The sequence below is a fragment of the Roseomonas indoligenes genome, assembly GCF_017813365.1.
GTDB lineage: Bacteria > Pseudomonadota > Alphaproteobacteria > Acetobacterales > Acetobacteraceae > Roseomonas > Roseomonas indoligenes.
The window spans coordinates 1-111244 of sequence record NZ_JAGIZA010000016.1; the positions used below are offsets into that span (position 1 = coordinate 1).

Annotated in this window: 110 protein-coding genes and 1 pseudogene (2 of these 111 running past the window's edge); 61 read left to right on the plus strand and 50 right to left on the minus strand. The window is 72.2% G+C overall.

Features of this window, described 5'->3' with window-relative positions; genetic code table 11:
• A pseudogene (locus J5Y10_RS28090) lies at positions 1-107 on the plus strand (IS630 family transposase); the annotation flags it as partial.
• A gap of 306 nt (positions 108-413) precedes the next feature.
• Here J5Y10_RS28090 and hslV read toward each other — a convergent pair.
• The gene (gene hslV, locus J5Y10_RS21050) at positions 414-986 is read right to left on the minus strand and encodes an ATP-dependent protease subunit HslV (protein WP_245214939.1); all 573 of its coding nucleotides are present in this window, start codon (positions 984-986) and stop codon (positions 414-416) included.
• Positions 987-1098: 112 nt separating this feature from the next.
• Between hslV and J5Y10_RS21055 the strand changes: the two genes are divergently transcribed.
• From J5Y10_RS21055 to J5Y10_RS21085, 7 genes are all read left to right on the plus strand, one after another.
• A complete protein-coding gene (locus tag J5Y10_RS21055; RefSeq protein WP_209376085.1) occupies positions 1099-2337 on the plus strand; it encodes an energy transducer TonB in 1239 nt (412 codons plus the stop codon).
• Between the two features lie 64 nt (positions 2338-2401).
• Positions 2402-3007: an imidazoleglycerol-phosphate dehydratase HisB gene (gene hisB, locus J5Y10_RS21060; RefSeq protein WP_209376086.1), complete on the plus strand. Its 606-nt coding sequence runs from the start codon at positions 2402-2404 to the stop codon at positions 3005-3007.
• The gene (locus J5Y10_RS21065) at positions 3007-3372 is read left to right on the plus strand and encodes a DUF2628 domain-containing protein (protein WP_209376087.1); all 366 of its coding nucleotides are present in this window, start codon (positions 3007-3009) and stop codon (positions 3370-3372) included. Before hisB ends, J5Y10_RS21065 begins: the two co-directional genes overlap by 1 nt.
• Positions 3369-4019, plus strand: coding sequence for an imidazole glycerol phosphate synthase subunit HisH (hisH, locus tag J5Y10_RS21070; protein WP_209376088.1), 651 nt, complete (start codon positions 3369-3371; stop codon positions 4017-4019). Before J5Y10_RS21065 ends, hisH begins: the two co-directional genes overlap by 4 nt.
• Positions 4016-4591: a GNAT family N-acetyltransferase gene (locus J5Y10_RS21075; RefSeq protein ID WP_209376089.1), complete on the plus strand. Its 576-nt coding sequence runs from the start codon at positions 4016-4018 to the stop codon at positions 4589-4591. Before hisH ends, J5Y10_RS21075 begins: the two co-directional genes overlap by 4 nt.
• A complete protein-coding gene (gene hisA, locus J5Y10_RS21080) occupies positions 4591-5307 on the plus strand; it encodes a 1-(5-phosphoribosyl)-5-[(5-phosphoribosylamino)methylideneamino]imidazole-4-carboxamide isomerase (protein WP_209376090.1) in 717 nt (238 codons plus the stop codon). Before J5Y10_RS21075 ends, hisA begins: the two co-directional genes overlap by 1 nt.
• A gap of 409 nt (positions 5308-5716) precedes the next feature.
• Positions 5717-6055, plus strand: coding sequence for a hypothetical protein (locus tag J5Y10_RS21085; RefSeq protein WP_209376091.1), 339 nt, complete (start codon positions 5717-5719; stop codon positions 6053-6055).
• 33 nt (positions 6056-6088) lie between these two features.
• Here the strand turns inward: J5Y10_RS21085 and J5Y10_RS28575 are convergent, their stop codons facing one another.
• Complete coding sequence (locus J5Y10_RS28575; protein WP_209376092.1) at positions 6089-6307, minus strand: hypothetical protein; 219 nt, start codon at positions 6305-6307, stop codon at positions 6089-6091.
• 101 nt (positions 6308-6408) lie between these two features.
• On the opposite strand from J5Y10_RS28575, the gene J5Y10_RS28580 reads away from it, so the two are divergent.
• A complete protein-coding gene (locus J5Y10_RS28580) occupies positions 6409-8088 on the plus strand; it encodes a phospholipid carrier-dependent glycosyltransferase (RefSeq protein WP_280855700.1) in 1680 nt (559 codons plus the stop codon).
• A gap of 3 nt (positions 8089-8091) precedes the next feature.
• Complete coding sequence (locus tag J5Y10_RS21100; protein WP_209376093.1) at positions 8092-8718, plus strand: DedA family protein; 627 nt, start codon at positions 8092-8094, stop codon at positions 8716-8718.
• A 118-nt stretch (positions 8719-8836) separates the two neighbouring features.
• On the opposite strand, the gene J5Y10_RS21105 is transcribed toward J5Y10_RS21100, so the two are convergent.
• From J5Y10_RS21105 to J5Y10_RS21130, 6 genes are all read right to left on the minus strand, one after another.
• Positions 8837-9985 carry an acyltransferase family protein gene (locus J5Y10_RS21105; RefSeq protein WP_209376094.1) on the minus strand — a complete coding sequence of 383 codons (1149 nt, stop codon included), beginning with the start codon at positions 9983-9985 and terminating at the stop codon, positions 8837-8839.
• Between the two features lie 7 nt (positions 9986-9992).
• Positions 9993-10883, minus strand: coding sequence for a 3-hydroxybutyryl-CoA dehydrogenase (locus J5Y10_RS21110; RefSeq protein WP_342452979.1), 891 nt, complete (start codon positions 10881-10883; stop codon positions 9993-9995).
• Positions 10880-11797 carry an electron transfer flavoprotein subunit alpha/FixB family protein gene (locus J5Y10_RS21115; protein WP_209376095.1) on the minus strand — a complete coding sequence of 306 codons (918 nt, stop codon included), beginning with the start codon at positions 11795-11797 and terminating at the stop codon, positions 10880-10882. The genes J5Y10_RS21110 and J5Y10_RS21115 overlap by 4 nt, the downstream gene beginning before the upstream one ends.
• A 2-nt stretch (positions 11798-11799) precedes the next feature.
• Positions 11800-12549, minus strand: a complete 750-nt coding sequence (locus tag J5Y10_RS21120) for an electron transfer flavoprotein subunit beta/FixA family protein (RefSeq protein ID WP_209376096.1) — start codon at positions 12547-12549, stop codon at positions 11800-11802.
• A 187-nt stretch (positions 12550-12736) separates the two neighbouring features.
• On the minus strand, positions 12737-12958 hold the full coding sequence (locus J5Y10_RS21125; RefSeq protein WP_342452980.1) for a twin transmembrane helix small protein: 222 nt from the start codon (positions 12956-12958) through the stop codon (positions 12737-12739).
• Positions 12959-12983: 25 nt separating this feature from the next.
• Positions 12984-13406: a hypothetical protein gene (locus J5Y10_RS21130; protein WP_209376097.1), complete on the minus strand. Its 423-nt coding sequence runs from the start codon at positions 13404-13406 to the stop codon at positions 12984-12986.
• Between the two features lie 125 nt (positions 13407-13531).
• Between J5Y10_RS21130 and J5Y10_RS21135 the strand changes: the two genes are divergently transcribed.
• The 6 genes from J5Y10_RS21135 (at position 13532) to add (ending at position 21124) form a co-directional block, all read left to right on the plus strand.
• Entirely contained in the window at positions 13532-14584 is a 1053-nt protein-coding gene (locus J5Y10_RS21135; RefSeq protein WP_209376098.1) for an NAD(P)H-dependent flavin oxidoreductase, read from the plus strand.
• A 340-nt stretch (positions 14585-14924) separates the two neighbouring features.
• Positions 14925-17264, plus strand: coding sequence for a mechanosensitive ion channel domain-containing protein (locus J5Y10_RS21140; RefSeq protein ID WP_209376099.1), 2340 nt, complete (start codon positions 14925-14927; stop codon positions 17262-17264).
• A gap of 114 nt (positions 17265-17378) precedes the next feature.
• Positions 17379-17891, plus strand: coding sequence for a pyridoxamine 5'-phosphate oxidase family protein (locus tag J5Y10_RS21145; RefSeq protein ID WP_209376100.1), 513 nt, complete (start codon positions 17379-17381; stop codon positions 17889-17891).
• A 128-nt stretch (positions 17892-18019) separates the two neighbouring features.
• Positions 18020-18292 carry a hypothetical protein gene (locus J5Y10_RS21150; protein WP_209376101.1) on the plus strand — a complete coding sequence of 91 codons (273 nt, stop codon included), beginning with the start codon at positions 18020-18022 and terminating at the stop codon, positions 18290-18292.
• 184 nt (positions 18293-18476) lie between these two features.
• Positions 18477-20051, plus strand: coding sequence for an ABC transporter substrate-binding protein (locus J5Y10_RS21155; RefSeq protein WP_209376102.1), 1575 nt, complete (start codon positions 18477-18479; stop codon positions 20049-20051).
• Positions 20048-21124 (plus strand): adenosine deaminase, encoded by a 1077-nt coding sequence (gene add, locus J5Y10_RS21160; protein ID WP_209376103.1) that lies wholly within the window; start codon positions 20048-20050, stop codon positions 21122-21124. The genes J5Y10_RS21155 and add overlap by 4 nt, the downstream gene beginning before the upstream one ends.
• A gap of 22 nt (positions 21125-21146) precedes the next feature.
• On the opposite strand, the gene J5Y10_RS21165 is transcribed toward add, so the two are convergent.
• The 3 genes from J5Y10_RS21165 to phaR all read right to left on the minus strand — a co-directional run bounded on the left by J5Y10_RS21165 (position 21147) and on the right by phaR (position 24986).
• Positions 21147-23030 carry a glycosyltransferase gene (locus J5Y10_RS21165; protein WP_209376104.1) on the minus strand — a complete coding sequence of 628 codons (1884 nt, stop codon included), beginning with the start codon at positions 23028-23030 and terminating at the stop codon, positions 21147-21149.
• Positions 23027-24124 (minus strand): glycosyltransferase, encoded by a 1098-nt coding sequence (locus tag J5Y10_RS21170; protein WP_209376105.1) that lies wholly within the window; start codon positions 24122-24124, stop codon positions 23027-23029. Before J5Y10_RS21170 ends, J5Y10_RS21165 begins: the two co-directional genes overlap by 4 nt.
• Positions 24125-24332: 208 nt before the next feature.
• Entirely contained in the window at positions 24333-24986 is a 654-nt protein-coding gene (phaR, locus tag J5Y10_RS21175) for a polyhydroxyalkanoate synthesis repressor PhaR (protein ID WP_209376106.1), read from the minus strand.
• Between the two features lie 211 nt (positions 24987-25197).
• On the opposite strand from phaR, the gene J5Y10_RS28110 reads away from it, so the two are divergent.
• The 4 genes from J5Y10_RS28110 (at position 25198) to hemA (ending at position 29717) form a co-directional block, all read left to right on the plus strand.
• Entirely contained in the window at positions 25198-25824 is a 627-nt protein-coding gene (locus J5Y10_RS28110; RefSeq protein ID WP_245214943.1) for a hypothetical protein, read from the plus strand.
• Positions 25757-26854: an alpha/beta fold hydrolase gene (locus tag J5Y10_RS21180; RefSeq protein ID WP_342452981.1), complete on the plus strand. Its 1098-nt coding sequence runs from the start codon at positions 25757-25759 to the stop codon at positions 26852-26854. The genes J5Y10_RS28110 and J5Y10_RS21180 overlap by 68 nt, the downstream gene beginning before the upstream one ends.
• 367 nt (positions 26855-27221) lie before the next feature.
• Complete coding sequence (locus tag J5Y10_RS21185; protein ID WP_209376108.1) at positions 27222-28397, plus strand: acetyl-CoA C-acetyltransferase; 1176 nt, start codon at positions 27222-27224, stop codon at positions 28395-28397.
• 114 nt (positions 28398-28511) lie between these two features.
• The gene (gene hemA / locus J5Y10_RS21190; RefSeq protein WP_209376109.1) at positions 28512-29717 is read left to right on the plus strand and encodes a 5-aminolevulinate synthase; all 1206 of its coding nucleotides are present in this window, start codon (positions 28512-28514) and stop codon (positions 29715-29717) included.
• 45 nt (positions 29718-29762) lie between these two features.
• Here hemA and J5Y10_RS21195 read toward each other — a convergent pair whose 3' ends face one another.
• The 7 genes from J5Y10_RS21195 to J5Y10_RS21225 form a co-directional block, all read right to left on the minus strand.
• Positions 29763-31118 (minus strand): TldD/PmbA family protein, encoded by a 1356-nt coding sequence (locus tag J5Y10_RS21195; RefSeq protein ID WP_342452982.1) that lies wholly within the window; start codon positions 31116-31118, stop codon positions 29763-29765.
• Entirely contained in the window at positions 31115-32422 is a 1308-nt protein-coding gene (locus J5Y10_RS21200) for a M16 family metallopeptidase (RefSeq protein ID WP_209376110.1), read from the minus strand. Before J5Y10_RS21200 ends, J5Y10_RS21195 begins: the two co-directional genes overlap by 4 nt.
• A 256-nt stretch (positions 32423-32678) precedes the next feature.
• Complete coding sequence (locus tag J5Y10_RS21205) at positions 32679-34364, minus strand: hypothetical protein (RefSeq protein WP_209376111.1); 1686 nt, start codon at positions 34362-34364, stop codon at positions 32679-32681.
• Complete coding sequence (locus J5Y10_RS21210) at positions 34361-35263, minus strand: WxcM-like domain-containing protein (protein WP_209376112.1); 903 nt, start codon at positions 35261-35263, stop codon at positions 34361-34363. Before J5Y10_RS21210 ends, J5Y10_RS21205 begins: the two co-directional genes overlap by 4 nt.
• Positions 35260-36210: a glycosyltransferase gene (locus J5Y10_RS21215; protein ID WP_209376113.1), complete on the minus strand. Its 951-nt coding sequence runs from the start codon at positions 36208-36210 to the stop codon at positions 35260-35262. Before J5Y10_RS21215 ends, J5Y10_RS21210 begins: the two co-directional genes overlap by 4 nt.
• A gap of 65 nt (positions 36211-36275) precedes the next feature.
• Positions 36276-37007: a restriction endonuclease gene (locus J5Y10_RS21220; protein WP_209376114.1), complete on the minus strand. Its 732-nt coding sequence runs from the start codon at positions 37005-37007 to the stop codon at positions 36276-36278.
• A gap of 191 nt (positions 37008-37198) precedes the next feature.
• Positions 37199-37795 carry a TetR/AcrR family transcriptional regulator gene (locus J5Y10_RS21225; RefSeq protein ID WP_209376115.1) on the minus strand — a complete coding sequence of 199 codons (597 nt, stop codon included), beginning with the start codon at positions 37793-37795 and terminating at the stop codon, positions 37199-37201.
• A gap of 216 nt (positions 37796-38011) precedes the next feature.
• Between J5Y10_RS21225 and J5Y10_RS21230 the strand changes: the two genes are divergently transcribed.
• Genes J5Y10_RS21230 through J5Y10_RS21240 form a run of 3 tightly spaced genes read left to right on the plus strand, consistent with a single transcriptional unit; the run spans position 38012 to position 41812 of the window.
• The gene (locus J5Y10_RS21230; protein WP_209376116.1) at positions 38012-38509 is read left to right on the plus strand and encodes a (2Fe-2S)-binding protein; all 498 of its coding nucleotides are present in this window, start codon (positions 38012-38014) and stop codon (positions 38507-38509) included.
• Positions 38506-39564 carry an FAD binding domain-containing protein gene (locus J5Y10_RS21235; RefSeq protein ID WP_209376117.1) on the plus strand — a complete coding sequence of 353 codons (1059 nt, stop codon included), beginning with the start codon at positions 38506-38508 and terminating at the stop codon, positions 39562-39564. Before J5Y10_RS21230 ends, J5Y10_RS21235 begins: the two co-directional genes overlap by 4 nt.
• Complete coding sequence (locus J5Y10_RS21240; RefSeq protein ID WP_209376118.1) at positions 39557-41812, plus strand: xanthine dehydrogenase family protein molybdopterin-binding subunit; 2256 nt, start codon at positions 39557-39559, stop codon at positions 41810-41812. Before J5Y10_RS21235 ends, J5Y10_RS21240 begins: the two co-directional genes overlap by 8 nt.
• A 310-nt stretch (positions 41813-42122) precedes the next feature.
• On the opposite strand, the gene J5Y10_RS21245 is transcribed toward J5Y10_RS21240, so the two are convergent.
• Positions 42123-43361, minus strand: coding sequence for an MFS transporter (locus J5Y10_RS21245; RefSeq protein WP_209376119.1), 1239 nt, complete (start codon positions 43359-43361; stop codon positions 42123-42125).
• A gap of 77 nt (positions 43362-43438) precedes the next feature.
• Between J5Y10_RS21245 and J5Y10_RS21250 the strand changes: the two genes are divergently transcribed.
• A complete protein-coding gene (locus tag J5Y10_RS21250) occupies positions 43439-44215 on the plus strand; it encodes a helix-turn-helix domain-containing protein (protein ID WP_342452983.1) in 777 nt (258 codons plus the stop codon).
• A gap of 39 nt (positions 44216-44254) precedes the next feature.
• On the opposite strand, the gene J5Y10_RS21255 is transcribed toward J5Y10_RS21250, so the two are convergent.
• The 7 genes from J5Y10_RS21255 to J5Y10_RS21285 form a co-directional block, all read right to left on the minus strand.
• A complete protein-coding gene (locus J5Y10_RS21255) occupies positions 44255-44968 on the minus strand; it encodes an amino acid ABC transporter permease (RefSeq protein WP_209376121.1) in 714 nt (237 codons plus the stop codon).
• A 32-nt stretch (positions 44969-45000) separates the two neighbouring features.
• Positions 45001-45834, minus strand: a complete 834-nt coding sequence (locus J5Y10_RS21260) for an ABC transporter substrate-binding protein (RefSeq protein WP_209376122.1) — start codon at positions 45832-45834, stop codon at positions 45001-45003.
• Between the two features lie 108 nt (positions 45835-45942).
• Positions 45943-46416 carry a MaoC family dehydratase gene (locus J5Y10_RS21265; protein WP_209376123.1) on the minus strand — a complete coding sequence of 158 codons (474 nt, stop codon included), beginning with the start codon at positions 46414-46416 and terminating at the stop codon, positions 45943-45945.
• Positions 46413-48020, minus strand: coding sequence for an acyl CoA:acetate/3-ketoacid CoA transferase (locus tag J5Y10_RS21270; protein ID WP_209376124.1), 1608 nt, complete (start codon positions 48018-48020; stop codon positions 46413-46415). Before J5Y10_RS21270 ends, J5Y10_RS21265 begins: the two co-directional genes overlap by 4 nt.
• Entirely contained in the window at positions 48020-49174 is a 1155-nt protein-coding gene (locus tag J5Y10_RS21275; RefSeq protein WP_209376125.1) for an acyl-CoA dehydrogenase family protein, read from the minus strand. The genes J5Y10_RS21270 and J5Y10_RS21275 overlap by 1 nt, the downstream gene beginning before the upstream one ends.
• Before the next feature lie 7 nt (positions 49175-49181).
• Positions 49182-49562, minus strand: a complete 381-nt coding sequence (locus J5Y10_RS21280; RefSeq protein ID WP_209376126.1) for a tautomerase family protein — start codon at positions 49560-49562, stop codon at positions 49182-49184.
• On the minus strand, positions 49562-50587 hold the full coding sequence (locus J5Y10_RS21285) for a LacI family DNA-binding transcriptional regulator (RefSeq protein WP_209376127.1): 1026 nt from the start codon (positions 50585-50587) through the stop codon (positions 49562-49564). The genes J5Y10_RS21280 and J5Y10_RS21285 overlap by 1 nt, the downstream gene beginning before the upstream one ends.
• Positions 50588-50729: 142 nt before the next feature.
• Between J5Y10_RS21285 and J5Y10_RS21290 the strand changes: the two genes are divergently transcribed.
• Positions 50730-51677, plus strand: coding sequence for a dihydrodipicolinate synthase family protein (locus J5Y10_RS21290; protein WP_209376128.1), 948 nt, complete (start codon positions 50730-50732; stop codon positions 51675-51677).
• A gap of 11 nt (positions 51678-51688) precedes the next feature.
• Positions 51689-52582, plus strand: a complete 894-nt coding sequence (locus J5Y10_RS21295; RefSeq protein ID WP_209376129.1) for a dihydrodipicolinate synthase family protein — start codon at positions 51689-51691, stop codon at positions 52580-52582.
• 269 nt (positions 52583-52851) lie between these two features.
• Here J5Y10_RS21295 and J5Y10_RS21300 read toward each other — a convergent pair whose 3' ends face one another.
• The 9 genes from J5Y10_RS21300 to J5Y10_RS21340 form a co-directional block, all read right to left on the minus strand.
• Complete coding sequence (locus J5Y10_RS21300; protein ID WP_209376130.1) at positions 52852-53712, minus strand: ABC transporter substrate-binding protein; 861 nt, start codon at positions 53710-53712, stop codon at positions 52852-52854.
• A 184-nt stretch (positions 53713-53896) separates the two neighbouring features.
• Entirely contained in the window at positions 53897-54802 is a 906-nt protein-coding gene (locus J5Y10_RS21305) for a LysR family transcriptional regulator (protein ID WP_209376131.1), read from the minus strand.
• Positions 54803-54854: 52 nt separating this feature from the next.
• On the minus strand, positions 54855-55151 hold the full coding sequence (locus tag J5Y10_RS21310; protein WP_209376132.1) for a DUF4286 family protein: 297 nt from the start codon (positions 55149-55151) through the stop codon (positions 54855-54857).
• The gene (locus J5Y10_RS21315; RefSeq protein ID WP_209376133.1) at positions 55148-56071 is read right to left on the minus strand and encodes a dihydrodipicolinate synthase family protein; all 924 of its coding nucleotides are present in this window, start codon (positions 56069-56071) and stop codon (positions 55148-55150) included. Before J5Y10_RS21315 ends, J5Y10_RS21310 begins: the two co-directional genes overlap by 4 nt.
• Complete coding sequence (locus J5Y10_RS21320) at positions 56068-56511, minus strand: MaoC family dehydratase (protein ID WP_209376134.1); 444 nt, start codon at positions 56509-56511, stop codon at positions 56068-56070. Before J5Y10_RS21320 ends, J5Y10_RS21315 begins: the two co-directional genes overlap by 4 nt.
• A gap of 4 nt (positions 56512-56515) precedes the next feature.
• Positions 56516-56917 carry a MaoC family dehydratase gene (locus J5Y10_RS21325; RefSeq protein ID WP_209376135.1) on the minus strand — a complete coding sequence of 134 codons (402 nt, stop codon included), beginning with the start codon at positions 56915-56917 and terminating at the stop codon, positions 56516-56518.
• The gene (locus J5Y10_RS21330; RefSeq protein WP_209376136.1) at positions 56914-58077 is read right to left on the minus strand and encodes an acyl-CoA dehydrogenase family protein; all 1164 of its coding nucleotides are present in this window, start codon (positions 58075-58077) and stop codon (positions 56914-56916) included. Before J5Y10_RS21330 ends, J5Y10_RS21325 begins: the two co-directional genes overlap by 4 nt.
• Positions 58074-59276: a CaiB/BaiF CoA transferase family protein gene (locus J5Y10_RS21335; protein ID WP_209376137.1), complete on the minus strand. Its 1203-nt coding sequence runs from the start codon at positions 59274-59276 to the stop codon at positions 58074-58076. Before J5Y10_RS21335 ends, J5Y10_RS21330 begins: the two co-directional genes overlap by 4 nt.
• 223 nt (positions 59277-59499) lie before the next feature.
• Entirely contained in the window at positions 59500-59727 is a 228-nt protein-coding gene (locus J5Y10_RS21340; protein ID WP_209376138.1) for a DUF3606 domain-containing protein, read from the minus strand.
• A gap of 175 nt (positions 59728-59902) precedes the next feature.
• On the opposite strand from J5Y10_RS21340, the gene J5Y10_RS21345 reads away from it, so the two are divergent.
• The 18 genes from J5Y10_RS21345 (at position 59903) to J5Y10_RS21430 (ending at position 78925) form a co-directional block, all read left to right on the plus strand.
• Positions 59903-60253, plus strand: coding sequence for a hypothetical protein (locus J5Y10_RS21345; RefSeq protein WP_209376139.1), 351 nt, complete (start codon positions 59903-59905; stop codon positions 60251-60253).
• A 113-nt stretch (positions 60254-60366) separates the two neighbouring features.
• The gene (locus J5Y10_RS21350) at positions 60367-61143 is read left to right on the plus strand and encodes a Crp/Fnr family transcriptional regulator (protein WP_209376140.1); all 777 of its coding nucleotides are present in this window, start codon (positions 60367-60369) and stop codon (positions 61141-61143) included.
• Entirely contained in the window at positions 61140-62159 is a 1020-nt protein-coding gene (locus J5Y10_RS21355; protein ID WP_209376141.1) for a chemotaxis protein CheB, read from the plus strand. Before J5Y10_RS21350 ends, J5Y10_RS21355 begins: the two co-directional genes overlap by 4 nt.
• A gap of 79 nt (positions 62160-62238) precedes the next feature.
• Positions 62239-65784, plus strand: coding sequence for a CheR family methyltransferase (locus tag J5Y10_RS21360; protein ID WP_209376142.1), 3546 nt, complete (start codon positions 62239-62241; stop codon positions 65782-65784).
• Positions 65768-66145 (plus strand): response regulator, encoded by a 378-nt coding sequence (locus J5Y10_RS21365; RefSeq protein WP_209376143.1) that lies wholly within the window; start codon positions 65768-65770, stop codon positions 66143-66145. Before J5Y10_RS21360 ends, J5Y10_RS21365 begins: the two co-directional genes overlap by 17 nt.
• A gap of 93 nt (positions 66146-66238) precedes the next feature.
• Positions 66239-67015 (plus strand): HpcH/HpaI aldolase family protein, encoded by a 777-nt coding sequence (locus J5Y10_RS21370; protein WP_209376144.1) that lies wholly within the window; start codon positions 66239-66241, stop codon positions 67013-67015.
• Between the two features lie 145 nt (positions 67016-67160).
• On the plus strand, positions 67161-67958 hold the full coding sequence (gene phnC / locus J5Y10_RS21375; RefSeq protein ID WP_209376145.1) for a phosphonate ABC transporter ATP-binding protein: 798 nt from the start codon (positions 67161-67163) through the stop codon (positions 67956-67958).
• A gap of 49 nt (positions 67959-68007) precedes the next feature.
• On the plus strand, positions 68008-68937 hold the full coding sequence (gene phnD / locus J5Y10_RS21380; RefSeq protein ID WP_245214946.1) for a phosphonate ABC transporter substrate-binding protein: 930 nt from the start codon (positions 68008-68010) through the stop codon (positions 68935-68937).
• A 31-nt stretch (positions 68938-68968) separates the two neighbouring features.
• Entirely contained in the window at positions 68969-69928 is a 960-nt protein-coding gene (gene phnE, locus J5Y10_RS21385; protein WP_209376146.1) for a phosphonate ABC transporter, permease protein PhnE, read from the plus strand.
• The gene (phnE, locus tag J5Y10_RS21390; RefSeq protein ID WP_342452984.1) at positions 69925-70800 is read left to right on the plus strand and encodes a phosphonate ABC transporter, permease protein PhnE; all 876 of its coding nucleotides are present in this window, start codon (positions 69925-69927) and stop codon (positions 70798-70800) included. The genes phnE (J5Y10_RS21385) and phnE (J5Y10_RS21390) overlap by 4 nt, the downstream gene beginning before the upstream one ends.
• Before the next feature lie 101 nt (positions 70801-70901).
• The gene (locus J5Y10_RS21395) at positions 70902-71891 is read left to right on the plus strand and encodes a tripartite tricarboxylate transporter substrate binding protein (protein WP_209376147.1); all 990 of its coding nucleotides are present in this window, start codon (positions 70902-70904) and stop codon (positions 71889-71891) included.
• A gap of 4 nt (positions 71892-71895) precedes the next feature.
• The gene (locus J5Y10_RS21400; protein ID WP_209376148.1) at positions 71896-72573 is read left to right on the plus strand and encodes an RraA family protein; all 678 of its coding nucleotides are present in this window, start codon (positions 71896-71898) and stop codon (positions 72571-72573) included.
• Positions 72574-72578: 5 nt separating this feature from the next.
• Positions 72579-73550, plus strand: a complete 972-nt coding sequence (locus J5Y10_RS21405) for a D-2-hydroxyacid dehydrogenase family protein (RefSeq protein WP_209376149.1) — start codon at positions 72579-72581, stop codon at positions 73548-73550.
• A gap of 23 nt (positions 73551-73573) precedes the next feature.
• Positions 73574-73732, plus strand: coding sequence for a hypothetical protein (locus J5Y10_RS21410; protein ID WP_209376150.1), 159 nt, complete (start codon positions 73574-73576; stop codon positions 73730-73732).
• Positions 73733-73796: 64 nt separating this feature from the next.
• Entirely contained in the window at positions 73797-74564 is a 768-nt protein-coding gene (locus J5Y10_RS21415; protein ID WP_342452985.1) for an SDR family NAD(P)-dependent oxidoreductase, read from the plus strand.
• A 38-nt stretch (positions 74565-74602) separates the two neighbouring features.
• The gene (locus J5Y10_RS21420) at positions 74603-76180 is read left to right on the plus strand and encodes an ABC transporter substrate-binding protein (RefSeq protein WP_209376151.1); all 1578 of its coding nucleotides are present in this window, start codon (positions 74603-74605) and stop codon (positions 76178-76180) included.
• A 168-nt stretch (positions 76181-76348) separates the two neighbouring features.
• Entirely contained in the window at positions 76349-77665 is a 1317-nt protein-coding gene (locus J5Y10_RS21425; protein ID WP_209376152.1) for an MFS transporter, read from the plus strand.
• Between the two features lie 9 nt (positions 77666-77674).
• Positions 77675-78925 (plus strand): SLC13 family permease, encoded by a 1251-nt coding sequence (locus tag J5Y10_RS21430; RefSeq protein ID WP_209376153.1) that lies wholly within the window; start codon positions 77675-77677, stop codon positions 78923-78925.
• Between the two features lie 31 nt (positions 78926-78956).
• On the opposite strand, the gene J5Y10_RS21435 is transcribed toward J5Y10_RS21430, so the two are convergent.
• From J5Y10_RS21435 to J5Y10_RS21495, 13 genes are all read right to left on the minus strand, one after another.
• Positions 78957-80048 (minus strand): ceramide glucosyltransferase, encoded by a 1092-nt coding sequence (locus J5Y10_RS21435; RefSeq protein ID WP_209376154.1) that lies wholly within the window; start codon positions 80046-80048, stop codon positions 78957-78959.
• 9 nt (positions 80049-80057) lie between these two features.
• The gene (gene phnN, locus J5Y10_RS21440) at positions 80058-80624 is read right to left on the minus strand and encodes a phosphonate metabolism protein/1,5-bisphosphokinase (PRPP-forming) PhnN (protein WP_209376155.1); all 567 of its coding nucleotides are present in this window, start codon (positions 80622-80624) and stop codon (positions 80058-80060) included.
• Complete coding sequence (phnL, locus tag J5Y10_RS21445) at positions 80621-81337, minus strand: phosphonate C-P lyase system protein PhnL (RefSeq protein ID WP_209376156.1); 717 nt, start codon at positions 81335-81337, stop codon at positions 80621-80623. Before phnL ends, phnN begins: the two co-directional genes overlap by 4 nt.
• Positions 81334-82110 carry a phosphonate C-P lyase system protein PhnK gene (gene phnK, locus J5Y10_RS21450; protein WP_209376157.1) on the minus strand — a complete coding sequence of 259 codons (777 nt, stop codon included), beginning with the start codon at positions 82108-82110 and terminating at the stop codon, positions 81334-81336. The genes phnL and phnK overlap by 4 nt, the downstream gene beginning before the upstream one ends.
• Positions 82107-82955, minus strand: coding sequence for an alpha-D-ribose 1-methylphosphonate 5-phosphate C-P-lyase PhnJ (locus J5Y10_RS21455; RefSeq protein WP_209376158.1), 849 nt, complete (start codon positions 82953-82955; stop codon positions 82107-82109). Before J5Y10_RS21455 ends, phnK begins: the two co-directional genes overlap by 4 nt.
• The gene (locus tag J5Y10_RS21460; RefSeq protein ID WP_209376159.1) at positions 82952-84058 is read right to left on the minus strand and encodes a carbon-phosphorus lyase complex subunit; all 1107 of its coding nucleotides are present in this window, start codon (positions 84056-84058) and stop codon (positions 82952-82954) included. Before J5Y10_RS21460 ends, J5Y10_RS21455 begins: the two co-directional genes overlap by 4 nt.
• Positions 84059-84062: 4 nt before the next feature.
• Positions 84063-84638 (minus strand): phosphonate C-P lyase system protein PhnH, encoded by a 576-nt coding sequence (phnH, locus tag J5Y10_RS21465; protein WP_209376160.1) that lies wholly within the window; start codon positions 84636-84638, stop codon positions 84063-84065.
• Complete coding sequence (gene phnG, locus J5Y10_RS21470; protein ID WP_209376161.1) at positions 84635-85078, minus strand: phosphonate C-P lyase system protein PhnG; 444 nt, start codon at positions 85076-85078, stop codon at positions 84635-84637. Before phnG ends, phnH begins: the two co-directional genes overlap by 4 nt.
• Positions 85078-86232, minus strand: coding sequence for an alpha-D-ribose 1-methylphosphonate 5-triphosphate diphosphatase (locus J5Y10_RS21475; protein ID WP_209376162.1), 1155 nt, complete (start codon positions 86230-86232; stop codon positions 85078-85080). The genes phnG and J5Y10_RS21475 overlap by 1 nt, the downstream gene beginning before the upstream one ends.
• Positions 86225-86998: a phosphonate metabolism transcriptional regulator PhnF gene (gene phnF / locus J5Y10_RS21480; protein ID WP_209376163.1), complete on the minus strand. Its 774-nt coding sequence runs from the start codon at positions 86996-86998 to the stop codon at positions 86225-86227. Before phnF ends, J5Y10_RS21475 begins: the two co-directional genes overlap by 8 nt.
• Positions 86999-87396: 398 nt before the next feature.
• Positions 87397-88233 (minus strand): SirB1 family protein, encoded by an 837-nt coding sequence (locus J5Y10_RS21485; protein WP_209376164.1) that lies wholly within the window; start codon positions 88231-88233, stop codon positions 87397-87399.
• Positions 88233-88619, minus strand: coding sequence for a histidine triad nucleotide-binding protein (locus J5Y10_RS21490; protein ID WP_209376165.1), 387 nt, complete (start codon positions 88617-88619; stop codon positions 88233-88235). Before J5Y10_RS21490 ends, J5Y10_RS21485 begins: the two co-directional genes overlap by 1 nt.
• Before the next feature lie 199 nt (positions 88620-88818).
• Positions 88819-90435: a bifunctional metallophosphatase/5'-nucleotidase gene (locus J5Y10_RS21495; protein ID WP_209376166.1), complete on the minus strand. Its 1617-nt coding sequence runs from the start codon at positions 90433-90435 to the stop codon at positions 88819-88821.
• Between the two features lie 265 nt (positions 90436-90700).
• On the opposite strand from J5Y10_RS21495, the gene J5Y10_RS21500 reads away from it, so the two are divergent.
• The 16 genes from J5Y10_RS21500 to J5Y10_RS21575 all read left to right on the plus strand — a co-directional run bounded on the left by J5Y10_RS21500 (position 90701) and on the right by J5Y10_RS21575 (position 108910).
• Positions 90701-91609 (plus strand): sulfite exporter TauE/SafE family protein, encoded by a 909-nt coding sequence (locus J5Y10_RS21500; protein ID WP_209376167.1) that lies wholly within the window; start codon positions 90701-90703, stop codon positions 91607-91609.
• 26 nt (positions 91610-91635) lie between these two features.
• Positions 91636-92418: a TIGR02186 family protein gene (locus J5Y10_RS21505; RefSeq protein ID WP_209376168.1), complete on the plus strand. Its 783-nt coding sequence runs from the start codon at positions 91636-91638 to the stop codon at positions 92416-92418.
• A 19-nt stretch (positions 92419-92437) separates the two neighbouring features.
• Complete coding sequence (locus J5Y10_RS21510) at positions 92438-92902, plus strand: universal stress protein (protein ID WP_209376169.1); 465 nt, start codon at positions 92438-92440, stop codon at positions 92900-92902.
• A gap of 132 nt (positions 92903-93034) precedes the next feature.
• The gene (locus tag J5Y10_RS21515; RefSeq protein ID WP_209376170.1) at positions 93035-93598 is read left to right on the plus strand and encodes a NifU family protein; all 564 of its coding nucleotides are present in this window, start codon (positions 93035-93037) and stop codon (positions 93596-93598) included.
• Between the two features lie 159 nt (positions 93599-93757).
• Complete coding sequence (locus J5Y10_RS21520; RefSeq protein ID WP_209376171.1) at positions 93758-94372, plus strand: malonic semialdehyde reductase; 615 nt, start codon at positions 93758-93760, stop codon at positions 94370-94372.
• 193 nt (positions 94373-94565) lie between these two features.
• Positions 94566-95345 carry an imidazole glycerol phosphate synthase subunit HisF gene (hisF, locus tag J5Y10_RS21525; protein WP_209376172.1) on the plus strand — a complete coding sequence of 260 codons (780 nt, stop codon included), beginning with the start codon at positions 94566-94568 and terminating at the stop codon, positions 95343-95345.
• On the plus strand, positions 95345-96028 hold the full coding sequence (locus J5Y10_RS28935; RefSeq protein ID WP_408901597.1) for a phosphoribosyl-ATP diphosphatase: 684 nt from the start codon (positions 95345-95347) through the stop codon (positions 96026-96028). Before hisF ends, J5Y10_RS28935 begins: the two co-directional genes overlap by 1 nt.
• Before the next feature lie 361 nt (positions 96029-96389).
• A complete protein-coding gene (locus J5Y10_RS21535) occupies positions 96390-101120 on the plus strand; it encodes an NAD-glutamate dehydrogenase (RefSeq protein WP_209376173.1) in 4731 nt (1576 codons plus the stop codon).
• Entirely contained in the window at positions 101117-102409 is a 1293-nt protein-coding gene (locus J5Y10_RS21540; RefSeq protein WP_209376174.1) for an MFS transporter, read from the plus strand. The genes J5Y10_RS21535 and J5Y10_RS21540 overlap by 4 nt, the downstream gene beginning before the upstream one ends.
• A gap of 272 nt (positions 102410-102681) precedes the next feature.
• Positions 102682-103677, plus strand: coding sequence for a LysR family transcriptional regulator (locus J5Y10_RS21545; protein ID WP_209376175.1), 996 nt, complete (start codon positions 102682-102684; stop codon positions 103675-103677).
• A 58-nt stretch (positions 103678-103735) separates the two neighbouring features.
• Positions 103736-104659, plus strand: a complete 924-nt coding sequence (locus tag J5Y10_RS21550; protein WP_209376176.1) for an ABC transporter substrate-binding protein — start codon at positions 103736-103738, stop codon at positions 104657-104659.
• Between the two features lie 14 nt (positions 104660-104673).
• Entirely contained in the window at positions 104674-105555 is an 882-nt protein-coding gene (locus J5Y10_RS21555) for an NAD(P)-dependent oxidoreductase (protein ID WP_209376177.1), read from the plus strand.
• Between the two features lie 52 nt (positions 105556-105607).
• Complete coding sequence (locus tag J5Y10_RS21560; protein ID WP_209376178.1) at positions 105608-106591, plus strand: Bug family tripartite tricarboxylate transporter substrate binding protein; 984 nt, start codon at positions 105608-105610, stop codon at positions 106589-106591.
• Positions 106588-107475, plus strand: coding sequence for an amidohydrolase family protein (locus J5Y10_RS21565; RefSeq protein ID WP_342452987.1), 888 nt, complete (start codon positions 106588-106590; stop codon positions 107473-107475). Before J5Y10_RS21560 ends, J5Y10_RS21565 begins: the two co-directional genes overlap by 4 nt.
• 14 nt (positions 107476-107489) lie before the next feature.
• Positions 107490-108218 carry a PIG-L deacetylase family protein gene (locus J5Y10_RS21570; RefSeq protein WP_209376179.1) on the plus strand — a complete coding sequence of 243 codons (729 nt, stop codon included), beginning with the start codon at positions 107490-107492 and terminating at the stop codon, positions 108216-108218.
• Positions 108215-108910, plus strand: coding sequence for a 4-carboxy-4-hydroxy-2-oxoadipate aldolase/oxaloacetate decarboxylase (locus J5Y10_RS21575; RefSeq protein ID WP_209376180.1), 696 nt, complete (start codon positions 108215-108217; stop codon positions 108908-108910). The genes J5Y10_RS21570 and J5Y10_RS21575 overlap by 4 nt, the downstream gene beginning before the upstream one ends.
• Before the next feature lie 83 nt (positions 108911-108993).
• Here the strand turns inward: J5Y10_RS21575 and J5Y10_RS21580 are convergent, their stop codons facing one another.
• The gene (locus J5Y10_RS21580; protein WP_209376181.1) at positions 108994-110178 is read right to left on the minus strand and encodes an MFS transporter; all 1185 of its coding nucleotides are present in this window, start codon (positions 110176-110178) and stop codon (positions 108994-108996) included.
• 102 nt (positions 110179-110280) lie between these two features.
• Between J5Y10_RS21580 and J5Y10_RS21585 the strand changes: the two genes are divergently transcribed.
• A protein-coding gene (locus J5Y10_RS21585; RefSeq protein ID WP_209376182.1) for an AraC family transcriptional regulator crosses the window boundary here: on the plus strand, positions 110281-111244 show its 5' portion. The gene runs 2 nt beyond the window's last position; only the first 964 of its 966 coding nucleotides appear in the window; it begins with the start codon at positions 110281-110283; its stop codon straddles the right edge of the window (only 1 of its three bases is visible, at position 111244).
• Positions 111203-111244, minus strand: the 3' end of a protein-coding gene (locus J5Y10_RS21590; RefSeq protein WP_209376183.1) for a FadR/GntR family transcriptional regulator. Its footprint extends 741 nt past the window's final position; 42 of the gene's 783 nt are visible here — the last part of the coding sequence; its start codon lies off the right edge, out of view; the stop codon is at positions 111203-111205. The genes J5Y10_RS21585 and J5Y10_RS21590 overlap by 44 nt on opposite strands.

Sequence of the window (111244 nt, forward strand, 5' to 3'; positions counted from 1 at the left end):
CCCGTACCCGCGAAGCCCTCTGGACCACCATCGGGCGCCTGCTCGACACCTTCACCCAAGCCGAGTGCAGAAACTACCTCGCCAACTCAGGATACGCGTCCGAGTAAGCTGGAAATGCTCTAGGCCTTATGGGCGGCCCGCAGGGGGCTTCGCCCCGTGCAACCTCCACCGGGGTGCCAAGGGCCACCCCGGACCCCGCGATCCGGCTGGCGCGGACGCGACAAGGAAAGGAGTCGCGGAATGGTCTTCGACACCGTGTCGGCCCGGGCCGTGCTGTCAGTCGCCTAAGGCCATCGACCTCAGGCGCGCCATCGGACGAGCATCCCGCGGCAGCCCGGTAGAAAAAGATGAGAGGGAGTCCAGGGGGAGAGACTCCTTCTCTCCCCCTGGGGCCACCAGACCCGAACAGAACCTCAGAGCGTCTCGAGGATGAAACGTCCGTTCGTATAGACGCAGATATCGCCCGCGATGGTCATGGAGCGGCGGGCGATCTCCTCGGCGGAGAGGTCGTCCACGGTCATCAGGGCGCGGGCGGCCGCGAGCGCATAGTTGCCGCCGGATCCGATGCCGATGATGCCGTCCTCGGGCTCCATCACGTCGCCCTGGCCGGTGATGAGGAGGGAGCGGTTCGCGTCCGCCACGGCCAGCAGGGCTTCGAGCCGGCGGAGGTAGCGGTCCATGCGCCAGTCCTTTGCCAGTTCCACTGCGGCGCGCTCCAGCTGGTCGGGGAAGCGCTCCAGCTTCGCTTCCAGGCGCTCCAACAGGGTGAAGGCGTCGGCCGTTGCGCCGGCGAAGCCGGTGACGACCTTGCCGCCGGCGATCTTGCGGACCTTGCGGGCATTGTTCTTGACGATGGTCTGGCCCATGGAGACCTGGCCGTCGCCGGCCATGGCCACCTGGCCGTTCTTACGGACGCAAAGGATGGTGGTGCCGTGCCAGCCCAGGGGGTCGTGTGTGTTGGTGGTGGTATTCATGATGGGTGCCATGTGAGGGAACCCATGTGGCGATGCCCGGTCCGCGTTGCAATCCGATGCCGGCGGGCCTGTTCCGCCCGTGCCGCGCAGCACCTATCTGCGGGCGCATGATCTAGGGGCGGGCATGAGCGCGGCGGGGCTTTCCATTCGGGGACCGGCTGTCCGGGGAACCGGCCTTCCCGGGCCGGCGCTTCCGGCACCGCGCCTGCCGCGCGCGGGGCGGCGCGGGCTGCGGCCCCGTGGCCGCTGGCGGTCCCTGGCGCTCGCCCTGTCCCTGCTGCTGCACCTGGCGGCGGGGTGGTGGCTGCTGTTCGGCATGCCGAAGAAGCCGATGGAGGAGCCGTCCGCCCCCTCGGCCGTGGACGTGGTGTTCGACGGGGGCGAGGAGGTGGCGGTGCCCGCCCCGCCCGGTGGCGCCCCGGCGCCGCCCGAGCCGCCGGGCGAGGCCGCGCCTCCACCCCCGCCATCACCGGTGCCCCTGCCGCCCGTTCCGCTGCCGCCGGTGGCCGCAGCGCCGCCCGTCCCTTTGCAGCCGCCCGAACTGCCCCCGGTGCCGGCTCCGCCCGCGCCCGCCGTTCCGCCGCCCCCGGCGCCGCCCCTCGCGCAAGCGCCCGCCCCGCCGCTTCCCGCGCCGCCCGCCGCCGCGCCGCAGGCGCCCCTGCCGCCCGTGGCGCGCACGCTGCCACTCCCGCCCCTTCCTGCGCCGCGGGCGCCCTCCGACTTCGCCCTGCCGCCGCCCCCGCCTTCCACGGAGAGCGCGCGCGAGGCGGATGTGGCCGCCCTGCCCCTGCCGCCACCCCCGGCGCCGGAGCCGCCCGCTGCCCCGCCTGAGACGGCGGCCCGGCCGCCCGCGCCGCAGCGGCCCCAGCCGCAGCCCCAACCTCGACCCCGGCCGCGCCCGGCCGCGCCGGCCAATCCCTTCGCGGGGGCGATGGACCTGGGCAGCGGGATCACCGTCGGCCGCCCGGCGCCGCCGCCCGGCGCGGTTTCCCGCCCCAACCGGGATGCGGGCGCCGCCGGCGTCGCCAATCCCGACGCGCCGAACGCCCAGATGCGGATTCGCGGGGCCAATCTCGGCGCGGACTGGCGGGCGGCCTTCATGGCCTGGCTGCGCGCCCACGGGTACTACCCCCGACAGGCCGTCGAGGCGGGGGAGGACGGGACCGCCGTGGTGCGCTTCACCGTGGCGCGGGACGGGCGGGTCAGCGGGCTTCAGCTCATCGGCCGATCCGGCTCCATCTGGCTGGATGCCGGGGCGCAGGCGCTGCTGCGGGACCGGATCGTGCCGCCCTTCCCGGCCAGCACGGTGGAGAACAGCGCGGAGATCGACCTGACGATCAACTACATCCTGCGCCGGCGCTGACGGCTTGTTCCGTCCCTCGTCCCATGACGGTGACGCCGCCCTCGCCGGGGTCTAAAGGACCGCCATGGACGCTTTCCCCCGCCGTGCCGAGATCAGCCGCGAGACGAGCGAGACCCGGATCCACCTGACGCTGGATCTGGACGGCACCGGCCGGGCGGCGATCGCGACCGGGATCGGCTTCCTCGACCACATGCTGACGGCCCTGGCCCGCCATTCCCTGACGGACCTGGCGGTGCGGGCGGAGGGCGACCTGCACATCGACTTCCACCACACCACGGAGGACGTGGGCATCGTGCTCGGGCAGGCCATCCGCAAGGCACTGGCCGACAAGCGGGGCATCCGCCGCTACGGCCAGGCGCTGGTGCCGATGGACGAGGCGCTGGCGGAATGCGCCATCGACATCTCCGGCCGCCCCTTCCTGGCCTGGTCCGCGGCCTTCCCGCGCGACAAGGTGGGGGAGATGGATACGGAGCTGTTCGAGGAGTTCTTCCGGGCGCTGGCCATGAACTCCGCGATGACGGTTCATCTGACCCAACGGGCGGGGACCAACGCGCACCACATTGCGGAGGGGCTGTTCAAGGCCTTCGCCCGCGCCCTGCGGATGGCGGTGGAGATCGACCCGCGCGCCGGCGATTCGGTTCCCTCCACCAAGGGCATGCTGGAAGCCTGATGCGGGTCTTCACCATTCATTCCCGCGACGGCGGCAAGCCCCGCGCAAGGCTGGTGCCGGAAGGCTTTTCCGGCTGGGCCTTCCTGTTCGGCCCGCTCTGGCTTTTGTGGCGAGGGCTGTGGCTGACCCTCCTCGGCTATCTCGCCCTCGCCGCCGCCATCGCCTTCCTGCCCGACCCCTGGGAGGGCTGGGCGGGGATCGCGCTGCAGATCCTGCTCGGCTTCCACGCGCACGACCTGGAGCGCTGGACGCTGCGCCGCCGCGGCTATGCCATGGGCGGCGTGGCCGCCGGGGCGGATGAGGAGGAGGCGACGCTGCGCGCCCTCCGCGCCCAGCCGGCCCTGGCCAGGGGGATGATGGCGTGAGACTCGCGATCGTCGATCCCGGCTCGGGCAACCTCGCCTCCGTCCGCCGCGCCTTCGAGCGGGCGGCGCATGAGGAAGGGGTGTCGCTGCTCGTCCAGGTGACCACGCATGCGGAGGACGTGCTGGCGGCCGACCGCGTGGTGCTGCCGGGCCAGGGCGCTTTCGCCGCCTGTGCCCGCGGCCTCGCCGCCCTGCCCGGCATGGAGGAGGCGCTGCGCGAGAGCGCGATCCAGGGGGGCCGCCCCTTCCTCGGCATCTGCGTGGGCATGCAGCTGATGGCGGAGCGCGGGCTGGAGCACGGCAACACGCCCGGCCTCGGCTGGATCAAGGGCGAGATCGCGCCCATGGACCCGCGCGGCGCGGACGGCGCCCCCTTGCCCCTGCCGCAGATGGGCTGGAACGCGCTGGAGCCGCATGCCGCCCACCCCCTGCTGGCCGGGCTGCCGGAGGGCGCGCACGCCTATTTCGTCCACTCCTACGCCCTGAGCGGCGGCCGGAGGGAGGAGCTTCTGGCCAGCGCCGCCTATGGCGGCGACGTCGCGGCCGTGGTGGGCCGGGACAACCTGGCCGGCACCCAGTTCCACGTGGAGAAGTCCGGCCCTGTCGGCCTGCACATCCTCAGGAACTTCCTGCGCTGGGCACCATGAAGCAGGACACGCATTCCCTTTCCGTCGAGCGCGTGACCGCGCTGGACGAGGCCGACATGGCCGACCTCTGCGAGGCGACGGACGCCGCCATCATCGAGGGCGGCGGATTCGGCTGGCTCGCGCCGCAGGGGCGGGAGGCGTTGACGCGCCACTTCAGCGGCGTGCTGCTGGTGCCGGAGCGCGAGCTGTTCGTGGCGCGGCTGGACGGCCATCCCGTCGGCTCCGCCCAGCTCCTCCGCCCCGCCCGCAACAACGAGGCCCAGGCCTGGGCCGCGCAGCTCACCCACGCCTACATCGCCCCTTACGCGCGCGGGCACGGCCTGGCCGGGATGCTGGTGCGCCGGGCGGAGGAGCGGGCGGCCGCGCTGGGCCACCGCGTGCTGAACCTGGACGTGCGGGAGACGCAGGAGGTCGCCATCGCGCTGTTCGAGCGCCATGGCTACGTCCGCTGGGGAACCCACCCCGCCTATGCCCGGATCGACGGCCGCACCGTGGCCGGGCACCACTACTACAAGCTGCTGGACCCGGCCCGGGGCCGCCCGACCGGGACGCTCTTCGCGCAGGACCCCTGATGGACTTCATCCCCTACCCCGCCATTGACCTGAAGGGCGGGCAGGTCGTGCGCCTGAAGCGCGGCGACATGGACCAGGCCACCGTCTACGGCGACCCCGCCACCCAGGCCGCCGCCTTCGACGCCGCCGGCTTTCCCTGGCTGCACGTGGTGGACCTGGACGGCGCCTTCGCCGGGCGCCCCGCCAATGCCGAGGCCGTGCGCGCCATCCTGGCCGCGACGAAGCGCCCCGTGCAGCTCGGCGGCGGCATCCGGGACAATGCCACCATCGAGGCCTGGCTCTCCGCCGGCATCGCGCGCGTCATCCTCGGCTCCGCCGCCGCCAAGAACCCGGACTTCGCACGCGAAGCCTGCCGCGCCTTCCCCGGCCGCGTCGCCATCGGCATCGACGCCCGCGACGGCCGCGTGGCGACGGAAGGCTGGGCCGAGACCGGCAGCCTCACCGCCCTCGACCTCGCGCTCATGCTGGAGGATGCCGGCGCCGCCGCCATCATCCACACCGATATCGACCGCGACGGAATGCTCGGCGGCGTGAACGTGGCCGCCACCGCCGCCCTGGCCGAGCGCCTCTCCACCCCCGTCATCGCCAGCGGCGGCGTGGCGGGGCGCGCGGACCTGGACGCGCTGCGCGCGACCGGGCGCATCGCCGGCGTCATCATCGGGCGGGCGCTCTATGACGGGCGGCTGACGGCAGGAGAGGCGTTGGGGGTTTCCTGACGCCGGCCAGGGGCGCCGCCCCCTGGAACCCCCGGGCAAACGCGAAGCGTTTGTCCCGAGCCAAGGGTCTGAGGCTTTTGGGTCCCCACAGGGCTGCCGCCGCGCCGACGGGACACGGGCCTTCTGCTTGAGCGGCCCGGTCCTGGCCTTGTAGTCGCCTCGGGTCACGGACCCGAGGCACACCGTCAGCCGAGCCAGACCAACTCTTAAAAGAAGATGATGGTGAGGGGTCCGGGGAGAGGAAGAATTCCTTCTTCCTCTCCCCGGGACAGACCGACAGCCAAAAGCCGCACGAACCTGCCGGCGAGGCGACCAAATGCCCCCTGATTGACGATCCGGTATTTTTGCACGACCGATATGGAATCGGTCCATCTGCCTGTGCCGGGCCGTCAAAACCCAAGGAGGAACCATGATCCCTCGCGCCATGATGACGACGGCCGTTCTGGCTTGCTCTCTCGCGCTTCTCGGCAGCGGCGGTGCTTCTGCCCAGAGCAACAACCCCGATTTCCGGCTCAACAATCGCACGGGGTCGACGATCAACGAGGTTTACGTCTCCTCCTCAGCGCGAGCCAACTGGGGCCGGGATTTGCTGGGCGACAACACCCTGCCTTCCGGGCAGAGCCTCAACGTCGTCCTGCCCGCGGGGCAGTGCATGAACGACATCCGGGTGGTCTACGCGAATGGCGCGGCGCAGGAGCGGCGGCAGGTGAACACCTGCGGGATCACGGACTTCAACTTCACCCGATAGGGCTGGGCACGGCGCCCGGCCCAGGGGCGATCGCTACATCACCGTCGGCGGCATCCCACCCGGCCCCGGGCCGATGGGCGGGATGTCCGGCCCGATCGGGTCGTTGTCCGGCCCGATGGGGTCGCTGCCCGGGATCTCCGGCGTGGGCGGCGGTGGCGGGGAGATGGGGCCGGGCACCGGGTTCTCCGGCCCGGGTGCGGGGCCGGGCGCGGGGGAAGGGTTGGGCGGGGTGATCTCGGGGGTGTCGGACATGAGCATTCCCTCTCTTCGGAAGGGATGAACGCGCCAGGGGTCGGGTCGTTCGGGGGAATGAGCCTCGACTCCGTGGGGCCCCGCCTTTAAGGCGCCGGGCCATGGCCCCTGCCCTCTCGCTGACCGGCGCGCTGGACCGACTGCCGGAGGTGCGGCGGCCGCGGCTGCTGCTCTCGCTGCTCTGCCTGCTGATGTGGGCGCCGGGGCTCTTCTCCCTGCCGCCGGGGGACCGGGACGAGGCGCGCTTCGCCCAGGCCAGCCGCCAGATGGTGGAGAGCGGCGACTATGTCCGCATCCGCAACGGGGTGGTGGAGCGCAACAAGAAGCCCGTGGGCATCCACTGGGCCCAGGCCGGCATCGTCCAGGCGATGGAGGCCTTGGGGCTGCCGGCGCGGGGATGGATCGGCAGCTACCGGCTGGCCTCCGCCCTGGGGGCGTGGCTGGCGGTGCTGGGGACCTTCTCGCTCGGGCGGGCGCTGGTGGGGCGGCGGCCGGCCTTCCTGGCGGCGGCGCTGCTCTCGGCGACCCTGTTGCTGGTGGTGGAGACCCACATCGCCAAGACGGACGCGGCGCTGCTGGCGAGCATCGTGGCGGCCATGGGGCTGATGGGGCGGGCCTATCTCGCGCCCTCCGCCTTCACGGCCCGGGCGGCACTCGGCTTCTGGCTGGCGCTGGGGGCGGGCGTGCTGCTTAAGGGGCCGATCGCGCCCATGGTGCCGCTGCTGGCCGGGCTGACCCTCTATGCGGCGGATCGGGGATGGCGGACCGGTGCGCCCTGGCTTCGCGCGCTGCGGGCGCATTGGGGCATCCCGCTGATGATCGCCTGCGCCCTGCCCTGGCTGGTGGCGATCGGCATCGCGACGGAGGGCCGCTTCTTCCAGCAGGCGCTCGGCGGCGACATGCTGAACAAGGTCGGCTCCGGCGAGGAGGCGCATTGGGGTCCGCCGGGCTACTACCTCCTCACCTTCGGGATCGCGGCCTTCCCCGGCGCCTTCCTGGTGCTACGCGCCCTTCCCGGGGCCTGGGGCGCGCGGATGCGGCCGGGCACGCGCTTCCTGCTGGCCTGGGCGGCGCCGACCTGGCTGCTGTTCGAGGCGGTGGCGACGAAGCTGCCCCACTACGTCCTGCCCGCCTATCCCGCGCTGCTGCTGCTCGGCGCCGCCTGGGCCTGCGACCCGCTGCGACGGCCCGCGCCCCGCTGGCTCGCTTGGCTGGGCTGGGCGGCGCTGTTCGGCACCGCCATCGGGCTGGCCGCCGGCGCCGTGGCCCTGCCGATCCTGGCCGATGGCCGGATTTCCCTCCCCGGGCTGCTGGCCGTTCCCCTGGCGGCGGCGCTGCTCTGGGCCGTGGCCAGCGCCGCCCGCAACAGCGAATGGTCCCGCGCCGGCCTCTCCGGCGCGCTCCTCGCCGTGCCCCTCTACTGGGCCCTGCTGGGGGGCGTGCTACCCCATCTCACCGCCCCCTGGGTCTCACCCCGCGTCGCGGCGATGGTCGCGGCGGAGGAGGTGCCGGCAGAGCGCTTCGGCATCACCGGCTTCCACGAGCCCTCCCTCGTCTTCTCCGCCGGCACCGCCACGAACCTGCTGGGCAGCGGCGCTGAGGCTGCCCGCTTCCTCGCCGCCGCCCCGGACCGCGTGGTGGCCGTGGAGGGCCGGGAGGCCCCACGCTTCGAGGCCGAGGCCGCCGCCATCGGCCTGCGCCCCCGGGCCGTGGGCCGGGTGGAGGGCATCAACTACGTCCGCGGCCGCCGCGTGGCGATCACCCTGTTCCGGGCAGGCTGAGCCGTGCTGCAGACCATCGCCGATATCATCGCGGCCACCGGCACCTTCGGCATCTTCCTGCTGATGCTGGCCGAGAACATCTTTCCGCCCATTCCCTCGGAAGCCATCATGCCCGTGGCCGGCTTCGCCGCCGCGCAGGGCCAGATGGACCCGCTGGCCGTCTTCCTGGCCGGCACCGCCGGTGCCGTGCTCGGCAACGCCGCCTGGTACGAGGCGGCGCGCGCCATCGGCCAGGCCAGGATCGAGCATCTTGCGAACCGCTATGGCCGCTACGTCGGGATCGTCGGGGAAGACATCCGCGCTGCCAGCAAGGCGCTGCTGCGCTGGGGGGCGCCGGCCGTCCTGATCTGCCGCTGCCTGCCGGGGCCGCGCACCCTGATCTCAGTCCCCGCCGGCATCGCGCGCATGCGCCGCCGGGTGTTCTACCCCGCGACCATCCTCGGGACCGCCCTCTGGACCGGCTTCCTCATGGCCGCGGGATGGTGGCTGCAAGGCCAGTGGGAAGCGATCGGGCACTGGATGGAACCGCTGGGCGTGGCCGTGATCGCCGCCTGCGTCGTGGTCTATGCGTGGCACCTCTGGCGCACGCGGCACCGCTGGAAGCGCGGGATCGAGAACTCGGGGGAATGAGAGACAGCGGGGCCGGGTGTCCGCCCCCGAACTTCGCCGGGATTTCTTCGACCCTGCGAGCCGGGCAACGCCGCGCCGGCGGAGAAGCACCCGGGAATACGTCGTTCGCACAGGAGGCTTAGGGCGCTACGGCTCTCGCCCGGGCCTCAATCCATTCTTCGCGCCCCAGGCGCGCGGAGAGGCGGCGCGTCGGCTCCTCGACCAGCCGGTGCAGCGCCGTGGCGGCCAGTAGCGCATAGGCGAGGGCAGCCGCCATGGTGGCCGCGGGCGGCCAGCCCCAGCGGGTCAGGACCACCATAATCGCGTAGCCGGACACGGCGTGCACCACATAGAGCGGGTAGGAGATGGCGGCGAGGCGTGTGGGCCAGCGCCATGCCGGGATGCGGTGACGCAGTGCGTGGGCCGCCACGAAGAGCGCTGCCATGGCAAGGTAGGACGGGGTCTGGGAGTCCAGCCGCGCCACCGGCCACCAGCGCAGCAGAAGCGCGACGGCGAGGAGAAGGGCGGGGATGACGAGGAAGGCCGCGCGGCGCCACCGTGCGTCAGCCTCGGCCAGATGCAGCACCGTACCGACCATCATGAAGAGCAGCATCGGGGCGGCCAGGGAGAGGCCGGCGAAGGCGTGGCGCAGCGCACCCGGCGGCCAGCCAGCCCAGGCGGGGAACAGGGCGAGGGCGGCACCCGCTAGGCCGACGCCCAGCGGATAGAGAAGGAACGCGGCCGAGCGGGCAAGCAGGGCGGGCGCGGCCAAGGCAGCGAGAAGGTAGAACCAGACCTCGATGTCCAACGTCCAGACGATGCCGTCCAGCGTGGGGCGGCCGGTGAGCATGTGCGGCCCGGGCAGAAGGTTCAGGACAATATCCAGGGGATCCCGCGGAAAGGTGCCGCCGAGAAGGCGCCCGACCCCGAGGATAACCAGGGCCTGGAGGGCGAAGCCGATCCAGTAGGTGGGCATGAGCCTCACGAGGCGGGCAACGAGAAAGCTGCCCGGGCTGCGGCCCCGCAGGCTGAACGGGATGACGTAGCCGCTGATCAGGAAGAACAGCGCCACCCCAGCCGCACCGAACTGGAAGGTGCCGAGAAGGATGGGAATCGTGAAAGCCAGGCCCGCTGGTGGAGTGGCGAAAGCGGGCGGCAGCCCCGTCATCTCCGCGACGGCAGGCTGGTTGTGCCAGAATACCGCGCCGAAATGGGCGATGACGACGAGCAGTGCCGCGATGCCGCGCAGCTGGTCGGCAAAGGCGACCCGGTTGCCGCGCGCCGCCACTCGCCCCTCAGCGCGTCGGCCGGGGCTTTTCGCCCGAGTAGTCGTAGAAGCCGCGCCCGGTCTTGCGGCCGAGCCAGCCGGCCTCGACATGCTTCACCAGCAGCGGGCAGGGGCGGTACTTGCTGTCGCCCATGCCCTCGTGCAGCACCTGCATGATGGCGAGGCAGGTATCCAGGCCGATGAAGTCCGCCAGCTCCAGCGGGCCCATGGGCTGGTTGGTGCCGAGCTTCATGCCGAGGTCGATGGAAGCCACGTCGCCCACACCCTCGTGCAGCGTGTAGACGGCCTCGTTGATCATCGGCATCAGGATGCGGTTGACGATGAAGCCGGGGAAGTCCTCGCTCGTCGCGATGGTCTTGCCCATGCGCTCGGCCAGGGCGACGGTGGCCTGGTAGGTCGGCTCGTCCGTGGCGATGCCGCGGATCACCTCCACCAGCTTCATGACCGGCACCGGGTTCATGAAGTGCATGCCGATGAAGCGCGGCGCGCGGTCCGTGGAGGCCGCGAGGCGCGTGATGGGGATGGAGGAGGTGTTGGTCGCGAGAATGGCGGAGGGCTTCAGGTGCGGGCAGAGGGCGGCGAAGATCGACTTCTTGATCTCCTCCCGCTCGGTCGCCGCCTCGATAACGATGTCGGCGCCGGAGAGCGCCGCCATGTCGGTGCCGGTGGAGAGCCGGCCGAGCGCCGCGTCGCGGTCCTCGGCCGAGAGGGTGCCCTTCGACACCTGACGCTCCATGTTCTTGCGGATGGTGGAGAGCGCCTTCTCCAGCGCCTCCGCCTTCACGTCGATCATGGTGACGGCGAGGCCTGATGCGGCCGCGACATGCGCGATGCCGTTGCCCATCTGGCCGGCGCCGATGACGCCGACGGAAGAAATGGTCGGCGTCGTCTCGCTCACTTGGAGAGCTCCGCCTCGATCTCCGGGATCAGCTTGAAGATGTCGCCGACGAGGCCGTAGTCGGCCACCTGGAAGATCGGCGCCTCCTCGTCCTTGTTCACGGCCACGATGACCTTGCTGTCCTTCATGCCCGCCAGGTGCTGGATGGCGCCGGAGATGCCGAAGGCGATGTAGAGCTCGGGGGCCACGATCTTGCCGGTCTGGCCGACCTGCTGGTCGTTCGGGGCATAGCCCGCATCCACCGCGGCGCGGGAGGCGCCGACGGCGGCGCCGAGCTTGTCCGCGATGCCGTCGAGGATGTGGAAGTTCTCGGCGGAGCCGAGCGCGCGGCCGCCGGAGACGACGATGCGGGCCGCCGTCAGCTCTGGCCGCTCGCTCTTCACGATCTCGGCGCCGACGAAGGAGGAGACGCCCGGATCCGCGGCGGACGGCGCGGCCTCCACGGTCGCGGAGCCGCCCTCGGCCTCGGCCGGGTCGAAGGAGGCGGCGCGAACGGTGATGACCTTCTTCGCGTCGGAGGACTGCACGGTGGCCAGCGCGTTGCCCGCGTAGATCGGGCGCACGAAGGTATCGGCATCCACCACGGCGGAGATGTCGCTGATCGGCTGCACGTCCAGCAGCGCGGCCACGCGCGGCATGACGTTCTTGCCGAGCGCGGAGCCGGGGGCCAGCAGGTGGGTGTAGTTCCCGGCCAGCGCCTGGAGCAGGGCGGCCGCGGGCTCGGCCAGCAGGTGCTCGGCGGGATCGTGGATCACCTTGGCGACGCCCGCGATCTTCGCGCCGGCCTGGGCAACCGCCTCCGGCCCGATGACCAGCAGGTGGACCTCGCCGAGCTTGCCGCCAGCGGCGATGGCGGAGCGGGTGGGCTGGTTGATGGCCTTGCCGTCGTGGTCGGCGAGAACGAGGACGGTCATCTTCAGATCACCTTGGCTTCGTTGCGCAGCTTGGAGACGAGCTCGGCGGCCGAGGCCACCTTCACGCCGGCCTGGCGCTTGGCCGGCTCCTCCACCTTGATCACCTTCAGCCGGGGCGCGGTATCCACGCCGAGGTCGGCGGGCTTCATCGTCTCGATCGGCTTCTTGCGGGCCTTCATGATGTTCGGAAGGCTGGCGTAGCGCGGCTCGTTCAGGCGCAGGTCGGTGGTGACTATGGCCGGGAGCGTCAGCTTCACCGTCTCCTGGCCGCCATCCACCTCACGGGTGACGGTCGCGGCGCCGTCGGCGACCTCGACCTTGTTGGCGAAGGTGCCCTGACCCCAGCCCAGCAGGGCGGCGAGCATCTGGCCCGTGGCGTTCATGTCGTCGTCGATGGCCTGCTTGCCCATGATGACGAGCTGCGGCCCCTCCTTCTCGACGATCGCCTTCAGCAGCTTCGCCACCGCGATCGGCTCGACCGCGCCCTCGGCCTCCACCAGGATGCCGCGGTCGGCACCCATGGCGAGGGCCGTGCGGATCTGCTCCTGTGCCTGGGCCGGGCCGATGGAGACGGCGATGATCTCCGTCGCCACCCCCTTCTCCTTCAGGCGCACGGCCTCCTCGACGGCGATCTCGTCGAAGGGGTTCATGGACATCTTGACGTTGGCGGTCTCGACGCCCGAGCCATCGGGCTTCACCCGGACCTTGACGTTGTAATCCACCACGCGCTTGACGGGGACGAGGAGCTTCATGCCGGCTGACGGGTCCTCTGGCGGGCACCGCGAGGGGTTCGTCGGTGCGTTTGAGGGACCGCGGGCGGCCCCTGGACAGGCTGGCGACGCTCCGCCGCAAGAGGGGCAGGGCTTCGCTTCCACGGAATCAGGCGGGGTCTATAAGGCGGCCCCCGGAAGGCGGCAAGCGGGCCGGGGCGTCCGCGTTTCAGCCCCGCATCAGGTAAAGCAGCAGCGCGAAGAGGACGATGGTGACGGCCTGGAGCGTCACGCGCCAGCGCATCAGCGCGTTCGAGCGCCGTGGGTCGCCGTCCTCTCGGACGAGGCCGACCATGCCGAAGAGCAGCGTGCCCAGGGTGGCCAGCATCCCCAGGGCGACGAGGATCGTGAGGAAGGTGATCATGGTGACGGGGATGTGGGCATGCCTCACGCCCGCGCAACGGTCCCGTCACGAATCAGCCGCGCCGTTTTCCCTTGGCCTGCACCTCCGGCACCGGCTCCGGCGCCGCCATCTTCCGCACCACCGTCAGCAGCGCGGCCTTGGTGGAGAAGTCCAGCTCGCGATAGGCGCGCAGCAAGGCCTCCTCGTCCCCTGCCAGCAGGCCGAGGCTGCCCTGCTCCTCCTCCAGCATCTCCGCCGGCGGGGCCACGTCCGGGTCCATCCCGACGAGCCAGGAGACGGAGGTGCCGAGCACCTCGGCCAGGCGCACCAGCCGGGCGCCGCGCGGCACCGTCGCCGTGCCGTCGCGGAGGCGCAGCAGGAAGTCCGGGGGCAGGCCTGCCCTGCGGAAGGCCTCCTCCGGCGAGAGTTCCAGCCGCTCCAGGCGGGCCTCGATCAGCTCCACCATAGGCGGCGGGTCGGGGGGTAGGTCCGTCATGGCTCTGGGGCGGGTCTCCGGGTGGCAGGGTTGCGGCAGGGCGGCTGGAAGCGGCGCCCTCCCCGGTGGAGTATGGTGTGCCGGGCAGCCCTGCGCCGCCCGCAGCAGATAGAGGGGAGGTGGGCATGGCGGAACCGGCGGACCGGCGGATCCCGGACCTGTTCGGGATCGAGCTGCCGATTATCCAGGCGCCCATGGCCGGGGCGACGACGCCCGCCATGGTCGTGGCGGCCAGCGAGGCGGGTGGCCTCGGCTCCCTCCCCGGCGCGCAGTACGCACCCGACAGCTTCCGGGCCGCGGTGGCGGAGGTGCGGGCCGGCACGCGCCGCCCCTTCAACCTGAACTTCTTCGCCCATGACACCCCGCCCGAGGACCCGGGGCGCCAGGCCGCCTGGCGCGCGCGGCTGGAGCCCTACTACGCGGAGGCCGGGCTGGGCCCGGATACCCCGCCCTCCGGCGCCGGCCGCGCCCCCTTCGACGAGGCTTTCTGCGCCGTGCTGGAGGAATCGCCCCCCGCCGTGGCCAGCTTCCACTTCGGCCTGCCCGCGCCCGCCCTGCTCGCCCGCGTGCGGGCGGCGGGCTGCAAGGTGGTCGGTTGCGCGACCACCGTCGCCGAGGCGGTGTGGCTGGAACGGCAGGGCGTGGACGCCATCATCGCCCAGGGCTTCGAGGCGGGCGGCCATCGCGGCAATTTCCTGACCCACGACATGGCCACCCAGGTCGGCACCATGGCCCTGGTGCCGCAGGTGGTGGACGCGGTGCGGGTGCCCGTGATCGCCGCCGGCGGCATCGCGGATGCCCGCGGCGTGCGCGCCGCCCTCGCCCTCGGCGCCTCGGCCGTCCAGGTCGGCACCGCCTACCTCCTCACCCCCGAGGCCCGGATCCCCGCCCTGCACCGCGCCGCGCTGGAGCGCGCCACCGACGACGGCACGGCCCTGACTAACCTCTTCACCGGCCGCCCCGCGCGCGGGATCCTCAACCGCCTGATGCGGGAGGCCGGCCCCCTCTCCGACATCGCCCCGCCCTTCCCCACCGCCGGCGCCGCCCTGGCGCCGATCCGCGCGCGGGCGGAGGCGGAGGAGCGGGACGATTTCACCAACCTCTGGGCCGGACAGGCGGCGGCCCTGGCCCGGCCGATGACGGCGGGGGAGCTGACGCGGCGACTGGCGGGGGTTTGATCCTTCACTGTCGGTCTGTCCCGGGGAGAGGAAAAAGGAATTCTTCCTCTTCCCGAACCCCTCACCATCATCTTTTTCTTCGAGTTGGTCTGGCTCGGCTGGCGGTGCGCCTCGGGTCCACGACCCGAGGCGACTGCAAGGGCAGGATCAAGTCCTTCGCGCCGAAACCCCGTGTCAGTCCGGCGCGGCGGTAGCCAGCCGGGGGTCCAGGGGCCTCAGGCCCTTGGCGGGGGTTCCAGGGGGCGGAGGCCCCCTGGGGGTAGCCAGCACCTTCCGCCCCACCGGACCGTGACAGTCGAAAGCTTGACCTCGGCTGACCCGGCGGGTTCCAACCGCGCCTATGCGGCTTTCCCGACATCTTCTCGCTCTGCTGGCGTTGCTCTGCGCTGCGCCGGCGCTCGCCCAGACCTCTGCCCCTGCCCGCCCCGCGCCCGCGGCGCCCGCCGGGGCTGCGCCGTCGCCTTCCACGCCGGCGGAGGCGGACCGCCTGCTGGGCCTGCTGCGGGATGACACGCGCCGGGCGGAGCTGATCCGCAACCTGGAGGCGCTCTCCGCGGCGTCCCGCCCTGCCCCGGCCGCGCCGGCGGGAACCGCCGCAAGCCCGGCTCCTGCACCCGCTACGCCGGCCGCGCCGGCCGGTGGCGCTGCCCCGGCGGAAACGCCGGCGGAGGCCGGGCTGCTCGCGCCCAACACGCTCGGCGCTCAGCTGATGATGGGCGCTTCGCAGCGCCTTGCGGCCCTGTCCGACCAGCTGGTCGCCACGGCCAATGCGGTGACGGACCTGCCCAACATCGTGTCCTGGGCGTCCGGCGTCGCGCGGGATCCGGTGACGCAGGCGCGGGTGCTGGATGCCTCCTGGAAGCTCGTGCTGCTCTTCGGGCTGGGTCTGCTGGCCGAATGGATCGTCTGGCGGCTCCTTGGCCGCTGGCGGGACAAGCTGGACGCCCATGCGCCGGAGCGGTCGAATGTCTGGACCTGGTTCCGGCGCATTCCCTACGTGCTGATGCGGCTGGTGCTGGACCTGCTGCCGGTGGGCGCCTTCGCCGTGATCTCCTACGGGTTGATCAAGGCCGTGCAGCCGCTGCCGACGACGGAGCTGGTGCTGCTGCTGGCGAACAACGCCTACATCGCCATCCGCGCGGTGATGCTGACCAGCCGGATGCTGTTCTCCCCCAATTCCGCCCATCTGCGGCTGGTGCCGCTGCACGACGAGACGGCGGCCTACATCACGATCTGGCTGCGGCGGATCGTGGCGGTGCTGGTGGTGGGCTGGGCGGTGGCGGAGGCCGGGCTTCTCTTCGGCGTGCCCTGGGCGGTGTACGACGCCATCACCCGCCTCTCCCTGCTGATCGTCACCTTGTTCCTGGTGATCGTGATCATGCAGAACCGGCACTCCGTGGCGGATTGGCTGCGCGCGCCGGAGCTGAAGCCGAACGACCACCCGGACCGCTCCCGCCGCATGTTCCGCGCGCTGCGGGACCGGCTGGCGGAGGTGTGGCACGTGGTGGCCATCCTCTACATCCTCGCCCTCTGGGGTGTCTGGGCCCTGCAGGTTCGGGACGGGTTCGAGCGGCTGCTGAAGGCCAGCGCGCTCACCCTTCTCGTGCTCGGCGCCGCCAAGCTGGTGGATTACGGGCTGCGACGGCTGCTGGAGCGGGGCTTTCGCATCACCCCGGATCTCGCCAAGCGCTATCCCGGGCTGGAGGCGCGGGCCAACCGCTACCTTCCCGTCCTGAAGGGCATCGTCTCCGGCATCGTCACCCTCGTCACCCTGCTGGTGCTGCTGGAGACCTGGGGGATCGACGCTTTCACCTGGTTCCGCAGCGGCGGGCTCGGCGCGCGGGTGGTCAGCAGCCTCGTCTCCATCGGGCTGACGATGCTGGCGGCCATCACGGTGTGGGAGGTGGCGAACGCCGCCATCCAGCGCCGGTTGACGAAGCTGGCGCGCGACACGCAGGCGGCACGGTCCGCCCGCATCCGCACCCTGCTGCCCATGGCGCGCACGGCGCTGCTCATCATCATCGTGGTCTTCGTGGCGCTGAACGTGCTGAGCGAGATCGGGGTGAACGTGGCCCCGCTGATCGCCGGCGCCGGTGTCGTCGGCGTCGCCATCGGCTTCGGTTCCCAGACGCTGGTGAAGGACGTGATCACCGGCATGTTCCTCCTGCTGGAGGACGCGGTGGCCGTGGGCGACACGGTGACGATCGGGACCATGACCGGCGTGGTGGAACAGCTCTCCATCCGCTCCATCCGGCTGCGCGCGATGGACGGGTCCGTCCACATCATCCCCTTCAGCACCGTGACCTTCGTGACCAACATGACGCGCGACTTCGCCTTCGCGGTCGTGGACGTCTCCCTGCCCTATGGCGAGGACACGGACCGGGTGATGAAGCTGATGAAGGAGATTTCCGCCGAGATGCGGCAGGAGCCGCGCTGGGCCAGTGCCACGCGCGACGAGATCGACGTGATGGGCGTGGACAAGCTGCTGGAGACCGGCGTCGTCGTCCGCGCCCGCATGAAGACCGATCCCTCCCAGCGCTGGCCAGTGACGCGGGAACTGAACCGGCGCATCGAAGGGCGGTTCGAGCGGGAGGGCATCCGCATCAACTCGCCCTGGCGGAAGGCGGCGGAGGAGGAAGCGGTGGACCCGGCCGCAGGGGACCAGCCGGCGGCGGCCTGAAGCGGTTCCTGCGGCCGCGGGACGCGGGACCCGACCGGCAGGCCCTGGCGGCCGGACCGGCAACCGGCCCGCCCCGGAGCCGTTGCAAGGCCTGATCCAACCCAGGAGAGACCGATGGCCGAAGCCCAGACCGACCACGAGCAGCGCGAGAAGGTCCGCGAGCTGATCAAGGACGTGCAGACGGCCGTGCTCGTCACCCACGGCGACGACGACAAGCTGCGCGGCCGCCCGATGGTCGCCGCCGGGCTGGACCCGGATGGGAAGACGCTATGGTTCTTCTCCGGCTCCGGCACGGAGAAGACGGAGGAAATCGCGAAGAACGACCGCGTCCTGCTCTCCTACTCCGATCCCTCCAAGCAGAACTACGTCTCTGTCTCCGGCACGGCGCGGGTGGTGCGGGACGTGGCGAAGCAGAAGGAGCTGTGGACGGAGTCGATGAAGACCTGGTTCCCCAAGGGGGCCGAGGACCCGCGCATCGCCCTGATCGCCGTGGAGATGACGGGGGCGGAGTACTGGGACAGCCCCTCCTCCACGCTGCTGCATGCCTATGGCTATGTGAAGGCCGTGGTGACCGGCGAGCCGCCGAAGGGCGGCGAGAACGAGCGGGTCTCCTTCAAGCAGGCTTGATCCAACGAAGGGCCGATCTATGGAAAGGGACTGCGGGCCGCAGCCCCTTTCCCGGTCCGGCGCGAGGGGCACCGGATCCAGAAGGGATCAGAGAACGTCTCCAGGGGTCGTCCGGCCCGGAGGATTCGTTGCCTCCTGTTCACCCCGATCGCGACGCGCTCCGGCTGGCCTTCCGCCTGGCCCTCCTGGACGCCGTTCCGCGGGACGGCACCGCGGCGGAGCGCTGCGCCGCGCTCGAGGCCGCACGGGACCGCATGGCGGCCGCCCTGCTCCTGCCTGGCCCCCCGGACGGCTTGCCCGATGAGGCAATGGCCGTGCGCGACCGGGCCATCCTCGCAGTCGCATTGGAGGGCGGCTTCGAGGACGCCTGGGCGGTGGTGACGCAGTTTCCTTTCTGCTGAAGGGGCTCCTGCGTCCTATTCTGAACGGCCGCCCAACCCCGTCCCCGTTCGGCCGGGCCAGTTTGAGCTCGGCAGGCTTGAGCCGGGCGCGCGATGGGTGTGGCGACCTCCCCGAGGGCGAAATGAACGGCGATCTGGTGTGGAACTTGCTTTCGGCGGGCCTGATTTGAGGGATGACCGGACCATGATGCATCGCCGTTCGCTGCTGGCCGCCGCGCCGCTTCTGGCGGCCCCTGCCCTGCTCTCCGGCCCGGCGCGGGCACAGGCAGCGCGGGCGGCAACGCTGCGGGTGGTGCCGGAGACGCTGACGAACATCCTGGACCCGCACTTCACCACGAGCTTCACGACACGGGACTTCTCCTACCTCGTCTACGACACGCTGCTGGCGGTGAACGACCGGTGGGAGCCCACCCCGCAGATGGCGGAGCGCTGGGAGACGAGCGCGGACGGGATGGAGTGGCGCTTCTTCCTGCGGGACGGGCTGGTCTTCCACGACGGCACGCCGGTGACGGGCGAGGATTGCGCGGCCAGCCTGCGCCGCTGGGGCGCGCGGGACGCGCTGGGCGGCGTGATGCTGCGGGCGAGCGAGGCGATCGACGCCCCGGACGCGAAGACCCTTCGCATCGAGCTGAAGGAGCCCTTCGGCCTCGTGCTGCAGGCCCTGGCGAAGCCCGGCGCCATGGTGCCGATGATCATGCCGAAGCGCCTGGCGGAGACGCCGCCGAGCCGGCCGGTGACGGAGCCGATCGGGTCCGGACCGTACCGCTTCGTGGCGGCCGAGTACCGCCCGGGCGACCGGATCGTCCTGGCGCGGCACGAGGGCTACCGGCCGCGCGGCGAGGCCTCCATCTGGGCTTCCGGCGGCAAGCACGCCACCTTCGAGCGGGTGGAGCTGATCGCCATGCCCGACGTCTCCTCCCAGGTGAGCGCGCTGACGACGGGGGAGGTGGACTACCTGGAGCGACTGCCGGCGGACGTGCTGCCGGTGCTGGAGCGGAACCGGGCGGTGAAGGTGCAGGTGGTCTCGCCCTTCGGCTACCAGGGGATCCTCCGCTTCAACCACCTGCTGCCACCCTTCGACGACGTGCGCGTGCGGCGGGCGGTGATGACGGCCGTGGACCAGGCGGACTACCTGCCGGGCGTCGCCGGACGCCCGGAATACGCGCGGGAATGCCGCTCCATGCTGGGCTGCGGCACGCCTTACGAAACCACCGCCGGGATGCCGGGCAAGGCCGACCTGGAGGACGCCAAGCGGATGCTGCGGGAGGCGGGGATCGACCTCTCCAGGCCCGTGGTCATCATCCACCCCGCGGACGCGCCGGGGATCGCGGCGCTGGGGCTGGTGACGCAGGACCTGCTGACGAAGCTGGGCTTCAGGGTGGACCTGCAGTCGATGGACCTGAACACCTTCTTCGGCCGCCGCGCGCGGCCGGAGGGATGGAACGTCTTCCACACCACTGCCACCGTGCCGGACATGCAGACGCCGCTGCAGAACTCCTACATGGAGGGTTCCGGCCCGCCCAACGGTTTCGCGGGCTGGCCGAAGGACGCGACCGTGCAGGCCAAGCGCGCGGCCTTCGCGGCGGCGGGAACGGAGGCGGAGCGGAAGGCGCTCGCCACCGAGATCCACCAGCAGGCGGCAGAGCGGGGCTTCTACATGCCGCTCGGGCAGTTCGTCGCGGCCTCCGCCTGGCGGTCGGAGCTGCGCGACGTGCCGCAGGGCCCGGCGATGTTCCTGTGGAACATCAAGCGCGGATGATCTCCTTCTCCGACTATCTCGACCTCGTTCCGAAGGTCGAGCTGCACTGCCACATCGCGGGCGCGGTGCGCGCCACCACGTTGCACGAGATCGCGCAGGCCAACGGCGTGCGCCTGCCGCGCCCGGCGGAGACGCTGTACCAGTGGCCGGACTTCTACGGCTTCCTGGAGGTGCTGCGCCTCGGCGCCCTGGCGATCCGCCGGCGGGAGGATTTCGAGCGCGTGGCCTATGAGTGCATCGAGGACATGCACCGCCACGGCAACGCGCGCCACGTCGAGATCTTCTTCAACCCGCACTACTACAGCCCGAACGGCGCCACCTACCCGTTGATCGTGGAGGGGCTGGTGGCGGGGCTTGAGCGGGCGGAGCGCGACTTAGGCGTCTCCTCCCTCATGATCGCCTGCATCGACCGCAGCGTCTGCCTGCCGAGCGAGGCCCTGCAGATGCTGGACTGGGTGCAGGCCCACCCGCACCCGCGCGTGGTGGGCATCGGGCTGGACGGCGCCGAGCGCGCGGGGCCCCCGCTGGTCTGGGTGGAGGCCTGGCGGCGCGCCGGCCGGATGGGGCTGCGCCGCACCGCCCATGTCTGCGAGGACAACCAGGCCCTGTTCGAGGGGCCGCCGGCCCACATCACCCATTGCCGGGACGCGCTGGGCTGCGACCGGTTGGACCACGGCTACAACATGCTGGCCGACCCCGACATCGTGGCCCGCATGGCGCGGGAGGGGGTGCCCTTCACCATGGCCTGCTGGTCCTCGATCCCGCCGAACCGGATCCCCCGCCTGGACCGCATCCGCCGGATGGCCGAGGCGGGGCTGACCATCGTGCTGGGCACGGACGATCCCACGATGTTCGGGACGAACATGGGCCATGCCTGGCGCCGCGTGTTCGACCACACGGGCTGGGGCGTGGCAGAGGCGCGCAGGCTGTCCCTGGCCGGGGTGGAGGCGTGCTGGCTGCCGGACCCCGCGAAGGCTGCGCTGCGCGCCGATTTCGAGACGCGGCTGGACGCGCTGGACGCCGCGCTCGATCCCTCGGATCGCGCGGTGGACGTGGCGGTGGAGCGCGCCTGAGGCGGGCGCGCCCGGGGGAGGGTCACTCGCCGGCCGGCAGGCCGAGATAGCGGGGCCAGAAGGGCGGGCTGGTGATGGTCGGGAAGGCTTGGCGCCAGGCCTCCGCCGCCGCGGGCCCTTCCCGGTCCAGGCGGCGCAGCAGGGTCAGGCCGTCCCGGAAGAGGCGGCGGAATGCCTCGCGGGAGCGGCGCAGCACTGGGCGCTCCGGGTCCCACCATTGCTCCAGCACGAGATGGTCGTGCCGGGTGACCCGGAACCACAGCAGGTCGGGCATGGGAAGGCGAACGGGCGCCGCGTGCTCCGCCGTGGGCCGGCGCCAGTTGCGCGCCAGGGCCCAGGCGAGGCGGAGGGCGATCCGGGCGCGCCCCCCGGAATCCCGGGGCACGGCGGCAGGGGGCACCACGCGCTCCATGGGCAGGCTCTGCGGCGGATGGGCTTCCTTGTGCGCGGCGAGGGAGGCGTGGAGCGCGGCCGGGGAATCCTCGAGCAGGGCGGGGCCGCGCAGGTAGTCGCGCACGGCCTGCAGGACGAGGGCGGCGCCGTAGTAGCGGTAGGTAAGGAGATAGGTGGCCAGCCGCTTGAACATGAGCCAGGTCAGGGCGTGCCGCCCGCGCGGGAAGTGCAGCGCGGCTGTGACGAGCATGTTCCGCGTCTCATAGTAGAGCTGCCAGCCGCCGATGCGGGCGTAGAAGGGCTCATGCCACACCGCCACGCCGGGAAGGGAGACAGTGTGCAGCCCGGCATCGTGCAGGCGGCGGCCGTACTCCACGTCGTCGCCGCGGATGAAACACGGCAGGGGCAGGCCGGCCTGGCGGAGCATCTCGAGCGGCAGGCCGAAGAACCACCAGCCGTTGTAGTGCATGGACGCGGGGGCGAGGAACGCGTCCAGGTCGCGCCGGGCGGCCAGGGGATGGTCGGGAAGCTGGGGGCGCAAGTACCAAGTGGCAGGGTCGATATTGGCCCCGGCCTCGTAGAGGCGGGTGGGCCGCAGCCCGTCCAGCATCTGGCCGCCGAGAGCGAGGCCCGGCCGCGCGATGGAGAAGAAGGCGGCGGCGCGGCGCAGGCTTTCCGGCTCCAGCCGGATGTCGTCGTCCATCAGCAGGGCATGGGTGGCGCCGGGCTGCTCCATGGCCGCCAGGAGGCCGCGGGTGAAGCCGCCGGCGCCGCCGAAATTTCCCTGCTCGATCACCAGCAGCCGCTCGCGGAAGGCCGCGGGCAGGGCGGCGATGGCGGGGTGGGAGAGGAGGCCCGGCCGGCCCTGGTTGACGATGACGAGGCGGGGCAGGAGCGATGCCGTCTCCAGGTCGCCCGTGATGCTCGCGAGGAGGTCGGCCAGCGCGGCCTCCCGGTTGAAGGTGCAGAAGACCGGGACGAGGCCGACGGGCGCCGGCTCGGCCTCCGGCGCGCGCCAGGCGGCGCTGCGCAGCAGCACCTCCCCGCCGCGCGCCGTCACCTCGAAAAAGACGCGGCCGGCGGCATGGGCGTTCGGCAGGTCGGCGGGCAGGTCCAGGGTGATGGGCAGGGCCGGGTCGGCCTCCGTCTCCAGCGCCTCCAGCAGCACGTCCTCGCCCTCCGGCGTGCGGCGCAGGACGCGCAGCAGCAGGCGCCCGCTCGCGCGCAACTCCAGCGAGAGGCCACGCAGGCCGGTCCAGGCGCGCCACTGGTGCTCGAAGAAGGCGCCGAAATAGGTATCGAAGCTCGCCGTGGCGCCGCGCGGGATGCGCAGCACGCCGCCCTCCGGCCGGGGCGGGGCGGGCTGCTCCCGCTCCTGCCGGAGCATGCGGACATAGAGGGGCATCAGGGCGGCCGCCCGGTCGAAGACCACCCGCTGGAGGAGGAGCCCGGGCTCCGCCCCGTCCGGGAGGGAGGCGACCAGGGAGGTGGCCGAAGCGCTCATCTCGTTCATGGCCGCGGCCTCGTTGCGCCGCGCATGAGGAGGGGCAGGGCCATCCGCGCGGCCCCTGCCATGCCGGTCGCCGGGGTGGGGTAGGGCGGCGGGCCCTCCGCATCGTTCCAGGGGGCGCGCAGGAAGCCGCCGTGCCAGCCCTTCGCGGTGGTGCCCAGCCAGCTCGCGAAGCCGCGCAGGTCCGCCCGGCGCGTGACGAGGTAGAACCAGCCGTAGCGGACGATATCGGCGAGCAGGTAGCCCCAGAGCCCGTAGGCCCGGAAGATCTGGCCGCGGTTGCGGAACTGGTAGTAGCGTTTCGCCTCGGTGGCCGGGACGGTGGCGTAGAAGCGGCCGAAAAGAATGGGCTCGATCTCCCCATGGGAACTGGGGTGGAGGAAGCGGCAGGCCGTCTCGATCCGTACCTCCAGCCCGGCGCGTAGGGCGCGGCGGAGGAACTCCACCTCGTCGCCGCGGATGACGTAGCGGGGTTCGGGCAGGCCGATGCGCTCGAAGGTCTCGCGGGCGATCAGGGCGCCGTTGAAGAGGTGGGCGAAACCCGCGACCTGCGCACGGCCCTCCAGCTCCGCCAGGTGGAAGCGGGTACGGCCGGCGATGCGGACCGGGAAGGCGAGGCGGTCCGGCCGCTCGATGTCGAGGATCAGGGGGGCGACAATGCCGCCCTTTCCCTCCGCCGCGGCGAGAAGGCCGGCAAGGCAGTCGGGCGAGGCGGGCAGGCCGTCGTCGTCCATGAGCCAGATCGCCCCGGCGCCCGCGGCCATGGCCTTGCCGATGCCCGCGCGGAAGCCGCCGGCGCCGCCGAGGTTCCGGGGCAGGCGGATGTGCCGCACCGCCGGGAAATCTGCGACGACGGCGGCGGTGGAGGGTGGGCTGGCATTGTCGATCACCAGCGTGGCGTCGGGCGGACGGCGCTGGGCGGCGAGGGCCGTGAGGCAACGGCGCAGCAGGGCCGGCCGGTCATGGCTGACGATGACGGCGATGACGGGGGCAGGATCGCGCCCCCCTGCCGCACGGCCCCGAAGATCCGCCTCGTTTCGGGCGGGAATGGGCTCGGGAAGGGTGTTCCAGGGATCAGGCCGGGGACGCTGTGTCATTCCGGCACAGGCTCTAAGGTGGCGAGCATTCCGGCAGCCATAACGTCCGTTAGCGGCCTGAATCATTCCTCCGGCATGTCTCGATTGTCATCGCGGGAGAATCGCGCCGGGCGGGCCTTCGTGTCTGACCCGAGTGCCTGGCTGAAATGGACCTACGGGGCCTTTCCACCCCGCCGGTCCACTCCATCAGTTTAGACGGGCCGGCTCCTCAGCCCATGCTGCGCCCCGCGCGCAGCCGCTCCACCTCCTCGCGCAGGGTGGCGAGCTCCTCCCGCATCGCCTCCACCTCGTCCATCGGGCCCGTGGGCGCGGCGCCGCCCGCGCGGGGAGGAAAAGGGGAGAAGAGACTCATGGCGCGCTCCAGCATCGCCAGGTTCTGCTTGCCCAGCTCCTCGAAGGGGGCAAAGGCGTTGAAGCTGCCCATCGTTCCCCCCATCGCGGAGCCCATGGCCTCCTGCGCAGTGCGGCGCATCGCCTCCTGCTGGCGGGCGAAGGTGCCCATGGTGGCCTCCAGGTAGCGGGGCACCACGGATTGCAGGCTGTCGCCGTACAGGCCGATGAGCTGGCGCAGGAAGGGGATGGGCAGCAGGTTCTGGCCCTTGCTCTCCTCCTCCACGATGATCTGCGTCAGGACGGAGCGGGTGATGTCGTCGCCCGACTTGGCGTCGGAGACGGTGAAATGCCGGCCCAGGCGGACCATGGCGGCCAAGTCTTCCAGCGTGACGTAGGAGGAGGTTTCGGTGTTGTAGAGGCGCCGGTTGGCGTATTTCTTCACCACGACGGGCGGGCTGGCCGGGGTTTCCGGCGCCGTGTCCGCCGCGCTGCCCTGGGGGCTTCCCTGGGGCGAGTCGATCTTGGCCATGGCCGATAATCCTCCCCCGGACGACCGCCGGGTCTGTGATTCCCGCAGGGGTTCCCGCGGGACCCGGCCTCTGGCGCCTTGATGCCGTGCCGGGCGACGATGCTAAACCGGCTTTGCCGCGCTGCGGAAGGCGCGTCGCGCGGGTCCGGCCGGGACGCCACCGGCGGAGGGGCGGGCGGATGCGCGGGCGGGGATGCCAACCGGGGAATGCATGAGCGGTTCGGAGAGCGGTGGGACGGAGGACGGGGCGTCAAGCGGGGCGCCGGACGGGACGCCGGACCTGGCGCGCCTGGCGGCGGACTGGGTGGCGCTGTGGCAGGGCGAGATGGCGGCCATGGCCATGGATCCGGAGCTGCTCTCGGCCTGGGCGGCGGCGCTCGCGGCGGCGTCCCGCCACTGGACGGAGCATTGGGCGGAGGCGTCCCGGGCCGCGCCGCCCTGGCCGCCGGGATTCGGGATGCCCGGCTTCGGGGCACCGGGCTTTGGCATACCGGGGGTTCCGACGGGCTTCGCGCCGCCCGGCTTCGGCCAGCCCGCAACGGGCTTCCCCCAGCCCTGGCCCATGGGCTGGCCGCCGGCGCCCGTCGCGCCCTTCCCCTTCCCGCCCCCGTCGCCCGGACCTTCCGCGGGGGCGCCCGATGACGGCGCGGCGCGGCCCGAGACCGCTGCCGGCGCACCTGGCCCTGGCCGTGAACCGGGCGCTGGTGACGATGGCGGCGATCCCCTCCGCGCCCGGCTCGACGCCCTGGAACGGGAGCTGGCCGGGCTTCGTGCCGCGCTCGACGGCGGGGCAGGCGGAACACGCGCGGATCCTCCGGGAACTCGGCGCCGGCGCTGAGGCCGGGGGCTTCGCCGCCGCGGTCTGGCAGCGCCTGGCGCGGGAGGACGCGGCCCTGCTGCGGGGCATCCTGGCCTACCGGGCCCATCCCTGGCGGCGGGCGATGGCCGATCCGCCGGCGCTGTGGTCGGAGGGGCCGGCGCGGCTGCTGGACTATGGCGGGGAAGGCCCGGCGGCGCTGTTCATCCCCTCGCTGGTGAACCGGGCGACGGTGCTGGACCTGATGCCCGGCCACTCCATGCTGCGCTGGCTGGCCGGGCAGGGCCTGCGGGTCCTGCTGCTGGACTGGGGCGTACCCGGCGCGGTGGAGCGGGGCTTCACGCTCACGGATTGGATCGCCGGCCGGCTGGAACGGGCGCTGGAGACATCGGTGGCCGCCACGGGCGGGCCGGTCTCGCTGGTGGGCTACTGCATGGGCGGGCTGCTGGCGCTGGCCGCTGCGTTGCGGGCACCGGCCCGGGTTTGCGGGCTGGCGCTGCTGGCGACGCCCTGGGACTTCCACGCCGGCGGGGCCGGACCGCGCGCCCGGGCCGTGGCCGGGCTGCTGCCGGGGCTGGAACCCGTGCTGGGAACCACGGGCACCCTGCCCGTGGATCTGCTGCAGCTGCTTTTCGCGGGGCTGGACCCCTTCGGCATCGCGCGGAAGTTCCGGGCTTTCGGGCGGCTCGACCCCGCCTCCCCCCGGGCCGCGCATTTCGTGGCGCTGGAGGACTGGCTGAACGACGGCATTCCCCTGCCCGCCCCCGTGGCGCGGGAATGCCTGGGCGGGTGGTACGGGGCCAGCACGCCGGCGGCCGGGGCCTGGCGCGTGGCGGGCGCGGTGGTGGAGCCGCGCGCCTGGCGGGGCCCCTCCTTCCTCGCCATCCCGCGCGGGGACCGGATCGTGCCGCCGGAGAGCGCGCGGGCCCTGGCGGCGGGACTGCCCGGGGCAGAGGTGCTGGACGTGGCGGCCGGGCATATCGGGATGGCGGCGGGAATGAAGGCGGAGGCTGTGCTGTGGCGGCCCCTGCGGGACTGGCTGCGGCGCTGACCGCCCCAGGGAGAAGAGATTCTCTCCCTCCCCGGCCCCCTCACCCTCATCTTCTTCGATCAGGCTGCCAAAGGATGCTGAACGGGCGTTTCGCCGGGCGGCCACGCCGCCCGGCGCGGGCCAGCCCCACGGTCCGCGGCAGCCCGATGAAAAAAGATGAGAGGGGGGGCGGGAGAGAAGTCTTTCTCCCCCCGGGAGCCACGGGCGCTCCCTCCCCCCTGTTCCAGGGCCGCCCACAACGCCAGATGGGGCGATGGGTTGTGTGGCGCGGGTGTCGGACGCAGTCTTCACCCCCTGCCGCACACGGCTCGGACGAATGCGCGGGAATCGCGCAGGCCGAGGACGGGATCAGAGGAAAGAGCCGGTCATGGACGACATCGTCATCGCTTCCGCCGCCCGCACGCCGGTGGGCAGCTTCAACGGGGCCTTTGCCAGCGTGGCGGCGCACCAGCTCGGTGCCACCGCGATCAAGGCGGTGCTGGAGCGGGCGAAGGTGGAGGCCGGGGAGGTGGACGAGGTGATCCTCGGCCAGGTCCTGACAGGCGCGGCGGGGCAGAACCCGGCGCGGCAGGCCAGCGTGATCGCGGGCATCCCGGTGGAGCGGACGGCCTTCGGCATCAACCAGCTCTGTGGTTCCGGCCTGCGCACGGTCGCGCTGGCGGCCCAGCAGATCGCGACGGGCGACGCCGCCATCGTGATCGCGGGCGGGCAGGAGAGCATGACCCAGGCGCCGCACGCCCAGCAGCTGCGCGCCGGGCAGAAGATGGGCGATCTGGCCCTGATCGACACCATGATCAAGGACGGGCTCTGGGACGCCTTCAACGGCTACCACATGGGCCAGACCGCGGAGAACGTGGCCCAGAAGTTCCAGATCACGCGCGAGCAGCAGGATGAGTTCGCCTACAACTCCCAGCGCAAGGCCGGCGAGGCCATGAAGGCCGGGCGCTTCCGGGACGAGATCGTCCCGGTGACGGTGAAGGGCCGCAAGGGCGACACGGTGGTGGCGGAGGACGAGTACCCGAAGCCCGAGACGAGCCTGGAGGTGCTGCAGAAGCTGCGCCCGGCCTTCAACAAGGAGGGTTCCGTCACCGCCGGCAACGCTTCCGGCATCAATGACGGCGCGGCGGCGATCCTGGTGATGAAGGGGGCGGAGGCCTCCAGGCGGGGTGTGACGCCGCTGGCGCGCATCGTCTCCTGGGCAACCGCGGGCGTCGACCCCTCCATCATGGGCACGGGCCCCATCCCCGCCAGCCGCCGCGCGCTGGAGAAGGCCGGGTGGTCGATCGGCGACCTGGACCTGATCGAGGCGAACGAGGCCTTCGCGGCCCAGGCCTGCGCCGTGAACAAGGACCTGGGCTGGGATCCGTCCAAGGTGAACGTGAATGGCGGCGCCATCGCGCTGGGCCATCCGATCGGGGCCTCCGGCGCCCGCGTCCTCACCACGCTGCTCTTCGAGATGCAGCGGCGCGGGGCGAAGAAGGGCCTGGCGACGCTGTGCATCGGCGGCGGCATGGGCGTGGCCATGTGCGTCGAGGCCGCCTGATCGGCGGGCGCGGTCCGCGCAAGACGGGCCGCGCCACCCCCGAAATGATTGATTCCGCGCGGGACGGGGCCTAACCCCGTTCCGCAGAACAGAAGCTGGTCACGTCCTCCCGCGATGCCCGATTATGACGCCCTTCTCGCCTCCCATCTCGACGCGCTCCGCGCCGAGGGCCGCTACCGCCACTTCCTGACCCTGCAACGTCAGGCCGGCGCCTTTCCCCGCGCGCTGCGGGCGGATGGGCGGCCGGTAACGGTGTGGTGCAGCAACGACTATCTCGGCATGGGCCAGCACCCGGCGGTGCGGGAGGCGATGATCGCCGCCATCCGGGAGGACGGGGCGGGCGCCGGCGGCACGCGGAACATCTCCGGCACCGGCCGCCACCACGTGGCGCTGGAGGCCGAGCTGGCCTCCGTGCACGGGAAAGAGGCCGCGCTGGTCTTCAACTCCGGCTTCACCGCGAACGAGGCGGCGCTCTCCACCCTGGCGATGCTGCTGGGGGCGACCATCCTCTCGGACGCGGACAACCACGCCTCCATGATCGCGGGCATCCGCAACGGGCGCGGGCCGAAGAAGGTCTTCCGGCACAACGACGTCGCGCATCTGGCGGAACTGCTGGCCGAGCTGCCGCCGGAGGCGCCGAAGGTCGTGGCCTTCGAGAGCGTCTATTCCATGGACGGCGACATCGCCCCGATCCGCCGGATCGCGGAGCTGGCGCGCCGCCACAACGCCCTGACCTATATCGATGAGGTCCATGCGGTCGGCCTCTACGGCCCCGGCGGCGCGGGCGTGGCCGCGCGGGAAGGCGTGGAGATCGACGTGGTGGAGGGCACGCTGGGCAAGGCCTATGGCGTCGGCGGCGGCTATGTCGCGGGCAGCGCCACCCTGATCGACGCCATCCGGTCCTTCGCGCCGGGCTTCATCTTCTCCACCACCCTCACCCCCGCCGTGGCCGCGGGCGCCCTGGCGAGCGTGCGCCACCTGCGCGCCTCCGACACCGAGCGGACCGCCCACCAGGAACGCGCCCGGGCTACCCGCGCCGCGCTCCGCGCCGAGGGCCTGCCCGTGCTGGAATGCCCCAGCCACATCGTGCCGGTCATGGTGCGCGACGCCACCCTGTGCCGGGAGGCCAGCGAGATGCTGCTGGAGGAGCACGGGGTTTATATCCAGCCCATCAACTTCCCCACCGTGCCCCGCGGCACGGAGCGCCTGCGGATCACGCCGACGCCGCTGCACGACGATGCCGCCATCGCCTCGCTCGCCGGGGCGCTCTCCGCCGTCTGGGACCGCCTGGGGCTGCCCCGGCAGCGCCTGGCGGCCTGACCTTTCGGGGAAGGCTCCCGCCTTCCCCGTTCGCCGCGGTGGCGATCAGGCCCCGGCCATGGTCAGCCCGTCGATCCGCAGCGTCGGGCTGTCGGTGCCCCGCCGGAAGCGCAGGTCGTTGGCGGGGGTGATGTTCAGGAAGATCTCCCGCAGGTTCCCGGCCAGGGTCACGCCGGAGAAGGGCTCGGCCAGTTCGCCGTTGCGGATCATGAAGCCGGAGGCGCCGCGGCTGTAGTCGCCGGTGGTGGCGTTGATGCTGGTGCCGATCATCTCCGTCACGAAGAGGCCCTCCGCGATGTCAGCCATCAGGGCCTCCGGCGTCAGCGCGCCCGGCTCCAGCCAGAGATTGCTGGTGGAGGGCGAGGGCGGGCCGCCCACGGCGCGGGAGGCGCGGCCATTGGAGGCGAGGCCGAGCTGCCGGGCGGAGCGCCAGTCCAGCAGCCAGTGCTGCAGCACGCCGTCCTCCACGATCGCCAGCGGGGCGGTGGGCATCCCCTCGGCGTCGAAGGGGCGGGAGCGGAGGCCGCGCGGGCGGGTGGGGTCGTCCCGCACGGTCAGGCCGGGGGCCATGATCCGCTGGCCCATGCTCTCCCGCAGGAAGCTCGTGCCGCGCGCGACGGAGGCGCCGTTCGCCGCGGCCGTGAGATGGCCGAGGATGGAGCCGGCCACGCGGGGATCGTAGAGCACGGGCAGGCGGGCGGTGGCGGGGCGGATCGGGTTCAGGCGGCGCACCGCCCGCTCCCCGGCGCTGCGGCCGAGGGTCTCCGGCTCGTCCAGCTCCGAGAGGTGGGTGGCGGAGGCGTAGTCGTAGTCCCGCTCCATCCCCGTCCCCTGCCCGGCCAGCGCCGTGACGGAGAGGCTGTGCCCGCTGCGGGTATAGGTGCCGGAGAAGCCGTTGGAGGCGGCGAGCGCGACCACCGTGCGGTGCCAGCCGGCATCCGCGCCCTCCGAGTTCGTCACGCCGGGGATGGCGCGGGCGGCCTCCTCCGCGCGGCGGGCGCGGGTGGTGAGGGAGGCCACGTCCGGCTCCACCCCGTCATCCATGTCCAGCGGCAGGTCGGCCAGCGACGGCACGAGGTCCGGCAGGAAGCCAAAGGGGTCCTCCGGCACGGCGCGGGCCATCGCCACGGCGCGCTCGGCCAGGGCCGCGAAGCCGCGCGGGTCGGAATCCGTGGTGGAGACGATCGCCTGGCGGCGGCCGACGAAGACGCGCAGGCCGATGTCGAAGCCCTCGGACCGCTCGACCTGCTCCACCTCCCCCAGCCGCATCTGGACGGAGAGGGAAGCGCCGGCGGCCAGCATGGCATCTGCCGCATCCGCCCCCGCTGCGCGGGCGGCGGCGACCAGCGCCGCCAGCGCCTCGCGCGTGTCGGTCACTGGTGCCTCGGCCGTCGCGCTCACGCCGACAGCCTCTCGGCGACTTCCGGCAGGTGCGGCACGCGGCCGGCGGGGCCGAGGGCGGCAAGCGTCGGCGGGGCGCGGAAGGTTCGGGCGGCCGCGGCCTGCACCTGCTCCACCGTCACCGCCGCGATCCTGGCCTTCGTCTCCTCCACCGGGATCAGGCGGCCATGCACCTGGAGCTGGCGGGCCAGCTGCTCGCAGCGCGATCCCGTGGATTCCAGGGACATGAGGACGGAGGCGCGCAGCTGCGCCTTGGCGCGGGCCAGCTCCTCCTCCGTTACATCCTTCTGCACGCGGCGCAGTTCCTCCAGCGTGGCGGGCATCAGCTCCGCCGCCTGCTCCTCGCCCGTGCCGGCATAGACGGTGAAGAGGCCAGCGTCCCGGTAGGGGGAGTGGAAGGAATAGACGGAATAGACCAGCCCGCGCTTCTCCCGGATCTCCTGGAACAGGCGGGAGGACATGCCGCCGCCGAGGATCGTGGAGAGCAGCATCGTCGGGTAGTGCATCGCGTCGCCATAGGCCGGGCCGGGGAAGCCCAGCAGCAGGTGCACCTGGTCCAGGTCCCGCTCCTCCCGGAACTCGCCGCCGGTGTAGCGGGCGGGCTCGGCATTGTGGCCCTCGATGTTCGGCAGGTCGGCGAAGTGGGTCTTCACAAGATCCACGAGGTTGTCGTGGTCCACCGCGCCGGCCGCGGCCACCACCATGCGGGAGGGGCCGTAGTGGCGGCGCATGTAGCCCGTCAGCGCCTCACGCGGCAGCGTCTCGATGATCCCGGCCGGGCCCAGAGTCGGGCGCCCCATGGGCTGGCCGGCGAAGGCCGTCTCCTGGAAATGGTCGAAGACGATGTCGTCCGGCGTGTCGTTCGCCTGCCCGATCTCCTGAAGGATCACGCCCCGCTCCCGCTCCACCTCCTCCGGCGCGAAGGAGGAGTGGGTGAGGATGTCGCCGAGGATGTCGGCGGCCAGCGGCAGGTCCTCCTTCAGCACCTTGGCGTAGTAGGCCGTGGTCTCCCGCGCCGTGTAGGCGTTCAGGTGGCCGCCCACGTTCTCGATCTCGCGCGCGATCGCGGCGGCGTCGCGCCGCTCCGTGCCCTTGAAGGCCATGTGCTCCAGGAAGTGGGAGACGCCGTTCTCATGCGCCTCCTCGTCCCGCGTGCCGGTGTGGGCGTAGGCGCCGATGGAGGCGGTCTCCACCCGGGCCATGGTGTCGGAGACAATCGTCAGGCCGTTGGGCAGGCGGGTGAGGCGCACGGCGCCGCCATTCGCGGCGGGGTCCGTGGCGGCGGCGAGGATTTCTTCGGTCATGCGGCGGGGGCGACTTCCGGGAAGAGAGCGTTTCAGCGGGTGAATGTAGGGTGCCCCAGGGTCCGGTGCGAGGCTGGGCGGCCCCAAGGGACGCCGCCCTCCGAACCCCCACCCGCTGCCGCCGCGCTATCCTGACAGGATGTACCGGCGTGATGGGGTCAGTCCTGCCTTTGCAGTCGCCCCGGCTCGAAGAAGGGGGGTGCCTGGATGGGGAAGAACTCCCTCTTCCCCTCCCCGGTACAGGCCAGAAGTAGAATCAGGGCCCCTGCCGCACCGGTGCGCTGCGGCGCCATGTCACGGGATAGGGGGCCACATCCGCCGCGGTCAGTTCCGCCGGCGCGGTCAGTCGCCGGCCGTCGAAGCGGAGGAAGCGGATCGCGCCGTAGGGGACCGGCGCCCCGCCGCCGATCCGCAGGTTGGTGGCCTGGGCGTCCTCCAGCACCAGCTTGCCCCAGGGCTCGGCGTCCCACCCGTTCGGGTGGTTCGCCCAGAGGACGCGCAGGCCGAAGTCCCGCCCGGGCCACCAGACCGGGGCCACGCGGTAGGACATGATGTCCGGGGTGACGAGGAAGACGCCGGGATCGACGAGGACGACGAAGTTAGCCGGCTGGCCCGCGGGGACGGCAGCGCCCAGCGCTTCCATCCCCGACCGCAGCGCGCCCTCATGGGCGGAGGCGACGCTCTGGCGGCTGTTGTAGCCGAGACAGGCGACGAGCAGCCAGGCCGCCGCCACCCCGCCCACCGCCGAGAGGCCTGCGCGGCGGAGCCCGGCGGGTACCGGCAGCAGCGCCAGGACCAGCGCCGCGACGCCCGTCCAGAGCAGGGGCATCCAGGCCTGCTCCACCATTGGCCAGCGCAGGCCCACGGTCCAGGTGCCGGACATGGATTCGATCAGCAGCGTGGGCAGCACGAGGCCGAAGGCGACGGCCAGCACCACCGCCGCGTCCCGCGCGCGCACCGGCTCCTCGCGCCGCAGGGCGAGGAAGTGCAGGCCGGCCATGCCGATCCCGAAAGCGGCGCCGAGCGCCAGGGCGCGCCAGCCCAGCACCTGCTGCGCCACCGCCACGAAGCCGTCGTAGCGGGAGACGGAGAGGCCGGCCTTGATCGAGGCGGGAAGGTTCTGAAGCAGCAGATCCGGCCGCAGATCGTAGTAGGCGGCCATGCCGGGGTTCTGGGTGGTCTTCCAGACCAGCACGAAGGCGCCGAGCAGCAGGGCGTAGGGCAGCGTTTCCAGCACGGCCCCGACGAAGCGGCGGAAGGGCCCCGCGCCGGGGCTGGCGGGGTGCAGCAGGGCCAGCAGCCCGATCCCGACCACGGCGCCCACCTGGAAGGTGTAGCTGCCGAAGGCGACGAACCAGAGAACGAGGGAGAGACCGTACCAGCCCGGCGCGCGCCGCCCGCCCCGGACCCAGGCCGCGAAGCTGGCCACGCAAAGGCAGCTGAGGGAGAGGGCGCCGATGAAGTTCCAGGCGATCTCGTCCGGGGTGGGGTGCAGCACCCAGGCGGCGGCCAGCATTCCCGTCCCGAGGGCGATGCCGCGCGCGCGGCCATCGGCCACGCCGCGCACCATGAGGTAGGAGGAAACGCCGAGCAGCGGCCCCATCATCAGCCGCACGAGGTAGGCGCCGTTCGCGCCATTGGTGAAGAGAGGCTGCGCCGCGACGTACCACCAGGGCGAGAGCGGGTTGCGGTCGTTGAAGGTCCAGAAGGTCTGGGCGCGGGCCACCGCACCCGGCGAGGAGAGGATGAGGAGCCAGTTGTAGTCCTCGCCCATGGCGATGACCCGCAGCCCGAAAGGCAGGCCGAGGCGGCGAAGCACCGCGAAGAGGGCGAGGCTGGCCACCGAGGCGAGGGCGATGAGGGCGAGGTCCACCACGAGGCCACGCCGGTCCATGGCCGGGTTTGCGGCCTGGTTCGCGCCTCGGTTCACCACATCCGTCACGCGCTTCGCTCCGCCAGCCAGGGCAGGTAGTCCGCCATCCGCTCCTCCGGGTCGTAGGGCTCGCTCGCCAGGACGAGGAGGGCGGCGTCCGGCGTGTGGCCGTACTGCAGCGTCCAGGTACCGGGCGGCACGTGCAGCCCCGCCTCCGGCCCGGACAGGCGTACGGCCAGGCGCCGCCGCCCGTCATCCACCGCCACCGTCACGGCGCCCTGGGTCGCGATCAGGAACTGGTGGGACCGGCGATAGGCCCCGCCGCCGCGCGCCCAGCCATCCGGCGCGCCGTCGATGACGTAGAGGCGGCGCGGGGTGAAGGGCAGGGCCGATTCCAGCGGCCAGTGGGAGAGGCGGCCGCGCGGGTCGCGGTGCGTGTCGGCGGCGATGGCGCGGCAGGGCGCGTCCGGCGGCAGGGCGTCCAGCGCCGTCACGCCCTCCACCCCGGCATAGCCGACGACGCGGGCGGGGTTGCCCACCACCACGGCATTGGCCGGCACGTCGGCCGTGATCACGGTGCCCGCCCCCACCATGGCGCCCGGCCCGATCGTGATGCCCGGCAGCACCGTGGCATTGGCCCCGATGGAGGCGCCGCGGCGGACCGTGGTGGGGGACAGCGCGTCCCGCTGCACGCGGCTGCGGGGGAACATGTCGTTGGTGAAGGTGGCGTTGGGGCCGATGAAGACGTCGTCCTCCACCCGCAGCCCGTCCCAGAGCTGGACGCCGCACTTCACCGTCACGCGGTCGCCGGTGACGACGTCGTTCTCGACGAAGACGCCGTCGCAGATGTTGTTGTCCGCCCCGATCACCGCGCCCGGCAGGATATGCGCGAAGGCCCAGACCCGCGTGCCCGGCCCGACCTTGTCGCTCTCGCAGAGCGCCTGGGGGTGGATGCGCGGGGCGTTCACGGCAGGTGCCCCGGCGTGGCGCCGTTCGCCATGCGGCGCGCGACGATGGCGTTCGGGCGCCCGCGCACGTTCTCGCTGATCCGCCAGACGTAGATGCCGATGATGCCGAGGGAGAGCAGCGTCATGAAGCCGAAGAACAGCACCGCGATCATGATGGGGACGTAGCCCGCCACGGGAATGTCGCGGAACAGCCAGGCGAGCAGCACCACCACCGCGCCGACGACCGAGAGCGCCCCGCCCACCGCGCCGATCCCGACCAGCATGGAGATCGGCAGGTCGGAGAAGGCGAAGACGCTGTCCACGAAGTAGCGCAGGCGCTTGGCGAAGACCCAGGCGCTGGTGCCCTTGGTGCGGGCGCGGCGGTCATAGGGGATTTCCAGCCGGCGGAAGCCCACCCAGAAGAGCTGGCCGATGAGGGAGCCGGAGCGCTCGTCCAGCTCCAGCAGGGCGGTCCGCACCGCCTCGTTGCAGCCGAAGATGTCCACCCCGCCCGCCGGCACCTCCGGAATGACGAAGCGCTTGTAGAGGCGCCAGTAGGTCTGGGAGAGGAGGCGCGAGAGGCCGGGATCCTGGCGGGAGGCGCGAACGCCGAGGCAGAGGTCGGCCTCGTCCGCCCGCAGGGTGGCGAAGAAGCGCTCCGCCAGCTCCGGGGGTTCCTGCAGGTCGGCGGCCATCACCGCGAAGAAGCGGCCGCGCGCCGCCATCAGCCCCTCGCGGATGGCCGCGAAGGCCCCGAAGTTGCGGGACAGGGCGAGGAGCTGCGCGGGAAAGCCGAGATTGGGCAGGGCCGCGCGCAGCAGCGCCTCGCAGTTGTCGGGGGAGGCATCGACGACCAGCACCGCCTCGAAGCCCGGCACCCGGGCCGCCATGCCCGAGAGCGCTTCGAGCAGGTCGGGCAGGTTTTCCTCGTTCCGGTAGATCGGAACGATAAGGGAGCAGTCGATCATCCGGCCCGGCAGTCTCTGACGTTGGCCGCTCATAACAGCCGCGCCCACGCCTGAAAACCGGCGCCCTACCCCGCCGGGCGCCGGAGGAGATGGGGCGGGGTGGGCGGTGGGAGGGGAAGCGGGAAAGCGCCCCTGGAGGCGGCCCGCGAGGCAGCCAGGCCCGGGCGGGGCGGATCGGCCGGGCCGGGCGGGCTTTCCGGAAGCAGCAGGATGATCCCGGCCAGCAGCCCGGCGGGGATCAGCCCCCCACGGAGCCGCCGCGCCCTGCCCCGGGCCTGTGCCCGGGGGCGGGCCTTGCGCGGGCGCCGGGCGGGCTCGGACTTGGGTTCAGGGGGGCCTGCCGGCTGTGCCGGGCGGGGAGACTGCCGGAACAGCGCGTCCGCCCGCGCCAGATCCGGGACATTCAGCAGCAGCACCCCCACCCGCGCCGCCAGGGCATGGGCGGCGGGGGTGTAAGAGGCGTTGGAGACCACCGCCGCGCAATCCGCCCCGGCGAAGCCGCGGCCGGCCAGGGCTTCCTGCACCGCCCGGTTGCCGACGGGCCGCCCGTGGAGCTTGCACTGGAGCACGACAGAGCGCCCGCCTTTGCGGGCCAGCACGTCCACGCCCTGGTCGGCGGAGCCGCGGCCGAGGGTGACGGACCAGCCGCGCGCGGCCATGAGGTTGGCGCAGTGCCGCTCGAAGTCGCGCGGGGAAAGGTCAGCGGGCAGCGCCGCCGCCGCATCGTCGCCCCGGAGGAAGTAGAGGACGGCGAGGGCGAGAAGCGCGACGGAAGCGAGTAGCCCCCACGTTCCCATTGCCACTCCAGCCGGCCAGGCGTCACCGGCGGGCCGCCGGAGGGCCTGTCAGGGCCTGCGACTCGGGGCAAGCAAGGCTGACAGGCCTATTAGGTGCCGTTCTTCACAAAGCACTTCAACTGTGCCTGGCAAGTTTGGATCAGATTTTTGCCAATCTGATCAGGGATTTCCCAGTTCCCGGCCCGGGCGCCTCAGGCCGCCGGCCGACCCGGCTTGCGCAGCCCGTCCACGAAGACGTCGAGCAGCCGCAGCACGCTGGCCTGCCAATCCGGCCGTTCCTGGGCGTAGCACATGCCGATCAGCGCCCGCAGCACGTCCTCCGGGCCGATGTCATCCCGGATCTCGCCGGTGCTGACGCCGCGCGCCAGCAACTCCCCCACAGCCCGGGTCAGGCGGTCCGAGGAGTAGGCCATGAGGTCCGGGTTCTTCTGCGTGGCCAGGGCCAAGGCGGCCAGCATGCCCTTCTTCGTGGCCACGAAGGCCACGTTGGCGCGGAGCCAGAGGCGAAGCGCCTCCGCCGGGCTCGCCTCCGCCTTCAGGACCTGCACGAGGTCGACGAGCTGCTCCACCTCCCGCCGGTACACCGCCTCGAACAGGGCCTCGCGCGTGGGGAAGTGGCGGTACAGCGTGCCGATCCCGACGCCAGCCTCACGCGCCACGGCCTCCAGGCTCGCGCTCTCTCCGCCCTGGCTGAACACGACCTTCGCGGCTTCCAGCACGCGCTCGCGGTTGCGGACGGCGTCGGCGCGCGGCCTTCGCGCCCGCCCGGCCGGATCGCCGAGTTTCACACGGACTTCGTCATTCGCCCCTTGCAAACGGAGGCACCCTCCATATTCTAACCCGCAGGACGCCGGATCGGTGCTCGCCATCCATCCTGCGCCCGCCTTTTGAACGCCGCCACGCATGTTTCGTCCAGCCGCACCGCGCATTGGCCCCACGGCCTTGCCCGGGCCTGGCCGAGACCGGGCGGATCCTAGCGCACAGCACCCGATCGGAGGTCCAGCATGAGTTGGTCCATCACCCTCACCGTCAACGGCGAGCCGCGGCACGTCGAGCTGGACGACCCCCGGGTCACGCTGCTCGACCTGCTGCGGGAGCGCCTGGACCTGACCGGCAGCAAGAAGGGCTGCGACCGTGGGCAGTGCGGCGCCTGCACCGTGCTGCTGGACGGGCAGCGCGTGAACTCCTGCCTCGCCCTGGCGGTCAGCCATGACGGCGCCGAGGTGGTGACGATCGAGGGGCTGGCGCGGAGCGGCGTCCTGCACCCCGTCCAGGCCGCCTTCATCGAGCACGACGCCTTCCAGTGCGGCTTCTGCACCCCCGGCCAGATCATGAGCGCGGTGGGGATGATCGGGGAGGCCCAGGCCGGGGACGACCCCGAGCGGGTGCGGGAGTGCATGAGCGGCAATCTCTGCCGCTGCGGCGCCTATCAGGGCATCACGGAGGCCGTGCTGGACGCGCAGCAGCGCATGGGCCAGGACGGCTGGGAGGAAGCGGCATGAACCGCTTCGACTACATCCGCCCGGCGACCGTGGCGGAAGCCGTGACCGCCGCCTCCGTGCCGGGCAGCGCCTTCCTTGCCGCCGGGACGAACCTGCTGGACCTGATGAAGGGCGGCGTCGTCCGCCCCGAGCGGCTTGTGGATGTCAGCCGCCTGCCCGGGCTGGACGCGGTCGAAGCGCTGCCGGACGGCGCGTTCCGGATCGGCGCGCGGGTTCGAAACGCCGAGCTGGCGCATGACCGGGACTTCGCGCGCCGCTTCCCGGCGGTGGCGGAAGCCCTGCTCTCCGGCGCTTCCGCCCAGTTGCGGAACGCCGCGACCGCTGGCGGCAACCTGCTGCAGCGCACGCGCTGCGCCTATTTCTATGACCCTGCCAGCGCCTGCAACAAGCGCGAGCCCGGCGCGGGCTGCGACGCGCTCGGCGGCGAGAACCGGCTGCACGCCGTGCTGGGCTGGAGCGAGAGCTGCATCGCCACGCACCCCTCCGACTTCTGCGTGCCGCTCGCCGCGCTCGGCGCGGTCGTCGAGATCGAGGGGCCGGGCGGACGGCGTGAAGTGCCGCTGGAGGAGTTCCACCTCCTCCCCGGCAGCACGCCGGAGCGCGAGAGCGTGCTCTCGCCCGGCGAGCTCGTGGTGGCGCTGCGCCTGCCCGCCGGGGCCGACGCCTTCGCCGCCCACTCCCGCTACGTGAAGCTGCGCGAGCGCACCTCCTACGCCTTCGCCGTCGTCTCCGCCGCCGCCATGCTGCGGATGGAGGGCGGCACCATCGCGGAAGCGCGGCTGGCGCTCGGCGGCGTCGCGCTCAAGCCCTGGCGCGCGCGGGAGGCCGAGGCCGTGCTGGCCGGCGCCCGCCCCGACGCCGCCACCTTCCGCCGCGCGGCGGAAGCGGCGCTGGAAGGGGCGCATCCCTCCGGCGAGAACGGCTTCAAGATCGAGCTGGCGCGCCGGATCGCCGCGCGCGCCCTGGCGCTCGCCGCCGCCGGCACGCCGGAGCGCATCCCGGCGCTTCCCGCCTCCCCCCTCGCCCCCGTCACGGGAGTCGCTCTCCATGGCTGAAACCGCCATCCAGCTCCGGCACGGCTCCAGCATCGGCCAGCCGCTGACGCGCCGCGACGGCCCGCTGAAGGTCACGGGCGCCGCGACCTACGCCGCCGACAATAACCCACCGGGCCTGCTGCACGCCGCGCTGGCCGTCAGCACCGTCGCGCGCGGCCGCGTGGCCTCCCTCGACGTGGCGGCCGCCAGGGCCCATCCCGGCGTGGCGGAGGTCATCACCCCCGCCAACCGCCCGCCGCTTGCGGCGGACCCGGACGAGAAGACCGGCCCCTTCAGCTTCCGCCAGGAGCTGCTGCAGAACGACACCGTGCGCTACGCCGGCCAGCCGATCGCCATCGTGGTGGCGGAGACGCTGGAGGCGGCGACGGAGGGCGCCAGGCTGCTCGCCCCGCGCTACGAGGCCGAGCCGGTGCTGGCCGAGCTGGACGGGCCCGACGTCTTCACCCCCGCCGCTATCGGCGTCGGCAACGCGCCGAACATGCAGCACGGCGACGCGGAGGCCGGGCTGGCCGCGGCCGAGAGCAGCATCGCCGCCACCTATGACACGCCCGCGCAGTACCACAACGCGATGGAGCCGCACGCCGTCGTCGCCGCCTGGGACGGCGACCGCGTGACGGTGGACACGCCGAGCCAGGGCCTGGCCTTCGCGGTGATGCGGATCGCCGGCATCTTCGGCATCCCGCCGGAAAACATCCATGTCCGCAGCCCTTTCCTCGGCGGCGGCTTCGGCTCGAAGGGGCTGATCTCCGGCCCGCAGCTCCTCGGCATCCTCGCGGCCCGCATGGTGGGGCGGCCGGTGAAGCTCGTGCTGCCGCGTGCCCAGATGTACGGCCCCGTGGGGCACCGCGCGCCCACGCGCCAGACCCTGCGCCTGGGCACGGACAGCAAGGGCGCGCTGACCGCGATCTCGCACCACGTCCGCACCGCCAGCAGCCGCTACGACGACTTCTTCGAGCCCGCCGTGGGCGTCACCCACTCGCTCTACGCCGCGCCCGCCATCGAGACGACGACGGACGCGGTGCGGCTGGACACGGGCACGCCCACCTTCATGCGCGCCCCCGGCGAGGCCAGCGGCAGCATCGCACTGGAGAGCGCGATGGACGAGATGGCCGTGGCGCTGGGCATGGACCCGCTGGAGTTCCGCCTGCGGAACTACGCCGAGGTGGATCCGGCTTCCGGCAAGCCCTTCTCCTCCAAGGCGCTGCGGGAGTGCTACGCGCAGGGCGCGGCCCGCTTCGGCTGGGCGGGGCGGCCGATCGCCCCGCGCAGCATGCGCGACGAGAACGGCCTGCTCGTCGGCTGGGGCATGGGCACCGCGACCTTCCCCGCCCTGATGTTCGCGGCCCAGGCGCGCGCCGTGCTGCGGCGTGACGGCAGCGGCGTGGCCGAGACCGGGGCGCACGACATGGGCCAGGGCGCCTGGACCGCGCTGGCCCAGATCGCGGCCGATAGCATGGGCCTGGACATCGACCGCATCGAATTCCGCGCCGGTGACTCCAGGCTGCCCGATGCCGGCATCGCCGGCGGCTCCGCCCACACCGCCACCGCCGGCGCCGCGCTCCGCAGCGCCGGCGAGGAGGTGGTCGCGAAGCTGGCGGAGCTGGCCATGTCCGACGAGCGCTCCCCCCTCTTCGGCGCCGGCAATGCCGGCGTGGTGGCGCGCAACGGGCGGCTGCTGCGGCGCGACGACGAGGCGCGCGGCGAGAGCTATGAGAGCATCCTGGCCCGCGCCGGGCTGGAGGAGATCGAGGGCAAGGGCCGCGGCGCCGCGGATCCCGCGGCGCAGGAGCACTACTCCATGCACGCCCACGGCGCTGTCTTCGCCGAGGTGAAGGTGGACCCCGAACTCGGCCAGGTGCGCGCCACGCGCCTGGTCGGCGCCTTCGCGGCCGGCACCGTCATCAACCCGCGGCTGGTGAACAGCCAGTACCTCGGCGGCATGATCTGGGGCGTCTCCTTCGCCCTGCACGAGGCGGCCGTGGTGGACCCGCGATCCGGCCGCGTGATGAACGCCAACCTCGCCGAGTACCACGTGCCGGTGAACGCCGACGTGCCCTCGATCGAGGCCATCCTGGTGGAGGAACACGACCCCCACGTGAACGCCCTGGGCGTCAAGGGCGTGGGCGAGATCGGCATCACCGGCACGGCCGGCGCCATCGCCAACGCCGTGTGGCACGCGACGGGGGTGCGCGTCCGCCAGTTCCCGGTCGCGATCGAGGCGCTGATCGCGGATTGGCCGCAGTCCTGAACTTCCGGGTCTGGCGGTCCCAGGGGGAGAGAAGGAATTCTCTCCCCCTGGACCCCCTCTCATCTTTTTCTATCGGGCTGCCGCGGGATGCTCGTCTGACGGTGCGCCTGAGGTCGATGACCTCAGGCGACTGACACGGCCACCAGGGCTGACACGGCTTTGAAAGCTTTTCGGCGCCGCCCTTCGATCATCGCATCCGCGGTAGCCCGATGCAGGTCCAGGAGCCTCAGGCTCCTGGCTCGGGACAAACGCTTTGCGTTTGCCCGGGGATTCTAGGGAGGCAGCGCCTCCCTGAGGTTACCAGCGCCGCCTACTCCGCCGCCACCGCCGGGGTGGCGGTGCCACCGTTCCAAAGCGCCGGGTTCAGTTCTTCCGGCCGATCCGGGAAGAGCAGGGCGCAGGCGAAGGTGATGCAGGCGAAGGCGGCGAGCACGATCAGCGTGAGGCCGAGATTGCCGAAGGTGTCGTGCAGGTAGCCGATGGCGGGGGAGGCCGCGGCGGCGCCGAGGAAGCCGACGAAGAAGCGGAGCGAGTAGAGCTTCGCGCGCAGGGTGGGGGCGACGTAGCGGGCGGTCATCGTCTCGTTCACCGTCACCTGGCCGAAGATGGCGGCAGCGGCGATGGCGGCCACGGGCAGCACCGCCCAGCCCTGCAGGAAGGAGAGGGCGAGCAGCGCCGGCACCAGCGCGAAGGCGAGCGGCAGGAAGACGCGCTTCAACGTGGTGCGGTCGATCATGCGGCCGACGGTGAACTGGGTGAGGCCGCCGAAGAGGGTGGCGGTGAAGGCCAGGGCGCCGACGAGGGGCAGGAGGGAGGGGCTGTCCGCCATCCGTTCCTGCATCAGCTTCGGGATCAGTAGGGTGAAGGCGTTGAAGACGAAGCCGGAGGCGACGGCCATGAGCATGAGGGAGATCACGGCCTGACGCACGACGGCGGGCGGGATCTGCGGAAAAGGGCGGGTGTTCTTCACGTGCTGGCGGGCATCGTAATGCGGCTCACGCAGCCACATCAGGCCGAGGAGGAGGACGGCGACGGCGGGGACGAGGAAGGCCCAGCGCCAGCCGGCCTGGGCGACGAGCAGCGCCGTCAGCACGGGGGCGGAGGCGACGCCGAGATTGCCGAAGACGCCGTTGTTGCCCATCGCGCGGCCCACGCGGTCGCCGGCGGCCTCCACCAGCATGGCCGTGCCGATCGGGTGGTAGATGGCGTTGAACAGCCCGGCCAGCGCCAGGGCGGCGGCGAGGCTCCAGGGGCTTGAGACGAAGCCGGCCAGCAGCAGGGAGCCGCCGACGCCGAGGAAGAAGGCCGTCATCAGCGCCTGCCGCCCGACCTTCTCCGCCAGCCAGCCCATGGGCAGGGCGCCGATGCCGTAGAGGACGAACATGCCGGTGCCGAGCGCCAGAACCGGCCCGTACTCCGCGCCGAAGGTGGCGCCGTTGGTCGCCACCATGCCCAGCACGGCCGTGGCGAGGATCAGCAGCACGTAGTGGCAGACGAAGTGCGCGGCGTTGATGAACCAGATCTGCCGGGTGGCGGGGTCTGTTGGCATTGGCGTTCTCCTCGCCCCGAAACTATCCTGGCCGGGCCAAGACGTTGGGCCATAGGATGTCGCGAACCGGCCAAACTGTGATCCCGAACCTCAACCTGCCGCAGGACGCGGTGGACCGGCCCATGGCGGCCTTCGTGCGGGACTATGCAGACGGCCAGACCACGGGGCGGCACCGGCACGCGCGGGTGCAGCTCCTCTATGCCCTGCGCGGGGTGATGCGGATCACCACCGATGCGGCGAGCTTCGTGGTGCCGGCCGGTCGCGCCCTCTGGGTTCCGGCGGGGGAGCCGCACTCCGTCGCGATCGTAGGGGCGGTGGCGATGCGGGCCCTGTTCCTGCGCGCGGACGCCGCGCGGGCGGGGCCGGAGGGCGTCGCCGTGCTCGCGGCCTCTCCCCTGCTGCGGGAACTGATCCTGGCGGCCTGCGAGGAGCCGCTGGAATGGGACGAGCACGGCCGGGGCGGCCACCTCGCCGCGCTCATCCTGGAGGAGATCCGCCGCGCCCCCAGCCTGCCCTTCGGCGTGCCGGAACCGCGTGAGCCGCGCCTGGCCCGGATGGCGGCGGCGTTGCGGGACGACCCGGCCATCCCCTGGTCGCTGGAGGAATGGGCGGCGCATGTCGGCGCGTCCCCGCGCAGCCTGTCGCGCCTGTTCCGGGCGGAGACGGGCCTGTCCTTCGGCGCTTGGCGGCAGGCGCTGCGGCTGGCCGAGGCGGCCGCGCTGCTGGCCCAGGGCGTGCCCCCGGCCAGGGCAGGTGCGGCGGTGGGCTACGCCTCCGCCCCGGCCTTCGGGGCGGCCTTCCGTGCGGCCTTCGGGATGACGCCGGCGGGGGTGCAGGGAATGCGGGGCGGGTAAGCCGGCTCCGGTGGCCCTGGGCCTACCGGCGCGCCCCTGTCAGACCGCTTCCGCCGGCCGCGCCGGAATGGGTGGCGCGGTACGGCTGACCTCGGCGTAGCCGCGGCCGTAATGGCGTTCCAGCCGGACCTGGACGAGGTTCCACAGCGTGGTGAGCACGAGGTAGTAGACGGCGGCCACGCAGTAGAGCTCCAGAACTTCGAACTTCTCCTGCATCAGCACCTGGCTGCGGCGCATCACCTCCTCCAGCGAGATGACGGAGGCGAGCGAGGTGGCCTTGAGCAACCCGTTCAGGGAGTTGCCCAGGGGCGGGATGATGAGGCGGGCGACCTGCGGCATGAGGACGAGGCGCAGCGTGTTCCAGCGGGACAGGCCGAGGGCCTTGGCGGCCTCCGTCTGGCCCTTGGCGACGCCGTTGAAGCCGCCGCGGATGGTCTCCGACAGGTAGGCGGCCTCATTCAGGCTGAGCGCGAGGAGGGCGGAAGGCAGCACGCCCAGCTTGATGCCGAGCTGCGGCAGGCCCGTGTAGATGAGGACAAGCTGCACCAGCAGCGGCGTGCCGCGGAAGACCCAGACGTAGAAGCTCGATGCTCCGTAGAGCAGGGCGTTCTTCGACATCCGCATCAGCGCCAGCGCGGTGCCGAGGATCAGCCCGATGATCATGGTGGCGATCGTCAACCCGATCGTCACGCCCACGCCTTCCAGCAGGTAGGCGTTCGTCAGGTAGGACAGGAAGGCCCTGACATCGAACATCGGCCCGATCCTTCTCGGCTAGGGGCGAGGGCTCAGTTCGGGCCGTTGCCGCGGATGGCGAAAGTGGCGTTCGCCAGGCGCGTCATGCCGAACTTGTCGAAGAGACGGTCATAGGTGCCATCGGCCTTCAGCTCGTTCAGGGCCGTGGCGAAGGCCTGGGCCAGCGCCCTGTCGCGGAAGGCGTAGGTGATGTCGGTGCCGAAGAGGCTGCGGACGTGGATCTTCGCGATGCCGCGGCTCACCATCTCGTTCGCCGTCTCGTCGATGTTGATCGCGGCCTCCAGCTGGCCGGCGCGGAGCGCGGCCACCGTCTCGCTGGCGGTGGAGAAGGTGCGGAAGTTCACGGGCGGCAGGCCGCGCGCCACCATCTCGGCATTCGCCTCGCGCGACTTGCGCTCGTTGTAGGTGCCGGTCTCAACGCCCACGGTGCGGCCGGACAGGTCGTCGAACTTCGTGAGGCTGAGCCTGCTGTTCGGCAGGGTGTAGATGCTGATGGCCTGCTGGGCGTAGGGCACGAGGTAGAACATGTTGGACCGCTCCTCGGTCCAGAACATGCCGGTGTTGATCGTGTCGAACCGGCCGGCGCGCAGGCCGGGGATCATCGGCGGGAAGTCCATGCGCATGAAGACCGGCTCGATGCAGATCTTCGCGGCGGCGGCGCGGGCGAGCTCCACGTTCAGGCCCTGCAGCTCGCCGCGGCTGTCCACGAACTGCTGCGGGGGCAGCGTGGGGTTGATGGACATGGTCCACTTGCCCGCTTCCACGAAGCTGCCGGCCGGCACGCGGGGCGTGCAGGTCTGGGCCGAGGCCGCCCCGCCGAGGAAGGCGGCGCCGGCGAGGCCGAGGAGGAGACGTCGCATGGTCATCGTACGGTTCCCGTTGCTGGATGTGCCCGACCGGGAGGCAGGAGAGAGGCGGTCACCTCAAAGCAGAGAAATTCAGTCGCAATAAGCGTGCCTTGTCCCGCACGCCGATCAGGCGGCGGGCCGGGCGAGGATGAGGGAGGCGTGCTCGGCGTCGATCACCACCTCGCCGCGCGCGTTCACCAGCTCCAGGAACTCGGTGACCACGCCGCGGTCGGGGTTGCGGGAGGGGCGCTTTGCCGTGAAGCGCATGCGGAGGTGCAGCTCGTCCCCGGCGAGGACCGGGGCGCGGAAGCGCACCTTGTCCCAGCCGAGGGAGGCGATGGAGGTGCTTTCGTAGAGTCGCAGCTCGGTCTTCAGGCCTTCCATCAGGGAAAGACCGAACAGCCCGTGCGCGATGACGGTGGGGAAGCCGCGGCTGCGGCAATAGGCCTCGTCCGTGTGCAGCGGGTGGTGGTCCCGCGTCAGCGCGGCGAACGCGCCGATCTGCTCGGCGGTCACGGTGTGCGTGCCGGTGCGCCACTCCTCTCCGGGCGTGATGTCCTCAAGGAAAAGGCTGGCGGGAGCGGGGGCGGAAGCGCTCATGCGGCGTGCCTCGGGCGTGCAGCCTGCATCAGGAACTCGTCCCGCAGCGCCATGGGGCCGGGGCGGAACAGGCGCGCATCCATGGGCTTCACGGCGGGGCTGACCAGGGGCTGGAAGCCCATCTGGTCCAGCACGTCCTCCTGCATCCGCACGCCGGGTGCGACCTCGGTCAGCACCACGCCCTCCCGGGCGAGCTGGAAGACCGCGCGCTCGGTCACGAAGGTGACCTCCTGACCCTTCTCCCGCGCGAGATGACCACTGAAGCTGATCTGCTCCACGGCGGGCACGAACTTCTTCATCTGCCCTTCCTGGCGAATGCCGATGCCGCCATCGGCCAGGCCGATCTTCAGCCCGCCACCGGTCATCGTGCCGCTGAACACCAGGCGGCGCGTGTTCTGGGTGATGTCGATGAAGCCGCCCGATCCGGCGAAGCGGTTGCCGAACTTCGTGACGTTCACGTTGCCCTGCGGGTCCACCTCCGCGAAGGAGAGGAAGGCCGCGGAGAGGCCGCCGCCGTCGTAGAAGTCGAACTGGTAGCCCTGGTCGATGATGGCGCGCGGGTTCACCGCCGTGCCGAATTCCCGGGCATGGCCGGGAACGCCGCCGATCACGCCGGCCTCCACGGTCAGGGTGATCAGGTCCTCGATCCCCTCCTCCGCCGCCACGTTCGGAATCATGGCGGAAACGCCGACGCCGAGATTCACCACGTCGCCCGGCCGCAGCTCCAGCGCGGCGCGGCGGGCCATCACGCGGCGCTCGCTCATCGGGTCCGGCAGGATGGAAGAGGTGGGGACGCGCGTCTCGCCGCTGCGGCTGGGGTCGTAGACCGTGCCGAAGGTCTGCATCTGCTCCGGCTCGACCACGATGTAGTCGATGAGGAAGCCGGGGATCTTCACCATGTGCGGGTTCAGGCTGCCGCGGCGGGCGAGGCGCTTCACCTGGCAGATCACCGTGCCGCCGGCATTGTGCACGGCCTGCGCGATGGAGAGGTCCTCCCGCGTCGTCGCCTCGTGCTCCATGGTGACGTAGCCGTCCTCATCCGCCGTGGTGCCGCGGATGAGGGCGACGCGCGGGGCGCCGGGGACGCGGTAGAAGAGCCAGTCGCGGTCCAGCAGCCGGACGTGGTCCACCAGCTGCTCGGTGGTGCGCGCGTTCATGCGGCCGCCGCTCTCGGCCGTGCCCTGGCGCGGATCCATGTAGGTCTCGAGCCCGACATGGGTGAGGATGCCCGGCTGGCCGGAGGCCATGGCGCGGCAAAGCCCGGTCATCACGCCCTGGGGGAAGTTGTAGGCCTCGATGTGGTTGCCATCGATCAGCGCCATGAAGGGAACCTGCAGCCCGTAATGGCCGCCGATGACGCGGCGCACGAGGCCCTGGTGCCCGAAATGGCAGAGCCCGTGCTCGTGGATGGCGCCGATGCCCGTGACGTGGAACAGAGTGAGGTCGTGCGGCCCCTGCCCTGCTAGGAAGCGCCGCTCCACCGCCTCGATCAGCGCCTCCGGCGTGCCGGTGCCGCCATTGCCGCCGACGATGACGAAGTCGCCGTCCTTCACCAGGGCGGCGGCCTCCTCGGCCGAGATGTGGTGCGGGGCGGTCGCACCCATCAGGCCGTCTCCTTCTCGACCTGGCGGGCGATGATCATGCGCTGGATCTGGTTCGTGCCCTCGTAGATCTGGGCCAGGCGCACGTCGCGGAACAGGCGCTCCACCCGGTACTCGCGGGAATAGCCGTTGCCGCCATGGATCTGCAGCGCGTTGGAGACGTGCTTCACCGCCATGTCCGTCGTGAAGAGCTTGGCCTGCGCCGCCTCCTTCGCGATGGGCATGCCCGCATCGTAGAGGCGGGCGGCGTGGTGGATCAGCATGCGGGCCGCCGCGATGTCCGTGGACATGTCGGCGATCATGAACTGGATGGCCTGGTGGTTGATGATGGCCGTGCCGAACTGCTTGCGGGTCTTGGCGTAGGCCACAGCGTCCTCGAACGCGGCCTGCGCCATGCCGAGCGCCATGGCGGACATCATCAGCCGGCTGAAGTTGAAGTTGCCCATGGCCATCTTGAAGGCGCCGTTCTCCGGCCCGACGACGGCATCGGCGGGCGCACGCACGCCGTCCAGCGTGATCATGCAGTCCTCCAGCCCGTGCATCCCCAGCAGCTCCTCGTTCTTGCCGCGGTGGATGCCCGGTGCCTTCCCGTCCAGCAGGAAGCAGGAGATGGCCTTGTGCCCGCCCCCCGGACCGCTCTCCGCGCCGCTGCGGGCGAAGACCATCAGCGCGTCCACGACATTGCCGAAGGTGACCCAGGCCTTGGTGCCGTTCAGCACCCAGCCATCCGCGTCGCGCTTCGCGGTGGTGCGAAGGCCCGCGACGTCGGAGCCGTGGTCGGGCTCCGTCACGGCGGTGGCGGGAATGATGTCGCCGGCGAGGATGCCGGGGATCATCGCCTTGTGGCGCTCATTCCCGTGGTGGTCCAGGAAGAGCGCGGCCTCCACGGGGATGGCGAAGGCGTTGCCGACCGCGCCGGAGCAGCGCGCGATCTCCTCCATCACGATGCAGGCGCCGGTCGCGCCCATGCCGGCGCCGCCCGCCTCCTCGCGCAAGGCCACGCCGAAGAGGCCCAGATCGGCCATGCCCTTGTAGAGGCCGCGGTCGAAGCGGTCCTCGCGGTCGATCGCGGCGGCGCGGGGCAGGACCTCGCGCTCGGCGAAGCGGCGGGCCGTCTCGCGAAGGGCGGCCTGGTCCTCGGTGTAGAAGCGGTGCATCGGGTTCTCAGGCGGGTTCGGCGTCGGAGGAGAGAAGGCCGGCATGGGCCACCTCATCCCTGGCGCGGTCGAAGAAGTAGACGGCGAGGGTCTTGGCCGTGGTGCCGTAGAGGGTGGCCAGCGGCTCCGTCAGGGCCGCCGCCGCCTTGCGGCGCTCCGGGATGCCGCGGCGATAGGCGTGCACCTTCACGAAGATGCGCTGCTCCTCCGGCAGGGCGCCCATCGTGCCGGCATGGGCATAGGCGCCGGGCGCGATGTCCAGGAAGTAGATCGTCACCGTCTCCGGGCCGACGGAGAAGGCATCGCAGAGGCCGTCCGTGACGGCGGTGGCCACCTTCTGGCGCCCCTCCGCGAGGATGGGCGGGGCGAGGATCTCGACATAGGGCATCAGGGGGCCACCGGACGGCAGGATTGGCGTTGGATCAGCCGCGCGCCGATGCGGTACTCGCGGGCGGTCGCGGCGGGCGGTGCGGCGCCGGGGCGGAGGCGCTGCAGCAGGCGGTCGGCGGCCAGCTCGGCCATGGCGTTGGCGCCGCTGTCCACCACGCTGATGGCGGGGCGCTGCCAGGCGAAGCCCGGCACGTCCTCGTAGCAGAGGAGGGAGATGTCGTCGGGCACGACGATGTTGCGCTCCGCCAGGCCGCGCAGCACGCCGAGCGAGGATTCGTGGTTGGCGGCAAACAGCGCGCTGGGCCGGTCATCCCTGTCCAGCAACTGCCGGCAGCCCGCCAGCCCCGTCTCCGGCTCGTAGCGCCCGGCATGGACGAGGGAGGCGTCGAAGGGGATTCCCGCTTCCTCCAGCGCACGGCGGTAACCTGAAAGGCGCTCCCGGCCGGAGGTGGTCTCCTGCCGGCCGACGATGAGCCCGATGCGGCGATGGCCGAGTTCCAGCAGGTGCCGCGTGCCGGCAAAGGCACCCTCCGGATCGGCGGCGAGGACGGTCTCCAGCTCCACCGTCTCGTCACGGCGGACGACGCAGGTGACGGGCGTTCCATTCGCTTCCAGGACTGCGAGCAGCGCGCCGTTGCGCCCGGTGGGGCAGATGATGAGCCCGTCCACGCGCTGGTCGGTCAGAGTCTCGATCGTCACCGCCTCCTGCTCCGGGTCATCGGCGGTGATGCAGAGAAGGGCCTGGTAGCCCTCCGCCCGGAGGCGGCGCTGCACCACCTCCGCCAGCACGCGGAAGGAGGCGTTGGTGAGGTTGTGCACGACGAGGCCGACGAGGCGCGTGGTGCGCGTCTTCAGCCCGCGGGCGAGGGTGTTGGGGCGATAGCCCAGTTCCGTCGCGATGCGCTGGAGACGCGCCTCCGTGCTCTTGCTCGTCAGCCCGCCGCCGGCGAGCGCGCGCGAGGCCGTGCTGACCGACACCTTGGCGGCCCGCGCGACGTCCCGAAGCGTCACCTGCGTCTGCATGGCGCGACCTTGCTCCGCAAACGTTTGCGGAAGCAAGCACGATTTCTGGGCACCTCGGCGAAAACTTCCTTTGACGACACCCTACCTGATCCGTTTTAGTGCATCCGCAAACGTTTGCGGCACTTGCGAAGGGACGACCCCCTTGGACCTGACCGGCATCGGCGGCATCTGGCCTGCCTCGCTCACCCCTTTCGACCGGGACGGCGCCATCGACGAGGCGGCGCTGCGCGCCCATCTGCGGCAGCTTGCCGGCACGCCGGGCGTGCGCGCGCTGGTGGTGAACGGGCATGCCGGCGAGACGGGTTCGCTCGACCGGTCCGAGCGCAAGCGCGTGGTGCAGATCGCGCATGAGGTGGCGGGTGAGGCGACGGGCGTGGTAGCCGGCATCGTGACGGAGGACCCGCGCGCCGCCTGCGACCTGGCGCGCGACGCGAGGGAGGCCGGGGCGGACGCGATCCTCCTCTTCCCGCCCCTGCTCTTCGCCGGCGGCGCGGAGGTGCGGCCGGACATGGTGCTGCGCTTCTTCCACGCCGTGGCCGAGGCGGCGGCGCTGCCGATCATCGTCTTCCAGCTCTCCCGCCCCGCCGGACTCGGCTACGCACCGGATCTGCTGGCGCGGCTGCTGCGCGAGGTGCCCTCCATCATCGCGGTGAAGGAGGGCAGCGACGTCGTCTCCTCCTACGAGGACAACCTGCTGGTGCTCGCCGGTTGCGGCCGCAAGGTGAGCATGCTGACGAGCAACAACTCCTGGCTGCTCGCCTCCCTCGCGCTCGGCGGGGACGGCATCCTCTCCGGCATCGGCAGCGTGGCCTCGGGCATCCTTGCCGAGATGCATGAGGCTATCGCGCGCGGCGACCTCGCGGCGGCCCGGCGCGCGAATGGCCGCCTGCGCCCCCTGGTGCGCGTGTTCTATCGCCGCCCGGCGCTGGACATGCACAACCGCATGAAGACGGCCCTGAACCTGATGGGGCTGATGCCCAACCCGGCGCCCCGCGCGCCGCTGCTGCCGATCGAGGCCGGGGAACGGGAGGAGATCCGGCGCGCGCTGGTCGCCGCCGGCCTTCTTCCCGCCGCCGAGATGGCCGCCTGAGGACAGACGTGATGAAGACCTTCCGCGGCACCTATACCGTGATGATCACCCCCTTCGACGAGCGGGGCGAACTGGACCTGCCGGCGCTGCGCCGTTTCGTGGACTGGCAGATCGAGCAGGGCATCCACGGCCTGATCCCGCTGGGCTCCACCGGCGAGTTCCTCTCCCTCTCCGACGAGGAGCACGTGGCGGTGGCGGAGACGGTGATCCGCCAGGCCGCCGGCCGCGTGCCCGTGCTGGTGGGCACCGGGGCGGAGGACACGCGCGAATCCGTGCGCCTCAGCCGCCGCGCGGAAGCCCTGGGTGCGGACGGCGTGATGATCATCCCGCCCTTCTACTCCACGCCGACCGATGACGAGCTGGTCCACCACTACAAGACGATCGGCGACGCCATCGGCATCCCGGTCATGGTCTACAATAACCCGGCAACGGCGAATGTGGACCTTAAGCCGCAGCTCGTCGCGCGGATCGCCGAGATCCCGAACTGCCTCTACATCAAGGAGTCGACGCTGGAGGTGACGCGGGTGCGCGACATCATCCGGCTCTGCGGCGACAGGATGACGGTGTTCGGCGGCATCCTCGGCTTCGAATCCTTCGTGGAAGGGGCGCAGGGCTGGGTGGCCGTCGCCTCCAACATCGCGCCCGGCCCGCTGGCCCGCCTCTTCGAGCTGGTGGCCGACGAGGAGAAGATCCGCGAGGCGCGCGACCTCTACCTGCGCTACCTGCCGCTGATCGAGTTTGTGGGCGGTCAGTACTACGTGGGCGGCAGCAAGGCGCTGCTGCGGCACATGGGCTTCCCCGTGGGCAACCCGCGCCCGCCGCGCCTGCCCCTTCCGGCGGATCGTGACGCCATGGCGCGGGACATCGTGCGGATGCTGGACCTGGGCTTCCGCCAGGCCGCCTGACGCTCGCGCTTGGCCCCAGGGAGGCTCTGCCTCCCTGAGACCCTCCGCCAGGAGGCTGAGCCTCCTGGACCTGCATCGGGCTGCCGCGGATGCGATAACCGGTGGGATCTTCGAACCCGTGGCAGCTCAGCTGGCCGTGTCAGTCGCCTGAGGTCATCGACCTCAGGCGGGCTGCAGGCGAGCATCCCGCGGCAGCCCAAGAGAAAAAGATGATGGGGGTTCTAGGGGGAAGAATTCCTTCTTCCCCCTGGGGGCCGCCCGAACCACGCTCAGCCCGGCCCGGGCCCACGGATCGCGAAGGGCTGATCCGCCGGTTGCGGCGTCAGGCCGTAGCGCTCGAACAGGGCGCCGTAGCTGCCGTCCTTGCGCATGGATTCCAGCGCGGCGGCCACGGCCTCCGCCACCGGGCGCTGGCGGAAGGCCATGGCGCTGGGCGCGCCGCCCAGGCGGAACAGCACGGTGCGGATCATGCCGCGCTTCGTCATGTCCACGGCCATGTAGTCCAGCAGCGCGGCGGCGTCGCCCTGGCCGGCGCGCAGGGCCGACATCGCCTCCGTCGCCGTGGTGAAGCCGCGGATGGTGATCGGGGCCTTGCCGCGCTTCACCAGGTCCTCGCTGACGGAGCGGAGCCAGCGCTCCTGGTAGGTGTTCACCTCGATCACCACGGCCTTGCCGGAGAGGTCGTCGGGACTGTTCACCTGCAGGCTGCTGTTCGCCGGCAGACCGACGCTGATCGCCTGCAGCGCATAGGGCACCATGTAGGCTACGCGGGAGCGCTCCTCGGTCCAGAACATCGCGGTGTGGATGCCGTCGAACCGGCCGGCCTGCAGCGCCGGGATCATGGACGGGAAGTCCATGCGGATGAACTGCAGCTCCAGGCAGAGGCGCTTGGCGATCTCCTGGCCCAGTTCGATGTTGATGCCCTGCAGCTCCCCGCGGCTGTCCACGAACTGTTGCGGCGGCAGGGTGGGATTGATGGCCAGCTGCAGCTTGCCCGCCGTGACGAGCTGGCTCGGCTGGATCTGCGCGACCGGCGTGCAGGCCTGGGCCTGGGCCTCACCGGCGGCGAAGGGCAGCAAGGGGGCGGCGAGGAGGGCGAGCGCGAGCTTCAGTCGCGTGCGGTGTCGCATCGTCGGGTCTCCGGTTCGTCGCGCCGTGACAGGGGATGCGTCACGCCGCCGCGTGGGCCTGATGCAAGTCTGGGCCCAGCCCATCGCGCGCCGAAGACTTTTCGTTATCAGAACACGGGGCGGGGGTAAGTGCGTGGTGAATAGGGCGGGGCCTTGCCTCTCCTTTTGGCCCCGCGGGTGCGCCCTAGGCCGGCACTTCCGGAAAGGCCTCCCGCACCACCTCCCCAGCGTGCCGCAGGAACGACTGCACGAGGCGGGAGGGCGGCTTGTCCCGCGCCAGGGCGGCGTGGACGGTAATGGGGACCGCCGGGCGGAAGGGGCGGATGGCAATGCGGTCCGCGGCGCCGGCCGCGGCGGTCAGCGGGTCCACCACCGTGGCGCCGATGCCCTGCTCCACCAGGCTGACGCCGGTGTTCATGAAGCGCACCTCGATGGAGGGCGTGAAAGGCTGCTTGGCGCGGCGAAAAGCGTCCGCGACGAGGTTGTGGACGCGGCTGCCGGCAGGCGCGGCGATGAGGGTGATATCCTGCAGATCCTGAGGGGTGACGAAAGGCAGGGCCGTGAGGGGGCTTTCCCCCGGCAGGACGCAGGCCATGTCGAATTCCCGCAGCGGGCGGGTCTCGATGCCCGGGCGGGGGTCGGGCTCCATGACGAGGCCGAGATGGGTGATGCCGGCCTCCAGCGCGTCCAGCATCTCGATCATCGGCCGCGTCTCGATGGAGATGGCGACCCCGGGATGGTGCGGGACGAAGCGGCGGAGGATGGCGGGGACGAGGGATTCCGAGAGTTCCGCCGTAGTGGTCAGGCGCAGGCGGCCGATGCGGCTGGTCCGCAGGTCGCCCGCCTTCTGGCGTATGCCCTGGAACATGAGGAAGAGAGGTTCGGAATCGAGAAAGAGGCTGGTGGCCTCCTCCGTGGGGATCAGCCGGTTGTTCACCCGGTGGAACAGGCGGAAACCCAGGTGGGATTCCATGTTCTTGATGGCGTTGGAGACGGAGGGCTGGGACATGCCGATCTCCCGCGCCGCGCCCACGGTCGTGCGCAGCCGCATGACGGCGCGCAGGATCTCGAGCTGGCGGAGATTCAGCATGGCGCATCCCCCGGGGCGAACCGGGGGATGGTAGCAGGAAAAGGGCCGGTTTTCAGGTGCCCAGGGGTGCGAGAACCTGGCGTTGGAAGTTCCGGATATGAGGGGTGAGGTGCATGAAGCCCTTCACCGCGTGGAATTCCGGCGTGTCGTAGACCCAGGGACCGGCGATCTCGTAGACGGCGGCGTAGCGGGGGCCGCCGTCATCCACCGTGTAGCGGCGGGCGGAGTGCCAGCCCGGGCAGGCCAGCAGGTCGGGGATGTGGTTCTCCACGTACCAGCGGTTGAACTCCTCCTCCACCGCCGGGTCCACGTCCACGCGGACGATGTGCAGCCAGGGCGCCCCGCTCACGGCATTGCCCCGGCATGAACGAGGGCGGCGCGCAGGGCGTCGGTCTCCGCCGCCTCCAACATCGGCAGCGGGGCGCGGCAGACGGGGACGGGCAGGCGGCCGAGCATGTTGAGGCAGGCCTTCAGGCGCGGGGTGGCCAGGCCCGGCGGGGCGGTGCCGTAGATCGCCTTGGCCAGCGGCGCCAGGCGCTCATGCAGGGCGCGGGCGGCGGGAAGGTCCTCCGCCTTCACCGCCCGGTCCAGCGCCACCACCATCTCCGGCACCACGGCCGCGAGGCTGACGAGGCTGCCGGCGGAGCCGGCCAGGAAGCAGGCGAAGAGGTGCTCATCGCCCGAGGCCATCACCGCGACATCCGGCCGGGTCTCCGCCGTCACGCGGCGGGTCTCGTCATAGGCGGCGGAATCCCAGCTGCCTTCCTTGATGCCGACCAGCTTCGGCAAGCGCAGCAGGTCCTTCAGCAGATCGGGCGGGAAGTGCAGCCCGCCGGAGCGGACATGGCCCTGGAAGAGGAAGAGAGGGAGGTCGGTCGCGTCGTGGATCGCCTGATGGTGGCGCAGCACCACGCGGGGATCGACGCCGAGGCCCCAGGAGAAGGGGGCGAAGACCATGATGGCATCCGCGCCCTCGGCCGCCGCATCCTGCGCCTGGATGGCGGCGGCGGCGCTGGCTTCGGCGATCACGCCCGCCACGATCGGGGCCTTTCCGGCCGCCTCCCGGCAGAGGCGGATAACGCGGCGCATCTCCTCCCGCGTCAGAAAGGCGTTCTCGCCGGCATGGCCATTGATGAGCAGGCCGTGCATGCCCGGGCAGGCCAGGACGGTGCGGACATGGGCAGTCAGCCCGGCCTCGTCGATCGCCCCATCCGCCCGCATCGGCAGGATGATGGAGGCGTAGAGGCCGTGGAAGCGCTCGGCGTTCATGCGGCCACCTGGGCGGGCTTGGGGCGGGGATATTTCAGCGTGGCGCGGGCCTTCAGCACCTCCAACCCCTCCTCGTTCCGGCAGCTGCCCTCCCAGACGATGGTGCGGGTGTCCGGGTGGCTCTCGGCGATCCAGACCTCCACGGTCAGGGTGTCGCCGTAGAAGACCGGGCCGGTGAACCAGAAGCGGTCCTCAATGGAGACCCCGATGGTGCCGGCCAGCTCGGCGGTGAGGACGCTGGTGCAGAGGCCGGCGACCATGATGCCGGGCGCCAGCCGCCTGCCGAAGCGCGTGCCGGCCGCATAGCCGTCATCCACGTGCACCGGGCCGAAATCGCCTGTCGCCGCAATGTAGAGGGCACCGTCCGCCTCGGTGACGGTCTTCGTCATCACCGCGCGGTCGCCGACGGACAGGCTGTCGAAGGGCTTCAGGTCATACATGGCGTCAGGCCGCCGCGCGGAAGGGCAGCAACTCGGCCTCGCCCTCCATCACCGCGCCGGCGCCGTCCAGCGTGCCGATGAGGCGCAGCGTCAGCCTGCCGCCTTCCGCCGCCGTCACCTCCGCAGCCGCCTCCACGCTGCCGCCCACGGGCACGGGGGCGAGGAAGCGCAGATCCATCCGGCCGATGCGGCGGGACGGCCCGCCGATGCGGGACAGGCAGGTGGTGGCCAGCGCGCCGATCACCAGCTCGAAGGCGATCATCCCCGGCGCGCCCTCCGCCTTGGCGCGGTTGGCGTCCACGTAGAGGGCGCCGAGATTGCCGGAAATACCGGTGAACAGCGCCTGCTCCGCGCTGGTGAGGGTCTTGCGGAAGGCGACCCGCGTGCCGATGGCCACCTCGCTCACAGCGAGAGCCCGTTCTTCATCACGCCGCGGGCGACGAGCATGCGATGGATCTCCGAGGTTCCGTCATAGATGCGGGTGACGCGGGCATCGCGCGCGATGCGCTCCAGCGGCAGTTCCTTGCTGTAGCCGGCGCCGCCGAAAAGCTGGATGCCGCGATCCGCCACGCGCCCCAGCATCTCGGAGGCGTAGAACTTCACCATGGAGACCTTGTCGCGCGGGTCGTTCCTCCGGTCGATCTCCCAGGCGGTGTTCAGCACCATCATGCGGGCGGCGAAGATCTCGGCCGCGCTGTCCGCGATCATGGCCTGCACCATCTGGAACTCGCCGATGGGCTGGCCGAACTGGCGGCGCTCCGTCGCGTGGCTCCGCATCATCTCCAGCACGCGCCCGGCCATGCCGACGCAGCGGGCGCCGATGTGGCCGAGGCGGATGCCCGACACGCTGCTCATGATGAGCTTGAAGCCGCCGCCCAGCTCTCCGAGAATCGCGTCCTTCGGGATGCGGCACTCGTTGAAGGCCAGCTCCGCGTGGCCGTAGCCGCGGTGCCCCATCATCGGCTGCTTGCGCGCCACGGTGAAGCCGGGCGTGTCCTTGTCCACCAGGAACAGCGTGATGCCGCCGCGCGCCCGCTTCTCGCGGTCCGTCACGGCCATGACGATGGTGTAGTCGGCAATGTCGCCGTCGCTGATGTAGTGCTTCGTGCCGTCGATCACCCACTCGTCGCCGTCCAGCCGGGCGGTGGTGCTGATGGAGGCGGCGTCCGATCCCGCGCCGGGCTCGGTGATGGCCATGGCGACGATCTTCTCGCCGGCCACGGTGGGCAGCAGGTACTTCTCCCGCTGCTCGCCCTTGCAGGCCAGCAGCATGGGATAGACCTGGCCGAAGACCCGGCGGATGAGGGCGTCGCTGGTCCTGCCCAGTTCCTCCTCCACCAGGCACATCTCCAGCACGGAGAGGCCGCCGCCGCCCACGTCCTCCGGCATGTTCATGGCGAAAAGGCCGAGCTCCTGCGCCTTGGCCTTCAGGGCGCGCAGCTTGTCCGCGGGCACCTCGCCCAGCGCCTCCACCTCGGCCTCCAGCGGCTGCACCTCCTGCGTCACGAAGCGGCGCACGGTCTCGGTGAGGAGGCGGGTGTCCTCGGGGATGGAGAAGTCGATCATGCCTGGGGCCCTTCCGGCCAGTTCACGGCGCCGTCGCGCTTCATCCCCTCCATCTCCTCGGGCGAGAAGCCGAGCTCCGCGAGGATGTCGCGGCTCTGCGCACCGAGGGGCTGGGGGACGAGGCGCACGCGCGGCACCTCCCCGTCGTAGCGGGCGGGGTGGGAGATGAGGGTGACGGGATGGCCGGTCGCGCCGTCCGTGGTGATGAAGGCGCCGAGGTGCTGCAGCTGCGGGTCGGATTGCAGGTCCTCGTAGTCCTGCATCGGCGCGTGCCAGACCTTGTGCTTCTCCAGCCCTGGCAGCCACTCCGCCGTCGATCGCTGCGGCAGCCGCTCGGTGACGAGGCGCGCGATGTCCTCGCGCCGGGCGAAGGCGTCGCCCTCGCTCATCGCGGCGAGTTCCGGCACCTCCAGCGCCTGCCCGATGACGCCGGGCGGGGACATGGACAGCGCGAGGTGACCGTCCTTCGTGGCGTAGATGCCGTAGGGCCCGCCGCTGAACCAGGAGGCGATGCCGCCCGGCCCGCGCGGGGAGGCCGCGCGCGCGCCGTTCACCCAGGCCGTCAGCGCCTCCGTCTGCAGGTCCAGCGCGGCCTGGAAGAGGTTCACCTCCACCAGCCGCCCCTTCCCCGTCCGCTCCCGCGCGAAAAGGGCTGCCAGGATCGCCATGGCGTAGATCATCGCCGCGTGCTGATCGACCACCACCGCGCCCACCGGCGTCGGCGGCCCGTCCGCACGCCCGGTGCGGGCGGCGAGGCCGGAGAGAGCCTGGAGCAGCAGGTCCTGCCCCGGCCGGTCCTTGTAGGGGCCGGAGGAGCCGTAGCCATAGGCGGCGGCGTAGATCAGGCGCGGGTTGGTCTCGCGCAGCGTCTCGTAGCCGAGGCCGAGCTTCTCCATCGTGCCGGGGCGGAAGTTCTCCATCACCACGTCGGCCCCCTGCAGCAGCCGCGCGACGACCTCGCGCCCGCCCGGGCTCTTCAGGTCCACGGCGAGGCTGCGCTTGTTGCGACCGGTGGAGAGGAAGTTGACGCTCTGCCCGCCCACGAAGTGGTTCGCCACCGCCCAGTTGCGGTGAAACGCCCCCTCCGGCGGCTCCAGCGCGATCACGTCCGCGCCGAGATCCGCCAGGATCTGCGCGCCCAGCGGCCCCGCAAGGAAGTGGTTGAAGCTGACGACCCTGATGCCGGCGAGAAGATCCATCCGACGCCCAACCCCTGGAAAAGACCCGACTGGCGGGACGGGCGGCAGGATGGCGGGGCGCGGCCCGGCGCCCAAGGGGCCGGGCCATTCGAAAACGGGGCGGGGCTATAGGCGGAGGCAATGCTCCCTTGGGTTCCGGGCGAGGGCGAAGTGCTCGCCCCGAGCCGGGGTGCCAGCGGTCACCCCGGCCACCGCGGTCGGACCGCGGGAACCGGAAGCGGCCTCAGCCCGTCCTGTCGGCGCCGGCCGCGTAAGGCCGGTCCAGGGCGCCGGGCATGGGCTGGCAGAGGACCAGGGCCACGTCCCGCGCCAGCGGGCCGGCCCGGTGCACGGCGATGGCGAGGTCGAGCTCCGTGATCCCGAAGCTCCTCGCCCAGTGCTGGACGCAGTAGGGATCGCCCAGGTCGATGTGATCGCGATCCGCGGGCTTGCCTCGGCGGGCCTCGCTCATGGCCGTTCTCCTCCCCATGCCCGAAATTACGGTCAGGCGCCGTGGCGCTGCCTTGTCCGGCGTTATTCCCACGGATCGCATTTGCGTGAGGTCTTTCTCACGGCGTTGTGCCACCCTGCCAACCTGTCCAGATCATTACGACTAATAAAGAAGTCACGCCCGCATGAGTCCGAGAATGTCAGTCCATGAGCCGAGCCGCCTGATTCTCGATGCGGAGGATCGAATCCTGCGGCAGAGAGACATCATCACCCGCTTGGAACGGCAGGGCAGCGACCTGGTGCCCACCGCGCAGGACCTCCTGCGCTGCATGCTGGAGACGCAGCGCGTCTTCGCCGAAATGCGCGGCCGTGAGGCTCCTGCCGGGATGGTGCCGGCCGTTTCCGGTGCAGGCCAGTCAATCGATGCGGAGGCGCTCCGCCAGGACCTCGTCAGGCTGGCGGCCCATGCAGCCTCTCAGGATATGCGGCTAGCGCAAGAATTTTTCACGATGGTGCAGCAGCGCCTGCTGGCGCGCCTGTCCGGTTGAGACGCGAAATCGTTGCACACGCGTTGGTGTCACACACAGCTTAGCCGGGTGGCCTGCAAAACGTGCGAGAACGTGTCGGAGAGCTACACGCGAGCTTCCTGGAGTTAGATATCTTGTCCATAGCCCCGCAGATCCGGTCCTTCTCCCACGGTGACCTTCTCGCCCGCCGGCTGGGTGGGCTCATGCCCCTCGGGCCGCTCGACATGCTCCTGCTGGACGGGCTGGGCAGACATGTCCGATCCTCCCCCGCCGGCGAGGAGATCGGCGAGCACGGCGCCCCGCTGCGGGCCCGCCTGATCCGCAGCGGCTGGGCCGGTGCGGTGCGGACGCTGGAGGATGGCCGCCGCCAGATCTTCCGCCTGCTGCTGCCGGGCGATTGCATCGGGACCAGCACCACGCCCTCGGCCCTGGCCGTCTCCACCACCCTCGCCCTCACGCCGGTCGAGACGGTGGAGCTGGAGCCGGTGATGACCGCCCTGCGGGAGGATCCGGACCGCCACGCCGCCCTGGCCACCGCCTTCGCGCTCGGGACGGCCCAGGCGGAGGCGGGGCTGCTGGACCACCTCATGCGGCTGGGGCGCCAGACGGCGCTGGAGCGGACCGCCCACCTCCTGCTGGAGCTGCGGGACCGGCTGGCGGCCGTGGGCATGACGGGCCGCACCAGCTTCCCCCTGCCGCTGACGCAGGAGATCCTGGCCGATACGCTGGGCCTCAGCACCGTCCACATGAACCGCACCCTGCAGGAGCTGCGGCGCCTGCGCCTCCTCCGGCTGGACAAGGGGCAGGCGGAGCTGCTGGACCCGACCCGCCTCGCCGATCTCGGGAACTACGCCCCGCCCCGGGTCTCCACCCTCTGCCCGCCCGAGCTGACCGGCCGCATCTGGGCATGACGGCCGCACAGCGGGATGTCGTCGCTATCGGGGGATCCCTCGGCAGCGGCGCCGTCCTGAGGCGCCTGTTGATCGAACTGCCGGCCGACTTCCCCGCCGCGATCCTCATCACCACCCACATGCCGAGCAACGGCCCCGTCCACCTGGCGGAGACGCTGGCGCTGCGCAGCCGCATCCCGGTCCGCCAGGCCGTGGACGGGCAGCCCATCGAGCCCGGGCAGGTGATCGTGGCCGCGCCGAACCGCCACCTGCTGGCGGTGGACGGCGCCGTGGTGCTGGGCACGGGCCCGCGGGAGAACATGACCCGCCCGGCCATCGACCCGCTGTTCCGCTCCGTCGCCCTCACCTACGGGCCGCGTGCCGTGGGGCTGGTGCTGAGCGGGCTGTTGAACGACGGCGCCTCCGGGCTCTACGCCATCAAGGCCATGGGCGGCACCGCCATGGCACAGCACCCGCTGGACGCGGAGGCCGGCGACATGCCGCGCGCGGCGCTGGAGGCTGTGGAGGCGGACGCGGTGGGCCGCGCGGAGGAGCTGGCGGGGATGCTGGCGTCGATCGCCGGCACGCCGGCCGGGCCGTCCCTGCCGCCCGCCCCCGAGCTGGAGCTGGAGGTGGCGATCGCCATCGGGCGCCGGCTGGGGTCCGATCAGCTCCGCAGCCTGGCCGATCCCGCCCCCCTCACCTGCCCGCACTGCCACGGCGTCCTCTCCGAGGTGAAGGGCGGCGGGCCGCTGCGCTACCGCTGCCAGATCGGCCACGCCTTCACGGCCGAGGCCATCGTCGCCTCCCAGGAGGCGGGGGTGGGCGACGCGCTGCGGATCGCCATGCGGGTGATGGAGGAGCGGGTGGAGCTGGTGGCCCGCATGGCGAAGGACGCGCGGGAGACCGGGCGCCGGGCCGTGGCCGAGCTCTACGAGGCGCGGGCCGCCGAGTATGCGGGCTACGCCGCCACCCTCCGCCGCGCCGTGACGATGGACCTGCGGATGGCCCGGCCCGCCGAGGATCTGGAGACCTAGGAGCCGGGGACATAGAGCCGGGCCGCGGGAGCGGATATAGGTGGCGGACAGACAGGGCCCGAAAGGGCAGGGTGAGACTTTGAGAGATCAAGACGCCGGGGCAGACACGCCCGACGGGGCCGCGCCGGTGGCGGTGGTCGGGCTGGGGGTCTCCGCGGCGACCTTCCAGGCCCTGGTGCGCCTGTTCTCCATCATGCCACGGGAGAGTGGCGCGGCCTTTGTCATCGTCTCGGAATCGCGGGAGGCGATCGACACGGCCGCCCTGATCCGCGCGCTGAACGAGAACGGCGGCCCGGCGGCCGGGCTGGCGGCGGACGGAGACCGCCTGGTGGCGGACCGGATCCTCGTGGCGCCGGTCGGGACGATGACGACGCTGGAGGACGGCCGCCTGCGGATCGCCCCCGCCGAGGAGCGGCCCGGGCATCGCGGCACGGTGGACAGCTTCCTCATCTCCCTCGCCGAGGCGGAGCGGGAGGCGGCGGTGACGATCCTGCTGGAGAGCATGCCGGCGGCAGGCAGCATCGGCGTGGCCCGGCTGAAGGCCTGCGGCGGCCTGATCCTCGCGGAAGGGGAGGAGACGGAGGGTCCGGCCCTGGAGCTGCAGGGCGCGGCGGCGATGGCCGACCTGCACCTGCCGCTGGCCGAGATCCCGCGCCGCCTCCTCGCTCTCGTTGCCCACCTGCGCGAGGTGGACGGCCCGCGAGAGGCGCGGGCGGTGCTGCAGGACGGGGAGAGCTACCTGCCCGCCATCGCCACCATCCTGCGCAACCGCACGGGCCACGACTTCCACGGCTACAAGGCCAATACCTTCCTGCGCCGGATCCAGCGCCGGATGCATGTGCTGCGGATCGAGGCGCTGGACGACTACGTGGCGCGGCTGCGCGGCAGTGAGGAGGAGGCGCAGAACCTCTTCGAGGACCTGCTGATCGGCGTCACCCAGTTCTTCCGCGACCCCGCCGAGTTCACGGTGCTGGAGGAGCGGATCATCCCCGCCATGCTGGAGGGCAGGGGCGGGGCGGACACGGTCCGCGTCTGGGTGCTGGGCTGCGCGACGGGGGAGGAGGCCTATTCCCTCGCCATGCTGCTGCGCGAGGCGATGGCCGGGATGGACGCGCCGCCGCATGTGCAGATCTTCGCCACCGACATCGACGCGCGGGCCCTGACGGTGGCGCGCACCGGGCGCTACCCGCAGGCGATCGAGAAGGACGTGCCGCCGGAGCGCCTGGCCCGCTGGTTCGTGAAGGAGGGCGGCACCTACGCCATCCACAAGGACCTGCGGGAGATGTGCATCTTCTCCGCGCACAACGTCATCAAGGACGCGCCCTTCTCCCGCACCGACCTGATCTCCTGCCGGAACCTGCTGATCTATCTCAACTCGGAGCTGCAGGAGCGCGTCATCCCGCTGTTCCACTTCTCCCTGCGGCCGGGCGGCTACCTGTTCCTCGGCCCGTCCGAGAACGTGACGCGGCACGGCAAGCTCTTCCAGCCGGTGGACCGCAAGCACCGGATCTTCTGCCGACAGGAGACGGCGACGCGGGTCCTGCCGGAATTCCCGCTGACCGCGCGCGCCGAGACCCGCCGCGCGGAGATGGGCCAGCCGGCCCGTCCGCTCGCCGGCTCCAGCCTCGGCCGCCGGGCCGAGCGCGTGGTGGAGCGCCACGCGCCGGCCTATGTCGTCGTCGATCCCGATTACCAGGTGCTGAACTTCTCCGGCCGCACGGGCCCCTTCCTGGACCCGAGCAGCGGCGTGGCGAACCTGAACCTGCTGAACCTCGTGAACCGCGACCTGCGCCTGGACCTGCGGGCGGCGCTGATGCGCGCGGCGGCCGAGCGCCGGGCGGTCCGCATCGCCTCCATCCGCATGGGGCTGGAGGACGAGGCCCGCCGGGTCGGCATGACGGTCGAGCCGCTGGCGGACAACCCGCAGGATCCCCTCCACTTCGTCGTCCTCTTTCACGACCACGGGCTGGATGGCGGGGAATCCGAGGAGGAGGTGCGGGACCCGGCGGTCCTGCGCGACGAGCACGTCCTGCGGCTGGAGGGCGAGCTGCGGGTCACCAAGGATCGGCTGCAGGCCACGATCGAGGAGCTGGAGAGCACGAACGAGGAGCTGAAATCCTCGAACGAGGAGTACCAGTCGATCAACGAGGAGCTGCAATCCGCCAACGAGGAGCTGGAGACCTCGAAGGAGGAGCTGCAATCCGTCAACGAGGAGCTGCAGACCGTCAACGGGGAGCTGGGGCACCGGGTGAGCGAGCTGGCGCGCGCCAACAGCGACCTGAAGAACCTGCTGGAATCCACGCAGATCGCCACCCTCTTCCTCGACAACGACATGCGGGTGAAGAGCTTCACGCCGAGCATGTCGGAGGTGTTCCACCTCATGGACGGCGACCTCGGCCGTCCGATCGCCCACCTCGCCTCCCGGGTGCCCTATCCGGAGATGGGGGACGACCTGCGGCACGTGATGCGGACCCTCTCCACCACGGAGCGGCAGATCGGGCTGCCGGAGGGACGGCGCTACCTCGTGCGCGTGCTGCCCTATCGCAGCGTGGACAACTTCATCGCCGGCGCGGTGCTCACCTTCCTCGACGTGACGGCGGCCGTGCGCGCGCAGGAGGCGCTGCGCGCGGCCGAGGCGCGCGTGCGGTTGGCCACCGCCGCCGCCCGCATCATAACCTGGGACCTCGACTCCGAGTCCGGCCGCTTCACGTATTCGGAAGGGTTCGAGGCGCTGTTCGGGGCGCCGCCGCCGGCCACCCTTCCCTCCCTGCTGGGCATCACGCATCCGGAGGACCGGGGCCACCTCGCCCTCGCCTTCGACAGGACCCTGGCGCGGGGCGAGCCGCTGGACGTGGAAGGGCGGCTCCTGGCCGGGCGGACGGAGCTGTGGATCCGCTTCAGCGGCGGCCGCTCCGGCGGGCAAGTGCTCGGCGTCTTCCAGGACGTGGACGCGCGGCGCCGTGCGGAGGCGCAGCGCTCCCTCCTCATGGCCGAGCTGCAGCACCGGGTGAAGAACATCATGGCCGTGGTGCGCTCGATCACCCGCCGTTCTCTGGAGAACGCGGAGAGCCTGGACGACCTGCGCCTGCACCTGGGCGGCCGCATCGACAGCCTCGCCCGCACCCAGGGCCTGCTGGCCAACCGGGGCGAGGAGGGAATGAGCCTGGACGCGCTGGTGCGCGACGAGCTGGCCGCGGTGCTCGGCCAGGACGGGGGGCGGGTGGAGATCGAGGGGCCGCCGATCCTGCTGAAGGACAAGGCGGCCGAGACCTTCGCGCTGGGGATCCACGAGCTGGCGACGAACGCGGTGAAGTACGGCGCCCTCTCGGGCCCGGAGGGGCGGCTGAACGTGCGCTGGCATATCCGGCACACGGCCGCGGGAGATCGGCTGGCGCTGGAATGGCGGGAGGCCGGGGTGCCCGTGCTGGATGTGCGCCCCACCCGCACGGGGTTCGGCCGCGGGCTGATCGAGCGCGGCCTGCCCTACGACCTCGGCGCCGCCACCTCGCTGGAGTTCCTGCCGGGCGGCGTGCGCTGCACGGTGGAGCTGCCCATGGGACCGCGGGTGGTCGCCCTGGACGGGGAAGAGGAGCTGGAGGAAAGCGGGGATGATGACGGAGCATGAGGAACAGACCACCCCGTTGGCCGGGCAGCGGGTGCTGGTGGTGGAGGACCAGTACCTGATTGCCGAGGACCTCTGCACCCTAGTGGAGCAGCTGGGCGGGACGATCATGGGCCCGGTCTCCGGCGTGGAGGCGGCGCTGGACCTCCTGCAGGCCGGCCAGCCGGACCTGGTCATGCTGGACGTGAACCTGGAGGGGGAGCGCGTCTACAAGGTCTGCACGGCCCTGCGGGAGGCGGAGATCCCCTTCGTCTTCATCACGGGCTACGACGCCTCCGTCATCCACCCGCATTTCCGCAGCGTGCCGCACCTGGAGAAGCCGATCGAGGAAGCCGCGCTGCGCGGGGCCCTCGCCCGGCTCTAGCGCGGGCCGGGCGCCGGCACCCTCCCCCGCCGCGCCCTTGCCGGATGGCGCGCGCCGTGCATGCCATCGCGCCCGCCAATCCCGAGGATACCGATGCCCGACCCCTTCCGCGCGCGCCTTGCCAGGGGCGACAGGCTCTTCGCGCTCGCCGCCTGCGTCCTGCGCACGCCGGAGGTGGTGCTGGTGGCGCGCAGTGCCGGCTTCGACCTGCTGCTGATCGACCTGGAGCATTCGCCCATCACGATCGGCGAGGCCGGCAACCTCGCCGTCGCCGCGCGCACCGCCGGCTTCCCCGCCCTGATCCGCGTCGGCGGCCCGCACCACCCGGATCTGGCCCGTGCCCTGGACATCGGGGCGGAGGGCGTGGTGGTGCCGCATGTGGACACGCCGGAGGAGGCGGCGCGGATCGTCGATCTCTGCCGCTTCGCCCCCGCCGGCCGCCGTTCCCTGCCCGCCCCGCTGCCGGGCTTCGGCTACCGCATGCCCCCGGCGCCGCGCTTCATGGAGGAGGCGGAGGCCGAGACCGTGATCATCCCGATGATCGAGAGCCGCGCCGGGCTGGAGGCCGCCGAGGCCATCGCCGCCACCCCGGGGCTGGACGCGCTGATGGTGGGAACCAATGACCTGGCCGCGGATCTCGGGCTTCCCGGCCAGCTGGACCACCCGGAGGTGCGGGCCGCCTTTGCCCGCGTGGCCGCCGCCGCGCGGGCGAACGGGCTGCGCTTCGCGGTGATCGGCGTGCCGGAGCCGCTGCTCGGGCCACTGGGCTTCGATCTCGGGGCGGGCCTGATCGTGGCGACGAACGACATCAACCTGCTGGTGGATGGCGGGGCGGCCCTGGCCGGGCGCTTGAGGACGATGGCGGGGTAGGTCCTCGCGGCAGCCCGATGCAGGTCCAGGAGCCTCAGGCTCCTGGCGGGGGTCCAGGGGGCGGCACCCCCTGGGGCCGCATGGCGACACAAATCCTTCACCGATCCGCCACGGACGGTTCAAGCGCCCCCGCTAGTTAGCCGGCATGTTGATTATCGAAGGACTGAGCCGTCGCTTCGGCGACCGGCTCGCCGTGGACGATATCTGCCTGGAGGTGCCGCGCGGCAGCTTCGTGGGGGTGATCGGCCGTTCCGGCGCGGGCAAGTCCACCCTGCTGCGCATGGTGAACCGCCTGGCCGAGCCCACGGCGGGGCGCATCCTCTGGGAAGGCGCGGACATCACCGCGCTCCGTGGCCGCGCCCTGCGGGACTGGCGGGCGCGCTGCGCCATGGTGTTCCAGCAGTTCAACCTCTCCGGCCGGCTGGACGTGCTGACGAACGTGCTCGTCGGACGGCTGAACCACGTGCCGGCGCACCGGTCCCTGCTGCGGCTGTGGTCTGACGAGGACCGGGCCATCGCCCTTTCGGCGCTCGAGCGGCTGGACATCGCCAACCTCGCCTCCCAGCGGGCGGAGCACCTCTCGGGTGGGCAGCAGCAGCGCGTGGCCATCGCCCGCACCCTGGTGCAGGAGCCCGACATCATCCTGGCGGACGAACCCATCGCCTCGCTGGATCCGCGCAACACGCGCGTGGTGATGGACGCGCTGGCGCGGATCTGCCGCGACTACGGCATCACCGTGCTCTGCAACCTCCACTCTCTCGACATCGCGCGGGGCTACTGCGACCGGCTGGTCGGCCTCTCCGCCGGGCACCTGGTCTTCGACGGGCCGCCCGACGCGCTGGACGATGCGGCGGCACGCGAACTCTACGGGCTTGAGGCCGAGGACGCGGTCGGGCCCGCGGTGCACGCCCCGCAGGCCAGCCCCTTCGCCCTTCACGCCTGACGCACCGCGCCAGCCGGCACCCCGACACGCCCCTACGGAGAACAAACCGATGATCCTGCAACGCCGCGCCCTGCTGGGCGCCACGGCCGCCATGCTGGCCGCCCCCTCCGTGCTCCGCGCCCAAGGAAGCACCCAGGGCGCCACCCCCTGGGCCAGCCGCTTCCCCGAGCTCGTCTTCGCCATCATCCCGTCCGAGAACGCCTCGGGCGTGACGGAGCGCTACGGCCCCTTCATCGAGTACCTGTCCAAGCGGCTCGGCACGAAGGTCACGCTCCGCATCGCCAATGACTACGCGGCGGTGATTGAGGGCCAGCGGGCCGGCAACATCCACATCGCCTCCTACGGCCCCTCTTCCTTCGCGCGCGCGCTGATGACGGGATCGCAGATCACCGCCTTCGCGATCGAGACGAACCTGGACGGCACCAAGGGCTACTACTCCGTCTTCTACGTGAAGAAGGACAGCCCCTATCAGCGCGTCGAGGACTTGCGCGGCAAGAACCTCGGCCTAGTGGATCCCAACTCCACCTCCGGCAACAACGTGCCGCGCTTCGCCCTGAACAAGATGAACATCAAGCCGGACGAGTTCTTCGGCCGCGTCGTCTATACCGGCAGCCACGAGAACGCCGTGATCGCCCTCAACCAGGGCACGGTGGACATGTGCGCGAACTGGTGGAACGACGAGCAGGAGAGCAACCTGCTGCGCATGGCGCGCAAGGGCATGGTGAAGGCGGAGGACTTCCGCATCATCTTCAAGTCCGACCAGATCGTGAACTCGCCGATGGCCTACCTGAACGCCATGCCGGACGACCTGAAGTCCGCCATCCGCACCGCGGTGCTGGAGCTGGCCACCGCCGACAAGAAGGCCTTCGACGCGATCTACGAGGGCAAGCAGGGTCCGCTGGTGGCCGTGGACAACGCCGCCTACGACCCGATCATCGAGCTGAACCGCTTCGTGGACAATCTGCGTCGCCGCGGCTAATGCCGGCGCGGCTCTAGATCCGCGCACCAAGATGCCCGCCGCCCCGGCTTCCGGGGTGGCGGGTTTCCTTTCGGGAGCCCTTCCCCTGGCCACCACCATCGCCCGCCCCTCCGGGCACCGCCTGCCCGATGCGCGCCTGCACGAGCTGCTGGAAGGCTATCGCCGGGCCGCGCGCGGCCCGCGCCGCCGCGCCCTCATCCTTGCCGTCACCGTCGCCGCCCTCGCGCTGCTGGCCGGGCGCGTGGCGGAAGTGGACCTGCCCCGGCTCTGGGACCACATCGGCGGCTTCGTCGGCTATTTCGACCGGATCACCGCGCTGGAGGCCGGCGGCGGCCGCGTCTGGACCGACCCGGCGGAGTGGTTCTGGGGCCTGAAGAAGTGGGGCCTCCTCCTCGCCGATACCCTTCTCATCGCCTATGTCGGCACCGCGCTCGGCGCGATCGGCGGCTTCCTGCTCTCCTTCGTCGCGGCCGCCAACCTTGTGCCGAACCCCTGGATCCGTGGCACCGCGCGGCGCTTCCTCGAATTCTGCCGCACCGTGCCGGACATCGTCTTCGCCCTGATCTTCGTGATCGCCTTCGGCCTGGGGCCGGTGCCGGGCGTGCTGGCCATCGCCATCCACACCATGGGCTCGCTCGGCAAGCTCTTCTCCGAGGTGGTGGAGAACATCGACCGCAAGCCGGTGGAGGGCGCGGTCGCCGCCGGCGCCTCCTGGGTGGCGGTGGTGCGTTTCGCGGCGCTGCCCCAGGTGTTGGCGAACTTCGTCAGCTACGCGCTGCTGCGCTTCGAGATCAACGTGCGCCAGGCCTCCGTGCTCGGCTTCGTCGGCGCGGGCGGGATCGGCCAGGACCTGATCGAGGCCATCCGCAAGTTCTACTACAACGACGTCTCCGCCATCCTGCTGCTGATCATCGCCACCGTCATGCTGATCGACTTCGGGACCGAGAAGGTGCGCCACAGCCTGATCGGCGCGATGGAGCGCGGGGCGTGAGCGCCGCCCAGCCCCTCAGCCTGCGCGAGGCCGCACGGGCCGACATGGCGGGCCTCGCTGCTCGCCACCCCGAGACCTTCCGCCGCGTCACCGCCGCCCGTGCGCGCGGCGTCACGGTCATCCTCGCCGCCATCGCCCTGCTCGGCTTCGGCCTCTGGCGGCTGGACTTCTCGCCAGGCCGCATCGCCGGCGGCTTCGGCCAGCTGGTCCACTTCCTCGGCCTGATGCTGCCGCCGGATCCCGGTACATGGTCCCGCACCGTGCTGATCCTGCGGGGCCTGGCGGAAACGCTGGCCATCGCCTTCCTCGGCACGCTGCTGGCCGCCCTGATCGCCTTTCCGCTCGGCTTCCTCGCCGCGCGCAACACCTCCGTGAACCGCCTGGTGCAGTTCCTCTCCCGCCGCGTGCTGGACAGCATCCGCGGGGTGGACGCGCTGATCTGGGCGCTGATCTGGGTCAGCGTCGTCGGACTCGGCCCCTTCGCCGGCGTGCTGGCGATCATGACCAGCGACATCGGCACCTTCGGCAAGCTCTTCTCCGAGGCGATCGAGGCCGCGGACCGCAAGGCGGTGGAGGGCGTGACCTCCGCCGGCGGCGGCAAGCTGGCGGGCATCCGCTTCGGCGTGCTGCCAGCCGTGCTGCCCGTGATGGCCGGCCACGTGCTCTACATGTTCGAGAGCAACACGCGCTCCTCCTCGATCATCGGCATCGTCGGCGCGGGCGGCATCGGGCTGATGCTGTCGGAGATGATCCGGACGCTGGAATGGGGCGTGGTAGCCTTCATCGTGCTGCTTATCCTCGTCACCGTCGCGGTCATCGACACGATCTCCGGCCGCCTGCGCGCCGCCCTGGCGGGGGTGCAGCCGCGCTGACCTCCCGCCCCGGCATCCGCGCCGGGGTTCTCCCCCGGGCGGGTTGCCGGGTTGCTCCGCATGCGGTCTAGTCCCGGCAAAACAATCCGGAGGAGACGCGCATGGCACACCTGGCACGCCGGGCCCTGCTCACGGCGGCGGCGGCGGGCGCCCTGCCGCTCCGCGCGCGGGCCCAGGGCCTGGCCGAGGGTTCCTGGCCCTCCGGCACCATCCGCATCGTCGTCCCCTTCGCCCCGGGCGGCTCCACCGACGTGGTAGCCCGGCTGGCGGCCCCTGGGATCCAGCGCGCCCTCGGTGTCAGCGTGGTGGTGGAGAACCGCGGCGGCGCGGCCGGCAGCACCGGCACAGATGTCGTCGCCAAGGCCCGGCCGGACGGGCAGACCTGGCTGCTGACCTTCGACAGCCACGCCGTCATGCCCGTCCTCGTCCCCCGCCTGCCCTTCGACCTGAAGGGCGACCTGGAGCCGGTGACGCTGATCGGCGGCGCGCCCTATGTCGTGGCCTGCAGGCCGGACAAGCCGTTCCGGGATCTGGCCGGGATCGTCGCCGCCGCAAAGGCCAGTCCCAGCGGCGTCACCTTCGCCACGCCGGGGAACGGCACCATCGGCCACCTCGTCATGACCCTCCTCGGCAGCCGCGCCGGGGTGCAATTCCAGCACCTGCCCTATCGCGGCGGCGGCCCGGCCGTGAACGACGCGGTGGCGGGGCATGTGGACATGGTGGTGGGCAGCGCTGCCCTCGTCGCGCCGCAGGTGGCGGGCGGCACGCTGCGCCCGATCGCGCAGTTCGGCCCGCAGCGCCTGCCCGCGCTGGCGCAGGTGCCCACCGCCGAGGAGTCCGGCTTCCCCGGCCTGCAGGCCGAGGCCTGGTGGGGCGTCTTCGCCCCCGCCAGGGTTCCCGCCCCGGTCGTGGCGCGCTTCCACGAGGCGCTCGTTTCCGCCTTCCGGGACGAGGCGGTGTCGAAGCAGATCACGGAGGGCCAGCAGGCCCGACTGGTGCTCGCCGGGCCGCAGGAGCTGGGCCGCTTCCTCGATGCCCAGATCGAGACCTGGAGCCGGGTGGTGCGCGAGAACGAGATCAAGGCAGACTGACGCGATGACCGCACCGAGCTTCCAGCGCCTGCCGGCCGAAACCCTGGCCGGTTTCGCCGCCCTGCCCACCTCCTCCATCTCCGACGCGCTGGACCGGCTGGGCCTGCCCGGCTCCGTGGACGGGCTGCGGCCCATGTCGCCCGGCGCGCGGGTGGCGGGGCAGGCGGTGACGCTGCGCTACCTGCCCGTGGGAACCGGCGGCGGCACGGTGGGGGATTTCCTGCACCTGGCCGATGCCGGCGACATCATTGCCATCGACAACCGGGGCCGGCTGGACTGCACGGTCTGGGGCAACATCCTGACCGAGGCGGCGAAGGCCAAGGGCATCGCCGCCACGGTGATCGACGGCGTGAACCGCGATGTCGGGGAGAGCCGCGAATTCGGCTACCCGATCTGGTCCCGCGCCGCCCACGCCCGCACCGGCAAGGACCGCGTGGCGCTGGAGGCGGTGCTGGTGCCGATCGTCCTCGGCACCGTCCGCGTCGATCCCGGCGACCTCCTCTGCGCCGACGACAGCTGCGTCGTCGCCGTGCCCATGGCCCAGGCCGAGGCGGTGCTGGAGGTCGCGCGCGCGATCGAGGAGAAGGAGGACGCCATCCTCGCCGACATCCGCGCCGGCATCGACCTCGCCGAGGCGCGCCGCCGCCACGGCTACCATAGCCTTCAGACCCGCCGGAGCTGACGCGCATGCGCATTGCGATCCTCGACGACTACGCGGATGCCTTCCGCACCGCCCCCGCCTTCGCGCGCCTCTCGGCGCATGAGGTCACGGTGTTCAGCGACACGGAGAAGGACCCGGACACCCTCGTCGCCCGCCTCGCCGACATGGAGGCACTGGTCCTCACCCAGCAGCGCAGCCGCCTGCCTGCCGCCGTGATCGAGCGCCTGCCCCGCCTGCGCTTCATCATGCAGACCGGCCGCAACACCGCCCACCTCGCCATTGATGCCTGCACGCGCCAGGGCATCGTCGTCTCCACCGGCGGTGCCGGCGGGCCGGAGGCGACGGCGGAGCTGGCCTGGGGCCTCATCATCGCCGCCCTTCGCCACATCCCCGAGGAGGCGCAGCGCCTGCGCGAGGGCGGCTGGCAGGCCACCGCCGGCATCGGCCTCAAGGGCAAGACCCTCGGCATCTACGCCTATGGCCGCATCGGGGCGATGGTCGCCCGCGTCGGCAGGGCCTTCGATATGCGGGTCCTCTGCTGGGGCCGCGAGGGCAGCCAGGAGCGCGCCCGCGCCGACGGCTTCGCGGTGGCGGACAGCCGCGGGGCCTTCTTCGCCGAGGCCGACGTGCTCAGCCTGCACATCCTCCTCAACGACGCGACCCGCGGCATCGTGACGGCCGGGGACCTGGCGCGCATGAAGCCCGGCGCGCTGCTGGTGAACACCTCCCGCGCGCCCATCATCGCGCCGGGCGCCCTCGTCGCGGCCCTCAAGGCCGGGCGCCCCGGCCGCGCCGCCGTGGACGTGTTCGACGATGAGCCCGTGCTCGGCGCCACCGACCCGCTCATCGGCATGCCGAACGTCCTCTGCACGCCGCATCTCGGCTACGCCACGCGGGGCGTGTTCGACGCGCTCTACGAGGTCGCGGTGGACCGCCTCCTCGCCTTCGCGGCGGGGGCGCCGACCCATGTCGCGAATCCCGAGGCGGCCAAGGGCTGAGCCTTCCGTCGGGCGGTAGACCGATGCCAGGCCCCTGCGCCATCATCGCCGCGCCGCAGTTCGGCCGCGGGCACGGGATGCCGATGCTGGAGAAGCCCCTCGACGCGCTGGGCGCGATGGGCGCCGGGTTCCTGGCGCTTGACGAGATCCGGCCGGCGTTCCGGGCGCGCGCGGCGGCCTGACCCGCCGCCGCACGGCAACAGGCGGGGCAGTGACCGGCCCGCCCCTCTCGAAAGGATCGCTTCGGTGCTTCAGGAACCTCGTTTCGCCGGCCGGGTGGCGATCGTCACCGGCTCGGCCGGCGGCATCGGCGCGGCGACAGCCGCACGGCTCGCGCAGGAGGGCGCCAAGGTCCTGGTGGCCGATCGCTCGCCGGATATCGGCGCGGTGGCGCGCGGGATCGGCGGTGTCGCGCTCGAGCTCGACCTGGCTGAGAAGGGTGCGGGGAGCAGGCTTGCCCAGGCGGCGATCCAGGCCTTCGGCCGCATCGACATCCTGGTGAACAATGCCGGCATCGGCGGCAGCAAGGCCCTGTCCGAATCGGACGACGACCTCATCGACCGTTTCGTGGACACGAATCTCAAGGCGGTGCTGCGCGTGACACGGGACTGCCTGCCGCATCTGGCCCGGCCGGGCGGGAGCATCGTCAATATCTCCTCCATCTTCGGACTGGTCGGCTACCCCGGCACCGCGGCCTATGCCGTCGCGAAGGCGGGGGTCGCCCAGCTCACGCGCCAGCTGGCCTGCGACCTCGGGCCGGAGGGTATCCGCGTCAACGCCATCGCGCCGGGCGTCATCGAGACGCGGATGACGGCGAACTACCTGAAGGACCCGCGCTACCTCGCCAACATGACCGTCCCGACGCCCCTCCGGCGCGCGGGAAAGCCGGAGGAGATCGCCTCCGCCGTGGCCTTCCTGGCCTCGGAGGACGCGTCCTTCATCACGGGGCAGGTCCTCGTCGTCGATGGGGGCTGGCTCACGTCCCGCGCCGCGCCGGCGCAGGCCGAAGGCTGAGGCCGGGGCTCCATCCCTCCAACGGAAAGGCACATCCCATGAAGCGCAGGACATTCCTGGCAAGCGGCGGCGCCCTCCTCGCCGTGCCGTCCCTTGCCACCGCCCAGCAGAGCAAGGTCCTGCGGTTCATCCCGCAGACGGATCTCAGCTTCCTCGACCCGATCTTCAGCCTGGCCTACGCGACCCGGAACCATGGCTACATGGTCTTCGACATGCTCTACGGCCAGGACAGCAGCTATCGTGCGGCACCGCAGATGGTGGAAGGGCATGTCACGGAGGGGGATGGTCTCCTCTGGCGCCTGACGCTGCGCGACGGCCTGAAATGGCACGACGGCGAGCGCGTCCTGGCGCGGGACTGCGTGGCGAGCATTCGCCGCTGGGGGGCGCGCGACCCCTTCGGTCAGGCGTTGCTGGCCGTGACGGACGAGCTCTCGGCCCCGGACGACCGGACGATCCGGTTCCGCCTGAAGCGTCCCTTCCCGCTGCTGCCGGAGGCGCTGGGCAAGCTGCCGCCGCTGCTGCCGGTGATGATGCCGGAGCGCCTGGCCAGGACGGACCCGTTCACGCAGGTGACGGAGATGGTCGGATCGGGCCCGTTCCGCTTCCTTCCCGGGGAGCGGGTCTCCGGCGCGCGCGTCGTCTACGAGCGGTTCGCGGACTACGTGCCGCGCTCCTCGGGCACGGCGGATGGCACGGCGGGGCCGAAGGTCGTGCATGTGGACCGGGTGGAATGGACCACGATCCCCGACGCCTCCACGGCGGCGGCGGCCCTGCAGGCCGGTGAGCAGGACTGGCTGGAGTTCGCCGCGAACGACATGGTCCCGCTGCTCAGGCGCATGCGCGGCGTGAAGGTGGCGGTGCAGGAGCAGGCGGGCATGATGTGCCTGATGCGGCTGAACCACCTGCACCCGCCTTTCAACAACCCGGCCATCCGCCGCGCGATCCTGGGTGCCTTCGACCAGTCGGACTTCATGCAGGCCGTCGCCGGCGACGACAGCGCGATGTGGCACGCGCCGGTCGGCTTCTTCACCCCGGGCTCGCCCATGGCGAACGACGAGGGCCTCGGCGTGTTCCAGGGGCCGCGCGACTACGCCAGGGTGAAGCGGGAGCTCGAGGCCGCGGGATACAAGGGCGAGAAGGTGGTGCTGCTCGGGTCCACCGACCCGACCTTCATCCTCGGCCTGAGCGAGGTGGCGGCGGATCTCCTCCGCAAATGCGGCCTGAACGTCGATTATCTCCTCTCCGACTGGGGAACGCTGACCACCCGGCGCTCCAGCAGGGAGCCCGTCGAGAAGGGCGGCTGGAGCTGCTACATGACGGCCCTCACGGGGATCGACACCGCCAATCCCGCACTCAGCGCGCCGCTGCGAGGGAACGGCCTCCAGGCCATGGCGGGCTGGCCGGACCTGCCGCAGATTGAGGCGCTGGTCGGCGAATGGTACTCCGCCGGGGACCTCGCCGCGCAGCAGGGTCTCGCGCGGAGGCTGCAGGCCCAGGCCTTTCGCGACGTGCCCTATATCCCGGCGGGGCAGTTCCTCCAGGTCGCGGCCTACCGGTCCAACCTCGAAGGGCTCCTGCGCGGCTTTCCCCTGTTCTGGAACGTCAGGAAGACCTGACGTCCCCGGGCGACCGAGGTGTCCCAGGCGTGGGGCGAGCCTTCTGTCCGTCCCTCGGGGTCGCACCTGGGGCGGCGGCTCGAGCCTGACGGCTGGCTGACAAGGGGGTGCAGACCCAACCGGGCCTCCTCACGGCGCGTTGCGGGCTCTGCCATCCAGAGAACGACCATGCCCCCTGCACCGGCGCCGTCCCAGTTCACCGCCAGGGGGCCCTCCCGCCGCGTCGCCCGGGGCCTGGACGCCCTCAACTTCTTCCTGGCCGATGTGCGGGACGGGCTGGGGCCCTACCTCGCCATTTATCTCCTCGCGGTGCGGGGGCCGGAGCAAGGGTGGAACGAGGCCACGATCGGGCTGGTCATCACCATCTCGGCCATCGCGGGCCTGGTGGCGCAGACCCCTGCGGGGGCCCTGATCGACCGCACCCGCCACAAGCGCGCCGTGGTCATCGCGGCGGCCGTGGCCGTGACCCTGAGCTGCGTGACGCTGCCCTTCATCTCCGGCTTCTACGCGGTGGCCGCCACGCAGTCCCTGGCCGGGATCGCGGGGGCGATCTTCCCGCCGGCGCTGGCCGCGATCACGCTCGGCGTGGTCGGGCCGAAGGCCTTTTCCCGCCGCATCGGGCGGAACGAGGCCTTCAACCACGGCGGCAACGCGGCCTCGGCCGCGCTGGCCGCGGTCACGGCCTATGCCTTCGGGCCGGTGGTGGTGTTCTGGATCATGGGCGGGCTGGCCGCGGCGAGCATCGGGGCGATGCTGCTGGTCCCCGCCCGCGCGATCGACGACGACCTGGCGCGCGGGCTGGATGAGGAGCCCGGCCGGCGGGCGGGGCATGAGGAGCCGTCCGCCTGGAAGGCCCTGCTCACCTGCCGGCCGCTGCTGGTCTTCGCGGGGCTGATGGCCACCTTCCACCTGGCGAACGCGGCGATGCTGCCGACCGTGGGGCAGAAGCTGACGCAGGTGGTGGGGAAGGACTACGCCACCTCCCTGATCGCCGCCTGCATCGTGGCGGCGCAGTGCGTGATGGTGCCGGTCGCGATGCTGGTCGGGGCCCGGGCGGATCGCTGGGGGCGCAAGCCGATCTTCCTGGCGGCCTTCGGCGTGCTGGCCCTGCGCGGGCTGCTCTTCCCGCTCTCGGACCATCCTGCCTGGCTGCTGGGGGTCCAGATGCTGGACGGGGTGGGGGCCGGGATCTTCGGCGCGCTCTTCCCCGTGGTGGTGGCGGACCTCACGCGCGGGACGGGGCGGTTCAACGTCAGCCAGGGCGCGGTCGCGACGGCACAGGGGCTGGGTGCGGCGCTGAGCGCCAGCCTCGCCGGCGGGGTGATCGTCTGGGCGGGGTACTCGCCCGCCTTCCTGGTGCTGGGCGCGATCGCCGCGGCGGGGTTCCTCGGCTACCTGCTGCTGATGCCGGAGACGTTGCCCGGCCAGGCCGGCGCGGATCGGTCCCAACCGCCCACGGGGGCGGTGGTCCAGCCTTCAGCCTAGGGGCAGGGGATGTTCGGCGTGGCGGGCCCGGTGCTCGCGGTCTGGCTTATCGCGGGGCTGGCAACGGCAGGGGTGATCCTGCGCCCCTTCCGCTGGCCCGAGGCGGCCTGGGCAGTGGCCGGCGCGGCGGCGCTGGTGCTCACCGGCCTGCTCTCCCCCGCTGCCGCCTGGCACGGCGTGCTCCGCGGCAGGGATGTCTACCTCTTCCTGCTGGGGATGATGCTGCTGGCGGAGGTAGCGCGGCGGGAGGGGCTGTTCGACTGGCTGGCGGTCTTCGCGGTGCGGGCGGCGGGCGGCTCAGGGGCGCGGCTGCTCGCCGTGGTCTACGGGGTGGGCGTCGTGACGACGGCCTTCCTGAGCAACGACGCGACGGCAGTGGTCCTGACCCCGGCGGTGCTGGCCGCGGCGCGGGCGGCACGGGCGGATCCGATGCCGCATCTCTATGCCTGCGCCTTCGTGGCGAACGCGGCGTCCTTCGTGCTGCCAATCTCCAACCCGGCGAACCTCGTGGTCTTCGGCGAGCACATGCCGTCGCTCGGCGACTGGCTGCTGCGCTTCACCCTGCCCTCCGTGCTGGCGATCGGGGCGACCTTCCTGATGCTGCGGCTGACGCAGCGACGGACCCTGGCGCAGCCGATCGCGCCCAGCGTGCCGCAGGTGCGCCTTCCCCGGGGCGGGGCGGTCGCCGGCCTTGGCATCGTCGCCGCGGTCGGGGTGCTGCTGGGCGCCTCCGCGGTCGGGGCGGATCTGGGCTGGCCGACCTTCCTGGCGGGGGCGGCGACGGCGCTGGTGGTCGCGCTCGTGACCCGGCAAGGGCCCGGGGCCGTGCTGGCCGGCCTGTCCTGGGGTGTCCTGCCCCTGGTCGCCGGGCTGTTCATCCTCGTGCAGGCACTGGAGGGGACAGGGGCGGTGCGCGCCCTCGTCGGGCTGGTTCAGGGCGGCGGCGGCGGCACCGCGCTGGCGGCCGGGGCGCTCGTCGCCTTCGGGACCAATGTCACGAACAACCTGCCGGCCGGGCTGGTCGCGGGGGCCGTGGTGCAGGGGGCGGGAGGCGGGGGATTGCTGCCGGCCGCGGTCCTGATCGGCGTGGACCTGGGCCCCAACCTCTCCGTCACGGGCTCGCTGGCGACCATCCTCTGGATGGCGGCGATCCGGCGGGAGGGTCTGTCGATCGGCGACGGGCCGTTCCTGCGCCTGGGCGTGCTCGTCATGCCGCCGGCCCTGCTCCTCGCGCTGGGGGTGCTCGCACTGCAGCCCTGACCGTTCCTCCCTCCCCCAGGGGCAACCGCCCTCACACCGCCCGCTTCTCCCGCAGCGGCAGGGCGTTCCCGCGCCACACCGTGGTGCCGGTCGTCCAGCCCATCGCCCAGACGCCGAGGATCATCACGTCCCGCACCGGCATGGCCGCGAGAAGAGCCGGGGAGAGAGGCCATCCCTTGCGCCAGGCCAGCGCGGCCTCCGCCCCGTACCAGAGGGCGGGGACGAGGAGCGCGGCAGGAGCGGCGGCGATGGCGGCCAGAAGCGTGGGCACCGCCGCGCCGATCAGGATCTCCGGCGCGAAGAAGAGGGGGAAGGTCACCCGGCGAAGGCGCGCCCAGCGGAGCTGGCGCAGCCAGACCTGGCGGGCGGTGCGGCGCCCCAGCGGCTGCTCGAAGGGGGAATCCACGAGGTGCACGCGGCGCCCGGCGCGGCGCACCAGCTTGGTCGCGGCGGCATCCTCCGCGATCTCAGCCGCCAGCGCCCGGATGCCGCCATGGGCGTCCAGGAAGTCGCGCTGCCACAGCATGCTCTTGCCCTGGGCGAAGCCGAGGCCCACCGCCTCCCCCGTGTACTGCCAGCGCGCCTGGAGGGTGTTGAGGAAGGCGCACTCCACCTGCGCCCAGAAACCGTCCGGGCGCGTGCCGAGAGGCGTGGAGCAGACGAGGCCGGTATCCGGGCGCCAGGCGGCGAAGAGCTGCTCCACATAGTCCGGCGGCATGAGGACGTTGGAATCCGCCAGGACGATCCAGTCGTGCCGCGCGGCGTCCCAGCCCTTGATGCAGTTGTTCAGCTTGGGATTGCCGCTGTGCCGGTTCTCCCCGATCAGCAACCGGGCCTGCACCGCCGGATGGGCGGCGATCAGGCGCTCGACCAGGGGGCGCACGGGGTCGTCGGCGCGGTCCAGGCAGAAGATCAGCTCGTAGTCCGGATGCTCCAGCGCGAAGCCGCTCGCCAGCGTCGCCTCGATATGCGGCTCCAGCCCGCAGACCGGGCGCACGATCGTCACCCCCTCCCCCCGCGTCGCCGGGCGGTGGCGGCGGCGCCGCAGCCGGGCGGCGGCAAGCCCGAGGCCCGCGAGGTTGACGGCGGTGACCGCCGCGGCAGCCAGGAGGAGAGGGTTCATCGGGCTCGGTTATCCGGCGACCGCCGCGGCGGGGAGGGTGTTGCGCAGGGCGCGCAACAGGGCTTCGGCGCCGGCCTGCACCGTCCCGTCGTTCCGGACGGTCTCGACGGCCAGGCCGGCGGGCAGCGGCGCCTCGCGCGCGAGGCGGCGGGCGATGTCCTCCGCCTCCTCCCGCCCGCGGGAGGCGAGGCGGGCGGCGAGGACCTCCGGAGAGGCGGTGATCTCCACGACGCGCAGCGGGAAGCGCGCGGCGGCGTCGGCCAGGGCGCGGCGGGAGAGGTTGGCCACCGCCGAGCGGCCCGTCTCCAGCGCCGCCTCAAGCGGGCCGGCGGGGATGCCGTAGAGCAGGCCGTGCGCCTCCCACGACAGGGCAAATTGACCGGCGTCGCGCCCGGCGAGGAAGGCCTCCCGCGAGAGGGGGAGATGGTCCTCCCCGCCCGCCTCGGCCGGGCGGGTGATGGCGCGGCGCAGGAAGGCCACGCGCGGGTCCGCCAGGAGCGCGGCGCGGGCGGCCTCCATCAGCGTGTCCTTGCCGGCGCCGGAAGGGCCGACGACGGCCACCAGCACGCCGTTCACGCCGCTTCCCGCAGGGGCGCGACCTCCAGGATGCGGTCCGCCACGCGGTCGCGCACCTCGATGTCGTGGAAGATGCCCACCAGGGCCGCGCCGCGCGCCTTCGCCTCCGCGATCAGGGCGATCACCACCTCGCGGTTCGCGGCGTCCAGGCTCGCCGTCGGCTCGTCCAGCAGCATGACCGGGAAATCCGCCACGAAGCCGCGCGCCAGGTTCACGCGCTGCTGCTCGCCGCCGGAGAAGGTGGCGGGGGGAAGGCCGTGCAGGCGCTCCGGCAGGTTCAGGCGGCGCAGCAGGGCGCCGGCGCGCGCCCGCGCCTCCTCCGGCGCCACGCCGCGGGAGGTCAGGGGTTCCGCCACCACGTCGATGGTCGGCACGCGGGGGATGACGCGCAGGAACTGCGAGACGTAGCCCAGCGTGTCCCGGCGCAGCGCGATCACCGTGCGCGGCGGGGCGGTGGCGAGGTCCGTCAGCGCACCGTCGCGCCCGCGGATGAGGATGCTGCCGGCATCCGCGCCGTAGTTCCCCTGCAGCAGGCGCATCAGCGTGGACTTGCCGGCGCCGGAGGGACCGGCGAGCGCCACGCACTCGCCGGGCGCCACTTCCAGCGCCGCGTCGCGCAGCACGGGGATTTGCACGCCGCCGCGCAGGTGCAAGGTGAAGCCCTTGGCCACGCCCTCGGCCTTCAATGCCCAGGTTTTCTGATCCGGGGTCATGCCGCGAGCACCGAGGAGACGAGGAGCTGCGTGTAGGGGTGGCGCGGGTCGTCCAGCACGCGGTCGGTCAATCCTTCCTCCACCACGCGGCCCTGCCGCATCACCACCATCCGGTGGGCGAGCAGGCGCGCCGCTGCGATGTCATGGGTCACGAGGATCACGGCGATGCCGAGATCGGCCACCAGCGCGCGGATCAGGTCCAGCAGCCGCGCCTGCACGGAGACGTCGAGGCCCCCCGTCGGCTCGTCCATGAAGACCAGCCGCGGGCGGGTGACGAGGGTGCGCGCGATCTGCAGGCGCTGGCGCATGCCGCCGGAGAAGAGGCGCGGTGCGTCGTCGATCCGGCTGCGCGGGATCTCCACCCGCTCCAGCCAGCGCGCCGCCTCCTCGCGGATGTTGCCGTAATGGCGGTCGCCCACGGCCATCAGGCGTTCGCCCACATTGCCGCCCGCGGAGACGGCCATGCGAAGCCCGTCCCGCGGGTCCTGGTGGACGAAGCCCCATTCCGTGCGCGCCAGGCGGCGGCGGGCGGCCTCCGTCATGCCGTGCACGTCGCGGGTGCCGCCCTGCGGGTCGCCGTAGGTCACGCTTCCCGCATCCGGCCGCGTCTCCCCGGCCAGCACGCGCAGCAGGGTGGACTTGCCGGAGCCGGATTCGCCCACGATCGCCAGCACCTCGCCGGGCCAGAGATCGATGGAGACGTCGTCCAGCGCCCGCACCGCCCCGAAGGAAAGGCGCAGGCCGCGGGCGGAGAGGATCGGTTCGTCGTTCACTCTGCGGCCTCCTTCATGCGGGCCTGCCGGGTGCCGCAGTAATCCGTGTCGGAGCAGACGAACATCCGCCCGCCGCGGTCATCCGTGACCACCTCGTCCAGGTAGCTCTCGCCCGAGCCGCAGAGCGTGCAGCGGCCATTCGCGCGCAGCGGCACGAAGGGATGGTCCTCGAAGTCCAGGCTCCGCACCGCCGTATAGGGCGGCACGGCGTAGAGCCGGCGCTCGCGCCCCGCGCCGAAGAGCTGGAGCGCGGGGGACATGTGCATCTTCGGGTTGTCGAAGGAGGGAATGGGCGATGGCGACATGAGGTAACGATCGCCCACCATCACCGGGTGGTCGTAGGAGGAGGCGACGCGGCCGTGGCGCGCGATGTCCTCGTACAGCTTCACCTGCATCAGCCCGTAATCCGCCAGCGCGTGCAGGCGGCGCGTCTCCGCCCGACGCGGCTCCAGCCGGAACAGCGGCTCGGGCTGCGGCACCTGGTAGACCATGACCTGGCCCTCCCGCAGCGGCGTCTCGGGGATGCGGTGGCGGGTCTGGATCACCGTCGCCTCCGCCGTGCTCTCCGTGGTGCGCAGCCCCGGCGCCACGCGGGCGAAGAAGCGGCGGATGGAGACGGCGTTGGTCGTGTCGTCCGCGCCCTGGTCGATCACCTTCAGCGTGTCGTCGGGCCCGATCACCGCGGCCGTCACCTGGATACCGCCCGTGCCCCAGCCATAGGGCAGCGGCATCTCGCGGGATCCGAAGGGCACCTGGAAGCCCGGCACCGCCACGGCCTTCAGCAGGGCGCGGCGGATCATCCGCTTCGTGCCCTCGTCCAGATAGGCGAAGTTGTAGCCGCTCATTCCGCAGCCTCCTTGAAGGCTTGCGGCGCGGCGCGCTCCGCCTCCACCTGGGCACGCATGGCGCGGACGGATTCCAGCTCGCTCTGGAAGTCCACGTAGTGCGGCAGCTTCAGGTGCTCGAGGAAGCCCGTCGCCTCGATGTTGTCGGAGTGGTTGAGGACGAACTCCTCGTCCTGCGCGGGGGCCGTGGCGTCCTCGCCCAGTTCTTCCGCCCGCAGCGCCCGGTCCACCAGCGCCATGGACATGGCCCGCCGCTCCAGCCGCCCGAAGGTCAGGCCGTAGCCGCGCGTGAACTGCGGCGGCTCGCTGCGGGATCCCTTGAACTGGTTCACCATCTCGCACTCGGTGACCTCGATCTCGCCGATCTCGATCTCGAAGCCCAGCTCCTCCGGCACGATGGTGACGGCGACGGATCCCTGGCGCAGCTCGCCGACGAAGGGGTGGCTGTTGCCGTAGCCGCGCTGGGTGGAATAGGCCATGCCCAGCAGGAAGCCCTCGTCGCCGCGCGCCAGCCGCTGCAGCCGCAGCGCGCGGGTGGCGGGGTAGGTGGTCGGCGTGCGCGTCACGTCCGCCGGCTCCTCGTCGCTGGCGACCTCGGGGGCCATCAGCCCCTCGCCCGCCAGCAATCCGGTCACGCGCGGGAAGGCCGCGTCCTCGCCAGGCTCGGCTTCCTCCGATCGCGCAGGGGCGTAGCCCTCGGCCGCCAGGGCGAAGTCCAGCAGGCGGTGCGTGTAGTCGAAGGTCGGGCCCAGCACCTGCCCGCCCGGCAGGTCCTTGTAGGTGGCGGAGACGCGCCGCCGCACCGCCATGGCGCCCGTGTCCACCGGCAGGCTCGCCGCAAAGCGCGGCAGGGTGGTGCGGTAGGCGCGCAGCAGGAAGGCGGCCTCGATCCCGTCGCCGCGCGCCTGCTTCACCGCCAGCGCGCCGAGGCCGGGATCGTAGAGCGAGCCCTCCGACATGGCGCGGTCCACCGCCAGCGTCAGCTGCTCCGCCACCTGGTCGGTGGTGAGCTCCGGCACGGAGGGATCGCCGCGCCGCGCCTCGTCCAGCCAGGCATGGGCGTTGGCGATGGCGGTCTCGCCGCCCTTCACCGCGACGTACATGGCCTCAGCCCTCCTTGATGCTGGTGCCGCGCGGAAGCGCCGCGACGCGGTCCCCCGCGCAGAGGATGACGTCCACCCCGCGCGGGGAGAGCGCGCGGTTGGCCGCCCACTGCGCCAGGAAGCCATCCGGCGCGCCGGTGACGTGCAGGCGGTGCTCGTGCTCAATCCCCGGGCCGGTCAGGCGCCAGCCGGTGCCTTCCTCCAGCGCGGCCACCTGCAGGATCAGCGTGGCGGAGCGGTGCGGGTCCTCATCCGTGCCCGCCTCCAGAGCGGAGAGGGCGGGCGGCGTGCCGACGGCGAGCACGAACTCGGCTCCCCCCGCATCGGCCGCCACCGGGCAGCCCGCGTGGAAGCGCGCCCACTCCGACGCATCCGCCCCGGCATCCAGCCAAAGAGGCGTCTCGCCATCCGCCAGCGCCAGCAGCACGGCGCCAGCGGCCGGGGAGAGCGGCGCCGGCGGGGCGGGCGGCGCGGGCAGGCGCTGCACGCGGCCCGGGCGGGCCATGGCCTCCAGCACCGCGCGGAAGGTGGACTGGGCATCGACGACAGGATCGGCGAAGCCGGGCAGCAGGCCGGTCATCGGGTCGTCTCCATCGCCAGGAAGCGCACGCGGGTGGCGGCCGCACGCCGGGCCTCCCGCTCGCGGGCCTCGGATTGCGCGGCGGCCAGCGGCTCGATGACCGAGGCCATCAGGGCCGGGCGGCGGGCGGGGTCCTGCAAGGCGGCGTCCAGCGCCGCGGCCAGTTCCGCCGCGCGGGCGTCACGGCCCGCGAGGTAGGCATGGCCCACCGTGCCGTCGGCCAGACGCACGGCGCAGCGGGTCACGGTCATCTCGCCGAGGTTGAAGGGCGCGCCGTCACCGCCGGCGCGGCCGCGCACCATCACCAGCCCCGTCTCCGGGCCGCGCAGGCGGGTGTGGGAGGGCAGCGCGGGAGCGTCGGCCAGCCGCGCTTCGATCGCCGCCGCGTTGGACTTGGCGAGGATGCTCATCCAGTGTTGGCGCTGAGAGTTGTCGGCCATCACGCGGCCTCCGCCACCGCCATCACGGCGGGCGCCCAGCCGTCGGAGTGGATCATCCGCCCCTCGCGCCACACGGCGCGCACGCGCGGGGGCGGGGCGCCGGCGGCCTCGGAGGTCTCCAGCAGAACCAGGTCGGCGCGCAGGCCCGGCGCGATGGCGCCGCGATCCGTCAGCCCCGCCGCGCGGGCCGGGTTCACCGTCAGCAGCGCGATCGCCTCGTGCAGGGGCAGGCGCCCCTCCCGCACCCAGGTCGCCACCGCAGGCAGCATGGCGCCCTGGTGGTAATCCGCCGCCAGCGCGTCCAGCAGCCCCGCCTCCATCACGGAGAGCGCGGTGATGTTGCCGGTCATGGAGCGCCCGCGCAGCGCGTTGGGCGCGCCCATCAGCGTCGCCATCCCCATTTCCCGCGCCGCGCGCGCGGCCTCGATCGTCACGGGGAACTCGGAGATGGTGGCGCCGAGCGAGCGCATCAGCGCCACCTTCTCGGGCGTGTCGTCGTCGTGGGAGGCGATGGGCAGGCCCTGCGCGCGGGCCAGCTCCGTCACCGCCCGCGCGATTTCCCAGGCGGGCGGAGCGGCCATGCGGGCCTCGGCGCGGGCCCGCGCCTCCTCCTCCGTGCGGTTCTGCGTGCGGCTGTAATAGGCGACGTACTGCTCGACGTTCCGGTACTGGCCCTGCCCCGGCGTGTGGTCGGTCAGCGACACCATGTCCACCATCCCGCGCGCGATCAGGTCCCGCATCACGGGCTCGGCGCGGGCATTCGTCACCTCGAAGCGCGCGTGCACACGCAGGTCGGTCCGGGCATGGCCGCGCAGCCGCGCCACCGCCTCCACCATCTCCCGCGCGCGGTCCTCGCTGCGCAGCCCCCTCTTGCCCTCGGCGAAGGAGACGCCGGCATAGGCGGTGGTGACGCCGGAGGCCGCCAGGCGGGAATCCAGGTTCGCCACCGCGACGTCCAGCGGGAAGGCGCAGTCCGGCCGCGGCTCCACCTCCTTCTCGATCATGTCCCCGTGCAGGTCCACGATCCCCGGCATCAGGGTCAGCGCCGCCGCCGGGCCGGCCCGCTCCGCCACCTCGGCGATACGCCCATCCTCGATCCGCACGGCGCCCCGGGGGACAACACGGTTCGGCAGCACCAGGCGGATGTCATCCAACCACATCGGGCATCTCTCCAGGATTTGCGGCATCCGCCGCGGCATGCGCATGGTCCATCGAGAGCTGCACACGCTCCCCGGCCCAGACCGTTTCCGAATAGGTGACCGGCACCCCGGCCAGGTCGGCGTCCACCTTCCGCACCACCAGCACCGGCCAGCCGAGGGGCTGGTCCAGCAGCCGCGCCTCCTTGGCGGTGGGCAGGCGCGTCAGCACCGTGCTGCTCTGCCGCCGGTAGTCCGACAGGCCGCAGGCCGCGAGCAGCGCCGTCACGCTCTCCACCCGCGCCCAGGTCTCGATCAGCCCGGGAAAGCGGCGCGCGGGGTAGTAGGAATCCGAGAGGTTGATCGGCACCCCGTCGCCGAGATTCAGCCGGCGGATGTTGTGCACCGGCTCCTCCGGCGGCAGGCGCAGCGCCCGCGCCACCTCCGGCGAGGCCGGCACGAGCGCCGTCCCGAGCGACCGCCCGGAGGGCTCCCGCCCCTGCCCCAGCAGGTTCTCCGAGAATCGCGTCCGCTCGGAGAGCCGGTAGTCCAGCACCGGCGCCGGCCGCACATAGGTGCCGCTGCCCTGGCGCGTCTGCACCAGCCCCTGCGCCTCCAGCCCCGCCACGGCGCGCCGCACGCTGTGCCGGCCCACGCCGAAGCGCGCCATCAGCGCGGGTTCCGTCGGCAGGCGCTCGTCCGGGCCGGGAGACCCCGCGCGGATCTCCGCGGCAAGGACTGCCTCAACGTCGCGCCAGGAGGTGGTGTTGTCGGGTGCTGTCATCTCGGTTTCCGAGGCCGCTTATAAATTCGTTCGGATGACTTTGGAAAGAAGGATCAGTGACAGATTGAGGTCACGAGCTCTGGCTGACATAGCCGGGCCTGACCGGGCCCATGCCGCTGGACTGCTACGGGTTCCTGGGCTGGCGGTCTGTCCCGGGGAGAGGAAGAAAAAATTCTTCCTCTCCCCGGCCCCCTCTCCATCATCCTTTTCTAGGCTTTTGGGGCTGCTCAACTAACGGTGCGCCTCGGCCCAAGGAGCCGAGGCGACTGCAAGGGCAGGATCAAGCCCTCCTCGCGAAGACCCCGTGTCAGGCCGGCGCGGCGACAGCGGGACGGGGATCCAGGGGCGCAGCGCCCCCTGGCTCCGGACCTTTCAGAGCGGGATCCCAAGCAGGAACCTTAGTTCAGGCGCCCCCGCCACTCGTCGATCATCTCCCGCCCGCGCGCGGCCGCATCACCGACGGGGACGAGTTCCAGGAAGCGGTCCATCGCCTCGATGGCCGCGCCCAGCTGGCCCAGCCTGGCGTTCATCACCGCGGCCTCCCGCCAGAGCGGGGCGGCGTCGGGCGCCAGGCGCAGCATGTCGGCGGTGCAGGCCAGGGCGCCATCCAGCTCGTTCGCCTGCAGGCGGCGCAGGCGGATATTCGTCTGCAGGCGCAGCAGCACGGCGCGGCGGCTCATCGGGGCCAGCATGCCCGGGCGCAGCTCCGCCTCCGCCCCTTCCACGCGCTTGATCAGGGCGCGCAGCGCGGGTGCCGGCAGGGCCGCACCGCCGCCGAAGGGGTCCACCACCACGGAGCCGCGGCGCGCGGTCCCGTCGATCGCGATGAGGAAATGGCCCGGGAAGTCCAGGCCACGCGCCGCCCAGCCCGCCGCCTCCGCCGCGTGAAGCCAGAGGAGGCCGATAGCCACGGGCAGGCCGAGCCGCCGCTCCGTCACATGGATCAGGTTGGCGTTGCGGGGGTCGTCATAGGTGTCGGCGTCGCCGGCGTAGCCGCCCTCCTCGTGGATCACCCGCGCGAGCAGGGCGCGGCGTGCCTCCGCATCGCCGGGGGCAGGGCCGGAGAGGACGGCGCGCACGAGGTCGGAGATGCGGTCGGCCGCCGCGTGCCAGTCGGCATCAGGGGCGTCGATGCGGGCGAATTGCAGCGCGACCCCGGCCAGGTCCAGCTCGTCGTCCGGCAGCCGCCCGGCCGCCTCGATCGCGGCGCGCGCCTCGGCGACGGAATCCGCCATCAGGCGCCGCTGGCCGGGACCATGCGCCCCAGCGGCCGGCCGCCGAAGAGGTGGACATGGAAGTGCGGCACCTCCTGCCCGCCATGCTCCCCCATGTTCGTCAGCGCGCGGTAGCCCTGCGCCTCCAACCCCAGCTCCTTCGCCACCCGGCCGACGGCGCGCCAGAAGCCCGCGATCTCCGCCTCGGAAGCGGAGGTGCTGAAATCAGCGAGGGAGACGTAGGCGCCGCGCGGGATCACCAGCACGTGCACCGGCGCCTGGGGGTTGATGTCGTGGAAGGCGATGGCGAACTCGTCCTCGTGCACGCGGCGGCTGGGGATCTCCCCGCGCAGGATGCGGGCGAAGATGTTGCTCTCGTCGTAGGGCGGCAGGCCGGTCGGGGGCATGGGCATGTCCTGGCGCGGTGGTCGGCCTTTCCTGCGTCGATGCCGGGGATCGCGCAAGGGGTGGCTCCGGAGGGCACCGGGGTGGGAGCGGTCATTCTCCCCTACCCGCCCCCCTTCCCTCATCGTCTTTTGTTGAACCCGCCACGGAATATGGAGGGGCGGCCCACCCCACAGCGGGGGACCTGCCGGCCCAGGGCCGTCAGCCCCGCCCGATCCGCCCGTCCAGAACCGGCGCCACCCGCCCCCGCGCCTGCAGGTAGTCCGCGACCACCTCCTCCAGCGCGGGCCCGTCGTCATAGGCCTCCAGCGCCTCGTTCCGCAGCACCGCGTAGCCGTCGCCGCCACCGCGCATGAAGTTGATGGTCACCACGCGGTAGGCCCGGTCCGGATCCAGCGGGCCGTCGGCCGTCCGGGCCTCCCGCAGGCGCTGGCCGGGCGGGGCGGCGGGGTCGAAGGTGACGCGCAGCCCGGCCAGGTGGGGAAACCGGCCGGCGGGGCCGGGCAGGCGGGAGAGGCCGTTCTCCAGCGCCGCGCGCAGGGCGCCGCCGCGGATGGTGAGTGTGGCCAGGGTATTGCCGAAGGGAAGCACGGCCAGGACGTCGCCATAGGTCAGGGTGCCGGCGGGCAAGCCGGCGCGCAGCCCGCCGCCATTGACGATGGCGATCTCCGCGCCCGGGCTGCGGGCCAGGGCGGCCTCCGCCACGAGGTTGCCGAGGGCGCACTCGCCGTCACGGCAAGTCTCGTTGGGAAAGGACGCCTCGGCGAGGCCCACGGGACGAAGGCGCAGCTCGCCCAGGGGCTTCGCGTATTCCGCCACCACCGCCTGGACCTCGGCGTCCGGCGCCACCTCGGGGCCGATGGGGCGGACGGTGCCGGCATCCGCGGCCACGCGGCCGTCCCCGGCGAGGTCGAGGTCGAGCCGGCCGAGGTAGCGGCCGTGGCAGGCCACCTGGGTGATCCGCACGTCGCGGTCACGCCCCCCGATCACCGTGGGATAGGGCCCGACGGCGCCGGGCAGGCCGTTGGCGAGAAGAAGGTGGGAATGGCCGCCGACGATGGCGTCGATCCCCGGCACCTCCGCCGCCAGCCGCCGGTCCGCGGGCAGGCCGAGATGGGACAGGACGACCACGGTACCGATGCCCTGGCGGCGCAGGCCGTCGGCGGCGCGTGCGGCAGCCTCTATCGGGTCGGTGAAGACAAGGGTGGGGCCGGGGGAGGAGGAGGTGGCCGTCTCCGTGGTGGTGAGACCGATCACGCCGATCCGGGCGCCGTTCGATTCCAGGATCGTGCTGGCAGTGATGCGGTCCCGCAGCAGCGGCTCCGCCCGCGCATCCAGGTTCGCGGAGAGCAGGGGGAAGGGCACGGCGGCGGCGTAGCGGGCCAGGGTCTCCGGCCCGTTGTCGAATTCGTGGTTGCCAAGGGCCATGGCCATGGTGCCGACGGCGCGCTGCACGGCCGCCTCCGCCAGGCCGCGGTGGTGGGTGTAGAACAGGCTGCCCATGAACTGGTCGCCCGCATCCAGCAGGAAGGGCGCGCGCCCTTCCGCGAAGGCGGCGGCGCGGGCCTCCCGAATGGCGCCGGCCAGGCGGGGGGAGGTGCCGGCGCAGGGCAGGCCCTCGCGGCAGGTGGCGCCGCCATCGGCCACGCCCTCGTGCTTGGAGTGGAAGTCGTTGAGGTGGATCAGCGCGATTCGCGCGCCATCCGCGGCCAGGGCGCGGCGCAGGGCCGGGGCGGCCAAGGGGGCGGCCCATGGCAGGGCGGCCGCAGCGCGCAGCAGGGTGCGGCGGGAGAGGCGGATGGTGGGATCGTGCCGCATGATCGCCCTTTTCGGCCGGCATCGTCGCCGTGCCGTCCTTCTGGGATGCCGGGGTTCTACCGCTGTCGGGTTGCGGTGCGGAATGGGCCTTGCACGGGGCCGGACACGGGTCCAAACGCCGGGGAACGCCCGCCCGCCCGTCCACCGCGACGGATGGGCACCGGAGGGCCGGAGATCGCGCCGCGCATCATGCGCGGCCCCGCCCGCGCGCGGCCCGCGCGGATGCTGTCTTGCCCCCCCTTGCCGGGGGCGGAGCGGGAAACCTATGCCGGTTTACCTGCCGATCGCCGAGATGTCGGTGGATGCCGGGCTGCTGCTGGGCATCGGCCTTGGCGTGGGCTGGCTTTCCGGCCTGTTCGGCGTCGGTGGCGGGTTCCTGCTGACGCCGCTGCTCATCCTCATCGGCATTCCCGCCCCCGTCGCCGTGGCGTCGGGCGCGAACCAGACACTGGGCGCCTCCGTCTCCGGCCTCATCGCCCAGTGGCGGCGCGGCAACGTGGATGCGCGGATGGGATGCGTGCTGCTGGTGGCGGGGCTGGCGGGCTCCTTCGCCGGCACGCAGCTCTTCGTGCTGTTGCGGCGGCTCGGGCAGGTGGACCTCGCCGTCTCGCTCTTCTACGTCGTCGTGCTCGGCACCGTGGGCGCGCTGATGGTGCGGGAGAGCGTGCGCGCCATCTTCCGCCGGCGGCGCGCGGCGCCCGCGCGCACGCACCAGCACTCCTGGCTGCACGGGCTGCCCTTCAAGATGCGGTTCCGCCAGTCCCGCCTCTACATCTCCGTCATCCCGCCGGCGCTGGTCGGGTTCGGGATCGGCATCCTCTCCGCCATCATGGGCGTGGGCGGCGGCTTCATGCTGGTGCCGGCGATGATCTACGTGCTGGGCATGCCCACGGGCACGACCATCGGCACCAGCCTGTTCCAGGTGACCTTCGTCTCCGCCAATGTCACGCTGCTCCAGGCCGTGCAGACCGGGTCCGTGGACGTGGTGCTGACCCTGCTGCTGCTGGCGGGCGGCGTGGCGGGCGCCCAGTTCGGCGCGGCCATGGGCACGAAGCTGCGGGGCGAGGAAACGCGGGCACTGCTCGGGCTGCTGGTGCTGGCGGTGGCCATCAGCTTGCTGGTCGCGCTGGTCCGTACGCCCGGCAGCCTCTACCTCCTCGGCCCCGCGACGTGAGAGCGGGCGGCGTGAGAGGGAGCGGGATGAGGGCGGCGGTGCTCGCCGCCCCGCTCCTTGCCGCCGCCCTTCTCGCCGGCCCCGCGCAGGCCCAGCGCGATGGGCAGGCCGGCCCGCCGCCCCAGGCCGGGCCCGCGCTCGCGGCGGAACTCGCCCAGCCCCGCATCGCCGTGGACACCGCCTTCACCGGCGCCGACCTGCTGGTCTTCGGCGCCACGGACCGGCTGCTCGGGCCGGCGGGTGACAATGTGGTGGTGCTCGGCCTCGGCGAGCCGCGGGACGTGGTGGTGCGGCGGCGGGTGCGGCGGCTGGGGATCTGGGTCAACGGCCCCTCCGCCCGCTTCCGGGAGGTGCCGAACTACTACGCCCTGGCCGCCACCGCCCCGGTGGCCGGGCTGCTGGACGAGCCCGCGCGGCGGGAGCGGCGGCTGGGGCTGGACGTGCTGACCGCCCGCCTGCCCGGCCCGCGCGACACGGAGTTCCGCCAGGCGCTGATCGACCTCAAGCGCAGCGCCGACCAGTGGAACGAGGAGGAAGCGCCGGTGGAGGTCTCCGGCGGGCGGCTGTTCCACGCGCGCCTTCCCCTGCCCTCCACCATCGCCACGGGGGACTACGTGGTGCAGGTGATGCTGGTGCGGGCCAACCGGATCATCGCGCGGCAGGAGCTCTCCTTCCGGGTGGACCGGGTGGGGGCCACGGCGCGGATCGCCAACTTCTCCCGCGGGGAGCCCTTCCTCTATGGCCTGGCCTGCGTTGCCCTGGCCGCTTTGGCGGGGTGGCTGGGCAGTGTGGTATTCCGCCGGGGCTAGGAACCGAGGGAGGTTTTTCATGCCGCAGGACCGCGTCTTCCTCGTCGTGGTGGATGACAGCCCGGAGCGGGCGGTGGCGCTCCGCTACGCCTGCCTGCGCGCGCGCAAGTCCGGCGGGCGCGTGGCACTGCTGCGGGTGACGGAGCCGCCGGAGCTGCAGGAATGGGCGGGGGTGGGCGCCCTGATGCAGGAGGAGCGGCGGCAGGAAGCCGAGCAGCTCCTCGCCGCCCTCGCCGCCCAGGTGCAGGAGATCACGGGCGGGCTGCCCCTGCTGCTGATCCGGGAGGGCGATGCGGTGGAGGAGGTCCTGGGCGTGCTGCAGGAGGACCCTCGCATCTCCATCCTCGTGCTGGCCACCGCGACGGAGGGCGGGCCGGGCCCCCTGGTGACGGCACTGACCGGCCGCCACGCCGGCGGGCTGCGCTGCCCGATGACGATCGTGCCTGGCGGGCTGGCCGATGCGGAGCTGGACCGGGTGACCTGAAGCGGGGACCGGAAGGGCCGGCCCTGCCGCCGCCGCGCCCCACCCCTGCACGAGGCCCTGTTGCACCCCGGGCCGCCCTGCCCCACATCCCCGGAAAGACGGCGGCAGGCCCGCCGGAGAGGGAATTCCCGCATGTTCATCGAGACCGAGGCGACCCCGAACCCCGCCACCCTGAAGTTTCTCCCCGGCGAGGACGTGATGGGCGGGCGCGGCACCGCCGACTTCACGGGCGCCGAGACCGCCTCCCGCTCCCCCCTCGCCGCCCGGCTCTTCGAGCTGGAGGGCGTGGCGCGGATCTTCCTGGGCGCGGATTTCGTCACCGTCACCAAGACGAACGAGGCCGACTGGGCGACCCTGCGCCCACAGGTCCTTGGCGCCGTGATGGAGCACTTCATGGCCGGCCGCCCGGTGATGGCGGGCGACGAGGCCGAGGAGATGGCGGAGGATACCGACCCCGCGGATGCCGAGGTGGTGGCCCAGATCAAGGAGCTGCTGGACACCCGCGTGCGCCCGGCGGTGGCCGGCGATGGCGGCGATATCGTGTTCCGCGGCTTCCGCGACGGCATCGTGCGGCTGCACATGCAGGGCGCCTGCTCCGGCTGCCCCTCCTCCCGAGCGACGCTGAAGCACGGGGTGGAGAACATGCTGCGCCACTACGTGCCCGAGGTGGTGGCGGTGGAGCAGGTCGAGGCCTGATCCTCGGTTCTGCAGGGGGAGTTCCAGGAGAAGGATCCCTTGCTCCCCCTGGGGCCACGAGCGCCCCCCTCAATTCACAACGGGTATGACGGCAATCCCCGGCGGGGATTGGCCGCCTCCCCCGGGCGGGCCCATCATGACCGGCAAGGAGACCCCCCCATGCCCGATACCCATGTGACCACCCCCGGCACCCGCCTGGACGATGCGGCGCTGGACCGCCTGTTCCGCACATCCCGCACCGCCAATGCCTGGCAGGACCGGCCGGTGACGGACGAGACGCTTCGCGAGCTCTACGGCCTGGTCGCCCTCGGCCCCACCAGCGCCAACCAGTCCCCCGGCCGCTTTGTCTTCGTCCGCAGCCCGGAAGGGAAGGAGAAGCTTCTTCCCACCGTTTCCGCGGGGAATCAGGACAAGACGCGGACCGCCCCGGTGACCGTGATCGTCGCCTTCGACCCGCAGTTCTACGAGCACCTGCCCCGGCTCTTCCCGCACGCCGATGCCCGTTCCTGGTTCACGGGGAATGCGGCCTTTGCGGAGCGCAGCGCCTTCATGAACTCCACCATGCAGGCCGCCTACCTCATTCTCGGCGCCCGTGCGCTGGGGCTGGATACCGGGCCGATGGCCGGGTTCGACTCCAAGAAGGTGGACGAGCTCTTCCTCGGCGAGAGCGGGTGGAAGTCCACCATGCTCATCAATCTGGGCTACGGCGATCATTCCAAGACCTTCGGCCGCCTGCCTCGCCTGGGCTTCGACGAGGCCGCGGCGCTGGCCTGAAAGGGTTCGGGAGGCCCTGTGCCTCCCACCCGCACGACGACCGCAGTCCAGAAAAAGAAGAGGTGCCCGCAGGTGGGGAAAGGAAGATTTCCTTCTTCTCTGCCTCTTGGCCACAACCCCGGAGCCTCCTCGGTGCTTGACCCGTCCGGATGACCGGGGCATTCGGCCCCTGTCATCGTCAGGACGTTTCGCCATGCTGGCGCTCCGCGTGATTCCCTGCCTGGACGTGAAGGACGGGCGCGTCGTGAAGGGGGTGAACTTCGTCTCCCTCCGCGACGCCGGCGACCCGGTGGAGCAGGCCCGCGCCTATGACCGCGAAGGGGCGGACGAGGTCACCTTCCTCGACATCGGCGCCACGCACGAGAATCGCGGGACCATGCTGGATGTTGTTTCCCGCACGGCCGCGGAGGTGTTCATTCCCCTGACCGTCGGCGGCGGCGTCCGCAGCGTCGAGGACATGCGCGCGCTGCTGCTGGCCGGCGCCGACAAGGTGTCCGTCAACTCCGCCGCCCTTTCAGACCCCGATCTCGTGCGGCGCGGGGCGGAGGCCTTCGGCAGCCAGGCGATCGTGGTGGCGGTGGATGCCCGCCGCGTGGCGCCCGGCCGGTGGGAGATCTTCACCCATGGCGGAAGGCGGGAGACGGGGGTGGACGCGGTGGACTGGGCGCGGCGGGTGGAAAGCCTGGGCGCGGGGGAGATCCTGCTGACCTCCATGGACCGGGACGGCACCGGCGAGGGCTTCGACCTCGACCTGCTCCGCGCCGTGCGCGCCGCCGTACGGCTGCCGCTCGTCGCTTCTGGCGGCGTGGGCCAGCTCGATCATTTCGTGCAAGGTGCGGCGGCCGGGGCCACGGGCCTCTTGGCCGCCAGCGTGTTCCATTACGGGCAGTTCCGGATCGCGGAGGCGAAGGCGGCGCTGGCGGCGGGCGGCTGGCCCATCCGCCCGGTGCCGGAGGCAAGGGAGGCGGCCTGATGGCGAAGCGAGCAGGGAAGGCCGCGAGAGAGGACGCACCGCGCAAGAAGGCCGCGCCCCGGACGGGGGCGCAGGCAAAGAAGGCGGCCTCCGATGCACCGGTTAAGAATAGTGCGGGCAAGAATGCCACGGGCAAGAAGGGGCCGAAGCTGAAGCCCGCCAAGTGGAAGGAGCGGGCGCGTGCCCCGAAGGCCCTGCCCGTGCCGCAGGACCTGGCGGATGCCCCCATCGCGGCCGATACGCGCCCGCCTAAGCGCGTGCGCCGCGCCGAGGCGCGCCACCTCGCGCCGCTGGACCCCGGCATGGGCCTGCCCGAGGCGGCGGTGCTGGACCGGCTGTGGGATACGGTGGAGGAGCGTCGGCTCTCCGGCGACACCACCATCTCCCACTCCGCCCGGCTCCTGGCCCGCGGGACGGCGAAGGTGGCCCAGAAGCTCGGCGAGGAGGCGGTGGAGGCCGTGATCGAGGCCATGGCCGGCAACCGCCGCGCCCTGATCGGCGAGAGCGCGGACCTGCTCTACCACCTTATTGTCACCTGGGTGGATGCCGGCATCCGGCCGGAGGACGTCTGGGCGGAACTGGTGCGGCGCGAGGGAATCAGCGGCATCGCCGAGAAGGCCGCGCGCCAGAACCTCTCCTCTGCCGGGGTCGTGAAGGCCGGGGAAACGACGAAACTGCCCTGAGGGGCGGGCGGCCCCCGGGGGGTGCTGCCCCCTGGCCCCCCCGCCGGGAACCTCGACGGGGGTCCCCAGAGCCCGGCGTTCGGGCTGCCACGGATACCCTGCTCGAAGGGGATACCGGAGAACTGATCCGCCCGGGCCACCATGTCCGTCGCCTGCGGGCATCGACCTCAGGCGCACCGCCCGACGAGCATCCCGCGGCAGCCCCCCGAAAGAAGATGAGAGGGGATCCAAGGGGAGAGAATTCCTTCTCTCCCCTTGGGGCCACCCGGACCGCCCCCGTTCCATTCCCAGCCTTATGTCATCGCCCCGCGCTTGCGCCCGGTGCCGCCTCCCCTGATCTTCCGCCGCAGAGGAGAACGCCATGCCGGACGACCTGACGCCCGCCCCCGCCGGGGCGGAGGGGATGCGGAGCGCGCTGCTGGCCGAGGCCGGATCGGCGCTGACGCGGCTGGCGCCGGCGCTTCCGCCGGCCGCCGGGGACCTGCTGCGCGGGCTGGGGGCCGCCCTGCCGCTGGAGGAACTGGCGGGGATGGCGCCGGAGGGGCTGGCATCCTGGGCGGCCTCGCTCTTCGGCGTGGCGGCGGCCCGGCGGCCGGGCGAGGTGGCGCTGCGGCTGACACCGCCGGCGGGCGGCCCCGGCGGTGGGAGCGGCGCCGGGGCGGTGGCGGAGATCGCGACCGAGGACATGCCCTTCCTCGTGGACAGCGTGCTGGCGGCCATTTCCCTGTCCGGGCGGAGCGTGCGGCGGCTGCTGCACCCGATCCTGGCGGTGCGGCGCGCGCCGGATGGCGGAGTGGTCTCGATCGGGCCGGCCGTGCCCGGGGGCCCCAATGAGAGCGTGATGCGGATCGAGATCGCACCGCATGGCAGCGGGCGCGGCGCGCCGGCGGACTGGCCGGCGGTGGAGGCGGCGCTGCGGCAGGCCCTGGCCGAGGTGCGGCAGGCCGTGGGCGACTTCGGACCGATGCTGGAACGGCTGCGCGCGGCGGAGACCGAGGTGGCCGGGGCGCCGGAGGGGGCGGAGGCGGCCGCCTTCCTGCGCTGGCTGGCGGAGGACAACTTCGTCCTGCTCGGGCATCGGCTGCTGCGGATCCCGGCCGATGGCGGCGGCATCTCGGCCGAGGAAGGGCTGGGGTTGCTGCGCGACCCGGCCGTGGTTCCCTTCGACGCGCTCCGGAACCTCTCCGCGGTGCCGGCGGCGGTGCGGCACTCCCTGACCGAGACGGCGGCGCTGACGGTCGCCAAGGGCAACCTGCGCATGCGCGTGCACCGGCCCAGCCACGCGGACGTGGTGGCCACGCGCATCCTGGCGCCGGACGGAAGCGTGGCGGGGATCCGGCTCTTCATGGGGCTTTTCGCGGCCACGGCTTATAACCGGAACCCGCGCGGGATTCCCTGGCTGAAGTCCAAGGTGGCGCGCATCCTCGCGGCCTCCGGCGCCGCGCCGGAGAGCCATGACGCGCGGGCCTTCCAGTCCATCCTGGACACCTGGCCGCGCGACGAGCTGTTCCAGGCGACCGAGGCGGAGATCCTGGCGCGCGCGCGCCGGGCGCTGGACCTGACGATTCGTCCCCGCCCCGCGCTGGTGGTGCGGCGGGACAGCTTCGGCCGCTACGTCTCCGCCATCGCCTGGTTCCCGCGCGAGGTCTTCGACACGCGGCTGCGGGAGAGGGTGGCGCGGCTGCTGGCCGCGGCCTTCGGCGGACGGCTCTCCGCCTTCTATATTGCCATCTCCGACACGCCGCTGGCGCGGGTGCACTACGTGATCGGCACCGATCCCGGCGCCCCGGTCGAGGTGGACGTGGCGGCGCTGGAGGCGGCGGTGGTGCAGGCCGCGCGCGGCTTCCCCGAAGCCCTGGCGGGCGCGCTGGCCGAGGCCTCGGGCGAGGCGGAGGGGGCACGGCTGGCCGCGCGCTGGGCGGAGGCCTTCCCCGCCGCCTATGCCGAGGCGATGACGCCGGCCCAGGCGGTGGCGGATTTGCGGCTGGCCGAGGCGGCGCTGACGGCGGGGCGGCCGGTGGCGGACGTCTCGCACATCCCCGGCGAGGGGCCGCGCCGGCTGATGCTGCGGCTGGCGAATCCGGGCGGGCCGCTGCCGCTGGCCGATGCGCTGCCGCTCTTCGAGAGCCTCGACCTGCGCGCGATTGAGGAGCAGCCCTGGCGGCTCGCGCCCGCGGGCGGCGCGCCCGTGGTGCTGCACCTCTTCGCGCTGGAGGCGGGGATGGAGGCGCCAGGGGTCGTTATCGAGGACCGGTTCGACGAGCTGCTGGGCGCCCTCTCCGCCCTGCTGGAGGGGCGGGCGGAGGCGGATGGCTTCAACCGGCTGGTCCTGCGCGCCGGGCTGGAGTGGCGCGAGGCCTGGCTGATCCGGGCCCTATTCCGCTGGTGCAAGCAGGTGGGCTTCGCCTTCCCGCAGCCGGCGGTGGAGGCAGCGCTGGCCGCGAACCCGGAGGCCGCGCGGCTGCTGGTGGCGCTGTTCCGCGCGCGCCTGGACCCGGAGGCGGCGAGCCAGGAGGCGGAATCGCAGGCGAAGGCCGCGTGGACGGTGCTGATGGAAGGCGTGGCAGACCCGGATGCGGACCGCATCCTCTCGCGCCTGCGCACGGCGCTGGATGCGGTGGTGCGCACCAACTACTTCCAGGGCAAGGACTACCTCTGCATCAAGATCGAGAGCGCGCGGGCGGGCGAGATGCCCGATCCCCGGCCCTGGCGGGAGATCTTCGTCTCCGCCATGCACATGGAGGGCTGCCACCTGCGGGCGGGCCCGGTGGCGCGCGGCGGCATCCGCTGGTCCGACCGGCGCGAGGATTTCCGCACGGAGATCCTGGGGCTGATGAAGGCGCAGCGGCTGAAGAACGTCATCATCGTGCCCACCGGCGCGAAGGGCGGCTTCATCCTGAAGGGCACCGTGCCGCCGCCGAGCGAGCGCGAGGCCTTCATGGCGGCGGGCGTGGCCGCCTACAAAACCCTGATCCGCGCCATGCTGGACGTGACGGACAACCTCGGCGCCGATGGCGGCATCATCCCGCCGGACCGCGTGGTGCGGCTGGACGGGGACGATCCCTACATCGTGGCGGCGGCGGACAAGGGCACGGCCACCTTCTCCGACATCGCGAACGCACTCTCGATCGAGTACGGCTTCTGGCTTGGCGACGCCTACGCCTCCGGTGGCTCGGCCGGCTACGACCACAAAGAGATGGGCATCACCGCCCGCGGCGCCTGGGTGATGGTGGCCCGCCACTTCGCGGAGATGGGACGCGACATCCAGGCGGAGCCCTTCACCTGTGTGGGCGTGGGCGACATGTCCGGCGACGTGTTCGGGAACGGGCTGCTGATCTCCCGCAAGACCAGGCTGCTGGCGGCCTTCGACCACCGGCATATCTTCATCGACCCCGATCCCGACATGGAGGCGTCCTTCAACGAGCGCGAGCGGCTGTTCAGGCTGCCGCGCTCCTCCTGGGACGACTACGACAAGGGGCTGATCAGCGCGGGCGGCGGCGTCTTCCCGCGCAATGCCCGGACCATCCCGCTCTCGCCCGAGGCGCAGGCGCTGCTGGGGATCGAGGCGGAGCGCGCGGAGCCGGCGGCCGTCATGCGCGCCATCCTGAAGGCGGATGTGGACCTGCTCTACTTCGGCGGCATCGGCACCTATGTGAAGGCGGCCACGGAGAGCCAGGCGGAGGCGGGCGACCGCGCCAACGACGCGTTGCGCGTGGACGGGCGGGAGATCCGTGCGAAGGTGATCGGCGAGGGCGCGAACCTCGCGGTCACGCAGGCCGGACGCATCGAGGCGGCCCGTCTCGGGAACAGCGGCCATGGCGTCGCGATCGACACGGACGCGCTGGACAACTCCGCGGGCGTAAGCACCTCCGACCACGAGGTGAACATCAAGATCCTGCTGGCCGCGGCCGAGCGCAACGGCGCGCTGACCCGGCCGCAGCGCGACGCGCTGCTGGAATCCATGACGGACGAGGTGGCCGCCCTGGTCCTGGCGGACAACGCCGCGCAGTTCGCCGCCCTCTCCCTGGAAGGGGCGGCAGGGACGGAGGCGCTGCCGGCACAGGCGGCGTTGATGACCCGGCTGGAGGCGGAAGGCCTGCTGGACCGCGCCGTGCTCGGCCTGCCCTCGGCCGCGCAGATGGCGGAGCGGATCGGCTCCGGCGACGCGCTGACGCGGCCGGAGATCGCGGCGCTGCTACCCGTGGCGAAGCTGTGGCTGACCGACGCGATCGAGGACGGGACGCTCGCCGACGACCCGGCTTTCCTGCCCCTGCTCCGGGCCTACTTCCCCCATGCCCTGCAGGAGCGCTTCCCCGACCTGATCGAGGGGCACCGGCTGCGCCGGAACCTTGTTGCCACCATGCTGGCGAATGCGGCGGCGAACCGGCTGGGGCCGGCCGGCCTCTCGCGCCTTGCGGAGGGCGATCCGGCGGCGGTGGCCCGGGCGGCCTGGCTGGCGGACCGGCTCCTCGGGATCGGGGCCGCGGCCGACGCGCTGGACGCGGCCGCCCCCGAGGCGCGGCGCACGGCCCTGCCGGTGCTGCGCCGCCTGCACGAGGACGCCGCGCGCGCGCTGCTGGACGACACCGCCCCCTTGGCGGAGGCGGAGGCGCGGTTGCGGCCGGGCATCATGGCCCTGATCGAGGCCGTGCCCGTGCCGGAAGGGACGGGCTTGCCGGAGGCGGCGGCGCGGCTGGTCGCGGGGGCCGGCTCGCTCTCAGCCGCCATCGGCATCGTGCGGCTGGCCGAGGCGGCGGGCGTGGCCCCGTCCGACGCGGCCGGGGCCTGGGACGCCGCGGGGCGCGACTTCGGGCTGGAGGCCCTGCGCGCCGCCGCCCGCGCGGCCCCTGCCCCTGGCGCCTTCGGCCCGCGCGCCCGCGCGGCGCTTCTGGAGGACCTGGGCGCCTTGCAGATGCGCCTGGCCCGGACCACGCTTTCCGGCGCGGCACCGAAGCCGCCGGAGGCGGTCCTGCGCATGGTGCGGGAGGCGGCCGGTTCCGGCGAGCTGGCGGCCGTTTCCGTCGCGCTCCGCACCCTTTCCATGGCAACCCATTCCGGGGCACCGCAGCCCGGGCTCACGGAGGCCGCTTGAACCGTCGCGAATTCGCCTGGGCCCTCTACGACTGGGCGAACAGCGCCTTTCCCACCGTGGTCACCACCTTCGTCATCGCCACCTGGTTCGCCCAGGGCGTGGCGGGGGACCCGGTGGCGGGGCAGGCGCAGTGGGGGTGGATGCAGACCGGCGCCGGGATCGCCATCGCCTTCCTCTCCCCCGTGCTCGGCGCCGTGGCGGATGCGGGCGGGCGAAGGCGGCTGATGTTGGCGATCTGCACCCTCGCCACCGCCGCCCTCACCGCCGCCCTCTGGTTCGCCCATCCCGCGCCGGCCTGGGCGGGCTACGTGCTGCTCTGCGTGGGGCTGGCGACGGTGGCCTTCGAGGTCGGCACGGTGTTCTACAACGCGATGCTGCCCGGCGTGGCCAGCCCCGCCCGCATCGGCCGCCTCTCCGGCCTCGCCTGGGGGCTGGGCTATGCGGGCGGGCTGGCCTGTCTCCTCGTCTGCCTCTTCGGCCTGATCCGCCCCGATCCCGCGCCCTTCGGCCTGGACCGCGCGGCGGGCGAGCCGGTCCGCGCCACCGCACTCCTCGTCGGCGCCTGGATCCTCGCCTTCGGCTGGCCCGTTCTGATGGCGGTGCCCGATCCGCGCGGCCCTCGCCCCGGCTGGGCCGAAGCCGCCCGCGCCGGCCTGCGGGAGATCGCCGCCGTGCTGCGCGGCCTGCCCGCCCGCCCGAACATGCTGCGCTTCCTCCTCGCCCGCCTTTTCTACACGGATGGCCTGAACACCCTTTTCGCCTTCGGCGCCATCTTCGCCGCCGGCGTCCACGGCCTGTCCTTTCAGGAGGTCCTCCTCTTCGGCATCGCCATGAACGTCTCCGCCGGCCTCGGCGCGGCGCTGGGCGGGCTGGTGGAAGACCGCGTCGGCTCCCGCCGCATGGTGCTGGTCTCGCTCTGGTGCCTGGCGGCCATCGGCGTCGCCATCGTGCTGACGGAAGGCGTGACCCTGTTCTGGTGCCTCGCCCTCACCCTCGGCCTGTTTTTCGGCCCGGCCCAGGCCGCCTCCCGCACCCTCATGGCCCGCCTCGCCCCGCCCGAGGAGATGGCGGCACATTTCGGCCTCTTCGCCCTCTCCGGCCGCATCACCGGCTTCCTCGGTCCCGCCGTCCTGGCCTTCGTGACGCAGGCCAGCGGCAGCCAGCGGGCGGGGATCGCGACGACGGCGGCCTTCATGGCCTTCGGCGCGGTGCTGCTGGCCGGCGTACGGGAAAGCGGCGCGGTCCTGACCCAGGGGGCTCCGCCCCCTGGACCCCCGCCAGGAGCCTGAGCCTCCTGGACCTGCATCGGGCTGCCGCGGAACTGACCGGATATGTCAGTCTCTGCGATCGGGATCGATCCTGCCCTTGCAGTCGCCTCGGCTCCACGAGCCGAGGCGCACGTCAGCCGGGGAGTCCCAAAGCCTAGAAGAAGATGATGGTGAGGGGGCTGGGGAGAGGAAGAATTCCTTCTTCCTCTCCCCGGGACAGAGCGACAGCGCAGAACCGCCCCCCCGGAACGAGGTTCACGCCGCTGCACTTCGGCGCCACAAGGGGCCGTGCCATGACCCTTCGCCGTTACCTCGACCAGCGCCTGAAGCTGCACCACCTGCGGGCGGTGGAGGCGATCGTCGCCCAGAGCAGCCTCCTGAAGGCCTCGGCGGTGCTGGGCATCACGCAGCCCGCATTGACGCGGACGGTGCAGGAGCTGGAGGAGATCGCGGGGCAGCGGCTGTTCGACCGGCTGCCGCGCGGGGTTCGGCCGACGGAGGCGGGGAACCTGCTGGCCGCCGCCGCCCGGCGCATCCTGGCGGACCTGCGGCGACTGGACGAGGCGTTGGACCGGCTGCAGGACCCGGAGGGCGGGACGGTTGCGATCGGTACTTTGCCGGTCGCGGCCACGGGGGTGTTGCCGGGGGCGCTGACGCGCCTGACGGTGGAGCATCCCGGCATCCGCGTGCGGCTGGAGCAGGGGCGGACGGAGGAGTTGCTGCCGAAGCTGGCCTCGGGGGAGATCGACCTCATCGTGGGGCGGCTCTACGAGCCGGCGAGCCCGGACGGGTTCCCGCGGGAGGCGCTGTGGGAGGAGCCGATCTCCATCCTGGCGCGGCCGGGGCATCCGGTCTTCGCGCTGGAAGCGGTGACGCTGGAGGCGTTGCGCCGCTACGACCTGATCCTGCCCACGGTGAGCCAGCGGGTGGGGCGGGAGATCGAAGCCCTGCTGGGCATGCTGGAGCTGGAGCCGGCGAGCTCGATGCGCTCCAGCTCCTATGGCTTCATCCGGGAGATGCTGCTGGCCACCGACCTGATCGCGGTGATGCCCCGGCTGATGATGGCGGGGGACCTGCTACGGGGCATGCTGCGGGTGGTGCCGCTGCCCGTGCCGGCGCCGCGGCGGCCGGCAGGAATCATCCGGCCGCGGGACCGGGCCGTGCCCCCGGCGGGGGATGCCTTCATCAACTGCCTGCGCGCCCATGTTGTGGAGATCGGGCAGCGCGGACTGACCGATATTACCCCGGGTCATACCTCCACCCCGGAAAGCAATAGGACAGGGGCATGAAGCGGGTCTAGGGAACGCGGAAGGCCCCGGCAGCGGACGGGGCGGGAGGAAGCGTCCCATGACGGCACCGGATCACGGGGCGTCGGCCCCGCAGGAAACGACCGAGCTGAGCGCGGCGATCGGCGCCTATCCCCGCACCCGCGTGCTGAAGGAGGGCTCCGTCCCCTCCTCCCTGCTGCGCCTGGACTTCGCGGAGATCCCCGTGATCAGCCGCGCCTTCGCGCCGATGGTGCGGGAGCTGCGCTTCGACGTCTCGGAGATGGCGATCGCCACCTTCCTGCAGGCGCGGGCGGCGGGGCGGCCCCTGGTGCTGCTGCCCGTGGTGCTGGCCTCCCGCTTCCAGCAATCCGCGCTGATCTGCCCGGCAAGGAGCGACATCCGGGGCCTGGCGGATCTCGCTGGGCGCCGCATCGGGGTGCGCGCCTATAGCCAGACCACGGGCATGTGGCTGCGCGGCATCATCATGGAGGAGGGCGGCCCGAAGCCCGACGCCATCCGCTGGATCACCTTCGAGGATGCTCATGTGCAGGGCATCGCCGACCCGCCCTTCGCGGAGCGTGCCCCCAAGGGGGCCGACATGATGGCGATGCTGAAGGCGGGCGAGCTGGACGCGGTGATCGTCGGCAACGACATGCCCGACGATCCCGGCCTGCGCCCCGTCTTCGCGGACCCGGAGGCGGCGGCGCGGGCCTTCTTCGCGCGCCACCGCATCGTTCCCGTGAACCACATGCTCTGCGTGACCCGCCGCCTGGCGGATGAGCGGCCGGAGCTGGTGCGGGAGGTGGTGCGGATGCTCCGCGCTTCCGCCGCGCCCGTGCCCCCCGGCCCGCATGGTGCCCCGCCCGACACGCGGGCCGCGCTGCGCCCGGTGATCGAGCTGGCCCTGCGCTACATGACCGAGCAGGACATGCTGCCCCGTCCCCTCACGGTGGATGAGGTGTGGGACGGCCTGCCCCCCGGGATCGACCAAGGCATCGAGTAGGAGGAGGACGCGCCATGACGGATTTCGCGATCATCGGCTTCGGCGAGGTCGGCAGCATCTTCGCGCGGGACCTCCGCGCGGGCGGGGCCGGCGCCATCCACGCCTATGACGTGCTGGAGGCCGCGCGCGACCGTGCGAAGGCATCCGGCGCCACCGTTCACGCCACCGCGGCGGAAGCGGCGGCGAAGGCGGAGGTGGTCTTCATCTCCGTCACCGCCGGCTCCGCGCTCGCGGCCGCCCAGTCCCTGGCGGGCGAGTTGTCGCACGCGCCCTTCGTGGTGGATGTGAACTCCATCTCCCCCGGCGCGAAGATCGAGAACGCGGGAATCGTGAACGCTGCCGGCGGGCGCTACGTGGAGGCCGCGGTGATGGCCAGCGTGCCGCCCAAGGGCCTGCGCTCCCCGATCCTGCTCGGCGGCAAGGACGCCCAGGGCTTCATCGACGTCATGCAGCCCTTCGGCATGGACCTGACGATCTTCTCGGAGGAGATCGGCAAGGCGAGCTCCGTGAAGATGTGCCGCAGCGTCATGGTGAAGGGGCTGGAGGCGATCACCACGGAGTGCATGCTCGCCGCCCGCCACTACGGCGTGGAGAAGGAGGTCCTCGCCTCCCTTCATGACACGCTGCCGCACGAGGACTGGCGCGGCCTGGCCCGCTACGTCATCAGCCGCGCGCTGATCCACGGCAAGCGGCGCGCTGAGGAGGTGCGGGAGGTGGCCCGCACCGTGCAGGAGGCGGGGCTGGAGCCGATGCTCAGCCGCGCCATCGCCGAGCGCCAGGACTGGGCCGCCGGGCGCGGCCGCGAGATGAGCAAGGCGCTGCTGGCCACGGACGACCTGGACACGCTGCTGGACGGCATCACCGCAACGATGAACCACAAGGCCGCCGCCGAGTAGGCGCGCGGCGGGCCACGCCCGCCAGAAGGTCAAGGGAACGGAGGATACGCGCATGACCATCACGCGCCGCGGCGCGCTGCGCCTGGGCGGCCTTGCCGCCACGGCCCTGGCGACCCCTGGCCTGGCCTGGGCGCAGAGCCCGCTGCCGGACAAGCCGATCCGCCTGCTGGTGCCGAACGCGGCGGGCGGCGTGGCGGACCTGACCGCCCGCACCGTCGGTGCCGCCCTGTCCGAGCGCATAGGCCGCGCGGTGGTGATCGAGAACCGCCCGGGCGCGGGCGGCATCGTCGCCGGGCAGGCCCTGCTCTCCGCGCCGGCGGACGGCTCCACCTTCATGGTGGCGACGAATGCCAATGCCATCAGCAAGTCGCTGTTTCGCAGCCTGCCCTTCGATCCGATCCGGGATTTCGCGCCGGTCGGGCTGATGGGCACCTTCGCCATCGCCATCCTGGTGGCGCCCTCCTCCCCCATCCGCACTGCGCAGGACCTGATCGCGGCGCTGAAGAAGGATGTGCGGGGCACCAATATCGGCACGATCAGCGTGGGCAGCACGCAGAACCTGGCGGCGGAGCTGTTCAAGACGAGCGCGGGGCTGGAGACGACCACCGTACCCTTCTCCGGCACGCCCGCGCTGCTGACGAGCCTGCTGCGGAACGACGTGACGGCGGCCTTCGAGATCGTCGCGCCGCTGATGGGCCAGATCAAGGACGGCTCGCTGCGCGCCATCGCCGTCACCTCCTCCGCCCGCGCCGCGAACCTGCCGGAGGTGCCGACCCTGCAGGAGGCGGGGCTGAAGGACTTCGACGTGACCTCCTGGAATGCCGTCGTGGCGCACGCGAAGGCGCCGCAGCCGGTGATCGAGACCCTCAACCGCGAGCTGAACGCCGTGCTGGCCGACCCCGGCGTGAAGAGCAAGCTGCTGGAGGCGGGTGTGGAGGCGAAGGGCGATTCCCCCGCCCAGCTCGGCGCGCTGATGACGAGCGAGGCGGAGAAGTGGCGCGCGGTGATCGAGCGCGCCGGAATCGAGAAGCAGTGAGCGAGAGAGCCATGGCCATCAAGACCTGCAAGGGGCCGGACCCCGACACGAAGACCCCGAAATACAAGCTGCCGGCCGGCTCCGTGGACGCGCACTGTCACGTCTTCGGCCCTGCCGACAAGTTCCCCTACGCGCCGGACCGTTCCTACACCCCGCCGGACGCGGGGGTGGAGGACCTGCGGCGCGTGCATTCCATCCTCGGCGTGGACCGCGCGGTGATCGTGCAGGCGAGCTGCCACGGCACCGACAACTCCGCGATGATCGACGCGATCGAGCGCAGCGAGGGCGCCTATCGCGGGGTCGCCATCGTGGACGGCACGGTCACCGACCAGGGGCTGGAGGAGCTGGACCGCGGCGGCGTGCGCGGCGTGCGCTTCAACTTCGTCAAGCATCTCGGCGGCACGCCGGACCTGGAGGTGTTCGACCGCGTTCTGGAGAAGATCCAGCCGCTGGGCTGGCACGTGGTGCTGCACCTCGATGCCGGCGACATCCTGGAGCACGCGGACCGCATCGCCCGCATCAAGGTGCCTTTCGTGATCGACCACATGGGCCGCGTGCAGGCGAAGAACGGGCTGGAGCAGGAGCCCTTCCGCCGGCTGCTGGAGCTGATGAAGAACGAGCTGGCCTGGGTGAAGATCTGCGGGCCGGAGCGCGTCACGTCGCAGGGGGCGCCCTTCCACGATGCCGTGCCCTTCGCCCGCAAGCTGGCGGAAGTGGCGCCGGATCGCGTGCTCTGGGGCACGGATTTTCCGCACCCCAACATCGCCGGCGACATGCCGAATGACGGCGACCTGGTAGACCTGCTGGCGCTGGCCGTCGAGGACGAAGCCGCCCGCCGCAAGGTCCTGATCGACAACCCCGACCGCCTCTACTGGGCGCGCTGAGGGAGGAGCCTCTTATGTCCGACAAGCAGAAGTCCGGCCTCGTCGTCACCGCCCACCCCGGCGACTTCGTCTGGCGCGCGGGCGGCGCGATCGCCCTGCACGCGAAGATGGGCTACCGGATGAAGATCGTCTGCTTCTCCTTCGGGGAGCGCGGCGAGAGCCAGGGCGCCTGGAAGCAGCCGGGCATGACGATGGAGCAGTGCAAGGCAGGCCGCCGCGCCGAGGCTGAGGCCGCCGCCGCGATCCTCGGCGCCGAGATCGAGTTCTTCGATTCCGGCGACTACCCGCTGAACTTCACCGACGGAATGATGGACCGCCTCATCGACATCTACCGCGAGGTGAACCCCTCCTTCGTCCTCACCCACGCCGTGCGCGACCCGTACAACGTGGATCACCCCAAGGCCTCCGCCATCGCGCAGGAGGCCCGCATCGTCGCCCAGGCCGCCGGCCACAAGCCCGGCCCCTCCGGCGTGACCTACACCGCCCCGCAGGTCTTCCAGTTCGAGCCGCACCAGCCCGAGCAGTGCGACTTCAAGCCCAACCGCATCCTCAACATCACCGAGGTGTGGGACACGAAGTGGAAGGCCTTCCAGGAGCTGCCCGCCCAGCGCCATCTGTGGGACTACTACGAGCGCGTGGCGCTGAACCGCGGCATGCAGGGCGGCCGCAACTCCGGCAAGGCCATGAAGTACGGCGAGGCCTACCAGACGATCTTCCCGGATGCCGTGGAGGTGCTGGCGTGACCCCCGTCGTCGTCCGCCACAACCCGCGCGCCGATCTCGCCACGATCGACCGCTTCGCCCCCCTCGGCGTCTCCACCACGCATGAGGCGAGCGGGCGCGCGCCGAACCTGATGAAGCCCTATATGCGCCCGGCCTGGGCGGGGGCCTCTATCGCCGGCAGCGCTGTCACCGTGCTGCTGCAGCCCGGCGACAACTGGATGATCCACGTGGCCGTGGAGCAGTGCCAGCCCGGCGACGTGCTGGTGGCCGCCTGCACCACCGACAACACGGACGGCATGTTCGGCGACCTCCTCGCCACATCCCTCAAGGCCCGTGGCGTGCGGGGCCTGGTGATCGATGCCGGCGTGCGCGACGTGGCCGTGCTGAAGGAGATGGGCTTCCCCGTCTGGTCCCGCGCCATCTCGGCCAAGGGCACGGTCAAGGCCACCCCGGGTTCGGTGAACGTGCCCGTCGTCTGCGCCGGCGTCGCCGTGCGCCCGGGTGACGTGGTGGTGGCCGATGATGACGGCGTGGTGGTGGTGCCGGCGGCCGACATCGCCTCCACCCTCGCCGCCGCGGAGAAGCGGCAGGCAAACGAGGGCGAGAAGCGGGAGAAGCTCGCTTCCGGCGTGCTGGGCCTGGACCTCTACAACATGCGGCCGGCGCTGGAGAAAGCGGGGCTGCGCTACGTGGACCGCCTCGAAGACCTGTAGGGCCCGTCGCACGAAGGGCTAACCCCTTCGTGCAGGGTCCGGGTGGTAGGGGCGGCCTGGATCCGCCCCCATCACCCGGCCGGTCAGGCGATCCGCACGCGCGTCGCCACGATCCCCGCCGCGGCCAGCAGCACGGCGCCGGCCGAGAGGAACACGCCGCCCACTCCGGCGGCGTCGAAGAGCAACCCTCCCGCCGCCGCGCCGCTGGCGATGGCGAGTTGCACGGCCGCCACCACCAGCCCACCTGCGGCCTCCGCCTCATCCGGGACGGAGCGCGCGACCCAGGTGGACCAGGCGACGGGCACGCCGCCGAAGGCCATGCCCCACAGCGCCACCAGCGCCGTCTGCGCGGGCAGCGCGCCGTGCAGCGCGGCCAGGGTCAGCGCGCCCCCGCCGATCAGCACGGGCATGAGGATCAGCGCCGCCCGCAGGTTTCGGCCGATCAGCCACCCCGCCAGGAAGGTGCCGGCGAAATTGGCCAGGCCGAAGCCGAGCAGCATCAGCGAGAGGCCCTGCAGCCCCACCCCGGCGGCGCCTTCCAGGTAGGGCCGGATGTAGGTGAAGAGCGCGAAGTGTCCGCCGAAGACGAGCACGACGCAGAGCATGCCGATCCCGATCCCCGGCCGCCACAGCACCTCCACCAGCGTGCCCGGCCGCGCCGTGCCCGTGGGTGCCAGGCGGGGCAGGGTGACGATCTGGAAGGCGAGGGTGACCGCGCCGATCGCCGCCGCCAGGAGGAAGGCGCTGCGCCAGCCATAATGGCCGCCGAGGAAGCTGCCGAGCGGCGCCGCCACGATGGTCGCCACCGACACGCCGCTGAAGATGAGGGAGAGGGCGCGCGGCACTGCCTCCGCCGGCACCAGCCGCATCGCGACCGCCGTGGCCATGCTCCAGAAGCCGCCGAGCGCAATGCCCAGGAGCATGCGGGCCAGCAGCAGCACCGTCAGGCCCGGCGCGAAGACCACCAGCAGGTTGGATATGACGAGAAGGACCGTGAAGCCGATCAGCACCACCCGCCGGTCCAGCCCCTGGGTGAGGATGGAGGCGAGGAGGCCGGAGATCAGCGCGACGCCCGCCGTGACCGTCACGGCCTGTCCCGTCAGCCCTTCCGAGGTGCCCATGGTCGCGGCCATGGGGGTGAGAAGGCTGGCCGGCAGGAACTCCGCCGTGACCAGCCCGAAGACGCCGAGGGCGAGGGAGAAGACGGCGGCCCAGGAGGCCGCACCCTGTTCCCCGATGGGGAGGGTTCTTTCGGTAAGGTCGCTCATGATGGGGATTTCCGTCGCAGAGGAGGGTTGGGCGCAGACTGGCCCTCAGGCCCCGGACGATCTATGACAGGCACTCCCTATCCTTTGACTGAAAGTCCGGCCATGCCCGATGGCGGCAACGGATTGCCCTCCTCCGACCTGATGAGCGAGCTGCTCCTCGGCATGCGGCTCCGCGGCATCCGCTATCACCGCATCCGGGCCGTGCCGCCCTTCGGGTTCGGCTTCGACGGCACGACGGGGAGCGCCCATTTCCACTTCGTCGCCAACGGCACGGCCTTCCTGCGCCTGGCCGACGGCACCGTCCATCCGCTCGAGGCAGGGTCCGCCGCTTTCCTGCCGCGCGGGGGGAAGCACCAGATCCTCTCGAGCCCCGACATCCCCTGCCCGGGCATCCCGTGCGAGGACATCGCCAGCTACGAGGCGGCGCCGATCTGCGATGGCGTCAGCGCCGTGCACGCCCCCGGCTGCACGGAAGCTGCGGGCGGGACGGTGATCTTCAGCGGCTGCATGGAGTTCCAGCTCGGCGGCATGCAGGGGCTGGTGCGGCTCATGCCCCCGGCCATGCTCGTCGGCATCCTGTCCGAGCGCCATCCGGAGCTCCTGCCGGTCCTGTCCGCCATGGAGCAGGAGGCCTGCGGGCAAAGGGTCGGCTTCGCCGGCATCCTGGCCCGGCTGGCCGAGGTGGTGGCCGCCACCATCGTGCGCGGCTGGGTGGAATGCGGCTGCGGCGGCGCCTCGGGCCTCGTGGAGGCGCTGGGCGATCCCCGCTTGGCCCGCGCCATCGGCGCCCTGCACCGGGACCCCGGCCGCGACTGGACGGTGGCGGCGCTGGCGGCCGAGAGCGGCGCGTCACGCTCCGTCTTCGCGGAGCGCTTCCAGGCCGTGATCGGCCTGTCGCCCCTGCGCTACGCGACGGAATTGCGCATGCGCCTCGCCACCCAGTGGATCACGCAGGACCGGGTGCCCATCGACACGGCGGCCCAGCGGCTGGGCTACGCCTCCCAGGCCGCCTTTAGCCGTGCCTTCAAGCGCGTGACGGGCCGATCCCCGGGCGCCGTTCGTCAGT

Coding starts and splice junctions, on each gene's coding strand:
- hslV (WP_245214939.1), bottom strand. CDS start 986: ATGGCACCCATCATGAATACCACCACCAACACACACGACCCCCTGGGC.
- J5Y10_RS21055 (WP_209376085.1), top strand. CDS start 1,099: ATGAGCGCGGCGGGGCTTTCCATTCGGGGACCGGCTGTCCGGGGAACC.
- hisB (WP_209376086.1), top strand. CDS start 2,402: ATGGACGCTTTCCCCCGCCGTGCCGAGATCAGCCGCGAGACGAGCGAG.
- J5Y10_RS21065 (WP_209376087.1), top strand. CDS start 3,007: ATGCGGGTCTTCACCATTCATTCCCGCGACGGCGGCAAGCCCCGCGCA.
- J5Y10_RS21075 (WP_209376089.1), top strand. CDS start 4,016: ATGAAGCAGGACACGCATTCCCTTTCCGTCGAGCGCGTGACCGCGCTG.
- hisA (WP_209376090.1), top strand. CDS start 4,591: ATGGACTTCATCCCCTACCCCGCCATTGACCTGAAGGGCGGGCAGGTC.
- J5Y10_RS21085 (WP_209376091.1), top strand. CDS start 5,717: ATGATCCCTCGCGCCATGATGACGACGGCCGTTCTGGCTTGCTCTCTC.
- J5Y10_RS28575 (WP_209376092.1), bottom strand. CDS start 6,307: ATGTCCGACACCCCCGAGATCACCCCGCCCAACCCTTCCCCCGCGCCC.
- J5Y10_RS28580 (WP_280855700.1), top strand. CDS start 6,409: ATGGCCCCTGCCCTCTCGCTGACCGGCGCGCTGGACCGACTGCCGGAG.
- J5Y10_RS21115 (WP_209376095.1), bottom strand. CDS start 11,797: ATGACCGTCCTCGTTCTCGCCGACCACGACGGCAAGGCCATCAACCAG.
- J5Y10_RS21120 (WP_209376096.1), bottom strand. CDS start 12,549: ATGAAGCTCCTCGTCCCCGTCAAGCGCGTGGTGGATTACAACGTCAAG.
- J5Y10_RS21130 (WP_209376097.1), bottom strand. CDS start 13,406: ATGACGGACCTACCCCCCGACCCGCCGCCTATGGTGGAGCTGATCGAG.
- J5Y10_RS21135 (WP_209376098.1), top strand. CDS start 13,532: ATGGCGGAACCGGCGGACCGGCGGATCCCGGACCTGTTCGGGATCGAG.
- J5Y10_RS21140 (WP_209376099.1), top strand. CDS start 14,925: ATGCGGCTTTCCCGACATCTTCTCGCTCTGCTGGCGTTGCTCTGCGCT.
- J5Y10_RS21145 (WP_209376100.1), top strand. CDS start 17,379: ATGGCCGAAGCCCAGACCGACCACGAGCAGCGCGAGAAGGTCCGCGAG.
- J5Y10_RS21155 (WP_209376102.1), top strand. CDS start 18,477: ATGATGCATCGCCGTTCGCTGCTGGCCGCCGCGCCGCTTCTGGCGGCC.
- add (WP_209376103.1), top strand. CDS start 20,048: ATGATCTCCTTCTCCGACTATCTCGACCTCGTTCCGAAGGTCGAGCTG.
- J5Y10_RS21165 (WP_209376104.1), bottom strand. CDS start 23,030: ATGAACGAGATGAGCGCTTCGGCCACCTCCCTGGTCGCCTCCCTCCCG.
- J5Y10_RS21170 (WP_209376105.1), bottom strand. CDS start 24,124: ATGACACAGCGTCCCCGGCCTGATCCCTGGAACACCCTTCCCGAGCCC.
- phaR (WP_209376106.1), bottom strand. CDS start 24,986: ATGGCCAAGATCGACTCGCCCCAGGGAAGCCCCCAGGGCAGCGCGGCG.
- J5Y10_RS28110 (WP_245214943.1), top strand. CDS start 25,198: ATGAGCGGTTCGGAGAGCGGTGGGACGGAGGACGGGGCGTCAAGCGGG.
- J5Y10_RS21185 (WP_209376108.1), top strand. CDS start 27,222: ATGGACGACATCGTCATCGCTTCCGCCGCCCGCACGCCGGTGGGCAGC.
- hemA (WP_209376109.1), top strand. CDS start 28,512: ATGCCCGATTATGACGCCCTTCTCGCCTCCCATCTCGACGCGCTCCGC.
- J5Y10_RS21200 (WP_209376110.1), bottom strand. CDS start 32,422: ATGACCGAAGAAATCCTCGCCGCCGCCACGGACCCCGCCGCGAATGGC.
- J5Y10_RS21215 (WP_209376113.1), bottom strand. CDS start 36,210: ATGATCGACTGCTCCCTTATCGTTCCGATCTACCGGAACGAGGAAAAC.
- J5Y10_RS21220 (WP_209376114.1), bottom strand. CDS start 37,007: ATGGGAACGTGGGGGCTACTCGCTTCCGTCGCGCTTCTCGCCCTCGCC.
- J5Y10_RS21230 (WP_209376116.1), top strand. CDS start 38,012: ATGAGTTGGTCCATCACCCTCACCGTCAACGGCGAGCCGCGGCACGTC.
- J5Y10_RS21235 (WP_209376117.1), top strand. CDS start 38,506: ATGAACCGCTTCGACTACATCCGCCCGGCGACCGTGGCGGAAGCCGTG.
- J5Y10_RS21240 (WP_209376118.1), top strand. CDS start 39,557: ATGGCTGAAACCGCCATCCAGCTCCGGCACGGCTCCAGCATCGGCCAG.
- J5Y10_RS21245 (WP_209376119.1), bottom strand. CDS start 43,361: ATGCCAACAGACCCCGCCACCCGGCAGATCTGGTTCATCAACGCCGCG.
- J5Y10_RS21255 (WP_209376121.1), bottom strand. CDS start 44,968: ATGTTCGATGTCAGGGCCTTCCTGTCCTACCTGACGAACGCCTACCTG.
- J5Y10_RS21260 (WP_209376122.1), bottom strand. CDS start 45,834: ATGACCATGCGACGTCTCCTCCTCGGCCTCGCCGGCGCCGCCTTCCTC.
- J5Y10_RS21265 (WP_209376123.1), bottom strand. CDS start 46,416: ATGAGCGCTTCCGCCCCCGCTCCCGCCAGCCTTTTCCTTGAGGACATC.
- J5Y10_RS21270 (WP_209376124.1), bottom strand. CDS start 48,020: ATGGGTGCGACCGCCCCGCACCACATCTCGGCCGAGGAGGCCGCCGCC.
- J5Y10_RS21275 (WP_209376125.1), bottom strand. CDS start 49,174: ATGCACCGCTTCTACACCGAGGACCAGGCCGCCCTTCGCGAGACGGCC.
- J5Y10_RS21280 (WP_209376126.1), bottom strand. CDS start 49,562: ATGCCCTATGTCGAGATCCTCGCCCCGCCCATCCTCGCGGAGGGGCGC.
- J5Y10_RS21285 (WP_209376127.1), bottom strand. CDS start 50,587: ATGCAGACGCAGGTGACGCTTCGGGACGTCGCGCGGGCCGCCAAGGTG.
- J5Y10_RS21295 (WP_209376129.1), top strand. CDS start 51,689: ATGAAGACCTTCCGCGGCACCTATACCGTGATGATCACCCCCTTCGAC.
- J5Y10_RS21300 (WP_209376130.1), bottom strand. CDS start 53,712: ATGCGACACCGCACGCGACTGAAGCTCGCGCTCGCCCTCCTCGCCGCC.
- J5Y10_RS21305 (WP_209376131.1), bottom strand. CDS start 54,802: ATGCTGAATCTCCGCCAGCTCGAGATCCTGCGCGCCGTCATGCGGCTG.
- J5Y10_RS21315 (WP_209376133.1), bottom strand. CDS start 56,071: ATGAACGCCGAGCGCTTCCACGGCCTCTACGCCTCCATCATCCTGCCG.
- J5Y10_RS21320 (WP_209376134.1), bottom strand. CDS start 56,511: ATGTATGACCTGAAGCCCTTCGACAGCCTGTCCGTCGGCGACCGCGCG.
- J5Y10_RS21330 (WP_209376136.1), bottom strand. CDS start 58,077: ATGATCGACTTCTCCATCCCCGAGGACACCCGCCTCCTCACCGAGACC.
- J5Y10_RS21335 (WP_209376137.1), bottom strand. CDS start 59,276: ATGGATCTTCTCGCCGGCATCAGGGTCGTCAGCTTCAACCACTTCCTT.
- J5Y10_RS21340 (WP_209376138.1), bottom strand. CDS start 59,727: ATGAGCGAGGCCCGCCGAGGCAAGCCCGCGGATCGCGATCACATCGAC.
- J5Y10_RS21345 (WP_209376139.1), top strand. CDS start 59,903: ATGTCAGTCCATGAGCCGAGCCGCCTGATTCTCGATGCGGAGGATCGA.
- J5Y10_RS21355 (WP_209376141.1), top strand. CDS start 61,140: ATGACGGCCGCACAGCGGGATGTCGTCGCTATCGGGGGATCCCTCGGC.
- J5Y10_RS21365 (WP_209376143.1), top strand. CDS start 65,768: ATGATGACGGAGCATGAGGAACAGACCACCCCGTTGGCCGGGCAGCGG.
- J5Y10_RS21370 (WP_209376144.1), top strand. CDS start 66,239: ATGCCCGACCCCTTCCGCGCGCGCCTTGCCAGGGGCGACAGGCTCTTC.
- phnC (WP_209376145.1), top strand. CDS start 67,161: ATGTTGATTATCGAAGGACTGAGCCGTCGCTTCGGCGACCGGCTCGCC.
- phnD (WP_245214946.1), top strand. CDS start 68,008: ATGATCCTGCAACGCCGCGCCCTGCTGGGCGCCACGGCCGCCATGCTG.
- phnE (WP_209376146.1), top strand. CDS start 68,969: ATGCCCGCCGCCCCGGCTTCCGGGGTGGCGGGTTTCCTTTCGGGAGCC.
- J5Y10_RS21395 (WP_209376147.1), top strand. CDS start 70,902: ATGGCACACCTGGCACGCCGGGCCCTGCTCACGGCGGCGGCGGCGGGC.
- J5Y10_RS21400 (WP_209376148.1), top strand. CDS start 71,896: ATGACCGCACCGAGCTTCCAGCGCCTGCCGGCCGAAACCCTGGCCGGT.
- J5Y10_RS21405 (WP_209376149.1), top strand. CDS start 72,579: ATGCGCATTGCGATCCTCGACGACTACGCGGATGCCTTCCGCACCGCC.
- J5Y10_RS21410 (WP_209376150.1), top strand. CDS start 73,574: ATGCCAGGCCCCTGCGCCATCATCGCCGCGCCGCAGTTCGGCCGCGGG.
- J5Y10_RS21420 (WP_209376151.1), top strand. CDS start 74,603: ATGAAGCGCAGGACATTCCTGGCAAGCGGCGGCGCCCTCCTCGCCGTG.
- J5Y10_RS21425 (WP_209376152.1), top strand. CDS start 76,349: ATGCCCCCTGCACCGGCGCCGTCCCAGTTCACCGCCAGGGGGCCCTCC.
- J5Y10_RS21430 (WP_209376153.1), top strand. CDS start 77,675: ATGTTCGGCGTGGCGGGCCCGGTGCTCGCGGTCTGGCTTATCGCGGGG.
- J5Y10_RS21435 (WP_209376154.1), bottom strand. CDS start 80,048: ATGAACCCTCTCCTCCTGGCTGCCGCGGCGGTCACCGCCGTCAACCTC.
- phnL (WP_209376156.1), bottom strand. CDS start 81,337: ATGACCCCGGATCAGAAAACCTGGGCATTGAAGGCCGAGGGCGTGGCC.
- J5Y10_RS21455 (WP_209376158.1), bottom strand. CDS start 82,955: ATGAGCGGCTACAACTTCGCCTATCTGGACGAGGGCACGAAGCGGATG.
- J5Y10_RS21460 (WP_209376159.1), bottom strand. CDS start 84,058: ATGTACGTCGCGGTGAAGGGCGGCGAGACCGCCATCGCCAACGCCCAT.
- phnH (WP_209376160.1), bottom strand. CDS start 84,638: ATGACCGGCCTGCTGCCCGGCTTCGCCGATCCTGTCGTCGATGCCCAG.
- phnG (WP_209376161.1), bottom strand. CDS start 85,078: ATGGCCGACAACTCTCAGCGCCAACACTGGATGAGCATCCTCGCCAAG.
- phnF (WP_209376163.1), bottom strand. CDS start 86,998: ATGACAGCACCCGACAACACCACCTCCTGGCGCGACGTTGAGGCAGTC.
- J5Y10_RS21485 (WP_209376164.1), bottom strand. CDS start 88,233: ATGGCGGATTCCGTCGCCGAGGCGCGCGCCGCGATCGAGGCGGCCGGG.
- J5Y10_RS21490 (WP_209376165.1), bottom strand. CDS start 88,619: ATGCCCCCGACCGGCCTGCCGCCCTACGACGAGAGCAACATCTTCGCC.
- J5Y10_RS21495 (WP_209376166.1), bottom strand. CDS start 90,435: ATGCGGCACGATCCCACCATCCGCCTCTCCCGCCGCACCCTGCTGCGC.
- J5Y10_RS21500 (WP_209376167.1), top strand. CDS start 90,701: ATGCCGGTTTACCTGCCGATCGCCGAGATGTCGGTGGATGCCGGGCTG.
- J5Y10_RS21505 (WP_209376168.1), top strand. CDS start 91,636: ATGAGGGCGGCGGTGCTCGCCGCCCCGCTCCTTGCCGCCGCCCTTCTC.
- J5Y10_RS21510 (WP_209376169.1), top strand. CDS start 92,438: ATGCCGCAGGACCGCGTCTTCCTCGTCGTGGTGGATGACAGCCCGGAG.
- J5Y10_RS21515 (WP_209376170.1), top strand. CDS start 93,035: ATGTTCATCGAGACCGAGGCGACCCCGAACCCCGCCACCCTGAAGTTT.
- J5Y10_RS21520 (WP_209376171.1), top strand. CDS start 93,758: ATGCCCGATACCCATGTGACCACCCCCGGCACCCGCCTGGACGATGCG.
- hisF (WP_209376172.1), top strand. CDS start 94,566: ATGCTGGCGCTCCGCGTGATTCCCTGCCTGGACGTGAAGGACGGGCGC.
- J5Y10_RS28935 (WP_408901597.1), top strand. CDS start 95,345: ATGGCGAAGCGAGCAGGGAAGGCCGCGAGAGAGGACGCACCGCGCAAG.
- J5Y10_RS21535 (WP_209376173.1), top strand. CDS start 96,390: ATGCCGGACGACCTGACGCCCGCCCCCGCCGGGGCGGAGGGGATGCGG.
- J5Y10_RS21545 (WP_209376175.1), top strand. CDS start 102,682: ATGACCCTTCGCCGTTACCTCGACCAGCGCCTGAAGCTGCACCACCTG.
- J5Y10_RS21550 (WP_209376176.1), top strand. CDS start 103,736: ATGACGGCACCGGATCACGGGGCGTCGGCCCCGCAGGAAACGACCGAG.
- J5Y10_RS21555 (WP_209376177.1), top strand. CDS start 104,674: ATGACGGATTTCGCGATCATCGGCTTCGGCGAGGTCGGCAGCATCTTC.
- J5Y10_RS21560 (WP_209376178.1), top strand. CDS start 105,608: ATGACCATCACGCGCCGCGGCGCGCTGCGCCTGGGCGGCCTTGCCGCC.
- J5Y10_RS21570 (WP_209376179.1), top strand. CDS start 107,490: ATGTCCGACAAGCAGAAGTCCGGCCTCGTCGTCACCGCCCACCCCGGC.
- J5Y10_RS21580 (WP_209376181.1), bottom strand. CDS start 110,178: ATGAGCGACCTTACCGAAAGAACCCTCCCCATCGGGGAACAGGGTGCG.